Annotated in this window: 65 protein-coding genes, 3 tRNA genes and 3 pseudogenes; 40 read left to right on the forward strand and 31 right to left on the reverse strand. The window is 70.7% G+C overall.

The genetic code is table 11. The annotated features are described in order from the left end of the window. The first annotated feature begins 21 nt into the window (after nucleotides 1-21). Both ACWGKT_RS35355 and ACWGKT_RS35360 read left to right on the forward strand, forming a co-directional pair. Nucleotides 22-4,464, forward strand: a complete 4,443-nt coding sequence (locus ACWGKT_RS35355; RefSeq protein ID WP_453276914.1) for a DUF6531 domain-containing protein — start codon at nucleotides 22-24, stop codon at nucleotides 4,462-4,464. Nucleotides 4,465-4,492: 28 nt separating this feature from the next. Further along, nucleotides 4,493-5,035 (forward strand): SMI1/KNR4 family protein, encoded by a 543-nt coding sequence (locus tag ACWGKT_RS35360; protein ID WP_453276866.1) that lies wholly within the window; start codon nucleotides 4,493-4,495, stop codon nucleotides 5,033-5,035. A gap of 230 nt (nucleotides 5,036-5,265) precedes the next feature. Here the strand turns inward: ACWGKT_RS35360 and ACWGKT_RS35365 are convergent. The 4 genes and pseudogenes from ACWGKT_RS35365 to ACWGKT_RS35380 all read right to left on the reverse strand — a co-directional run. Further along, nucleotides 5,266-5,493, reverse strand: a pseudogene (locus ACWGKT_RS35365) (DUF5707 domain-containing protein); the annotation flags it as partial. Between the two features lie 940 nt (nucleotides 5,494-6,433). After that, nucleotides 6,434-6,510 (reverse strand) — tRNA-Ile (locus ACWGKT_RS35370). 169 nt (nucleotides 6,511-6,679) lie between these two features. Next, nucleotides 6,680-6,752: transfer RNA gene (locus ACWGKT_RS35375), tRNA-Asn, on the reverse strand. A gap of 5 nt (nucleotides 6,753-6,757) precedes the next feature. Then, nucleotides 6,758-6,830: transfer RNA gene (locus tag ACWGKT_RS35380), tRNA-Asn, on the reverse strand. Nucleotides 6,831-6,988: 158 nt separating this feature from the next. Here ACWGKT_RS35380 and ACWGKT_RS35385 point away from each other — a divergent pair. The 4 genes from ACWGKT_RS35385 (at nucleotide 6,989) to ACWGKT_RS35400 (ending at nucleotide 12,919) form a co-directional block, all read left to right on the forward strand. After that, a complete protein-coding gene (locus tag ACWGKT_RS35385) occupies nucleotides 6,989-7,294 on the forward strand; it encodes a YtxH domain-containing protein (protein ID WP_356156582.1) in 306 nt (101 codons plus the stop codon). A gap of 136 nt (nucleotides 7,295-7,430) precedes the next feature. Beyond that, complete coding sequence (locus ACWGKT_RS35390; RefSeq protein ID WP_453276867.1) at nucleotides 7,431-8,882, forward strand: xylulokinase; 1,452 nt, start codon at nucleotides 7,431-7,433, stop codon at nucleotides 8,880-8,882. Nucleotides 8,883-9,257: 375 nt separating this feature from the next. After that, on the forward strand, nucleotides 9,258-10,991 hold the full coding sequence (locus ACWGKT_RS35395) for an ABC transporter ATP-binding protein (protein ID WP_453276868.1): 1,734 nt from the start codon (nucleotides 9,258-9,260) through the stop codon (nucleotides 10,989-10,991). Continuing rightward, entirely contained in the window at nucleotides 10,991-12,919 is a 1,929-nt protein-coding gene (locus tag ACWGKT_RS35400; protein ID WP_453276869.1) for an ABC transporter ATP-binding protein, read from the forward strand. Before ACWGKT_RS35395 ends, ACWGKT_RS35400 begins: the two co-directional genes overlap by 1 nt. Before the next feature lie 49 nt (nucleotides 12,920-12,968). Here the strand turns inward: ACWGKT_RS35400 and ACWGKT_RS35405 are convergent, their stop codons facing one another. The 5 genes from ACWGKT_RS35405 to ACWGKT_RS35425 all read right to left on the reverse strand — a co-directional run bounded on the left by ACWGKT_RS35405 (nucleotide 12,969) and on the right by ACWGKT_RS35425 (nucleotide 19,880). Continuing rightward, the gene (locus tag ACWGKT_RS35405; protein WP_453276870.1) at nucleotides 12,969-14,279 is read right to left on the reverse strand and encodes an RNA polymerase sigma factor; all 1,311 of its coding nucleotides are present in this window, start codon (nucleotides 14,277-14,279) and stop codon (nucleotides 12,969-12,971) included. Nucleotides 14,280-14,383: 104 nt separating this feature from the next. After that, nucleotides 14,384-16,291 (reverse strand): DNA primase, encoded by a 1,908-nt coding sequence (gene dnaG / locus ACWGKT_RS35410; protein ID WP_453276871.1) that lies wholly within the window; start codon nucleotides 16,289-16,291, stop codon nucleotides 14,384-14,386. A gap of 47 nt (nucleotides 16,292-16,338) precedes the next feature. After that, nucleotides 16,339-17,604, reverse strand: coding sequence for an NAD(P)/FAD-dependent oxidoreductase (locus ACWGKT_RS35415; protein ID WP_453276872.1), 1,266 nt, complete (start codon nucleotides 17,602-17,604; stop codon nucleotides 16,339-16,341). A gap of 104 nt (nucleotides 17,605-17,708) precedes the next feature. Next, a complete protein-coding gene (locus ACWGKT_RS35420) occupies nucleotides 17,709-19,022 on the reverse strand; it encodes a deoxyguanosinetriphosphate triphosphohydrolase (RefSeq protein ID WP_453276873.1) in 1,314 nt (437 codons plus the stop codon). A 93-nt stretch (nucleotides 19,023-19,115) separates the two neighbouring features. After that, nucleotides 19,116-19,880: a sirohydrochlorin chelatase gene (locus tag ACWGKT_RS35425; protein WP_453276874.1), complete on the reverse strand. Its 765-nt coding sequence runs from the start codon at nucleotides 19,878-19,880 to the stop codon at nucleotides 19,116-19,118. A gap of 160 nt (nucleotides 19,881-20,040) precedes the next feature. On the opposite strand from ACWGKT_RS35425, the gene ACWGKT_RS35430 reads away from it, so the two are divergent. Continuing rightward, nucleotides 20,041-20,718, forward strand: a complete 678-nt coding sequence (locus ACWGKT_RS35430) for a SanA/YdcF family protein (RefSeq protein ID WP_453276875.1) — start codon at nucleotides 20,041-20,043, stop codon at nucleotides 20,716-20,718. Further along, nucleotides 20,696-21,443, forward strand: a pseudogene (locus ACWGKT_RS35435) (arylamine N-acetyltransferase family protein). The gene ACWGKT_RS35430 and the pseudogene ACWGKT_RS35435 overlap by 23 nt, the downstream one beginning before the upstream one ends. A gap of 49 nt (nucleotides 21,444-21,492) precedes the next feature. Here ACWGKT_RS35435 and ACWGKT_RS35440 read toward each other — a convergent pair. Next, entirely contained in the window at nucleotides 21,493-21,906 is a 414-nt protein-coding gene (locus tag ACWGKT_RS35440; RefSeq protein WP_453276876.1) for a gamma-glutamylcyclotransferase family protein, read from the reverse strand. Between the two features lie 138 nt (nucleotides 21,907-22,044). On the opposite strand from ACWGKT_RS35440, the gene ACWGKT_RS35445 reads away from it, so the two are divergent. From ACWGKT_RS35445 to ACWGKT_RS35455, 3 genes are all read left to right on the forward strand, one after another. Then, nucleotides 22,045-23,688, forward strand: a complete 1,644-nt coding sequence (locus ACWGKT_RS35445) for a M4 family metallopeptidase (protein WP_356158222.1) — start codon at nucleotides 22,045-22,047, stop codon at nucleotides 23,686-23,688. Between the two features lie 376 nt (nucleotides 23,689-24,064). Continuing rightward, nucleotides 24,065-25,696, forward strand: coding sequence for an IS200/IS605 family accessory protein TnpB-related protein (locus ACWGKT_RS35450; protein ID WP_453276877.1), 1,632 nt, complete (start codon nucleotides 24,065-24,067; stop codon nucleotides 25,694-25,696). Nucleotides 25,697-25,712: 16 nt separating this feature from the next. Beyond that, the gene (locus ACWGKT_RS35455) at nucleotides 25,713-26,396 is read left to right on the forward strand and encodes a DUF6215 domain-containing protein (RefSeq protein ID WP_453276878.1); all 684 of its coding nucleotides are present in this window, start codon (nucleotides 25,713-25,715) and stop codon (nucleotides 26,394-26,396) included. A gap of 65 nt (nucleotides 26,397-26,461) precedes the next feature. Here ACWGKT_RS35455 and ACWGKT_RS35460 read toward each other — a convergent pair whose 3' ends face one another. Next, nucleotides 26,462-27,979 (reverse strand): MFS transporter, encoded by a 1,518-nt coding sequence (locus ACWGKT_RS35460; protein ID WP_453276879.1) that lies wholly within the window; start codon nucleotides 27,977-27,979, stop codon nucleotides 26,462-26,464. A gap of 189 nt (nucleotides 27,980-28,168) precedes the next feature. Here ACWGKT_RS35460 and ACWGKT_RS35465 point away from each other — a divergent pair, with 189 nt between their 5' ends. Then, the gene (locus ACWGKT_RS35465) at nucleotides 28,169-28,903 is read left to right on the forward strand and encodes a TetR/AcrR family transcriptional regulator C-terminal domain-containing protein (protein WP_453276880.1); all 735 of its coding nucleotides are present in this window, start codon (nucleotides 28,169-28,171) and stop codon (nucleotides 28,901-28,903) included. 71 nt (nucleotides 28,904-28,974) lie between these two features. Here ACWGKT_RS35465 and ACWGKT_RS35470 read toward each other — a convergent pair whose 3' ends face one another. The 4 genes from ACWGKT_RS35470 to ACWGKT_RS35485 all read right to left on the reverse strand — a co-directional run bounded on the left by ACWGKT_RS35470 (nucleotide 28,975) and on the right by ACWGKT_RS35485 (nucleotide 33,891). Then, nucleotides 28,975-29,616, reverse strand: coding sequence for a hypothetical protein (locus tag ACWGKT_RS35470; RefSeq protein ID WP_453276881.1), 642 nt, complete (start codon nucleotides 29,614-29,616; stop codon nucleotides 28,975-28,977). After that, complete coding sequence (locus ACWGKT_RS35475; RefSeq protein ID WP_453276882.1) at nucleotides 29,613-31,172, reverse strand: hypothetical protein; 1,560 nt, start codon at nucleotides 31,170-31,172, stop codon at nucleotides 29,613-29,615. The genes ACWGKT_RS35470 and ACWGKT_RS35475 overlap by 4 nt, the downstream gene beginning before the upstream one ends. 15 nt (nucleotides 31,173-31,187) lie before the next feature. Continuing rightward, the gene (locus tag ACWGKT_RS35480) at nucleotides 31,188-32,648 is read right to left on the reverse strand and encodes a hypothetical protein (protein ID WP_453276883.1); all 1,461 of its coding nucleotides are present in this window, start codon (nucleotides 32,646-32,648) and stop codon (nucleotides 31,188-31,190) included. A 109-nt stretch (nucleotides 32,649-32,757) separates the two neighbouring features. Continuing rightward, nucleotides 32,758-33,891 (reverse strand): hemopexin repeat-containing protein, encoded by a 1,134-nt coding sequence (locus tag ACWGKT_RS35485; protein ID WP_453276884.1) that lies wholly within the window; start codon nucleotides 33,889-33,891, stop codon nucleotides 32,758-32,760. A 317-nt stretch (nucleotides 33,892-34,208) separates the two neighbouring features. Between ACWGKT_RS35485 and ACWGKT_RS35490 the strand changes: the two genes are divergently transcribed. The 6 genes from ACWGKT_RS35490 to ACWGKT_RS35515 all read left to right on the forward strand — a co-directional run bounded on the left by ACWGKT_RS35490 (nucleotide 34,209) and on the right by ACWGKT_RS35515 (nucleotide 40,184). Next, nucleotides 34,209-34,727 (forward strand): hypothetical protein, encoded by a 519-nt coding sequence (locus ACWGKT_RS35490; protein ID WP_356150563.1) that lies wholly within the window; start codon nucleotides 34,209-34,211, stop codon nucleotides 34,725-34,727. 111 nt (nucleotides 34,728-34,838) lie between these two features. Beyond that, the gene (locus tag ACWGKT_RS35495; RefSeq protein ID WP_235452211.1) at nucleotides 34,839-35,459 is read left to right on the forward strand and encodes a class F sortase; all 621 of its coding nucleotides are present in this window, start codon (nucleotides 34,839-34,841) and stop codon (nucleotides 35,457-35,459) included. Nucleotides 35,460-35,627: 168 nt separating this feature from the next. Next, the gene (gene nirB / locus ACWGKT_RS35500; RefSeq protein WP_453276885.1) at nucleotides 35,628-38,258 is read left to right on the forward strand and encodes a nitrite reductase large subunit NirB; all 2,631 of its coding nucleotides are present in this window, start codon (nucleotides 35,628-35,630) and stop codon (nucleotides 38,256-38,258) included. After that, nucleotides 38,255-38,611 (forward strand): nitrite reductase small subunit NirD, encoded by a 357-nt coding sequence (gene nirD / locus ACWGKT_RS35505; RefSeq protein WP_356150559.1) that lies wholly within the window; start codon nucleotides 38,255-38,257, stop codon nucleotides 38,609-38,611. Before nirB ends, nirD begins: the two co-directional genes overlap by 4 nt. A gap of 168 nt (nucleotides 38,612-38,779) precedes the next feature. Beyond that, on the forward strand, nucleotides 38,780-39,313 hold the full coding sequence (locus ACWGKT_RS35510) for a hypothetical protein (RefSeq protein ID WP_453276886.1): 534 nt from the start codon (nucleotides 38,780-38,782) through the stop codon (nucleotides 39,311-39,313). Between the two features lie 37 nt (nucleotides 39,314-39,350). Next, the gene (locus ACWGKT_RS35515; protein WP_453276887.1) at nucleotides 39,351-40,184 is read left to right on the forward strand and encodes a serine hydrolase domain-containing protein; all 834 of its coding nucleotides are present in this window, start codon (nucleotides 39,351-39,353) and stop codon (nucleotides 40,182-40,184) included. 25 nt (nucleotides 40,185-40,209) lie between these two features. Here ACWGKT_RS35515 and ACWGKT_RS35520 read toward each other — a convergent pair whose 3' ends face one another. After that, nucleotides 40,210-41,136 carry an oxidoreductase gene (locus ACWGKT_RS35520; protein ID WP_453276888.1) on the reverse strand — a complete coding sequence of 309 codons (927 nt, stop codon included), beginning with the start codon at nucleotides 41,134-41,136 and terminating at the stop codon, nucleotides 40,210-40,212. 100 nt (nucleotides 41,137-41,236) lie between these two features. On the opposite strand from ACWGKT_RS35520, the gene ACWGKT_RS35525 reads away from it, so the two are divergent. Beyond that, nucleotides 41,237-41,710 (forward strand): hypothetical protein, encoded by a 474-nt coding sequence (locus ACWGKT_RS35525; RefSeq protein ID WP_453276889.1) that lies wholly within the window; start codon nucleotides 41,237-41,239, stop codon nucleotides 41,708-41,710. A gap of 125 nt (nucleotides 41,711-41,835) precedes the next feature. Next, complete coding sequence (locus ACWGKT_RS35530) at nucleotides 41,836-42,240, forward strand: nuclear transport factor 2 family protein (RefSeq protein WP_453276890.1); 405 nt, start codon at nucleotides 41,836-41,838, stop codon at nucleotides 42,238-42,240. Nucleotides 42,241-42,423: 183 nt separating this feature from the next. Here ACWGKT_RS35530 and ppdK read toward each other — a convergent pair whose 3' ends face one another. Both ppdK and ACWGKT_RS35540 read right to left on the reverse strand, forming a co-directional pair. Next, nucleotides 42,424-45,171 carry a pyruvate, phosphate dikinase gene (ppdK, locus tag ACWGKT_RS35535; protein WP_453276891.1) on the reverse strand — a complete coding sequence of 916 codons (2,748 nt, stop codon included), beginning with the start codon at nucleotides 45,169-45,171 and terminating at the stop codon, nucleotides 42,424-42,426. 406 nt (nucleotides 45,172-45,577) lie between these two features. After that, nucleotides 45,578-46,798, reverse strand: a complete 1,221-nt coding sequence (locus ACWGKT_RS35540; protein WP_453276892.1) for an ROK family protein — start codon at nucleotides 46,796-46,798, stop codon at nucleotides 45,578-45,580. Nucleotides 46,799-46,918: 120 nt separating this feature from the next. On the opposite strand from ACWGKT_RS35540, the gene ACWGKT_RS35545 reads away from it, so the two are divergent. The 3 genes from ACWGKT_RS35545 (at nucleotide 46,919) to ACWGKT_RS35555 (ending at nucleotide 52,727) form a co-directional block, all read left to right on the forward strand. Then, on the forward strand, nucleotides 46,919-48,349 hold the full coding sequence (locus ACWGKT_RS35545) for an MGH1-like glycoside hydrolase domain-containing protein (RefSeq protein ID WP_453276893.1): 1,431 nt from the start codon (nucleotides 46,919-46,921) through the stop codon (nucleotides 48,347-48,349). Beyond that, nucleotides 48,346-50,283 (forward strand): amylo-alpha-1,6-glucosidase, encoded by a 1,938-nt coding sequence (locus tag ACWGKT_RS35550; protein WP_453276894.1) that lies wholly within the window; start codon nucleotides 48,346-48,348, stop codon nucleotides 50,281-50,283. The genes ACWGKT_RS35545 and ACWGKT_RS35550 overlap by 4 nt, the downstream gene beginning before the upstream one ends. Before the next feature lie 782 nt (nucleotides 50,284-51,065). Beyond that, on the forward strand, nucleotides 51,066-52,727 hold the full coding sequence (locus ACWGKT_RS35555) for a CDP-alcohol phosphatidyltransferase (RefSeq protein ID WP_453276915.1): 1,662 nt from the start codon (nucleotides 51,066-51,068) through the stop codon (nucleotides 52,725-52,727). A gap of 46 nt (nucleotides 52,728-52,773) precedes the next feature. Here ACWGKT_RS35555 and dusB read toward each other — a convergent pair whose 3' ends face one another. Next, nucleotides 52,774-53,916 carry a tRNA dihydrouridine synthase DusB gene (gene dusB, locus ACWGKT_RS35560; RefSeq protein WP_453276895.1) on the reverse strand — a complete coding sequence of 381 codons (1,143 nt, stop codon included), beginning with the start codon at nucleotides 53,914-53,916 and terminating at the stop codon, nucleotides 52,774-52,776. Between the two features lie 82 nt (nucleotides 53,917-53,998). On the opposite strand from dusB, the gene ACWGKT_RS35565 reads away from it, so the two are divergent. Beyond that, nucleotides 53,999-55,465, forward strand: a complete 1,467-nt coding sequence (locus tag ACWGKT_RS35565) for an MFS transporter (protein ID WP_453276896.1) — start codon at nucleotides 53,999-54,001, stop codon at nucleotides 55,463-55,465. A gap of 443 nt (nucleotides 55,466-55,908) precedes the next feature. Continuing rightward, complete coding sequence (locus ACWGKT_RS35570; RefSeq protein ID WP_453276897.1) at nucleotides 55,909-57,318, forward strand: arylsulfotransferase family protein; 1,410 nt, start codon at nucleotides 55,909-55,911, stop codon at nucleotides 57,316-57,318. Between the two features lie 42 nt (nucleotides 57,319-57,360). On the opposite strand, the gene ACWGKT_RS35575 is transcribed toward ACWGKT_RS35570, so the two are convergent. Then, the gene (locus ACWGKT_RS35575; RefSeq protein ID WP_453276898.1) at nucleotides 57,361-58,245 is read right to left on the reverse strand and encodes a helix-turn-helix transcriptional regulator; all 885 of its coding nucleotides are present in this window, start codon (nucleotides 58,243-58,245) and stop codon (nucleotides 57,361-57,363) included. A gap of 102 nt (nucleotides 58,246-58,347) precedes the next feature. On the opposite strand from ACWGKT_RS35575, the gene ACWGKT_RS35580 reads away from it, so the two are divergent. The 3 genes and pseudogenes from ACWGKT_RS35580 to ACWGKT_RS35590 all read left to right on the forward strand — a co-directional run. Then, nucleotides 58,348-59,775, forward strand: coding sequence for an MFS transporter (locus ACWGKT_RS35580; protein WP_356150529.1), 1,428 nt, complete (start codon nucleotides 58,348-58,350; stop codon nucleotides 59,773-59,775). Between the two features lie 117 nt (nucleotides 59,776-59,892). After that, entirely contained in the window at nucleotides 59,893-60,105 is a 213-nt protein-coding gene (locus ACWGKT_RS35585) for a hypothetical protein (RefSeq protein ID WP_356150527.1), read from the forward strand. 79 nt (nucleotides 60,106-60,184) lie between these two features. Next, a pseudogene (locus ACWGKT_RS35590) lies at nucleotides 60,185-60,514 on the forward strand (serine hydrolase domain-containing protein); the annotation flags it as partial. A 25-nt stretch (nucleotides 60,515-60,539) separates the two neighbouring features. On the opposite strand, the gene ACWGKT_RS35595 reads toward ACWGKT_RS35590, so the two are convergent. After that, nucleotides 60,540-61,127 carry a TetR family transcriptional regulator gene (locus tag ACWGKT_RS35595; RefSeq protein ID WP_453276899.1) on the reverse strand — a complete coding sequence of 196 codons (588 nt, stop codon included), beginning with the start codon at nucleotides 61,125-61,127 and terminating at the stop codon, nucleotides 60,540-60,542. 29 nt (nucleotides 61,128-61,156) lie between these two features. Then, the gene (locus tag ACWGKT_RS35600) at nucleotides 61,157-62,164 is read right to left on the reverse strand and encodes an aldo/keto reductase (RefSeq protein ID WP_453276900.1); all 1,008 of its coding nucleotides are present in this window, start codon (nucleotides 62,162-62,164) and stop codon (nucleotides 61,157-61,159) included. Nucleotides 62,165-62,361: 197 nt separating this feature from the next. Between ACWGKT_RS35600 and ACWGKT_RS35605 the strand changes: the two genes are divergently transcribed. Then, a complete protein-coding gene (locus tag ACWGKT_RS35605) occupies nucleotides 62,362-63,414 on the forward strand; it encodes a chitinase (protein ID WP_453276901.1) in 1,053 nt (350 codons plus the stop codon). A 135-nt stretch (nucleotides 63,415-63,549) separates the two neighbouring features. After that, nucleotides 63,550-64,323, forward strand: coding sequence for a hypothetical protein (locus tag ACWGKT_RS35610; protein WP_453276902.1), 774 nt, complete (start codon nucleotides 63,550-63,552; stop codon nucleotides 64,321-64,323). A gap of 18 nt (nucleotides 64,324-64,341) precedes the next feature. Here ACWGKT_RS35610 and ACWGKT_RS35615 read toward each other — a convergent pair whose 3' ends face one another. After that, entirely contained in the window at nucleotides 64,342-64,950 is a 609-nt protein-coding gene (locus ACWGKT_RS35615) for a LysE family translocator (protein ID WP_453276903.1), read from the reverse strand. A 198-nt stretch (nucleotides 64,951-65,148) separates the two neighbouring features. Here ACWGKT_RS35615 and ACWGKT_RS35620 point away from each other — a divergent pair, with 198 nt between their 5' ends. Further along, the gene (locus ACWGKT_RS35620; protein WP_453276904.1) at nucleotides 65,149-66,255 is read left to right on the forward strand and encodes an endonuclease/exonuclease/phosphatase family protein; all 1,107 of its coding nucleotides are present in this window, start codon (nucleotides 65,149-65,151) and stop codon (nucleotides 66,253-66,255) included. A gap of 50 nt (nucleotides 66,256-66,305) precedes the next feature. Here the strand turns inward: ACWGKT_RS35620 and ACWGKT_RS35625 are convergent, their stop codons facing one another. Continuing rightward, entirely contained in the window at nucleotides 66,306-67,688 is a 1,383-nt protein-coding gene (locus ACWGKT_RS35625) for a glycine--tRNA ligase (RefSeq protein WP_235452236.1), read from the reverse strand. Nucleotides 67,689-67,847: 159 nt separating this feature from the next. Here ACWGKT_RS35625 and ACWGKT_RS35630 point away from each other — a divergent pair, with 159 nt between their 5' ends. The 4 genes from ACWGKT_RS35630 to ACWGKT_RS35645 all read left to right on the forward strand — a co-directional run bounded on the left by ACWGKT_RS35630 (nucleotide 67,848) and on the right by ACWGKT_RS35645 (nucleotide 70,997). Beyond that, on the forward strand, nucleotides 67,848-68,819 hold the full coding sequence (locus ACWGKT_RS35630) for a metal ABC transporter substrate-binding protein (protein ID WP_453276905.1): 972 nt from the start codon (nucleotides 67,848-67,850) through the stop codon (nucleotides 68,817-68,819). Nucleotides 68,820-68,839: 20 nt separating this feature from the next. Beyond that, nucleotides 68,840-69,607 carry a metal ABC transporter ATP-binding protein gene (locus ACWGKT_RS35635; protein WP_453276906.1) on the forward strand — a complete coding sequence of 256 codons (768 nt, stop codon included), beginning with the start codon at nucleotides 68,840-68,842 and terminating at the stop codon, nucleotides 69,605-69,607. Next, entirely contained in the window at nucleotides 69,607-70,506 is a 900-nt protein-coding gene (locus ACWGKT_RS35640) for a metal ABC transporter permease (protein ID WP_356150510.1), read from the forward strand. Before ACWGKT_RS35635 ends, ACWGKT_RS35640 begins: the two co-directional genes overlap by 1 nt. 74 nt (nucleotides 70,507-70,580) lie before the next feature. Next, nucleotides 70,581-70,997 (forward strand): Fur family transcriptional regulator, encoded by a 417-nt coding sequence (locus ACWGKT_RS35645; RefSeq protein WP_356150509.1) that lies wholly within the window; start codon nucleotides 70,581-70,583, stop codon nucleotides 70,995-70,997. An 18-nt stretch (nucleotides 70,998-71,015) separates the two neighbouring features. Here ACWGKT_RS35645 and ACWGKT_RS35650 read toward each other — a convergent pair whose 3' ends face one another. The 6 genes from ACWGKT_RS35650 to ACWGKT_RS35675 are packed head-to-tail and all read right to left on the reverse strand — an operon-like array spanning nucleotide 71,016 to nucleotide 74,608. Further along, entirely contained in the window at nucleotides 71,016-71,549 is a 534-nt protein-coding gene (locus ACWGKT_RS35650) for a YcxB family protein (RefSeq protein ID WP_453276907.1), read from the reverse strand. A 24-nt stretch (nucleotides 71,550-71,573) separates the two neighbouring features. Then, nucleotides 71,574-72,074, reverse strand: coding sequence for a hypothetical protein (locus ACWGKT_RS35655; protein ID WP_453276908.1), 501 nt, complete (start codon nucleotides 72,072-72,074; stop codon nucleotides 71,574-71,576). A gap of 40 nt (nucleotides 72,075-72,114) precedes the next feature. Then, a complete protein-coding gene (locus ACWGKT_RS35660) occupies nucleotides 72,115-72,963 on the reverse strand; it encodes an isoprenyl transferase (RefSeq protein ID WP_356150505.1) in 849 nt (282 codons plus the stop codon). A 17-nt stretch (nucleotides 72,964-72,980) separates the two neighbouring features. Beyond that, nucleotides 72,981-73,730, reverse strand: coding sequence for a DNA repair protein RecO (gene recO, locus ACWGKT_RS35665; protein WP_453276909.1), 750 nt, complete (start codon nucleotides 73,728-73,730; stop codon nucleotides 72,981-72,983). A 22-nt stretch (nucleotides 73,731-73,752) separates the two neighbouring features. After that, nucleotides 73,753-74,376, reverse strand: coding sequence for a DUF1266 domain-containing protein (locus tag ACWGKT_RS35670; protein WP_453276910.1), 624 nt, complete (start codon nucleotides 74,374-74,376; stop codon nucleotides 73,753-73,755). A gap of 16 nt (nucleotides 74,377-74,392) precedes the next feature. Continuing rightward, nucleotides 74,393-74,608, reverse strand: coding sequence for a hypothetical protein (locus ACWGKT_RS35675; protein ID WP_235452328.1), 216 nt, complete (start codon nucleotides 74,606-74,608; stop codon nucleotides 74,393-74,395). A 172-nt stretch (nucleotides 74,609-74,780) separates the two neighbouring features. Between ACWGKT_RS35675 and ACWGKT_RS35680 the strand changes: the two genes are divergently transcribed. Together ACWGKT_RS35680 and ACWGKT_RS35685 are read left to right on the forward strand one after the other, a co-directional pair. Then, on the forward strand, nucleotides 74,781-75,332 hold the full coding sequence (locus ACWGKT_RS35680) for a SigE family RNA polymerase sigma factor (RefSeq protein ID WP_235452247.1): 552 nt from the start codon (nucleotides 74,781-74,783) through the stop codon (nucleotides 75,330-75,332). Continuing rightward, nucleotides 75,329-76,291, forward strand: a complete 963-nt coding sequence (locus tag ACWGKT_RS35685; protein WP_453276911.1) for a hypothetical protein — start codon at nucleotides 75,329-75,331, stop codon at nucleotides 76,289-76,291. Before ACWGKT_RS35680 ends, ACWGKT_RS35685 begins: the two co-directional genes overlap by 4 nt. A 28-nt stretch (nucleotides 76,292-76,319) precedes the next feature. Here ACWGKT_RS35685 and ACWGKT_RS35690 read toward each other — a convergent pair whose 3' ends face one another. Continuing rightward, entirely contained in the window at nucleotides 76,320-77,036 is a 717-nt protein-coding gene (locus tag ACWGKT_RS35690; protein WP_453276916.1) for a FadR/GntR family transcriptional regulator, read from the reverse strand. Between the two features lie 273 nt (nucleotides 77,037-77,309). On the opposite strand from ACWGKT_RS35690, the gene ACWGKT_RS35695 reads away from it, so the two are divergent. From ACWGKT_RS35695 to ACWGKT_RS35705, 3 genes are all read left to right on the forward strand, one after another. Further along, nucleotides 77,310-78,944, forward strand: a complete 1,635-nt coding sequence (locus ACWGKT_RS35695; protein WP_453276912.1) for an ABC transporter substrate-binding protein — start codon at nucleotides 77,310-77,312, stop codon at nucleotides 78,942-78,944. A 21-nt stretch (nucleotides 78,945-78,965) separates the two neighbouring features. Further along, nucleotides 78,966-79,925 carry an ABC transporter permease gene (locus ACWGKT_RS35700; protein WP_235452251.1) on the forward strand — a complete coding sequence of 320 codons (960 nt, stop codon included), beginning with the start codon at nucleotides 78,966-78,968 and terminating at the stop codon, nucleotides 79,923-79,925. Then, on the forward strand, nucleotides 79,925-80,945 hold a 1,021-nt coding region (locus tag ACWGKT_RS35705), incomplete at its 3' end, for an ABC transporter permease (protein ID WP_453276913.1). The genes ACWGKT_RS35700 and ACWGKT_RS35705, both read left to right, overlap by 1 nt.

Here is an 80,945-nt window from a genome sequence, read left to right on the forward strand (position 1 = left end):
TACGTCAACAAGTTCAACCACATGTTCGGCGACTCGATCGCCAGCGGTCTGGAGTTTCTGGGGATCTCGGATCCGGCGGTGGATCCGGACGGGGTGCGGGAGATCGCGAAGAAGTGGCGGCATCTGGCGAAGGGGCTGGAGGACGCGTCGTCGGCCGCCGAGCGTGCGCTGTCGGGCGTGGAGTGGGAGGGGAAGGCGGCCAAGGCCTTCCACAAGCGGAACAAGTCGGCCCGTAAGAGCGCGAACGAGATGGCGCACTCGCTGCGGGAGGGCGCGAAGGCGCTGGACGACTTCGCGGACAAGGCGCACGAGATGCTGTCCGAGATCGGGGTGATGCTCGCGGAGATCGCCGAGTTCGAGATCGCGGGGCTCGCGCTGTCGATCCTCACCGCCGGTGCCTCCGAGGTGGCCTCGAACCTGATGGCCGGCGAGCGGGCGTTGAAGGTCGTGGCGCTGGTGGGGCGGATCGAGGAGGAGGGTACGGCGCTCGGTTCCGTGGTGCGCGGGGTGATGGAGGTCATCCGGGGCGTGGAGCGGGCGTTGAAGGCGCTGAAGGAGATCCGGGGCGTCGCGGCCGCGGGGAAGATGGCGATGGACGGGGCGAAGTTCTCCGCATTCGAGACGCTGCTCAAGGACCCGGCGGCGTTCAAGGACCCAGAGAAGCTGGCGGGGATCCTGACAGAGGGTGCCCTTGTCGGTATCGGATTCGGTGTTCTCGGCAAGACCCTCGGGAAAGGCTTGAAGGCGCTCAAGCCCAGCGAGCTCGCCAAGCTGGCCAAGGCGTTGAAGCTCGGCGGAAACGACTTGTCCCGACTCAAACTACGACCTGGTGAAGCCGAGGAGCTCGAAGCTGCGATCCAGGCAGCGGAGAAGGAGTGCAAGCTCGACCCGATCGACGTGGCCACCGGCGACATGCTGCTGGCGCAGACCGACGTCGAACTGCCAGGCGTCCTGCCGCTCTTGCTGCGGCGCACCCACATCTCCTCCTATCGGTGGGGCGGCTGGTTCGGCCCGTCCTGGGCCTCCACGCTCGACCAGCGTCTGCAGGCGGACGACGACTCCATCACTTATGCGGCACCGGACGGCTCCCGGCTCGTCTATCCGCTCCTGGACCCCGAGACCGATGAGCCCGTCTACCCGAAGGTCGGTCCCAGGATGCCGCTGTCCTGGGACACCGAGGTCGACGGTGCCCTACGCCTGCTCGACCCCGGAACCGGCATCTTCTACGTCTTCCATTCGCCGGGGCCCGCCGACGACGGCAACGCGATAGAGCTGCCGCTCCAGTCCATCGTGGACCGCAACGGACAGCGGATCACGATCGAGTACGCGCAGACTGGCACACCTGTGGGCGTCATGCACTCCGGCGGCTACCGCATCGCGATCGACCGGCACCGCGAACTGCCCCGTGTCGCCGCCCTGCGCCTTTTGGACCCCGACAACGCAGACAGTCACGGGACCACACTGCTGACCTACGGATACAACGAGGACGGCTACCTCACCGAGGTCACCAACTCCTCCGGTCTGCCCCTGCGGTTCGCCTACGACGCCGAGAGGAGGATCACCTCCTGGACCGACCGCAACAACACGTCGTACACCTACACCTACGACGAGCGCGGCCGCGTCATCCGTGCCGAGGGCAGCGGCGGCTACCTGTCCGGCACGCTCGCCTACGACGATGCCACCCGCACCACGACCACTACTGATGCGCTGGGCAACGTCACCCGATACGAGCACAACGAGGCATGGCGCCTCATCCGCACCACCGACCCGCTCGGGCATGTCACCCGCCAGGAGTGGGACGCGAAGCACCGCTTGGTCGCCGTCACCGATCCCCTGGGACGGACCACTCGCCACGTCTACGACGACCACGGACGCCTGAGCCGCGTCATCCGTCCCGATGGCGGCCAGACCCACACGGAGTACAACGACCTCCATCTGCCCACGGTCATGACGGAACCCGATGGCGCCGTCTGGCGCCACGAATACGACGAACGCGGCAACCGTACTGCCGTCATCGACCCCGCCGGGGAGGCGACCCGCTACATCATCGGGCGAAACGGCACGATCAAGGGCGCCACGAACCCGCTCGGTGAGCGCGTGGAAATCACTTCCAACACCGCCGGGCTCCCGCTGACGGTCTCCGACGCCTCCAGGACGCTGAAGCACTACACGTACGACGCCTTCGGACGGCCGGTGCTGGTCACAGGTCCCGGAGGAGCGACGACCCTCCTGACGTGGTCCGTAGAGGGCCGGCTCACCTCGCGTACGGGCCCTGACGGCTCGACGGAGACCTGGGCATTCGACGGCGAGGGGAACTGCACGCGCCACACCGATCCACTCGGTGCGACAGTTCGCTGGGAGTACGACGTCTTCGACCTGCTGACGGCGCGAGTGGACCCCGACGGGACACGTCACACGTTTTCCTACGACACCGCACGGCGCCTGACGACGGTAACCAACCCGCAGGGGCTCACGTGGACCTACCGGTACGACCCTGTCGGACGGCTCGTCGAGGAGACCGACTTCAACGGTCACACCATGACCTACGAGTACAACGCGGGAGGGCTGCTTGTGCGGCGGACCAACTCCGCCGGTCAGACCGTCACCTACGGCTACGACGCCATAGGCCAGCTCGTCGAGAAAGCCGTCGGCGGCCGGGCCACCCTCTTCGAGAATGATGTGTGTGGCCGCCTGCTCCGCGCCACCAACCCCGACACGCCACTGGAATACCGGTACGACTCAGTGGGACGCGTCGTAGCCGAGACCGTCGACGGCCGTGTCCTCGCCACTTCCTGCGATGCTGCGGGACGCCGCACCCGGCGCACCACACCCTCCGGTGTCACGACGACATACTCCTACCGCCCCGGCGGGAACTACGAAGCCCTCACGATGTCGGACCGCACGCTCACGTTCACGCACGACGCGGCAGGCCGTGAACTTCAGCGCACCCTGGGCGACCGGTTCACGCTCGCCTTCGCCTGGAACGATCAGGGCCGCCTCACCGGACAGACCCTCACCCTCCCCAGCACCGACCGACCGCGGATCCACCGGACGTACGCCTACCGCGGTGACGGACACTTGACCTCCGTCACCGACGAGCACACCGGCCACCGGACTTTCACCCTCGACCGGACCGGCCGCGTCACCGCCGTCCATGCCGAGGACTGGACGGAGTCCTACGCCTACGACGAAGCGGGTAACCAGACCTACGCCTCATGGCCGGACCACCATCCCGGCGCCGAGGCCCGTGGCCCGCGAAGCTACACGGGCACCCGCCTGACCAGCACCGGCGGCACCCGCTACGAATACGATGCTGCGGGCCGCACGATCCTGCGACAGAAGACACGCCTGTCACGCAAACCCGACACCTGGCGTTACACCTGGGACGCGGAGGACCGCCTCACTTCGGTCACCACACCCGACGGCACCGTCTGGAGCTACGTTTACGACCCGCTCGGCCGCCGCATCGCCAAGCAGCGTCTTGCCGCCGATGGAGCCGTCGCCGAGGAGACCCGTTTCGCCTGGGACGGCAGCACCCTCACGGAGCAGACCACCCGCGTCACCGGATCAGCGGAACTCGTCACGCTCACGTGGGATCACGACGGGCTGGCGCCGATCGCGCAAACGGAGACCAGATCGCTGGCCTCAGCCCCGCAAGATGTCATCGACCAGCGATTCTTTGCCATCGTCACGGACCAGATCGGCACTCCTACCGAACTCGTCGACGAGGAGGGTGACGTCGCCTGGCGCACTCGATCCACCCTCTGGGGCACGACAACGTGGAACCGGGACGCCACCGCCTACACCCCGCTGCGCTTTCCAGGCCAGTACTACGACCCCGAAACCGGTCTGCACCACAACTACTTTCGCCATTACGACCCGGAAACCGCCCGCTACCTCACCCTGGACCCGCTTGGCCTCGACCCGGCGCCGAACCCTGTCGCCTACGTCGACAACCCGCATACTCTGTGCGACCCCCTGGGGCTCACGCCCTGCGATGAGGCCGATGTCACCTGGGGCGGTCGCGTTCGCTACGGTGCGCCCGGGCCCGGCGGTCGCGCCACCGGTATGGACGCCACCATCGAGCCCGACATGACCGGCGGAAAGACCAACCCTCAGGTCAACGTGCCGGGTTACCAGAAGTACATGAAGCTCAACAAGACTCACCTGCTCGGCGCCCAGATAGGTGGCTCGAACAAGGATCCACGCAATTTCGTCACCATGCACCGATTCGCCAACTCGCCGGTCATGCGGAAGGTCGAAGATCAGATCAGAGCGGCGGTCGACCGCGGCGAAACCATCGAGTACTCCGTCACGCCCATCTACCGGTCCACGGACCCGAGCGACGTCGTGCCGTTGGGACTCACCTTGAAGGCCCGGGGAAGCAACGGCTTCACCTTCACCCCCTACGAAGGCGGCAGCGCGACGAACGCCGTCACTATCCTGAACGTCCCCAAGCCCTAGTAAAGCCCGCAGAAGGGATCCGGCCGTCATGCACCGCGCCGTGGAACGCCTGACCGAGATCATTCCGCCTGGCACTCGCCGCCGCTCACGCGACTGGGCAGCCGTCGAGCAACAGCTCGGCACACCTCTGCCGGATGACTACAAAGAACTCGTCGAGACCTACGGAGGCGGTGTCTTCGACGAAACCATCTGGCTACTGGACCCGCAATGCCCTGACGAGGACTACAACCTCCTCGCCCAGGCCGGGGAGCGCGCAGAGATCCTTGCCGATCTGTGGCAGACCGAAGCCAAGCCGACGGAGCTCCAGAACGATCCTGAGGCTCAGGTTTTGCCTTGGGCCTACGTCGAGGAGAGCGGCGCGTACTTGTACTGGCTGCGGCGGCCGCCACAGAAGCCCAACGAGTGGGCGGTCATGCTCAACGAAGGCCGGGGCCCGGAATGGGAACACCACGTCGGCCAGTGCGCCTCCTTCCTCGTGTCCGTCCTGACAGGCGAGGCCGAGACCGAGTACTTCCCTGACCTCCCCTTCGAAAGCCACCAGTTCGACTCCAACGACGACATCCTCGCGTAGCCGCGCATCTTGCGCATGCAGCGTCGGTGAAAGGCGGTAGCCGATGAACCAGAGCTTGGATCGCACATTGTAGGAGTAGACCTCGTCTGCTGATTGCCCGGCCCTGTGCCACCGTCAGCCGCAGAGGTGGGCTCCGTTCGGATGTTTACGTCGAACGTGGCGGCACGGGACACGAACGCTGCACCCCGCCTCGGCCGTCGCCAGCGCCGAAGCATTCCAGGTCCCTCGGTCGCCTCCTTCTCCGTGACCGGCATCGTCCAGGTGCAGCGGGACGGGTCGGCCATGGTGCTCCGGCAGGTGGCGTTTTGCACCGGTCGAAGCTCCGCCTCGGTCGGGTCGGGCGGGACGGCAGGGACGCCGCGGGGCGACGGCGGACCCACCTGAATTCGCGCCGACCGCTCGCGGTGGACCAGCTCACCGTTGTGCTGGCCGACACGGTCCGGGGCCAGGGCGCTCATGCGGACCGCCACTCCCTGTCCGTGAGGGGGCGGCGGAGGACCTCCTCAGCCGGGATCCGATCCTTCTTGTCGGCGTGCGTCCACATGCGCATGATGTCTCCCTGTCGTCGGGCACCTGAAAATGCCTCGGCAGCGTCTGCACAGGGAGGAACCCAGGCTCGCGGCCGGGTCGCCACAGGGAGGACCCCAGGCGCGCGGCCGGGTCGCCGTTCCCCACCGTACCCGGCAGAGCGCGCGTCCACCGCCGACGGTGAACCGTGGAACGGCGCATTCGGTCGGCAACCTGCTTCTCGAGAGGCCCTGGATTCCGCCACGGGTGAGGCGCACTGGAGGTTCGCGCCGATTCCTCGTTGGACGGCCCCGGGGCCAGCACGTCACTTCCGCCGATCTTGATCACTCTCCGTCAGCCGTCACCTTCGCCAGGGACGCCGCTGGAACATCGCGTGAGGCAGAGCACGGGCCTCATGCGCCTTCCCTCCCAGCCCCGGCCAGCCTGCACTCTCAGGCTCAGTGCGACCACGCTCTGTGAGATGCCTCTCTGTATGTGCGCGGCTTCCTCGGGCCGTTTTCAGTACCGACCGTTTTCCCCGTCCCGGACGGCCGCAGAGCCCCCCAGCGATCAAAGCGACTCGCTCATGCGCCGAGCCACCCGTCGACCCCGCCCGTCACGGACGAAGGAGGGCGGCAAGAGGGTCCACAGAAGGCTCTTCCCATTCCCTGCGTCCCATCAGCGTCCCAACTCGTGCGTCCGGGCCCCGCGCAGGTCGACGATTACGTCTCCCCTCGACCACGAACCCACGCATCCGCCCAGGTCAACGCATCGTGAACCCCCGCAGCCCGAAGCGCCGTTGAAGTCACGAGCAGCGGATTCAGTCCGTTCAGCCCGAGTTGGCGTTTCCGCGCTCGACCAGGAACGTTTCTGCAGGTCATAGCCCTGCGCTGGTGGGGCGGGTGGGACTCGAACCCACGGCCGACGGATTATGAGTCCGCTGCTCTAACCGGCTGAGCTACCGCCCCAAAGCGGCGTGTCGCGTACAGGTGTGCGCGCCGTCTGCCGCAGCATAGCCGCTCATACGATCTCCTGCCTCGGATGGTCGGCTACACATGACCTTGAAGACTCCGCCGTGGCCTGCACGGTTCCCCCCGGACATGAAAAAGGACCCCTGAGGGGGTCCTCTTCAGCATGCTCCCCCGACTGGACTCGAACCAGTAACCTGCCGGTTAACAGCCGGCTGCTCTGCCAATTGAGCTACGGAGGACCGAGCTCCCCCGACTGGACTCGAACCAGTAACCTGCCGGTTAACAGCCGGCTGCTCTGCCAATTGAGCTACGGAGGAATGCCTCGTTGCATCGAACGCACCTACCTGGGTATTCGCCAGGGGGCGCGCGCTCGCTGCGACACATACATTAGCGCAAGCAGGGGGGTGCTCCGCCAATCGGTACTCCCCGGCCCGGACGCCGCACCGGAGACCTACACGAGGGAAGGGTGGCCGCCATGCGTTACCGGCTCACGTTCATCGCCGGACTCGCCCTGGGTTACGTGCTCGGCACCAGGGCCGGGCGCGAGCGCTACGAGCAGCTGAAGAAGTCCGCCCGCCAGGTCGCGCAGAACCCGGCCGTCCGCAACACCGCGGAGACGGCCGCGCAGCAGGGCCGCGTCTTCGCGGGCAAGGCCCTCCACACGGTCAGCGCGAAGGTCGGCGATCACATGCCCGACTCGGTCGCCCATCGCGTACGCGCCCTCAAGGACCGCCACCCGAACGGCGAGGTCGAGGACGACTGGGGAACCAGCAACACCTAGCCACCGGCCGAAATCGTGCCCCCAGGGGCCCGAGGAAGACCGCGACCAGCCACAACGCATCCGCCCCCGGCCTGCGCCACGCCCCCTGTGGGGCCTATGGCCAAAGCAGGCGGCGCGCTGCGGCAGAATTTGAGTCATGGGGATAGTCGCCGGGTTGGACAGCTCGCCCGATTTCACTCGCATCGTCGTCTGTGACACGGACTCGGGTGCCGTGCTCAGGCAGGGCTATGCGCCGCACCCGGTGGAGAACCCCGAGTCCGGCCGACCCTCCGACGTCGACCCGCAGGCCTGGCTGCTGTCCCTCGGGGAGGCCGCGGGCGGCGGGCTCCTGGAGGGCGTACAGGCGATCGGGGTCTCCGCCCAGCAGAACGCGCTCGTACCGCTGGACGCCCAGGGCAACACCGTGCGGCCCGCGATGGTCGGCGGCGACAAGCGGGCGCAGGTCGCGGCGGCCGACCTGGTCGACGCGCTCGGCGGCCGCGAGGCCTGGGCGCAGTCGGTGGGCTCCGTACCGCAGGCCGCGCAGCCGGTGACCAAGCTGCGCTGGCTGGCGAAGTCCGAGCCCGAGAACGCCTTGCGCACGGCGATGCTGCTGCAGGCACACGACTGGCTCGTGTGGCAGCTGCTCGGACGGCCCGTGCGGCGGACCACCGACCGGGGCGGCGCCTCCGCGACCGGGTACTGGTCGGCGGCCACCGGTGGCTACCGGCCCGACCTCGTCGAGCTGGCGCTCGGTCACCAGGCCATGCTGCCCGAGGTGATCGGCCCGTCCGACGCGGCCGGTACGACACCGGAAGGGCTGCTGATCTCCGCGGGCACCGGCGAGACGATGGCCGCCGCGTTCGGGCTCGGCATCGGGCTGGGCGACGCGGTGGTGTCGCTGGGCGCCTCCGGCTCCGTGATGGCCGTCCACCCCGAGGCGCTCGCCGACCAGTCCGGGATGATCACCTCGCTGGCCGACGCCACCGGCATGCATCTGCCGGTCGTCACCACCCTGAACGCCGTACGGACCCTGCGCGGCACCGCCGAACTCCTCGGGCTACCCGACCTGGAGAGCCTGTCCGACCTGGCGATGAAGTCGACGCCGGGGTCCCACGGGCTGGTCCTGCTGCCCTATCTGGAAGGCGAGCGGACGCCGAATCTGCCGCACACCGCGGGGACGCTGGCGGGGCTCAGGCGCGAGTCGATGAAGCCCGAGCACCTGGCGCGGGCCGCCTTCGAGGGCATGCTGTGCGGGCTCGCGGACGCCCTCGACGTGCTGCGCGGCCGCGGTGTCGACGTGCGGCGGATCTTCCTGCTCGGCCCGGTCGCCGAGCTGTCCGCCGTACAGTCCGCGGCGCCCTCGCTGTTCGGCGCGCAGGTCATCGTGCCGCAGCCCGCCGACTACGCCGCGATCGGCGCCGCCCGCCAGGCGGCCTGGGCGCTCGGCGTGTCCCAGGGCACCCTCGACCCGCGCACCCCGCCGATCTGGCAGGGGGCCGCCGCACAGGTCCTGGACCCCGGCGACGACCTGGCGGTGGGCCGGGCGGTGCGCCAGCAGTTCGTGTCGGTGCGGGAGCAGACCCATCCGGGGGCCTTCCGCTCCTAGGGGGTGTCGTTTGGATCAGGCCGGCCGTGACGAACGGTGCGGACCGGCCGACCCCGAGCGGGGTCATGGGGGTGCCCCCTGCTCGAGCGAAGCCGAGAGCTTGGGGGAGCGTGCAGCTGCAAGGCGGAGGAGCGAGTCGACGCGATGGGGGTCCCCCCTGTTCGAGCGCAGCCGAGAACTTGCCAGGGCCCGCGACGCCGGGATGATCCAAACGACACCCCCTAGCTGTCCCGCTCTTCGGCAGGTCCGGCCGTCCGGGGGCCCCACAGGGCCCCCGCTATTGGGTTAATCCGGTTGAAGTAACACGGGTGGAGTGTCCGACGATAGGGGCCAGGGGCAACCACTACCCCTATCGCCGACTCCGAGAGACGTAGCGTGCTCATACGACTTCTGAGGGCCCACCTCAGGCCCTACAAGAAACCCATCGCTCTCCTGGTGCTGCTGCAGTTCCTGCAGACCTGCGCCACCCTCTACCTGCCCACCCTGAACGCCGACATCATCGATCATGGTGTGGTCGAGGGTGACACCGGTTACATCCTCTCCTTCGGCGCCCTGATGATCGGCATCTCGCTGGCCCAGGTCGTGTGCAACATCGGTGCCGTGTACTACGGCGCTCGGACCGCTTCCTCGCTCGGCCGGGACGTCCGGGCCGCCGTCTTCGACCGCGTCCAGTCCTTCTCCGCGCGCGAACTCGGGCACTTCGGCGCGCCCTCCCTCATCACCCGTACGACCAATGACGTGCAGCAGGTCCAGATGCTGGCCCTGATGACGTTCACCCTGATGGTGTCGGCGCCCATCATGTGTGTGGGCGGCATCGTCCTGGCCCTCGGTCTGGACGTGCCGCTGTCGTCGGTCCTGATCGCGGTCGTACCGGTGCTGGGCGTCTCCGTGACGCTGATCGTCGTCCGGCTGCGCCCGCTGTTCCGGTCGATGCAGGTGCGACTGGACACGGTGAACCGGGTGCTGCGCGAGCAGATCACCGGCAACCGCGTCATCCGCGCGTTCGTCCGGGACCCCTACGAGCAGGACCGCTTCGGCAAGGCCAACGGCGAGCTCACCGAGATGCAGCTGGCCACCGGCCGGATGCTCGCGCTGATGTTCCCGATCGTGATGACCGTGGTGAACCTGTCGTCGATCGCCGTGGTGTGGTTCGGAGCGCACCGCATCGACAGCGGCGGGATGCAGATCGGCGATCTGACCGCGTTCCTCGCCTATCTGATGCAGATCGTGATGTCCGTGATGATGGCCACCTTCATGTTCATGATGGTGCCGCGCGCGGAGGTGTGCGCCGAGCGGATCCAGGAGGTCCTGGGGACCGAGTCCAGCGTGGTGCCGCCCGTCGCCCCGGTCACCGAGCTGCGCCGGCACGGCCATCTGGAGATCCGCGGCGCCGGGTTCCGCTACCCGGGTGCCGAGGAGCCGGTGCTGAAGGCCGTCGACCTGGTGGCCCGGCCCGGTGAGACGACCGCCGTGATCGGCTCCACCGGCAGCGGCAAGTCCACGCTGCTCGGCCTGGTCCCCCGGCTGTTCGACGCGACCGAGGGCGAGGTCCTCGTCGACGGCGTCGACGTGTCGAGCGTCGAGGCGCGGCTGCTCGCGCGGACCGTCGGGCTCGTCCCGCAGAAGCCGTACCTGTTCGCGGGCACGGTGGCGACCAACCTGCGGTACGGCAATCCGGACGCCACCGACGAGGAGCTGTGGCACGCGCTGGAGGTGGCGCAGGCCAAGGACTTCGTGCGGAAGCTGGAGGGCGGGCTGAACGCGCCGATCGCGCAGGGCGGCACCAACGTCTCCGGCGGCCAGCGCCAGCGGCTGGCGATCGCCCGGACGCTCGTGCAGCGCCCGGAGATCTACCTCTTCGACGACTCCTTCTCCGCGCTCGACTACGCCACCGACGCCGCCCTGCGCGGCGCGCTCGCCGAGGAGACCGCGGAGGCGACCGTGGTGATCGTCGCCCAGCGTGTGGCGACCATCCGGGACGCCGACCGGATCGTGGTCCTGGACGAGGGGCGGGTCGTGGGCACCGGCCGCCACCACGAGCTCATGGCCGACAACGAGACCTACCGGGAGATCGTGCTCTCCCAGCTGACGGAAGCGGAGGCCGCCTGATGGCAGGGCCCATGGGACGCATGATGGCCGGGGGCGGCCCCGACCAGCGCTCGATGGACTTCAAGGGGTCGGGCAAGCGGCTCATCGCCCGGTTCAGGCCCGAGCGTCTGACGATCTACGGGCTACTGCTGTGCGTCGTCGTCAGCGTGGCCCTCAGTGTGATCGGGCCGAAGATCCTCGGCCGCGCCACCGACCTGGTCTTCGCGGGCATCGTCGGCCGGCGGATGCCGTCCGGCGTCACCAAGGAGCAGGCTCTCGACTCGCTGCGCGAGCGGGGCCAGGGTGCCGTCGCGGACATGCTCCAGAGCACGGACTTCACCCCCGGCAAGGGCATCGACTTCGACGCCGTCGGGAACGTCCTGCTGATCGCGTTGGGCACGTTCCTGGTGGCCGGCCTGCTGATGGCGGTGGCGACGCGGCTGGTCAACCGGGCCGTGAACCGCACGATGTACCGGATGCGCGAGGACGTGCAGGCGAAGCTGTCGCGGCTGCCGCTGTCGTACTTCGACAAGCGTCAGCGCGGCGAGGTGCTCTCCCGGGCCACCAACGACATCGACAACATCGGCCAGACGCTCCAGCAGTCGATGGGCCAGCTCATCAACTCGGTGCTCACCATCATCGGTGTGCTGGTGATGATGTTCTGGGTGTCGTGGCTGCTGGCCCTGGTCGCGCTGGCCACCGTGCCGCTGTCGTTCGTGGTGGCGACCCGCATCGGCAAGCGGTCGCAGCCGCACTTCGTGCAGCAGTGGCGCTCCACCGGCAAACTGAACGCGCACGTCGAGGAGATGTACACCGGGCACACCCTGGTGAAGGTGTTCGGCCGCCAGGACGAGTCGGCGAAGCTGTTCGCCGAGCAGAACGAGGCGCTGTACGAGGCGGGGTTCAAGGCGCAGTTCAACAGCGGGGTGATGCAGCCGCTGATGATGTTCGTCTCGAACCTGAACTATGTGCTGGTGGCCGTCGTCGGCGGGCTGCGCGTGGCGTCCGGCGCGCTGTCCATCGGTGATGTGCAGGCCTTCATCCAGTACTCGCGCCAGTTCTCGATGCCGCTGACCCAGGTCGCCTCGATGGCGAACCTGGTGCAGTCGGGCGTCGCCTCGGCGGAGCGGATCTTCGAGCTGCTGGACGCGGAGGAGCAGGAGGCGGACCCGGTGCCGGGCGAGCGGCCGGCCGAGCTGCGCGGGCGGGTCGAGCTGGAGCACGTGTCGTTCCGGTACGACCCGGAGAAGCCGCTGATCGAGGACCTGTCGCTGAAGGTCGAGCCGGGGCACACGGTCGCGATCGTCGGCCCGACGGGCGCCGGCAAGACCACGCTGGTCAACCTGCTCATGCGGTTCTACGACGTCTCCGGCGGGCGCATCACCCTCGACGGCGTCGACATCGCCCGGATGTCCCGGGACGAACTGCGGGCCGGGATCGGCATGGTGCTGCAGGACACCTGGCTGTTCGGCGGCACGATCGCGGAGAACATCGCGTACGGAGCCTCGCGCGAGGTCACCCGGGGCGAGATCGAGGAGGCGGCGCGGGCGGCGCACGCCGACCGGTTCGTCCGCACCCTGCCCGACGGCTACGACACCGTGATCGACGACGAGGGCACGGGGGTCAGCGCCGGTGAGAAGCAGCTCATCACCATCGCGCGGGCGTTCCTGTCCGACCCGGTGATCCTGGTGCTGGACGAGGCGACGAGCTCGGTCGACACCCGTACCGAGGTGCTGATCCAGAAGGCGATGGCCAAACTCGCCCATGGGCGGACCTCGTTCGTCATCGCGCACCGGTTGTCGACCATCCGGGACGCGGACACGATCCTGGTGATGGAGAACGGCTCGATCGTCGAACAGGGCGCCCACGCGGAGCTGCTGGCCGCGGACGGTGCCTACGCGCGGCTGTACAAGGCGCAGTTCGCGCAGGCGGTGGCCGAGGTCGACTGACCGTCGTCCGCCGCCGGGGGGCCGCTCGCCGCGAGGTGAGCGGCCCCGTTCAGTCCAGGTAGCCCCGCAGCTGGTCCGCGAAGGCGTGGTCGCGGAGCTTGTTGAGGGTCTTGGACTCGATCTGCCGGATCCGTTCGCGGGTGACCCCGAAGATGCGCCCGATCTCTTCGAGGGTGCGCGGACGCCCGTCGACCAGCCCGTAACGCAGCTGGACCACCTTGCGCTCGCGCTCGCCCAGCGTGGACAGGACCGCCTCCAGGTGCTCGCGCAGCAGCAGGAACGCGGCGGACTCCACCGGGCTGGTGGCGTCCCCGTCCTCGATCAGGTCACCGAGGGCGACGTCGTCCTCCTCGCCCACGGGGGCGTGCAGCGAGACGGGCTCCTGGGCGAGCCGCAGCACCTCGCCGACCCGCTCGGGCGCCAGGTCCAGGTGGGCGGCGACCTCGTCCGGTGTCGGCTCGTAGCCGCGCTCCTGGAGCATGCGCCGCTGCACACGGACGACGCGGTTGATGAGCTCGACGACGTGCACGGGCACGCGGATGGTGCGGGCCTGGTCGGCCAGCGCGCGGGACATGGCCTGCCGGATCCACCAGGTGGCGTACGTGGAGAACTTGTAGCCGCGGGCGTAGTCGAACTTCTCGACGGCCCGGATGAGCCCCAGGTTCCCCTCCTGGACGAGGTCGAGCATGGTCAGCCCGCGTCCGACGTACCGTTTGGCGACGGACACGACGAGCCGCAGGTTGGCCTCGATGAGCCGCCGTTTGGCCATCCGGCCCATGACGACGAGCCGGTCGAGGTCGAGGGCGAGCTCGCTGTCGAGGTCGGGGGTGCTGCTGAGCTTCTCCTCGGCGAACAGGCCGGCCTCCACCCGGCGGGCGAGTTCGACCTCCTCCGCCGCGGTGAGCAGCGGGATGCGGCCGATCTCGCGCAGGTACTGGCGGAACAGGTCCGAGGAGGGGCCGCTGGTGTCGGCGCGGGCGGCGGCGGGCGGTTCGGCCGTCTCGGGGGCCTCGGCGGCTTGTGCCGCCAGCGCCTCCGCGGGCGGTTCCGCGGGCTCGGGCGGGCCCTCCTGCTCCGTCTCTGGGTGCAGCGCGACGCGGTTCTGCGCGGGCACGGCGGCGACGGCGTCGGACTCCGGATCGGACTCCGCACCGTCCGTCGTGCTGACGTCGGTCTGGGTGAGGGTCTGGGTCTGCACGGGGGCGACCTCCAGGATGATCGCTGCCAAGGTGGGCGGCAGCGGTACTTCGGGGGCGGAGTCGACGGCCTCGCCGCTGTCCGTCCCGTACGCGATGAGCGGAACCGCGGGGGTGTAGGACCCGTGGGGGACGGATCGGCCGCGCTCCGAGGACTCAGGCACCGCAACCCAGTGTGGGGTAAGACACATCGCCGCCACGAGGGGCGTGCGGTGACTTTTTGCGTCCGGTCCGTGACCGCGCGGTTATCCCGACGTTCCCGGGGCGGCTAGAGCGCGGCCGCTCCCTGTTCGCGCAATGCCTGTCCGTACTGCTGCAGGACCCACAACTCGTTCTGGACGGACGCCAGATGGGCGGGGTCGGCGTTGCTGCCGAGGCGGGTGAGGGTGATCTGGATGTCCTGGATGCGGCGGTCGACGGCGCGGCGGCGGACCCAGACGAGCTGTTCGCCGGCGTAGGACTCGTCGACCGTGCGGCGCATGATCGCCTCCACGGCCAGTTCGGTCACCATCGCGCGGACCGTGTCGTCGGGGGCCGCCTCGCGCACCCGGACCAGGTACTCCTGCGAGTCCTGTCCGCCGTACTCGGCGCCGCCCGCCTCCATGATCGCCTGGCGTACGGCCGCGTACGGCGGCGCGGTGAACTCGTCCACGCCGTAGGCGTCGAAGGCCGGGGACACCAGTTCCGGGCGCTGCAGGGCCAGTTTGAGGAGCTCGCGTTCGGTGGCGTACACCGGGTTGCGGAGGTTGAGCGCGGGACCGGAGCCCGTGGGGTGGGGGGAGCGCGCCTCGTAGTGCTGCTGGGGGCCGCGGGCCGGCGCCGGGCCCCGGCCGCCGCCCTTCTCGCGGGCCCAACGCGCCAGCTGCGCGACCCGCTTGACCACGAACTGGGTGTCCAGGATGCCCAGCATTCCGGCCAGCTCCACGGCGACCTCGTGCTGCGCGCCGCTGTTCTTGATGCGGGCGACGATGGGCGCCGCCTCGTCGAGGGCGGCGGCCCGGCCGGCGGGGGTGTCGAGGTCGTAGCGGCTCACGATCTGGCGCAGCGCGAACTCGAACAGCGGGGTGCGCGGTTCGACCAGGTCGGCGACCGCCTCGTCGCCCTTGGCCAGGCGCAGCTCGCACGGGTCCATGCCGTCCGGCGCGATGGCGATGTAGGTCTCGGCGGCGAACTTCTGGTCGTCCTCGAAGGCGCGCAGGGCCGCCTTCTGGCCGGCCGCGTCGCCGTCGAAGGTGAAGATCACGCGGGCCGAGCCGTTGTCCATCAGCAGGCGGCGCAGGATCTTGATGTGGTCGCCGCCGAAGGCCGTGCCGCAGGTGGCGATGGCGGTGGTGACGCCGGCCAGGTGGCAGGCCATGACATCGGTGTAGCCCTCGACGACGACCGCGCGGCTGGCCTTCGCGATGTCCTTCTTCGCCAGGTCGATGCCGTACAGCACCTGGCTCTTCTTGTAGATCGCCGTGTCGGGCGTGTTCAGGTACTTGGGGCCGTTGTCCGACTCGTACAACTTGCGCGCGCCGAAGCCGACGACCTCGCCGCCGATGTCGCGGATGGGCCACATCAGGCGGCCGCGGAAGCGGTCGATGGGGCCGCGGCGGCCCTCCTGGGCCAGGCCCGACAGGAGCAGCTCCTTGTCGGTGAAGCCCTTGCCGCGCAGATAGCGGGTGAGGTGGTCCCAGCCCTGGGGGCTGTAGCCGACGCCGAAGTGGACGGCGGCGACCTGGTCGAAGCCGCGCTCGGCGAGGAAGACCCGGCCGGTCTCGGCCTCGGCGCCGGTGGCGAGCTGCTCGGCGTACCACTGGGCGGCGATCTTGTGCGCCTCGACCAGGCGGATCCGCTCGCCGCGCTGGTGGGCCGGGTTGTACCCGCCCTCCTCGTAGCGCAGCGTGATGCCGGCCTGGGCGGCGAGGCGCTCGACCGCCTCCGAGAACGTGAGGTGGTCGACCTTCATCACGAAGGTGAGGGTGTCGCCGCCCTCCTGGCAGCCGAAGCAGTGGAAGAGTCCCTTGCTCGGGCTGACCTGGAAGGACGGCGACTTCTCGTCGTGGAACGGGCACAGGCCCTTGAGGTTGCCTCCGCCCGCGTTGCGCAGCTGGAGGTACTCGGACACCACGGCGTCGATCGGGACCGCGTCCCGTACCGCCTTCACGTCCTCGTCGTTGATCCGTCCTGCCACGTAGTGATTCTACGGGGGCGGACCGACAGTGCCGATGACGACGGGGGCTAGGAGGCGAGGCTGTCCAGCGGCAGGTGCGGGTCCGCCAGGGCCTCCGTGTTCACCCGGGTCCGGGAGCGGATGAGGTTCTGGATGGGCTCTGTGACGTCCCACACATTCACGTTCATCCCGGCCAGCACCCTGCCCTCCTTCAGCCAGAACGCGATGAACTCCCGCTTGCCCGCGTCGCCCCGGATGACCACCTCGTCGTACGACCCCGGGGGCGCCCATCCGCTGTACTCCATCCCCAGGTCGTACTGGTCGGTGAAGAAGTAGGGCACGCGGTCGTAGGTGATGTCCTTGCCGAGCATCGCGCGGGCCGCCGCCGGGCCGCCGTTCAGGGCGTTCGCCCAGTGCTCCACCCGGATGCGGGTGTCGAACAGGCCGAGCGGGAAGGCGGCGACGTCGCCGGCCGCGTAGATGTCGGGGTCGGAGGTGCGCAGCCGTTCGTCGACCTCGACGCCGCCGCCGTGCGCCCGGTCGACGATGCGCAGTCCCGCCGCCTCCGCGAGGCCGATGCGGGGGGCCGCGCCGATGGCCGCGAGGACGTCGTGCGCGGGGTGCTCCTCGCCGTCGTCGGTGCGGGCCGCGAGGACCATGCCGTCCTGGCCGACGATCTCGGTGAGCCGGACGCCGAAGCGGAAGCGGACGCCGTGCTCGCGGTGCAGCTCGGCGAAGACCGAGCCCAGCTCGGGGCCGAGGACGCTGTGCAGCGGGGTCGGGTGGGGCTCGATGACGGTCACCTCCGCGCCGTACTCGCGGGCCGCCGCCGCGACCTCCAGGCCGATCCAGCCGCCGCCGGCGATCACGATGTGGCCGTTGTCCCGGCCGAGGGCGGTCAGGACGCCCTTGAGCCGCTCGGCGTGGGCGAGGCGGCGCAGGTGGTGGACGCCGGCGAGTTCCGTGCCGGGGATGTCGAGCCGGCGCGGCTCGGCGCCGGTGGCCAGAAGCAGCTTGTCGTAGTGGACCAGGGTGCCGTCGTCGCCGAAGCGGACGGTCCTGGCCGAGCGGTCGATCTTGTCGACGGTCTGGCCGAGGTGCAGCTCGATGTCGTTCTGCGCGTACCAGGCGGGCTCGTGCACGAAGACGCTGTCGCGCTCCTCCTTGCCCAGGAGGTAGCCCTTGGACAGCGGCGGGCGTTCGTACGGGTGGTCGCGCTCGTCGCAGATCAGTATCACCCGGCCGGTGAAGCCCTCCGCACGGAGCGTCTCGGCCGCCTTCGCGCCGGCGAGACCACCTCCGACGATGACGAATGTCTGATCCGCGTCGACCACTTGATGCCTCCTCGTAAGGGTGCCGCCACATGCGAGCGTCCCGCACGCAAGGTGCTGCGGGAAGAGGGAGTGACCCGATCAGGCCACCCTGGGTCACTTTCCTTTCACATATGCCCCGCCAGTCTCGCGTGCAGCGAGCGGGCCGAGGCGTCGGTCAGTGAGGCGATCTGGTCCACGATCACACGTTTGCGGGCACGGTCGTCGGGTGCCTGGTCGAACAGTGCGCGGAACTGCGGGTCCAGACCGTCGGGGGCGCGGGCGGTGAGCGCCTCGGCCAGTTCGGCGACGACGACCCGCTGGTCGGCGCGGAGCCGCTCCTGTTCGGCGCGCTGCATGACGTACCGGTCGGCGACCGCCTTGAGGACCGCGCACTCCATGCGGGTCTCGCGGGGTACGACGAGTTCGGCGTCGTAGCGGGTGAGCCGGCCGTTGCCGTACGCCGCCCGGGTGGCGCCCTCGGCGGCGAGGCAGAAGCGGCCGATGAGCTGGCTGGTGGCGTCCTTGAGGCGGGCCTGGGCGACCGCCGTGCCGTCGTACCCGTGCGGCCACCACTCCTGGTCCTGGAGCCGGTCGAGCGCCTCGGCGAGCTCGGCGGGGTCCGTGTCCGCCGGGACGTACCGGCCGACGGCGACCGTGAAGACCGCCTGCCGCTCGGGTTCGGCGTGCAGGCAGTCGGGGTCGATGTGGCCGGCGTGCAGGCCGTCCTCCACGTCGTGCACCGAGTACGCCACGTCGTCGGACCAGTCCATGACCTGGGCCTCGAAGCAGGTGTGGGTGCCGGGGGCGTGCTCGCGGACCCAGTCGAAGACGGGCCGGTCGTCCTCGTAGACGCCGAACTTGGGGGACTTGACGTCGGTGGGGTGGGCGCCGCGCGGCCAGGGGTACTTGGTGGCGGCGTCCAGGGCGGCGCGGGTGAGGTTGAGGCCGACGGAGCCCTCGGCGGTGAAGCGCTTGGGCTCGATACGGGTGAGGAGCCTGAGCGACTGGGCGTTGCCCTCGAAGCCGCCGCAGTCCTCGGCGAACTCGTTCAGGGCCTGTTCGCCGTTGTGCCCGAAGGGCGGGTGGCCGAGGTCGTGGGAGAGGCAGGCGGCCTCGACGAGGTCGGGGTCGCAGCCGAGGGCCGCGCCCAGCTCGCGGCCGACCTGGGCGCATTCGAGCGAGTGGGTGAGGCGGGTGCGGGGGCTGGCGTCCCAGGCCTGGACAGGGGTCCCCCCGCTTCGAGCGGAGCCGAGGAGTTGGGGGAGTGCGACGGGCGTGACGACCTGGGTCTTGCCGGCCAGGCGGCGCAGCGCCGCGCTGTGCAGGATGCGGGCGCGGTCGCGTTGGAAGGCGGTGCGGCCGGGGCGTTTGTCCGGTTCGGGGGCCCAGCGTTCGACTGACGTCGGGTCGTAGGCGTCGGGGGGTGCGGTGCCTTCCATGCCTCGACAGTAGACGCCCGCTGGTCCGCCAGGTTCTGTTTGGGGGGCGAGCGCAGGTCGTTTTCGGCTGATCGCGCGGTTCCGCGCGCCGCTTCAGGCCGCTGTCGCGGCCGGAATCGCCAGTGCCCGGTCGTAGCGGTGCAGGACCAGGCGGGCCATCGCCTCGTGGGCGCCGAGGGGGGCCGAGGCCAGCCAGGGGGCCTGCTCCGCGCACTGGGTGGCGAAGCGGCCGGGGGCCGTGAAGCAGGACGCCACGGCCACGCGGTGGTGGCCGCGTGCGGTCAGGGCGCGTACGGCCGTCCGGACGGTCGGTGTCGCGGCGGAGGCGTAGGCGGGGACCACGGGCACGCCGAGGCGGTCGGCGAGGAGGCGGGCGGTGCGGCGGGTGTCGGCCGCGGACTCGGGGTCGCGGGAGCCGGCGGCGGCGAGGACCACGGCGTCGGCGGGGCGGCCGGCGTCATCGGTCCCGGTGTCCCAGCCGGCCTCGACGAGGCGGGCGTACAGCGTCTCCACGAGGAGCGGGTGCGCGCCGAGCGGGTCGGCCACGCGCGTGCGTGCCGGGGAGGCGGCCGCCAGCTCGGGGATGTCCCGCTTGACGTGGTAGCCGCGGGTGAGCAGGAGCGGTACGAGCACGGCGTCGGCGTCGCCGAGGGCGGCGAGGGTGTCGGGCAGCAGTGGCTCGTTGAGCTCGATGTGGCCCAGGTGCACGGGCAGGCGGGGGCGCAGCTCCCGTACCCGCTCCGCGAGCGTGCGGACGGTGGTCAGCGCGCGCGGGTCGCGGCTGCCGTGCGCCACGAGGACGAGGGCGGCCGGGGCCGGGCGGCGCCGGCCGGGCGGAAAGGGGTTCGACGCCTTCATGAAAGGATCCTGACGGCCAGACGTTGCGCACCCGTTGCACGGCGGTGACAGGCGTTTTCCAGGCCTTCACGGCGCGGGCCCGTTCGATGTGAGGCGAACCGGATCACTGTTCGAGGCGTCCTCCAAGGGCGAGGACGATTCGGCAGGACTGGGGGACCGTATGAAGATCCGTCGACCGCGGCTGCCGCGCACGCGTGCCGGGCGCCGGCGGCTGGTGCAGGGTGTGATGGCCGCGTGCGTCCTCGCGCTGCTGCCGTCGACCTGGCTGTACGTGTCCACGGCCGACCGGCTGCGGACGACGGCGGACGTGCCGCGCGCCGAGGTCGCCGTCGTCTTCGGCGCGGGCCTGTGGCAGGGGGAGCCGTCGCCGTACCTCGCGCACCGGCTGGACGCGGCGGCGAAGCTGTACCGCGCGGGCCGTATCGAGGTCGTCCTGGTCACCGGGGACAACAGCCGCGAGGACTACGACGAGCCGGACGCGATGCGCGCGTACCTCGGCAAGCACGGCGTGCCGGACTCGCGGATCGTCAGCGACTACGCGGGCTTCGACACCTGGGACTCCTGCGTCCGCGCGAAGAAGATCTTCGGCGTCGACCGGGCGATCCTCATCAGCCAGGGCTTCCACATCCGCCGGGCGGTCGCCCTGTGCGAGGCGGCGGGGGTCGACTCGTACGGCGTCGGCGTCGACGCCAAGCACGACGCCACCTGGTACTACGGCGGCACCCGCGAGGTCTTCGCGGCGGGCAAGGCCGCCCTGGACGCGGTGTTCGAGCCGGATCCCCGGTTCCTCGGCCGGAAGGAACGTGGCGTGGAACGTGCGCTGGCGAGCGGTCGGTGAGACGAAGATCCCCGCGGCCGGTGCCCGGCGGCCCGACGCGGCGACCCTGAGGGGCGTGCACCTGGCCCACGCCCGGTCCACACCCTTCGAGAACCTGGACCCGCTGGCCGGTACGGCTCCTTCGCCGGCCCCGGCCGACCTGATGGCCAAGCTGGTGCGCGGCCGCCGCGGCGGCTACTGCTACGAGCACAACACGCTGTTCACGCTGGCGCTGGAGGCGCTCGGCTTCCGGGTGACCGGGATCGCCGCCCGGGTCGTCCTGGGCGCCGACCGCCTCGACAGTCGGCCGCGCACGCACATGACGCTGCTGGTCGAGGCGCCGGGCGATCCGCAGCCGTATCTGGCGGACGTCGGGTTCGGGGCGGCCGGGGCGCTGCTGGAGGCGGTGCCGCTGACCGTGGGCACCGAGTTCCACGGCGCGGGCCGTCGGCACCGGTTCGTGCACGTGCCCCACGAAGGGCCGTTGGAGATGTGGGTACTTGAGGCCCATCAGCGGGGCGAGACGGACCAGGGGGCCGGCGACGGCGGCTGGAGCGGTCAGTACGCGTTCACGCTGGAGCCGTTCTCCCGGCCCGACTTCGAGGTCTTCAACTGGCACGTCGGCACCAACCCGCGCCGACGGCACGGTCACCGAACGCAAGCTCACCGACGAGGCCGAGGCCCGGCGCGTCCTGGACGAGGACGTCGACATCACCGTGCCGCCGGGCCTGAACCTGCTGACCTGACCTACCGACCCCACGGGGGCGATGGGACGACGGGGCGGCTCGCCCAGACCTAGCTCCGGGTGAGCCAGTCGCCGCTCTCGATCCGCGTGCCCCCCGCGCGCAGGCGGGCGGCGACGGGAGGCGCGGCGACGTACACCCAGGCGCGTACCGTCCGTCCGTCGGCTCCCCGGACGACCGGCTTCGCCACCCGCTCGTACAGGTTCCGCGCGTCCCCGGGCGCGTACTCCTCCAACCGGTCGAGCGCGGAGAGCAGTTGCTCGTACTCCTCCGGCAGCGGCGTGACCAGTTCGCCGGACACGACGCCGTCCGGTTCCTCCACGACGTACGGATATCCGGGCCCGTCGTACAGGGCCGCTCCCGCGAGCCGGGCCGGTTCCTCGGCCAGTGTGCGGCCGCGCAGGAAGACGTCGTGATTGCCCTCACCAGGGCGAAGGGTGCCGTAGACGAAGAACGGAAGGGTCACGGAAACGATTCTGTACCCCCTCCCTACCCACACACATCTCCTTGAAGGCGCTATGGACATGCCATGTCATGCCCCTTTAAATCTCAGTCGACATCTGCGCCACCCCCACGCCTTCGAGGCGCCTCCCCAAGGAGACCGATGAGTCGGACACGGCACATCCGAGGATCCCGTCTCGCCACGGCCGGCATAGCCGCCACCACAGCGACCCTGCTGGCCGCCGCGCTCTCCCCCGCCGCCCACGCCGACGGCAGACCGAACCGGGCCACCGCGATCGAGAACGCGGCGTCCGCGCTCGTGCAGCACGCCACGAGCCTGGGCCTCACCACCGCCCAGGACACCGCGGTCCGGGACGTGATCGTCGACAAGGACGGCACCCAGCACGTCCGCTACAACCGCACCTACCGGCAACTCCCCGTGCTGGGCGGCGACTTCGTCGTCCACCTGGCCCCGAACGGCAGCTACCGCAGCGCCGACCGCGCCACGCGCGGCCTGATCTCGCTCCCCTCCGTCACCCCGAAGCTGTCGGCCCCGAAGGCCGCCGACCTCGCGGCGAACGCGCTGCGCGCCGCGAACCTCGGCGAGAAGCTGAGGAGCCTGAAGGCCAAGCCGGAGCTGGTCGTCGACGCCCTGCACGGCGCGCCGAAGCTGGCCTGGCGCACCAACGCGGTGGCCAAGGACTCCCTCGGCAACCCGGTCGCCCGCACCGTCCTGACGGACGCCCGCACCGGCGCGCAGATCGACGCCTGGGACAGCATCGAGACGGCGGGCGGCGACGGCAAGTCCCTCTACGGCGGGACCGTGCCGCTGGAGACGACCCTCTCCGGCTCGACGTACCAGCTGAAGGACCCGACGCGCGGGAACACGTACACCGGCGACGCGGCCAACAAGACCGACCTGTGCATCTTCGGCATCTGCTTCATCCGCGCCCCCGCAACCCTGTTCACGGACGCGGACAACCACTGGGGCACGGGCACGACCGCCGACCGCGCCTCGGCCGCGGTGGACGCCCAGTACGGCACGAACGAGACCTGGGACTACTACAAGAACGTCCACGGCCGCAACGGCATCGCCGGCGACGGCAAGGGCTCGTACAACCGCGTCCACTACGGCAACAACTACAACAACGCCTTCTGGGACGACAGTTGCTTCTGCATGACGTACGGCGACGGTGACGGCTCGATCTTCGGGCCGCTGGTGGCGCTGGACGTCGCCGGCCACGAGATGTCGCACGGCGTGACGTCCAAGACGGCGGCGCTGACGTACTCGGGCGAGTCCGGCGGTCTGAACGAGGCCACCTCCGACATCATGGGCACGCTCGTCGAGTGGTACGCGGGCAACTCCTCGGACCAGGGCGACTACCTGATCGGCGAGAAGATCGTCCGTCCCGGCTTCGGCAAGGCCGCGCTGCGCTTCATGGACAAGCCGTCCAAGGACGGCAACTCGGCGGACTATTGGAGCAGTTCGGTCGGCAACCTCGACGTCCACTACTCGTCCGGCGTCGCCAACCACTTCGCCTACCTCCTCGCGGAGGGCAGCGGCGCGAAGACCATCAACGGCGTCAGCTACGACTCCCCCACGTACAACGGCTCGACGGTGACCGGCATCGGCCGGGACAAGCTCGGCAAGATCTGGTACCGGGCGCTGACGGTCTACATGACGTCCTCGACGAACTACAAGGCCGCCCGCACGGCCACCCTGAACGCGGCCAAGGACCTCTACGGCGCGGGCAGCACGGAGTACAACGCGGTGGCGGCGGCGTGGAGCGCGGTCAACGTGAACTGACCGCTCCCGCAAGCGCCTTCGAGTGACACGCGGGCCGTCCCTTCCGGAACCGGGGCGGCCCGCGCGCACGGTGCGGAATCTCGCTTCCCCGTGAATCGATCACCCATCAGGCTCCCCCGGCGCGATCAGGGGAGACCGGGGGTTGGAACAGCTGGCTCTGTCATGAGTGATAGCGCGCTTGAGTGAGCGGGGGTTAGTGCGTGGTTTCCGAGTCGATGCGGAGTGGGGCCCGGAGGCGTTGCTGACTGCCGGGCGGTGGGACGGGTCCCGGACTCCGTGCGACGGGGAACGGTAGTTCCTTTGTCGAATGCGTGACTGTTGTGTGTGATGTTCGTTGGGCGGGGTGGCGAGGGTTTCGGGCACGGGGGGCGAGCGGGTGAGTCGGCTGCGGGAGGTGGTGGCGCCGTTCGTCGCGCTCGGCCCGTCGGGTGTGGCGATCCGTACGCGGCTGAAGGGGCTGACGCCCGCCGATGAGAACGTGCTGCGCCTGGTCGGCGGGCATCTGGGGTCGCTGGCCTCTCGTGATCTCGCCGTGCGCTGCCGGGACGGGCTGGAGCACTGCGCCGACACCTGGGCGCTGCGCAAGCGGGAGCTGACTGCCCGGTCGTCGTCCCGCTGGGCCGGGAGTATCACGAAGGCCACGCACGATCAGTGGGCACTCGCCCGCCGCGGCCAGTTCGCCCACATCCAGTGCCTTCAGGCCGGGGTGCGCACCATCGCTCGTCGGCTGTCCCTCCCCGTGGGGGAGAAGGGCACCAAGAAGGTACCGGGCGGCTACCGCAGCAAGCAGGAGTGGTTCGCCAAGACCCGCCGCCTGCATGTTCTCAACGACCGGCTGGAGCGGGAGCTGGCCGACCGCGAGGCCGGGCGCGTGCACGTCGTGCGCGGTGGCAAGCGGCTCGCCCGCACCCGCCACAACCTGGAGGCTGCGGGGCTGACCGAAGCCGCATGGCGTGCGCGGTGGGAGGCCGAGCGCTGGTTGCTCGCTGCCGATGGCGAGTCTGGAAAGCGGTACGGCAACGAGACCCTCCGCGTCACTCCGGACGGCGAGGTCTCGATCAAGCTGCCCGCCCCGCTCGCCGAGCACGCGAACGCCCCGCACGGCCGCTACATCCTCGCGGGCCGCGTGCAGTTCCGGCACCGGGGCGCCGAGTGGGCCGACCGTGTCGAGGCCAACCGCGCCATCGCCTACCGCATCCATTACGACGTATCGCGTGCCCGCTGGTACCTGACCGCCTCCTGGCAGATCCCGCCCGCCAGGACGATCCCGCTGCAGGCGGCCCTGGCCCACGGTGTGATCGGCGTGGACACCAACGCCGACCACCTCGCCGCCTGGCGCCTCGACACTCACGGCAACCCGGTCGGCAACCCGCGCCGCTTCTTCTACGACCTGACCGGCACCGCCCAGCACCGCGACGCCCAGGTCCGCCACGCCCTCACCCGCCTGCTCCACTGGGCCCGCACCTGCGGCGTGAAGGCGATCGTGGTTGAAGACCTCGACTTCGCTGCGGAGAAGACCCGCGAGAAACACGGCCGCAAGAAGCGGTTCCGGCAGCTGATCTCCGGCATGCCCACCGGCCGCCTGCGCGCCCGGCTGACCTCCATGGCCGACCACACCGGCATCGCGATCATCGCGGTCGACCCGGCCTACACCTCCAAGTGGGGCGCCCAGCACTGGCAGACCCCGCTCACCAGCAACACCAGGAAGACCACCCGCCACGACGCAGCGGCCGTGGCGATCGGACGGCGCGCCCAGGGACACCCGATCCGGCGACGGACGGCACCGCCCCGGCACCACCAGAGCGATGGTGCCGGGCATCGGACCGCCCAGGCCCGACTGGGTACCCCCGGGCGTGAGGGAACCCGCCCCCGCATCCCCGGACCACGGACACGATCCGTCTGCGCCGGACGCGGAGCGAACACGGGAGACCAGAACGCCCAACACCGCTCGGGGCGTTCGGCTGAGCATGAGTTCTGGCAACAGGACTCACTCCCGCTCAGTCTCTAGGAACGGTAATGACGTCATGGCCGAAGCAGTCGCCGCATCCGAGAAGAGCCCGAACGCGTGGGCTCAGGCCATCGCGGCGGCGGTGATGATCTCAGCCCTCGGGGGTGGGCTGTTGGCGTTTCAGAAGGCCTCCGCGCACAGCGCCGACGAGCCGGCCACCTGCTCGGCAGACAAGAAGGACAAGCCGTCGAAACGCGTTTCCGGGGCAGAGCTGTGCACGGCGCTGAACCGCGCCGACCTGCCGACGCTCCTCGGAACGCCTCGGGAGCACGCGGTGACCGCCGACGGCAGCCAGAGCTCGCTCAAGCTCGCGAGCGGCACCGAGATCGCCACCCCCGAAGCGACCGTCACGCTCACGACCTACTCCGTGAAGCTCTCGCGGTCCTACGACGATCTCCCCGTCGCCGGGACGGCCGACCTGCTGGGCGACGCGGAGACGAAGACGGTCCTCGGCCACCCGGCGGTCCTCTACTCGGACCGGACCATCGCCCTCAGCTTCAACCTCGGCGGCGGCAAGGTGGACACCGGCCCCGGCGGCATCGCCCGCAGCCTCCTGGTCGCACCGGACGCGAAGGACGGCGGCGGCTCCTTCGAGATGGCCATCTGGCGCCAGGACTCCGTCATACCCGACGACGCGGCACTGCTCCGCGTCGCGGAGAAGGTACTGCCCACGCTCCCGGGGTGGACGGCCGCCGGCTGACGGCTCGCCCGAGAGGGCCGGTGCCTGTTCAGGCACCGGACCGGCCCTCTCGGGTGATGTTCCGGTCAGGCGACCGGCTCGGGCTCCGGCTCCGTCGCCGGGGTCTCCTGCGGCTGCTGCGGCTCGGTGTCGCGCATCACCAGGGTGGACAGGAGGGCGGCGGCCAGGACGCCGATCGCGCTCAGGGTGAAGGTGGTGGACATCGAGGAGGTGAAGGCCTCGCGAGCCGCGTGGACCAGTCCCGCGTCGCCGTGGGCCACCGCCAGCGCGCCGGCGATGGACTGCTTGGCCTGCTCGGGGGCGTCGGCGGGCATCTCGGCGGCGAAGCCGCTGGTGAGCAGCGAGCCGAGGATCGCGATGCCGAGGGCCGTACCGGCCTGCTGGACGGTGTCGTTCAGGGCCGAGCCGACGCCCGCCTTGTCCGCCGGGATGGTGGCCATCAGCGCGCCCACCGCGGCCGGCATCGCCAGGCCCGCACCCAGGCCGAGCAGGCCGAGCAGGCCGAGGGCGATGGCCGGGACGGTGAAGCCGGTGTCGGCGCCGACCGTGGTCAGCAGGGCGAAGCAGCCGACCATGGTCAGCATGCCGGAGAGGATCACGAAGCGGTTGCCGATCAGCGCGGCCAGCTTGACGCCCACGGTGTTGCCGATCAGCGCGGCGACGGCCAGCGGCAGGAAGGCCAGGCCCGCCTTCACCGGCGAGTAGCCGAGGACGAACTGCAGGTACTGGGTGAGGACCAGCAGCAGACCGCCGTTGCCGATCTGGACCAGCGCGAGGGAGAGCGAACCGCCGCTGAAGTTGCGGTGCTTGAAGAGGACCAGCGGGACCATCGGGAAGGAGGTCACGTTCTCCCAAACCACGAAGCCCGCGAGGGTGAGGACCGCGATCCCCAGGGAGACCAGCGAGCGGCCCTCGAACGCGCCGTGCTGCGGAATCTCGATGATCCACCAGACCAGGGCGGTCATGCCGGCCGCGGAAAGCACCGCGCCCAGCGGGTCCGCCTTCTGCCACGGCGCCTTGGACTCCGGCATCAGGGTCAGACCCGCGACGACGGCCAGCACGACGACCGGGACGTTGAGGAAGAAGATCGAGTGCCAGGAGAAGTGGTCGATCAGGACACCGCCGAGGACCGGGCTGCCGACCAGGCCGAGCATCGACACCGAGCTCCACGCCGCCATCGCCTTGCCGCGCTCCTCCTCGTCGAAGACGGTGATGAGGATCGACAGGGTGGAGGGCATGATCAGGGCTCCACCCACACCCATCGCCACGCGTACGGCTATCACCTCGCCGGGATTCGTGCAGACGGTCGCGGCCAGTGACGCCGCCCCGAACAGCAGCAGACCGATCAGCATCACCTTGCGGCGGCCGAAGCGGTCACCGAGGCTGCCGGAGGTCAGCAGCAGGCCGGCGAAGACCAGGATGTAGGAGTCGAGGATCCACTGGGTGTCCTGCGCGCTCGCCCCGAGGTCCTCGGTCATCGAGGGCACCGCGACGGTGAGGGCCATGCTGTCGATCACCAGGACCAGCGTGCTCAGGCACAGCACGACCAGAATCCACCAGCGACGCGGATTGCGGGTTTCCATCGGGGTCTTCCTTTCGACTCAACCAGAGTGCGCACACTGTTCCCGTGGCGCGAACACCGTTCCTTGCGATGCGAACACTGTACGCATAGCGGAACGGTGTGCGCAACCCACGATCGCTGTACGCTGGTTGCGTACGACGTACGCACCGAGGCATGTACGTACGCCCGAAGAAGCCGACAGGAGCGCGTCATGGCCGCCGCCAAGAGCAAGCCGAACCCGATCCCCTCCGTCTGGGCCAGGCCGCAGCGCGAGCCCGACCAGCCCGCGCTGAGCCGGGACGTGATCGTCCGTGAGGCGATCACCATGCTGGACGCCGAGGGCATCGAGGCGCTCAGCATGCGCAAGCTCGGCGCCCGGCTGAACGCCGGCGCGACCTCCCTCTACCGGCACGTCGCCACCAAGGACGAGCTGATGGAGCTGGCCGTGGACGCGGTCGCCGCCGAGATCCACGTGCCGCCGTCCGACAGCCCGGACTGGCGCGCCGCCGTCACCGAGGCCGCGCACTCCTTCCGGGCGACGGCCCTGCGTCACCCCTGGCTGTCCTCGGTCCTCGGCCAGGCCGGGCTCGCCTACCTGGGCCCCAACCTCATGGCCTTCTCCGAGCGGCTCGCCTCGCTGTTCATCGCGATCGGCTTTCCGGACCCCAGCGGCGCGATCGACGCGGTGCTGTCGTACACGATCGGCATGAGCACCACGGAGGCCGCCTGGCTCAGCACGGTCGCCCGCTCCGGCGAGACGGAGGCCGAGTTCATCGACCGGCTGCTGCCCGCCGCCCAGCAGGCCGCGGCCGACCACGACCACCTCGCCGACTCCTACCGCGACGCCGCCGTCAGGACCGCGGACCCCGTCAAGCTCCGCGACGACAAGTTCGCCTACGCGCTGGAGATCGTCCTGGACGGGCTGGCGCTGCGGCTGCCGGACTAGGCCCTGTCGTCAAACTCGCGTCTGCCCCGCGACGCGAGTTCGACGACAGGACCTAGGACTCGGGGACTTTCTCACCGGGCGAGGTCGTCCGTCTCCAGGTAGACCTCGGCCAGGATCTGGAGCTGGGTTCCGTCGGCCGTCGTGATCTGCTCGCCCGGTCTCGGGCGGCTCATGAGGTCGTCCCGGCGGCCGGGGAGGATCACGGTCCACCCCTCCCGCACCTCGCCGTCCACGGCCAGTGCCGTCAGCGTCTGGTCGAAGTCCGGCGGTACGGTGAGCCGGCGGGTCAGGAACAGCCGGTCCTCGTCACCGAAGACGACGTAGGCCGGGTCGGTCGGGTCGGCGCCGGTGAGCCCGCTGTCGGGCGGGTCGGTGTCGGGCGCGTCGAGGGGCCGGGCGTGGAGCAGGTGACTGACCCGCACCGACAGCGGCCCCAGGGAGTCGCCGTCCCTGTCGAAGCGGCCGAAGTACAGCTCCCCGGGGAATTCCGCCCCCGGTTCGAGGTCCTTGAGGAGCACCTCCGTCTCGGGGCGGGCCGTGAACACCGCGGACGTGCCGAAGCGGGAGCGGGCGGAGTCGTACGCGGGCGTGCTCAGGGTCACGCGCAGGATCGCCTGGAAGTCGTAGGGCGGGCCGAACATCGGGAGGTGGACGGCGTACACGGGATCCCTGCCCAGGAGCAGGAGGCCGCGCAGTGCCCGGGGCGCCGTCACCAGGTCAGCCCCGGGTCCGGATCCGGGCACCGCGGCAGTCGCCGGCAGACGAACGCGGCGAGGAAGACGTCGTCCGGGCCGGTGACGGCGTGCTCCTCGCGCGGGGACGTCCAGCGGTAGGTGACCCAGCGGATCAGCATGTTGTAGCCGTACTTGACGACCAGGACCTTGGCGAAGTTGCCCTCGCTGGTGGCCACCGCGAAGACGTCGCCGTCGACGAGCTGGTTGGAGCCGTCGGGATTGCCGGGGACGGGGCTCTTGCCGTAGGTGAACGCGGCCAGCTGGTCCACCGTGAGCGAGCCGAAGTCCCGCACGCCCAGGTTGACGATGCTCGCCCGGCCGTTCGGCACCAGCTGCGCGGACGACTGGGTCATCCACTCCCACCAGACGTCGGCGTAGAACATGTCGCCGCCCTGCTCGCCGGTGTCGAAGTCGAAGGTCCAGGTGCCCTTCAGCGCGGTGTCGCCCTGGCTGGCCACGACCGTGTCGGTGACCAGGCGGGTGAGGTCGAGGTTGCGGGCCAGGGCCACGGACTCGACGTACGCCGGGCAGCGGCCGTGCGGCGGGCTGCCGCCGTCGCTCAGCGGCGTCACCGAGGGCGACAGCTGCCACGCGCGGGAGCCGAAGAGTTCCATCGGCGGATCCAGCCACGGGCGGACGACGGAGACCACGCGGTAGTCGAAGGCCAGGGACTGCACCGTCGGGTCGATGCCGCCGCCCAGGGCCGCCATGAGTTCCGGCGGCGCCTGCTCGGCCAGGGTCAGCAGGGTCTGGCGGGGCAGCACCACCCGGGACCAGGGCATGTCCAGGGCGCCGGCCGGTGAGTAGTACGTCGGCGCGTAGCGGATGCCGTTCGGGGCCGTCGAGAACTGGTCGGGGAGGTTCGGGTTGAAGGTGTCGCGGTGGCGTTTCCAGATGCTGGATGGTGCCTTCGACGCCAGCTCCGAGGTCTCCCTGAGCGCGTCCTCGACCTGGGCCTTGTGGCCGCCCGTCTGCCACGCCTCCATCGCGTCGTCCCGGATCTGCCGCAGCCGGGGCTCGTCGACGTGCGCCCAGTGGTCGCGGACGGCGGGGTCGGGCGACATGCTTGCGGTCTGTTCGCCCTGGTGGTAGTCGGTGTCGGCCTGGAGCCAGGCCTGGCGGGCGGCGCGGTAGTCGAGCAGGGCCCGGGACGGGGACGGGGTGCCGCTCGCGTCCGTCACGTAGAGGTAGGCCGACGCGGCGTCGTAGCGCTGCCGCTCCTGTGGGGTGAGGCTGCTGTGCGCGAGGTCCGCGGCCAGCACCTCGCCGTAGACGTCCCACAGGTGCGGCGTGCCCGGCGGCGACCAGACGGGCTGGGTGGGCACCCGGTTGACCAGTTCGGAGAACTCGGCGTGGGCGCCCGCCCGGACGGCGTCCAGCGGCCCGTCGAAGCGGAACTCGGCGTCGCGGTACGCCAGCGGTGTGGCCGGTACGGCGACCAGGTGGTCGGCGTCGGTGAGCAGTTGCTGCATACGGGTCGCGAGGCCCAGCAGGGCGGAGGCGTCGACGGAGGACGCCGCCTCGGTGTTGACCATGTGCGCGCCTTCGGGTCAGACCAGCTGGTCGGGGTCGATGCCGTCGAGGAGGTTGGGCGTCTTGCCGAGCAGGTGGTTGACGAAGCCGATGATCTGCATGCCGGGGACCCGGATGGTGGCGCCGTCGTTCTCCGAGTGGAAGTGCTGGTCGGACTCGGAGTGGCTGTAGCTGCCGTTGATCGTGAAGGGGCCCCAGCCGACGCTCGCCGACACGGACACGGAGCTCGCGTGGTGCTGGAAGGCCTGGGCGAGCGAGGCGGAGCGGATGGTGAGGTTCTTGACGAACAGCGCCTGGAGCGGGTAGCCGATGAAGCGGCCCTGGGGCGGGGTGCCGCCGTCCGAGGGCATGTCGTCGTAGTTCCAGCCCTCACCCTTGCGCAGGTCCCAGCCGCGGTTCTCCAGGAACTCCGGGTAGAACCAGGGGCGGACGACCTGCACCTGGGTCATGTCGAAGGACATCGAGAAGTCTTCGAGCTGAAAGTTCTCGCTGTAGTCGGTGGAGGTCGAGGAGACGCCCGCGCTCGCGCTCCACAGGCCCCAGTTGAGGCCGCCGCCCGCCGACCAGGACGTGGTCTCGTAGTGGCTGTGGGAGTCCACCATCTGGTGGTACATGGAGTAGTTGGTCCAGCCGGCGGAGGTGGCGAAGTCACCGGGCACGACGCTTGTGTAGTAGAAGGACTGGCCCGGTCCGAGGGCGCTGGTGAGCGCCTCCTCGTAGTACCGCTCCAGGTTGCGCTTCCACAGCAGCATCGACTTCTCGGTGGTCTGGTCGATGTAGGCGTTGATCTCCTCGACCTCGTTGCGATAGCCGCTGGAGGTCCAGTCGTCCGCAGCGGCGGCCACCTGGAGCGCGTACAGCTGCGCGTTGCTCGCCCAGTCCGCGACCGCCTGCTTGCCGGCCTCGCCGATGGCGGCCTGGGCGGCGATGCGCTTGTTGTTGTACGCCAGCGCGGCGGCCACGTACGCCTGCATGCCGGCCTTGTAGGCCTTGAGCATGGGGCTGTCCTCGGTGACCTGCTTCTCCTGTTCGGTGACGATGTCCTTCACCGTGCGGGTCACCCGCAGCAGTCCGCGGAAGCGCTCCAGCTTCTTCTGGTCGTCGGTGAGCTGGTCGTCGATCACCTTCGAGAACTTGAGGATCTGGCCGTAGATCTCGCTCAGCCGCGCCCCGCTCGCGTTGCGCCACACCCCCTCCTGGCGTCCCGTCGAGTACGCCGACGTCACGTCCGGGATGAAGTCGATCAGCGAGGCGAAGTTGAACGCCTGCTGGAGCAGCAGCTTGTCCTCGGCCGCGGTGGCGCCGGTGCCGATGCCCTGCGCGGCGAACGCGAAGTCCGCCTCCTGGTAGGGCAGTCCCGGCATGCACCAGGTGATGAAGCTGGATGTGGAGGGGGGCACGCTTCCGTCGCCCCCCGTGAGCACGTTGTACATCTGATCGCGGAACGTCCGCCCGAGATCCCCCAGTTGATACCCCATGCGACCGTCCTGCCCGAGTCGCCGGACACCCATACGACCGGCTGGAGTGCTTCACCCGGATAAGTGAATTACCCGAGCAATAACGGCACTTGGGGAACTTTGCGGGTCTTCAGTCACTGGCCTCGATGATGCGCATCACCCTCGCCAGTGCCTCGTAGTAGTCCGTCGCCGTCGCGTATCCGGCGTCCGCGACGGCGCGCGCGAAGGCGTACGCGTCGTCGGTGTGCTCGAAGGCGGGGGCGTACCGGCTGTTGCTGCGCAGGAAGTTGCCGTGCGCGGTGAAGGCGTCGGCGGGCGAGGCGTAGACGCGGAACCAGTCGCGGACGACGTAGACGTACTTCCCGTCGGCCCGCTGGGTCACCGAGATGACCTCGGGGAACACCGCGTCGGGCCGGTCGAGCACCTCCGTGGTGCGCAGCAGCTGACGGGTCTCGGGCGGGTCGCCGGCCCTGGCCTTGATGCCGAAGAAGTTGTTGCCGGGCGCGTGCGCGCCCCAGCCCGACTCCAGCGCGGCCTGGCCGAGCGTCACCAGCGCGGGCACGCCCGTGGCCGCCTGCCCGGCGTCGGCGTACTCCCCGTATCGAGCGCGGAACTCGGCCGCCGTCGCCGAGCGCTCCACCGGCGCTGTGGCGGCATTCGACCAGACCGCGTCGAAGGGGCCGGTCAGGCCCGGCCACTGGTCGGCGACGGTGAGCGGGTAGCCGTCATCCTGGCGCTTCTTGTGCCAGTCGATGCCGACGTACTCCGTGCCCCTGAAGAGGTACGCCCGCCCGTTGCCCGGGTTCAGCGCCCCGTCGAGGCCGTCGCCCACCCAGTCGGCGGCCACCCCCGTCCAGCCCGCGGCGACGGCCTTGGGATAGCCGGGGTCCTGCTGGTCGGCGGCGATGTCGTAGCGGACGTACTCGCCGCCGCTGAAGAAGTAGATCTTGCCGTCGCCCCAGTTCATCGCCGCGTCGACGGTGTCGAAGGACAGTCCGGGCCAGTTGCCCGCGATGGGCAGCGGGTAGCCGTCGTCGACGGTCTGGGTGGCGAAGGGGATACGGACGTACTCGGTGCCCCGGAAGACGTACAGGTGCTGCCGCCCGAGGTCGACGGCCGCGTCGACGCCCTCCTCCCAGCCGGGCGGCAGGCCGCTCCACGCCGTGCCGAGCTGCCACTGCCCGGCGGTGTCGGCCGCGTCCGCGTCGATGTCGTACGGGGTGACCGTGTCCCCGACGGTGAAATAAACCCTGTCCACGCCCATGCGCGCTCCCTTCGTCCGCTCTCCGGGGGATGCATGCTCCGCGCCCCGGTCTTCATGGCGGCCACCGCCGTCCCGTTCGGGTGAATCCGCGAGCGTGAGGCTGACGCGGTCCCGCGTACGCCCCATGACCTGCCGGAACACGGCGCCGACGACCCGTACGGCCGGTGCCGGCGACACCCGTTCATCCCACAGCCGGCGGCTCCTCGGGAAGCGGCCGGGCGCGAGTGCCACTTACCTCGGAAGGGCAGGGGCGCGACCGACTCGGCGGCACATGGGGGTGCCGCGGGCCGTGATCCCTGGCATGTCGAGGGAGCACCATGCGACGCACCGCCCGTCTGCTGACCGGTACCGCGCTCGCCGTCGCGACGGCGGGGCTGGCCGCCGCGCCCGCGTTCGGCGACGCCGCCGGCAGCCTGGAGGTGTATCCGTCCACGGTGACGCCGGGCGGTCAGGTCACGGTGAACACGAAGGCGTGCGGCGCGGGCTCGGCGCTGGGCGACGCCGGAGCGGTGGGTGCCGGAACGTTCACGCTTGCGCCCAGCGCGCACGAGGGCGACGCGATCGGCCAGTTCCGGGTGCCGCCGAGCGCGCAGCCGGGGACGTACGAGATCGTCGCGAAGTGCGCCGAGGGCGACCGGCAGGTGGCAGGCGACCTCATGGTGACGCTGATGGCGGCGCACGAGCAGGTGCAGCCGCGCGGAAGTGTGAAGACGGGGGTCGGCGGCGCGCTCGGCCGCGACCCCGTGCAGACCGCGGCGGGTGTGTCGGCTCTGGCCGTCGCCGCCGCGGGCGGTACCTGGCTCCTGCATCGCCGGGCGAGAGGCGACGGGATCTGACGGACACCCTCCGCTGTCCGTCCGCCGGTACCGCATGTCCCACCCCCTCCGGGTCCGACGCCCCTCGCGGCCCGGAGGGGGTAGGGGACCTGTTCCGGAGAGGGGTTTCCTATGCGCAGGATCGGGGACACCGCGATAGCCGCGGTCACCGTCGTCGCCCTCGGCTCGGGCGTGTGGCTGCTCGGCGGTACGGCGGGCACGCACGCCCCGCCCCAGCCGTCCGCCGCCGAGGGCCGCCCGGAGGCGGCCGAGGAGCGGCTCACGGCACCCGCGCTGCCGCCCTCCCCGCCCACGCGCATCCGGATCCCCGGGATCCGGGTGAACGCGCCCCTGATGGGCCTCGGCCTGACGAAGTCCGGCAGCCTCGACGTGCCGCCGGCCTCGAACAAGAACCTCGCCGGCTGGTACGAGGCCGGCACCGCTCCCGGCGAGCCGGGCACCGCGATCGTCGCCGGGCACGTCGACAACACCGAGGGTCCCGCCGTCTTCTACGACCTCGGCGCGCTCAAGCGCGGCGCCACCGTCGAGGTGGACCGCAAGGACGGCGGCGTCGCGGTGTTCACGGTCGACGCCGTCGAGGTCTACCAGGCGCGCGACTTCCCCGACGAGAAGGTGTACGGCGCCGCCAAGCGCCCCGAGCTGCGGGTGATCACCTGTGGCGGCGGCTACTCGAAGACCACCGGCTACCAGGGGAACGTGGTCGTCTTCGCGCACCTCACCGGCAGCCGGTGAGGGCCTCCAGCCCCCTCACAAAGCCTCCCCGCTCCCGCTGAGGGCAGCGTTCCTCCCGGGAAACAGTCGTGATGCGGCCGGGTAACGTCGGCGCCGCAGTCTGCGTGGCATGACCTCGAATACGCGTGTGGCGGTGCTCCACCTGCTCACCAACGACGGAGGCTGCTGATGTCCACGACCTCACCTGTCGAGAACCACCCCCGCCCCACGATCGTGCTCGTCGGCCACGGCATGGTCGGCCAGCGCTTCCTCGAAGCGCTCGCCGAGCGCGGCCTGACCGCCACCCACCGCGTGGTCGTGTTCTGCGAGGAGCCGCGCCCCGCCTACGACCGGGTGCGGCTGACCTCGTACTTCTCGGGCCGGACGCCCGACGAACTCTCCATGACCGACCGGGAGTTCATCAAGGAACACGGCATCGAGCTGCACGTCGGCGACCCGGCGGAGAACGTCGACCGGGCGGCCCGGACGGTGACCGCCCGCTCCGGACTGACCGTCGGCTACGACGTCCTCGTCCTGGCCACCGGCTCCTACCCGTTCGTGCCGCCGGTCCCGGGCAAGGACGCCGAGGGCTGCTTCGTCTACCGGACCATCGAGGACCTGCTCGCCATCGAGGCGTACGCGAAGTCGCGGGCGCGGACGGGCGCGGTGGTCGGCGGCGGTCTGCTCGGCCTGGAGGCGGCCGGCGCCCTCAAGGGCCTCGGACTCACCACCCACATCGTGGAGTTCGCGCCGCGGCTGATGCCGGTGCAGGTCGACGAGGGCGGCGGCGCGGCGCTGCTGCGCACCATCGAGGACATGGGCCTGACCGTGCACACCGGCACGGGCACCCAGGAGATCGTGACGGACGACGCGGGTGCCGTGGCCGGCATGAAGCTGTCCGACGGTTCCGAACTCGCCACCGACCTGGTGGTGTTCAGCGCCGGTGTCCGCCCCCGCGACCAGCTGGCCCGCGACTGCGCTCTGGCGGTCGGCGAGCGCGGCGGCATCACCGTCGACGAGCGGTGCCGTACGGTCACCGACCCGCACGTGTTCGCGATCGGCGAGTGCGCGCTGGCGGCGGACGGCCGGGTGTACGGCCTGGTCGCGCCGGGCTACGAGCAGGCCGAGACGGCGGCCGCGACCATCGCCGCCGACGAGGCCGACCAGGTGACGTTCACCGGCGCCGACCTGTCCACCAAGCTGAAGCTGCTCGGTGTGGACGTCGCCTCCTTCGGCGACGCGCACGGCACCACCGAGGACTGCCTGGAGGTCGTATACGCCGACGCCCGGTCGGGCCTGTACAAGAAGCTGGTCGTCGGCCGCGACGGCACGCTGCTCGGCGGCATCCTGGTCGGCGACGCGGAGGCCTACGCCACGCTGCGCGCGTTCACCGGCTCGGTCCCGCCGGTGGCGGCCGAGTCCCTGGTACTGCCCGCCGGCGTGGGCGGCCCCGTCCAGCTCGGCCCCTCCGCCCTGCCGGACGAGGCGGTCGTCTGCTCCTGCCACAACGTCACCAAGGGCGCGGTCCGCAGGTCGGTCACGGAGCACTCCTGCACCAGCGTGCCCGAGGTGAAGAAGTGCACCAAGGCCGGTACGGGATGCGGCAGTTGCGTGAAGGTGCTGGGCCAGCTGCTCACCGCCGAGCTGGAGGCGAGCGGCGTCGAGGTCGACAAGGGGCTGTGCGGCTGCTTCGCGCAGACCCGCGAGGAGCTGTACGAGATCGTCCTCGCCCTGCGCCTCACCTCGTACCGGGAGCTGCTGGACCGGTACGGCCGCGAGGGCGCCCGGGGCGGCGACGGCTGCGAGACCTGCAAGCCGGCCGTCGGCTCGATCATCGCCTCGCTCGCCCCGACGATCGGCGCGGACGGCTACGTCCTCGACGGCGAGCAGGCGGCCCTGCAGGACACCAACGACCACTTCCTCGCCAACCTGCAGAAGAACGGCTCGTACTCGGTCGTGCCGCGCATCCCCGGCGGTGAGATCACCCCGGAGAAGCTGATCGTGATCGGTGAGATCGCCCGTGACTTCGGGCTCTACACGAAGATCACCGGCGGTCAGCGGATCGACCTGTTCGGCGCGCGGGTCGAGCAGCTCCCGCTGATCTGGACCCGGCTGGTGGACGCGGGCTTCGAGTCCGGGCACGCGTACGGCAAGGCGCTGCGCACGGTGAAGTCGTGCGTGGGGCAGACCTGGTGCCGCTACGGCGTCCAGGACTCCGTACGGATGGCGATCGACCTGGAGCTGCGCTACCGGGGGCTGCGCTCGCCGCACAAGCTCAAGTCGGCGGTCTCCGGATGCGCCCGCGAGTGCGCCGAGGCCCAGTCGAAGGATTTCGGCGTGATCGCCACCGCCAACGGCTGGAACCTGTACGTCGGCGGCAACGGCGGCGCGACCCCGCGCCACGCGGACCTGCTCGCGCAGGACCTGTCCGACGCCGAACTGGTGCGGCTGATCGACCGGTTCCTGATGTTCTACATCCGCACGGCCGACCGGCTGGAGCGCACGTCGACCTGGCTGGAGCGGATCCCGGGCGGGCTGGACCACGTACGGGACGTGGTGGTGCACGACTCGCTGGGCATCTGCGAGGAGCTGGAGTCCCTGATGGCGGCCCATGTCGCGCACTACCGCGACGAGTGGGCCGAGACCGTCAACAGCCGCGAGAAGCTGGCCCGGTTCGTGTCCTTCGTCAACGCGCCCGACACCCCCGACCCGGTGGTCGCCTTCGTCCCCGAGCGCGACCAGATCAAGCCCGACCTGCCGCTGCTGAGCATCGGCCACCGTCCCCTGCACGACGCACTGGAAGGAAGCGCCCCGCGATGACCCTGGCACCCGAGACGACATCTTCGATGGTCCAACTGCGGCTGGGCGAGGACTGGTTGACCATCTGCGACCTGGCCGCGCTGACCCCGGGGCGCGGGGTGGCGGCGCTGCTGCCCGACGGCCGCCAGGCGGCGCTCTTCCTGGACCGTACGGGCCAGGTGTACGCGATCGACAACCGCGACCCGTTCGGCGGCGCGGCGGTCCTCTCGCGCGGCCTGACCGGCACCCACGAGGGCAGGCCGTTCGTCGCCTCCCCGCTGCTGAAGCAGCGCTTCGACCTGGTCACGGGGCAGTGCCTGGACGACGAGACGGTACGGGTGGCGACGTACGAAGTGAGGGGGGCGCGGGGTTGAGGGAGGCGGGCGCCTCGTAGGCACCCTTCTCGACCACGCTCGGCCCACCGACTGTTTTCGGTCACGCGAGACGGCTACCGACAGGAAACTTACGCGGGAGGTGTGCCAACCTTCGATCGACGTAAGGAAAGAAAAGGGCCGGACCCGCCGAGGGAGAACGGACAGGACATGGACGAAACCCCGCCCGTCCGACCCGAGGCCGGCATGGTCGTGGGACTCTTCTGGGTCGCCGCGGACGGCGTCCATCTGGGAGCACCCGCGACAACTCCGGCTCCCACCCTGGTTCTCCAGCCGTCCGGGCCCCGTCTCACCGGTCCGGATCCGCGGACGTGGACATGGTCGGAGATCGCCGATCTGCAGGTCACCGAGGTCCCGGTCCGCTCCGCCCTGAACCGCTGGGCGAGCCGGGCGGCGAGCGTCGCCGCGGCGGCCATGGACGTCTGGGTGCCGGGCGACCCCGAGCGGATGACCGTCTCCGTCACCACGCCCGACGGCTGCTTCCGGACATCCGTCCACTCCGGCGCCGCCGTCGCCTACTCGCCCCGCGAGGTCGACCTGTCACGGCAGTTGATCGACCGCTTCGTACGGGGTGGCGCCACACCCGCCCTGATGACCCAGTGGTGGGAGAAGTCGCGACCGACGGGAATCCTCAGGTCGCGCGAGCGCGAGGAGGTTCTCGAACTCTGGCTCGCGCAGGCGTGATCGCCCCGCCTCGGACCGGCGACCGAAGGGCACCGTGATGCGCGTACCCACCTGCGTCCTCAGCAGCTTCGAGGCTCCCCGTGTGCTGCACGGCCACAGCCCCGACCTGTTCGTCCAGATCGGTTCCCTGACCAAGCCGCTGACCGCGACCGTCCTCACGCGGCTGGCGGACAGCGGCGTCCTGGGCCTCGACGACCCGCTGGAATCGTTCCTGCCGGCTCCCAGGGGCACCGGAATCACCCTGCGGCACCTCGCCGAGCACACCTCGGGCCTGCCCCGGCTGCCCCCGGGCCTCGGTGGGAGCGACCCCTACGCGGCCTTCGACGCCGGGGCCCTGGACTCGGTCGTACGCCACCTCGACGGCCTGGTCACCGCCCCCGCGGGCACCTCCGAGGAGTACTCGAACCTCGGGTACGCCGTCCTGGGCGCCGCCCTGGTCTCCGCGGTCGGCGCCTCGTACGAGGAACTCCTGCGCCGGCACGTCCTCGACCCGCTCGGTGTCGCCGACGTCCGCGCCGAGCCCCCGGCCGACCGACGGCTGCACCGGTGGGCGCCGTTGGAACTGCTGCGGCGCCCGTGGACGATGACCGGCGCGATCCTGCCCGCCGGCGGGCTCTGGGCCACCCCCCGGGCCGCCGCCCGTGTCGTCGTCGGCCTGCTCGTCGACCGCGGCCTCGGCGAGCCGGCACCCGCCTGGCAGCCGGCGGGACCCATGCTCTGGCACAACGGCGCGACGAACACCGCGTCCGTCTTCGCCGGTGCCTCACCGAGCGGCTGGATCCTCGTGCACCGCCAGACCGGCCGCGCCGACGCCACGGACAAACTGGCCGTGGACACCTTCAGGGCGGCCGTGGCACGGCGCCGGCGCTAGGTTCCGCACAGGGCTCCCGCTCACCTCACGCCTTCAACACGTCGTACGTCACTCCCGTCAGCCGCTCGGACGCGTCCCAAAGCCGCATGCCCGCCTGGTCGTTGCGGGTCCACGGGGCTCGCCGGGAGGGGGCCGGCGCCCCGCGCCACATCGCGAAGGACGGGCCGGTGAAGGAGTCGGGCCGGACCCCGGGCGCGGTCGCCGCGTACAGCGTGGGCAGCGCGCCCGCCTCCGCCGGCTGGGCGACGGCCGTGTTCACGAGTTCCATCAGCCGCTCCGCGCCCCGGCGCCCCTCGGCCCGCGGCCCGGCCGTCTGGAGATTGGTGGCGGCGTACCCCGGGTGGGCCGCCGCCGCGACGGCGTCCGCCCCGGTGGCCGCCAGCCGGCGCGCCAGCTCGTGCGTGAACAGCAGGTTGGCGGTCTTGGAGCGGGCGTAGGCCACCCAACGCCGGTACCGGCGCTCGCTGTTGAGGTCGTCGATGTCGAGGTTGGCGAGCGCGTGCAGCATGCTGGACACGGTCACGATCCGGGCGCCGGGCGCGGCGAGCAGGGCCGGCAGCAGCAGCCCGGTGAGGGCGAAGTGCCCCAGGTGGTTGACGCCGAACTGGGTCTCGAACCCGTCGGCCGTCGTCCCGTACGGCAGCGCCATCACGCCGGCGTTGTTCACGAGCAGATCGAGACGGTCGTACGCGAACGAGTCGGCGAAGTCCCGTACGGACGCCAGGTCCCCGAGGTCCAGCCGACCGAACTCGGCCTGGGCGCCCGGCACCTCGGCCACCACCTGGTCGGCCGCGACACTCCCCCGGGTCTCGCTCCGGCAGGCGAGCACCACCCGGGCCCCGTTGCGCGCCAGTTCCCGCGCGGTGACGTAACCGAGGCCGCTGTTGGCGCCGGTGACGACGGCGACGCGGCCGGTGAGGTCGGGGATGTCGGTCGTCTTCCAGCCGGGCATGGGCGAGACCTTCCGAGAGGGGGCCGAAGTGCCGTGACAACTCCGGTCACAGCATGTCCCCGTGACATGATGGCGTCCATGATCACACCCCGAAAGGGCGATGCCGCGTAACCGGCCCGGCGCCCTGCGCGCCCGACGGAACCCCGCGCTCCCGCACACCCGGGAGACCCCGCCTCCCGTCCGCATCCCCGGGCTGTCGGCCGGGACCAGTCTCGCGATCCACCGGGTGGAGAGTGCGTCGAACGGCTTCCTCATCCGGGTCGGTGCGACCGACGAAGCTCTACGCCGATACCGTGCGTTCCTGAGCCGCCCGGGGCTACGCCCCCTGTATCCGCGCGAGGCCTTCTGCCCGTCGTGCCCCGGCTGTGCCCTGGACGACGTACGGCACGCCCGTGACGTACTGGCGGAGATCCTGCCACTGTTGCCGCCCCGGGCCCGGGGCGAGCTGCGGAGTGCGCTGCTGACACTCGACCGCCACTATCGGACCCGGACCCTGCCCGACCCACTCGCGGCCGCGCGGGGCGAGGCGCCGTGGTGGCACGGGCGTCTCGCCGACGGCGCTGAGGGCTGGTGAGCGCGGGGGCATCGGTTCCTCGGCAGCGGCACCACACCCGCGCCACCGACGACACCGCCCCGGTTGAGGAGCATGGCAGGGAAAGGCAGGCGACACGAGCACCGCGTGAGGGTGACCATGGCTTCATGACGGCGACACAGCTGGAAACCGGCGGTAACGACCCTCAGGTGGCCGAAGCACTTGCCGCGGAGTACGAGACTCTGGCACCTGAGTGCCGAGCCGATCCTGGCCGGTTGAACCGGTTCCTCGCGCCGGACTTCCATGAGTTCGGCGCCTCCGGTGCGGAGATCGAGTACGAAGGCACCGCACAGCGCGTAGCGGCATACACCGACCCGACTGGTGAGCCGATCAGGGCCGAGCGTGTACGTGGGCTCAGATTGGCCGACGGGCTGGTGATGGTGAAGTACCGCGCGAACATCGACGGGAAGTGGTCGAACCGAACCTCGTTGTGGCGGCGGGTGGCTCCGGCGCACTGGCAGATGTTCCACCATCAGGGAACGCCCACCAAGGGCCCGAACGGCAGTTCCTAGTGCGCCGGACGCCGCTCTCCACGGAGCTGGATGATGCGCGAAGGGGCGGCACCCCCGCACAGGGTGCCGCCCCTCCTTCTATGGTGCGCCGGAGCCGCCGCCGATCGGTCTTGAGGGTCGGGGACCGACGGCGGCTCCGGGGCCAGGGAGGATGGCGGTGGTCGCCGCCCTCCTGGGTGAGGGTCAGCGGTGGTCGCTTCCCTGGGAGTGGGTGGCCGCGCGTCCCGCTTCGAGGCGGGCCACCGGGATGCGGAACGGGGAGCAGGAGACGTAGTCCAGACCCACCTCGTGGAAGAAGTGGACCGACTCGGGGTCGCCGCCGTGCTCGCCGCAGACGCCCAGCTTCAGGTCGGGGCGGGTCTCGCGGCCCGCCTTGGCCGCCGCCTTGACCAGGGAGCCGACGCCGTCCCTGTCGATGGTCTCGAACGGGCTGACGCCGAAGATGCCCTTCTCCAGGTAGGCGGTGAAGAAGCTCGCCTCGACGTCGTCGCGGCTGAAGCCCCACACCGTCTGGGTCAGGTCGTTCGTGCCGAAGGAGAAGAACTCCGCGGCCTCCGCGATCTGGTCGGCGGTGAGCGCGGCGCGCGGCAGCTCGATCATCGTGCCGATCGCCAGCTTCAGGCGGACGCCCGTCGCGGCCTCGACCTCGGCGATGACCTGGTCGGCCTCCTCGCGGACGATCTCCAGCTCCTGGACGGTGCCGACGAGCGGGATCATGATCTCGGCGCGCGGGTCGCCCTTGGCGTTCTTGCGCTGGGCCGCGGCCTCGGCGATGGCCCGCACCTGCATCGTGAACAGACCGGGGATGACCAGGCCGAGGCGTACGCCGCGCAGGCCGAGCATCGGGTTCGCCTCGTGCAGGCGGTGGACGGCCTGGAGCAGTCGCAGGTCGTTCTCGTTGGCGTCCTTGCGGGACTCCGCCAGGGCGACGCGGACCGACAGCTCGGTGATGTCCGGCAGGAACTCGTGCAGCGGCGGGTCCAGGAGGCGGATGGTGACGGGCAGGCCGTCCATCGCCTCGAACAGCTCGACGAAGTCCTTCTTCTGCAGCGGGAGGAGCTGCTTGAGGGCTTCTTCTCGCTCGGTGTCCGTGTCCGCCAGGATCAGGCGCTCGACCAGCTCACGGCGGTCGCCGAGGAACATGTGCTCGGTGCGGCACAGGCCGATGCCCTGGGCGCCGAAGCGGCGTGCGCGCAGCGCGTCCTCGGCGTTGTCCGCGTTGGCGCGCACCCGCAGGCGGCGCTTGCGGTCGGCGAAGGCCATCATGCGGTGGACCGCCTCGACGAGCTCGTCGGCGTCGTCGGCGCCCGGGTGCATCCGGCCCTCGAAGTACTCGACGACCGGGGAGGGCACGACCGGGACCTCGCCCAGGTAGACCTTGCCGGTGGAGCCGTCGATGGAGATCAGGTCGCCTTCCTCGACGACGTGACCGCCCGGGACCGTCATCCGGCGGCGCTTGGTGTCGACCTCCAGCTCCTCGGCGCCGCAGACACAGGTCTTGCCCATGCCGCGGGCGACCACGGCCGCGTGGGAGGTCTTGCCGCCGCGCGAGGTCAGGATGCCCTCGGCCGCGATCATGCCGTCGAGGTCGTCGGGGTTGGTCTCCCGGCGGACCAGGATGACCTTCTCGCCCGAGCGGGACCACTTGACGGCGGTGTACGAGTCGAAGACCGCCTTGCCGACCGCGGCGCCCGGCGAGGCCGCGATGCCCCGGCCGACCTGCTCGGTCTTGGCGTCGTCGTCGAAGCGCGGGAACATCAGCTGCGCCAGCTGGGCGCCGGTGACGCGCTGGAGCGCCTCGGTCTCGTCGATCAGGCCCTGGTCCACCAGCTGCGTGGCGATGCGGAAGGCCGCGCCCGCCGTGCGCTTGCCGACGCGGGTCTGGAGCATCCAGAGCTGGCCGCGCTCGATGGTGAACTCGATGTCGCAGAGATCCTTGTAGTGGTTCTCCAGGGTCTCCATGATCTGCATGAGCTGGTCGTACGACTTCTTGTCGATCGACTCCAGCTCGGCGAGCGGCACGGTGTTGCGGATGCCCGCGACCACGTCCTCGCCCTGCGCGTTCTGCAGGTAGTCGCCGTAGACGCCCTGGTGGCCGGAGGCGGGGTCGCGGGTGAAGGCGACGCCGGTGCCGGAGTCGGGGCCGAGGTTGCCGAAGACCATCGAGCAGACGTTCACCGCGGTGCCCAGGTCGCCGGGGATGCGCTCCTGGCGGCGGTAGAGCTTGGCGCGGTCGGTGTTCCACGAGTTGAAGACCGCCTCGATGGCGAGGTCCATCTGCTCGCGCGGGTCCTGCGGGAAGTCCCGGCCGGCCTCGGTCTTGACGATCTTCTTGAACTTGGTGACCAGCTTCTTCAGGTCGGCCGCTTCGAGGTCCGTGTCGACGGTGACCTTCTTGGCCGCCTTGGCCGCGTCGAGGGCCTCCTCGAAGAGCTCGCCGTCGACGCCGAGGACCGTCTTGCCGAACATCTGGATGAGGCGGCGGTAGGAGTCCCAGGCGAAGCGGTCGTCGCCGGCCTGCTTGGCCAGGCCCTGCACCGACTTGTCCGAGAGGCCGATGTTCAGGACGGTGTCCATCATGCCGGGCATGGAGAACTTGGCGCCGGAGCGGACGGAGACGAGGAGGGGGTTGTCGGCCTGGCCGAGCTTCTTGCCCATCCGCTGCTCCAGCGCGTCGAGGTGCGCACTCACCTCGTCACGCAGTGCCGCCGGCTCCTCGCCGCTGTCGAGGTAGACCTTGCAGGCCTCGGTGGTGATCGTGAAGCCCGGAGGGACGGGAAGGCCCAGGTTGGTCATCTCGGCGAGGTTCGCGCCCTTGCCGCCGAGGAGGTCCTTGAGGTCCTTGTTGCCCTCGGTGAAGTCATAGACGAACTTCACGCCCTCAACGCTCGCGCCCTGCTCGGCTACCTGAGGTTCTTTGTTTTCCGACACGGGTCTCGACTCCTTGAGGCCGCGGTGGCTGCCCTGACGGCGAGGAACATACCCAGATCGAAGGCGCCTGGGTACGTCCACTCGTGCGTCATGTGCACGTAACCGGTCGTCCGCCACCGGATCGAAAGTCAAAGCTTGGCAAGCGCCAAGCGGCCGATGTTTTCACTTCTTGAACGCAATGACACCCCCAGACCCCGAATTCCGCTCATCTGAGCGGCTCTCGGCACGCCTGATTTCGATCGATGAACGATCGAGGGGTGGCACTGAGTGCCACCCCTTGGAGAAGTGCAGTCGCGCACGATCCGCTCATCTGAGCGGAACCCTTATCAAGGGTGGCGAGAATCACGCTGCCACAGGCGACCGGATTTCACCATGCGGACCGAAATTCGGACGTGAAACACCCACGTCACACGCCGAGTGCGAGCAACCGCTGCTCGACCCGTTCCGGCGCGTACAGGTACTCGACGACCAGCGCACCGGCGCCGACCAGCCCGGCCCGCTCGCCGAGCCGTGAGGTGACGACATCCAGGTGGGCGGTGGAGCGGGGCAGGGCCCGCTGGTAGAGCAGCTCGCGCACTCCGGTGAGGAAGGGCGTTCCGGCCAGATCCCCGGCGATCATCAGGACCCCGGGGTTGAGCAGGGTCACCACCGTCGCCAGCACGTCACCCACCAGGCGCCCGGCCTCGCGGGCGAGCGCGGTCGCCTCCGGGTGCCCGGAGGCCAGCAGGTCCCGTACGTCCGAGCCGGAGGCGGCCCGCATCCCGGCCTCCGCGAGGCGCCGGGCCACGGCGCCGCCGCTGGCGACGGCCGCGAGGCAGCCGTACGAACCGCACCGGCACAGCGCCTCCGCGCCCACCCGGATGTGCCCGATGTCGCCCGCGCCGCCGTCGATGCCCCGGTAGATCGAACCGTCGACCACGACGCCGGCGCCTATGCCGGTCGACACCTTGACCAGGACGAAGGCCGAGCAGTCCGGGTGTCCGGTGCGCTGCTCGCCGTACGCCATGAGGTTCGCGTCGTTGTCCACGAGCACCGGCACCGCGGGCGCGCCGGTGCGTTCGGTGAAGGCGCGGGAGAGGCGCCCTCGTATGTCGTAGCCGTCCCAGCCCGGCATGATCGGCGGCTGCACGACCCGGCCGGTCTCGCTGTCCACCGGCCCCGGCACCGCGAGTCCTACGCCGCACACCTCGTCCGGCAGGTGCCCCGCCTTCTCCAGCAACTCGGCGAACCATTGGCCGAGTTCGCCGAGCACGGTCTCGGGCCCGTCCTCCACGACCAGCGTTCCGGAGTGCTCGGCGAGGATCTCGCCGGTGAGGGAGAGGACGGCCGCGCGGGCGTGCCGGGTGTCGAGGTCGGCGGCGAGGACCACGGCGTGGGAGTCGTCGAACTCCAAGGTGATGGAGGGGCGGCCGCCGAGCGGCGAGCCGACCGGGCCGCCGGCCCCCTCGCGCAGCCAGCCGGCCCGGAACAGCCGGTCGAGGCGGTGGCCGACGGTGGCCCGGGAGAGCCCGGTGGCCTGCTGGAGTGCACCGCGTGTGATCGCCCGCCCGCTGCGCACCAGTTCGAGCAGATCACCGGCGCTGGCCTGACTGCCACCCCTGCCGGTCCTGCCGGGCTGTCCGGTCATGCGCACCCCCTTGTGTTTCTCAAGACTGCATTACATAGTGAGTTTTGCGTGTTAAATAGACGTAACTCTATGGTAGCTACTGCTGAACCAGGTCGACCAGACGTCTTCGGGGAGCCCCGAGTGGATCGCACTGCCCAGCTCACCGCCCTCCCGGCGGAACCCGCCATTGCATACGATCCGCCGCCCGCGGCGGATTCACCGCAGGCCAGGGCCGCCCGGGTGCTGACGGACAACTGGACCGGCACCTCCACCGTGCCCTCGCGCCGGCTGTATCCCCACCAGTGGTCCTGGGACTCCGCGTTCATCGCGATCGGCCTCAGGCACGTGTCGCCGCTGCGGGCGCAGACGGAACTGGAGACGCTGCTGGCCGCCCAGTGGGCCGACGGGCGCGTCCCGCACATCGTCTTCAACCCCTCCGTACCGCTCGACGCGTACTTCCCGAGCCCCGACTTCTGGCGCTCCTCGACCGCGGGACGCGCGGCGGGCGCCCCGCGCACCGTACAGACCTCGGGCATCGTGCAGCCACCGGTGCACGCGCTGGCGGCCTGGCTGGTGCACTGCGCCGACCCGGGGCTGTCCCGGGCCCGCGGCTTCCTGGCCCGGGTCCATCCGCGGCTGGCCGCCTGGCACCGCTATCTGCTGCACCGCCGGGACCTGGGCGGCGGCGGGCTCGCCTCCGTCGTGCACCCCTGGGAACAGGGCATGGACAACAGCCCCTGCTGGGACGCCCCGTTGGCCCGCGTCACGCCCGCCCCGGCCCGCTCCTTCCGCCGCGCCGACCTCGACCACGGGGCGGCCGAGGACCGGCCGACCGATCTCGACTACGGGCGGTACGTGCGGCTCGCCGGGGACTACCGCGACCGTGGATACGCCGACGGGCCGGGCGAGTTCGCCGTGGAGGACCCGGCCTTCAACGCCCTGCTCATCGCCTCGGAGCACGCCCTGGCGCGCATCGCCCACGAGCTGGGGGCCGCCGGCACGGCCCGCCACGCGCGCGCGGAACGCCTGACGGCGGCGCTGGTGGAACGGCTGTGGGACCCGGCGGAGGGGATGTTCTTCTGCCGTGACGTGCGCGGCGGGGGGCTGATCGAGGAGCGCGGGGTCTCCGGTCTGATCCCGCTGCTGCTGCCCGGCCTGCCCCACGACATCGCCGCGGCGCTCGTCCGCACGCTCGCCGGACCGCACTTCGGCCTGGGCGACACCACGCGGCTCGTGCCGAGTTACGACCTGCTCGGCGAGGCCTTCGACCCGCACCGCTACTGGCGCGGCCCGGCCTGGTTCAACACCAGCTGGCTGCTGGAGCGCGGACTGCGGACGCACGGCGAGTCGGCGCGGGCGGACGCGCTGCGCTCGGCGTTCGTGCGGACGGGCGACGACACCGGCTTCGCGGAGTACGTCGACCCGTACACCGGCGAGGCCTGCGGCGCGCTCGGCTTCGGCTGGACCGCCGCGCTCACGCTCGATCTGCTGCACCTGCCCCCCGGACACGACGTGTCCCGCACGGGCACCGACACGTTCGACAGGAGTGACAAGGGAGGGGACCGGGCATGACGGACCGGCATCACCTGCTCGTGCACGGAGCGACGTTCGCCGCCGTGGGCGACCGCGGCGACATCAGCGGCGTACGGGGCGGCAACTCCCCGGACGGGTTATTCGTGCGCGACGCCCGACACCTCAGCCGCTGGCAGCTGACGGTCGACGGCGCGCTGCCCGAGGCGCTCACCCCGGTCGCGGACGGGGACGCGGCGCGCTGTGTGCTCGTACCGCGCGGTGGTCGGCAGGAGCCGCCCGCCCACACGCTCTTCAGGGAACAGGCCGTCGGCGACAGCTCGTTCGTCGAGTCCCTGCGGGTGACCAACAACCGCCCGGTGCCGACGACCGTGCGCCTGGCGATCACCGCCGACGCGGACTTCACCGACCAGTTCGAACTGCGCTCCGACCACCGCACCTACACCAAGACCGGCGTCGTACGCTCCCGCCAAGTCCTGGACGACGGCGTGGAGTTCAGCTACCGGCGCGGCGAGTGGCGGTCCTGTACGACCATCACGGCCGACCCCGCCCCGGACGGCGTCGAGGAGACCGGCACCGGCGCCCGACGTCTCGTCTGGACGCTGGACCTCGAACCGCACGGCACCGCGGAGCTGATCCTGCGGGTGATGGCACGCCCGCACGGCGAGAAGCGGGCCCTGCGCGTGCCCCGCTCCCCCGCCGCCCTGAACGAACAACTCCTCTCCTTGGAGGGGGAGTTCATGGAAGGCGTCGCCTTCCCGACGGGCTGGCCGGAGCTGGCGGCGGCCTGCGCCCGAGGCCTCGCCGACCTCGCGGCCCTCCAGGTACCGGCCACCGGACCCGACGGCGAGGACCTGCGGGTACCGGCGGCGGGCGCCCCCTGGTTCCTGGCCCTCCTGGGCCGGGACGCCCTCCTGACCTCCCTCTTCGCCCTCCCCTACCGCCCCCGGCTGGCCGCCGCCACGCTCCCCGCGCTCGCCGCCACCCAGGCCGTGGAGACCGGGGCGACCTCGGTGGCACAGCCCGGCAAGATCGTGCACGAGGTACGGCACGGCGAGCTGGCGCACTTCGGCCAGGTGCCGTTCGCCCGCTACTACGGCTCGATCGACGCGACACCGCTGTTCCTCGTCCTGCTCGGCGCCTACGTCGAGCGGACCGGGGACACGGCCCTGGCCCGGCGCCTGGAGCCGCACGCCCGCGCGGGCATCGGCTGGATGCTGGACCACGGCGGGCTGACCTCGCGCGGCTACCTGGTCTACCGCGCCGACCGGGGCGGCCTCGCCAACCAGAACTGGAAGGACTCCCCCGGCGCCATCTGCTCGGCCGACGGCACCCGCGCGACCGGCCCGGTGATGGCGGCGGGGGCCCAGGGGTACGCGTACGACGCGCTGCGCCGCACGGCGTGGATCGCGCGCACGGTGTGGGAGGACCAGACATACGCGGCCCTGCTCGAACAGGCCGCCGCCGATCTGCGCGACCGCTTCCAGCGGGACTTCTGGATGCGGGAGCACTCGTTCCCCGCGCTCGCGCTGGACGGCAACGGCCGGCAGGTGGACGCGCTGGCGTCGGACGCCGGGCACCTGCTGTGGTCGGGGCTCCTGGACAAGGAGTACGGCGAGTTGGTGGGCCGGCGCCTGCTGGAACCGGACTTCTTCTCGGGCTGGGGCGTGCGCACGCTTGCGGCGGGCCAGCCTGCGTACCACCCGCTCTCCTACCACCGCGGCTCGGTCTGGCCGCACGACAACGCGCTGATCACCCTGGGTCTGGCCCGGTACGGCCTGCACGACGAGGCCCGTACGGTCGCGCACGCCCTGGTCGACGCGGCGACCGCGACCGGGCACCGGCTCCCCGAGGTGATCGCGGGCTACGGCCGCGGCACCCACGCCGAGCCGGTTCCCTACCCACACGCATGCGTACGGGAGTCCCGCTCGGCGGCGGCCCCACTGGCGCTGCTCACGGCGGTGGGGGGCGCCTAGGACCTAGCGCGAGTGTTGACGAGCCGTTTGCCGGGTGTTTGCCCACGGCCCTGAACAGGGGCCGGAGGCGAACCGTACGGGAGGACGGCGGGCCAGGCGGGCCGGGATCTCCGGCCCCGCCCAGCCTCCCCAGCGTGGTCCGCCGCTCCGTCCAACGGGCCTCGCACGGAAGGACCTTCGGGTTGCCTCAGCACACGAGCACGCGCCAGACACTCAGTACGGCGGGGGAATCCGAGGGCGAGGTCCTGCCGCCGAATCCGACCGAGGCCGGGGTGGAAGGGGCCGAGGTCGCGGAGGTCGCCGCGATCAAGGGGGCCGAGGTCGAGCCGGTCGGGGTCGTCGAGGGAGCGGCGGCGGCCGGGGCGGAGAAGACCGAGCCCGGAAGTGTCGGGTCCGACCAGGCCGAGGGCGGCAGGGCCGAGCAGGCCGAGCCGCCCGCGGCGGAGGCCAGGTCCGAAGCCGCATCGAAGGCTGGAGCCGATGCCGCGCCGGACGCCAGGCCCGAGTCGGAGTCGGACGCCAAGTCCGAAGCCGCCTCGCAAGCGGGACCCGAGGCCGCGCCGGGCACCAAGACCGTGTCCGATTCGGACGCCAAGTCCGAAGCCGATTCGGACGCCGGACCCGAAACCCCGTCGGACGCCAAGTCCGAAGCCGCGCCGGATGCCGAGCCCCGAGCCGCCTCGCGCGAAGCCGCGCCGGATGCCGAGCCCAAGTCCGATGCGGACGCCAAGCCCGCAGCCGCGTCCGGCGCAGTCGCGTCCCGGGCCTGGCTCGGGCGGCGGATATGGCGTGGGTGGCGGGCCAGGCATCCCGCGGCCGCTCGGGTGTTGTCCCTGACCGCGACCTTTCTCTCCGCGCTGCTCGTCTACATCTGTCTGCAGATGCCCAGCACGCTCGGCAACCTGAAGCTCGTGGAGTTCACGCGGCTGCCGGCCGAGGCGATCATGGGCGCGGTGGTGTTGCTGAGCCTGCCGCGCAAGCCGCGGCTCATCGTGTCGGCGCTGACCGGCGCGCTCCTCGGTGTCATCACCGTGCTGAACATGTTCGACATGGGCTTCAACGAGTACCTGGGCCGACACTTCAACATCATCCTGGACTGGTCGCTGTTCGACGACGCCCGCGCGTACCTGGACGACACGCTCGGCAGGTCGGCCGAACTCGGCCTCAGCCTCGGCGTCGTGGTGCTCGTCTTCCTGCTCGTCACCCTCGTCGCGCTGGCGACCGTACGGCTGAGCAACCAGTTGGTCCGGCACCGGGCCAAGGCCTCCCGGGCCACGCTGATCGTCGGCACGGTCTGGATCACCTGCACCGCGCTCGGCCTCACCGTCGGCGGCATTCCGATCGCCTCGCAGCACACCGCGGGCGTGCTGAAGGTCCAGGCCCGCACCGTGCGCGACACGCTCCGGGACGAGGCGGAGTTCCGGAAGGTCGCCAAGGTGGACGCCTTCGGGAACACGCCGGCCTCCCAGCTGGTCCCGGACCTGCGCGGCAAGGACATGATCTTCACATTCATCGAGAGCTACGGCCGCAGCGCCGTCGAGGACCCGATCATGGCGCCCGGCGTCGACAAGACGCTCGACGAGCGCACGGCGGCCCTGGAGAAGGCGGGCTTCCACGCCAAGAGCGGCTGGCTGACGTCGGCGACGTACGGCGGCAGCAGCTGGCTCGGACACTCCACCACCATGTCGGGCCTGTGGATCAGCAACCAGCAGCGCTACCGCACGGTCATGGCCAGCGACCACCTCAGCCTGACCAAGGTCTTCAAGAAGACCGGCGCCTGGAACACGGTCGGTGTGATGCCGGGCGTGCAGAAGGGCTGGCCGGAGCAGAAGTACTACGGCCTCGACAAGGTCTACAACGCCTTCCAGCTCGGCTACCGGGGGCCGAAGTTCAGCTGGTCGACGATGCCCGACCAGTACGCGCTGGAGCAGTTCCAGCAGCGCGTGCACGGCAAGAAGCACGCCAAGCCGATGATGTCCGAGCTCATCCTGACCTCCAGCCACCAGCCCTGGGCGCCGATCCCGAAGATGGTCGGCTGGGACCAGCTCGGTGACGGCTCGATCTTCAAGTCGATCCAGCAGGCGGGCAACAAGCCGGGGGACGTCATCGCCGACACCACCAAGTCCCGTCAGGAGTACGGCAAGTCGATCCAGTACTCGGTGACCGCGCTGACCCAGTGGCTGGAGCGCTACGGCTCCCACGACACCGTGCTCGTCTTCCTCGGCGACCACCAGCCGATCGCCCGGGTCAGCGGCAACCACGCCAGCCGTGACGTGCCGATCTCCATCGTCGCCAAGGACCCGAAGGTCCTCGACAAGATCGCCGGGTGGAACTGGACGGACGGCCTGCGCCCGGCCCACAACGCCCCGGTGTGGAAGATGAGCTCGTTCCGAGACCGCTTCCTCACCGCGTACGGCTCGACCCCGCACCCCAAGAAGGGCTAGCCCAGGCGCCTCCGCCCACCCGGACAGCCGGGTGGGCGAGGAAGGCTCAGCCCCCGGACGTGTCCAGTTCCGCGTCCTCGCCCACGCCCGCGCAGTCGTACGGGTCCTTCAGCCACCCGTCGGGCAACACCACCCGGTTGTTGCCCGACGTCCGGCCGCGGGGTCCGTCCGCGCCGACCGGCCACGCCTGGTCGAGATCCAGCTCGTCGAGGCCCGCCCGGAGTTCCGCCAGCGACGACGTGATCGCGAGCCGCCCCCGCATCTCGGAGCCGACCGCGAAGCCCTTGAGGTACCAGGCGACGTGCTTGCGGAAGTCGATGACGCCCCGCGCCTCGTCGCCGATCCACTCACCGAGCAGCGTGGCGTGCCGCACCATGACGTCGGCCACCTCACGCAGCGTCGGCCGCGCGATGGCGTCGGTCCGCCCCTCGAACGCCGCCACCAGATCCGCGAACAGCCACGGCCGGCCCAGGCAGCCCCGGCCCACGACCACCCCGTCGCAGCCGGTCTCGCGCACCATCCGCAACGCGTCCTCGGCCGACCAGATGTCCCCGTTGCCGAGCACGGGAATCTCCGGCACATGCTCCTTGAGCCGCGCGATGGCGTCCCAGTCGGCGGTGCCGCCGTAGTGCTGGGAGGCGGTGCGGCCGTGCAGCGCGATGGCGGTGACCCCCTCCTCGACGGCGATCCGCCCGGCGTCGAGGTAGGTGATGTGGTCGTCGTCGATGCCCTTGCGCATCTTCATGGTGACCGGGATGTCGCCCGCCCCGCTGACCGCCTCGCGCAGGATGGCCCGCAGCAGGTTGCGCTTGTACGGCAGGGCGGACCCGCCGCCCTTGCGCGTCACCTTGGGCACCGGGCAGCCGAAGTTCAGGTCGATGTGGTCGGCGAGGTCCTCCTCCGCGATCATGCGGACGGCCTTGCCGACGGTCGCCGGGTCGACGCCGTACAGCTGGATCGAGCGCGGCTTCTCGGTCGCGTCGAAGTGGATCAGCTGCATGGTCTTCTCGTTGCGCTCGACCAGCGCCCGGGTCGTGATCATCTCGCTCACGAACAGGCCCTTGCCGCCGCTGAACTCCCGGCACAGGGTGCGGAAGGGTGCGTTCGTGATCCCGGCCATGGGGGCGAGCACGACGGGCGGCCGGACGGTGTGCGGGCCGATCTGCAAGGGGGACTCGGGCGTGGGCATTGCCCCATTGTCGCGTATCGGGGGTGATCATGTAACAGTCATTAGTTAGACGCACTATTGAAATCGGCGTACGATCGAACCCATGCCGGAGCTCAGTCACCGCCGACGTCTGCTCGTTCTCGCCATCTGCTGCATGAGCCTGCTGATCGTGGGCCTGGACGTCACCGTCCTGAACGTGGCCCTGCCCTCGATGCAGCGCGAGCTGCACGCGAGCACCGCGGGCATGCAGTGGACGATCGACGCGTACACCCTGGTCCTCGCCTCGCTGCTGATGCTCGCCGGCTCCACCGCCGACCGCGTCGGCCGCAAGCGCGTCTTCATGACCGGCCTCGTCGTCTTCACCCTCGGCTCGGTGCTGTGCTCGGTCGCCCCCAACCTGGAGGCGCTCATCGTCTTCCGCATGATCCAGGCGGTGGGCGGTTCGATGCTCAACCCGGTCGCCATGTCGATCATCACCAACACCTTCACGGACCCGCGCGAGCGGGCCCGCGCCATCGGCGTGTGGGGCGGCGTCGTCGGCATATCCATGGCCGCCGGCCCGCTGGTCGGCGGCCTGCTCGTGCAGTCGGTCGGCTGGCGCTCGATCTTCTGGATCAACCTGCCGGTGGGCCTGGCCGCCCTGCTGCTCACCCTGCGCTTCGTGCCCGAGTCCCGCGCCCCCCGGGCCCGCCGCCCCGACCCCGTCGGACAGCTCCTGGTGATCGCCCTGTTCGGCTCCCTGACGTACGCGATCATCGAGGCCCCGGACTCCGGCGCCGGCGCGGTCGCCCCGTACGCCGTGGTGGCCCTGGCCGCCCTGCTCGGCCTGCTCCGGTACGAGCCGCGACGTGCTGAACCCCTCATCGACCTGCGCTTCTTCCGTTCGGCGCCGTTCAGCGGGGCCACCGTGATCGCGATCAGCGCGTTCGCGGCGCTGGGCGGGTTCCTGTTCCTGTCCACGCTCTACCTGCAGAACGTGCGCGGACTCGACGCGCTGCACGCGGGCCTGTGGATGCTGCCGATGGCGGCGCCGACCTGTCTGTGCGCGCCGCTGTCCGGGCGGCTGGTCGGCAGCCGGGGGCCGCGGCTGCCGCTGCTGATCGCCGGGAGCGCGATGACCGCGAGCGGCGTGCTGTTCGCGGGGTTCGAGGCCGAGACGTCCAATGCCACGCTCTTCATCGGCTACGTCCTGTTCGGCATCGGCTTCGGCTTCGTGAACGCGCCGATCACCAACACCGCGGTGTCCGGGATGCCGCGGGCCCAGGCCGGGGTGGCGGCCGCCGTCGCCTCCACCAGCAGGCAGCTCGGGCAGACGCTGGGGGTGGCCGTGGTGGGGGCCGTACTGGCCGCCGGGGTGGGCTCGTCATCGTACGGGGACGCGTTCGTCGCGGCGGCGCGGCCGGGGTGGTGGATCCTCACGGCGTGCGGCCTGTCCGTACTCGCCGTCGGCACGGCGACCAGCGGCCGCTGGGCCCGCAGCACCGCCGAGCGGACGGCCGAGCGCCTGGAGTCCCCGGAGGTCGAGCAGGCCCTGGGAACCGCGGCGACCTCACAGCCACGCGTCGGCTGAACCGGCCGCGCTTCCGCCCGGGCCTCAATCCCCCTCTGTCTCCTTGCGTGGGCGGCACCACCGCGTCCAAATAGCCCACTGCACTGGCCCATAGCAGGCGCAAGCCGGTGACAACGCCTAGCGTCGCGAGGGGCGACAGCTCACGCGATGCAGGCGAAGACAGGGCCGTAAGGAGACGGGGCATGGCGGAAGGACGACCAGGGGCTCGCAGCGCGAGAAGAGGGCTGAGCCGCACGGCAGGAGCTTGCGCGCTGGCCGCCGGATTCGCCTTCGTGAGCTGCCCACCCCCCGCCGCGGCGGGTCCACGGCCGGACCGGCCGCGCCCGTGCGCGACGGAGCCCGCTCCCCCGACCGGCAGTGCGACCACCCCGCCGCCGATCACTTCGGGCAGTGACGTCTGGAGCTTCGTCTCCGAGCCGGACCTTCACCCCCAGCGGGTCACCGTGACCGCGCATGAACCGGGGACGGCCCAGGGCAAGATTTTCGTCGGCCCCTACGCCATCGGCACCGCGGTGGTCGGTCAGACGGGGGCACTGATCTCCGAGAACTCCGGCGATCCGGTCTGGTTCCGCCCCCTGCCCTCCCCCGACCTCCAGAACGCGGACTTCAAGGTTCAGACCTATCACAACCCCAGGACCGGGAAGGCGCAGCCGGTGCTGACCTGGTGGCAGGGATCCATCGCCATTCCGCCCACCTATACCAACCTGCCGGGCGGCGCCCCCGAACCGGGCGGGTGCTACTACATCTACGACGATCACTACCGCCTGCTCAAGACGGTCTTCGCGCATCACGGCTTCTACCCGGACGAGCACGAGTTCCTCCTGACCCGCAGGGGGACCGCACTCTTCATCGCGACCAAGCCGGTCCCCAAGGATCTCCGCCCCTACGGAGGTCCGAAGGACGGGGCCATCCTGGACAGCGAGATCCAGGAGGTCGACCTGGAGACGGGGAAGCTCGTCTTCTCCTGGGACCTGCTGAAGCACCTGGACCCCGCCGAATCCGAGGTGCCGGCCTCCGACGCGGCGACGTCGGGCGGGGTATGGGACGCCTACCACCTGAACTCGATCGACGAGGGCCCCGGCGGGAAGCTGTTGATCTCGCTCCGGAACTTCTGGGCGATCTACGACATCTCCAAGAAGACCGGCAGGATCCGCTGGCAACTCGGCGGCAAGAAGAGCGACTTCACCTTCGGCCCCCATGCGGACTTCTACTGGCAGCATGACGCACGGTTCGGGCCCGACGACAAGATCAGCCTGTTCGACGACGGCTGCTGCAACCAGCCGGGCGGCACACCGGAACAGGAGTCGCACGGCCTGGTCCTGGACCTGGACGTCGACGGGCGCCGCGCGAGCGCCGCGCGGACGTACTACCACCGGCCACCGCTGTTCTCGGCGTCCCAGGGAAACACCCAGGCCCTGGACAACGGCAACAAGTTCGTCGGATGGGGCCAGAGCTCGTACTACTCGGAATACGCCAACGCGGGCAACACGCAGGGCAACGGCTCGCAGAACCTGCTCTACGACGCGAAGTCGCCGGGTTCGAACATCTCGTACCGGGCCTTCCGGAACAAGTGGGTCGGCAAGCCCTCCTATCCGCCGAGCGCAGCGGTGAAGACCGGCGGCGGGAACAGCGTCGTCTACGCCTCCTGGAACGGTTCGACGCAGACCAAAGCGTGGCGGGTGCTCGCAGGACCGGCCCCCGATTCCCTGTCGGTGGTCGTGCGGCACGCCGAACGGACCGGGTTCGAGACGGCGATCCCGACGAAAGATCCAGGACCGTACTTCCGGGTCGAGGCGTTGGATGAAAAGGGTCACGTCCTCAAGTCCTCCGCCGTCGTGACCCTGACCCGCTGAAGGCTCGCGGCCGCCCCTCGCCCGCGTGAACAACCCTGCGGGTCAGTACACCTGGTTCGCCCGCGCCAACTCCTGCAACTCCTCCAGTCGTTGCCGCGACTCCTCGTCCACCGGTACGTACGTCACCATCCGCGCCCCGAAGTCCGGGCTCAGCCACAGGTCCGTGTGCTCCAGGGTGAGCAGGCCGACGTGGCGGTTGCTGAAGTACTTGGTCTTGGTGCGGCTGTTGACGACCTCGTACCGCTGCCAGTTCTCCCGGAACTCCGGCGACAGCGCCTGAAGCCGCTTCACCAGCATCTTCCAGGCGGGCTCGCCGAGATGGCCGGCCATCGCGGCCCGCAGCTTCGCGGCCATCAGCCGCATGGTCTCGTCGAGGTGGACGATGGAGGCCCGCCAGTCCGGGTTGGTGTGGACGAGCAGCATGCAGTTGCGGTCCTCGGCCGGCACGGCGTCGAGGTCGCCGAAGAGGCGGCCGTAGGTGCGGTTGTAGGCGAGGATGTCGTACCGGCTGTTCTGGATGCAGGCCGGGATCGGCTCCAGCCGGCTCAGCATCTCGCGCACGGCTGGGGTGACGGTCGGGCAGCTCGCGGCGGGCGTGGGGTCGGCGCAGCCGCCCAGCTGGAAGATGTGGGCGCGCTCGCTGGCATCGAGCATGAGAGTGCGGGCCAGCGCGTCCAGGACCTGGACGGAGACCTGGATGTCCCGGGCCTGTTCGAGCCAGGTGTACCAGGTGACGCCGACCGCGGAGAGGTGGGCGACCTCCTCGCGGCGCAGCCCGGGGGTGCGGCGGCGCGGTCCGCGCGGCAGGCCCGCCTGCTCCGGGGAGATCCGCTCACGGCGGCTGCGCAGGAAGGCGGCCAGCTCGTGCCGCCGGATCTCCGAGCCCCGGACCGCGGGGGCGGGTGCCGTGTCGGCCATCGTCGTCATGTCCTCCAGACTGCCGTCGCGCGGACCGTGTTTCCAGGTACTTCTTCTACCAGGATAAGAACACTCTGGTACCAGGCTGAGTGGCGCAACAGGATCGTGACCATGACCGAAACCGTCACTACTGAGACCGTACGGTCCCCGGCCGCGCCACCGGCGCTCGGCGGCCTCGGACTCTTCACCGTCCTGCTGGCCGCGGCCCTCCCTCTCATCGACTTCTTCATCGTCAACGTCGCCCTGCCCACCATCGGCCGGGACCTGCACGCCGGCGAGGCCGTCCTCGAACTGGTCGTCGCCGGGTACGGCGTCGCGTACGCCGTCCTGCTCGTCCTCGGCGGCCGGCTCGGCGACCTGTTCGGCCGGCGCCGGCTCTTCCTCGGCGGCATGGCCGCCTTCGGCCTGACCTCGCTCGCCTGCGGGCTGGCGCCGGGCGCCTGGAGCCTGGTCGCGGCGCGGGTCGCGCAGGGCGCGTCGGCCGCCGCGATGCTGCCCCAGGTGCTGGCCACCATCCAGGCGACCACCACGGGTTCGCGGCGCGCCAAGGCCATGAGCCTGTACGGCGCCACGGCGGGCCTGTCCATGGTGGCCGGCCAGATCCTCGGCGGGGTGCTGGTCGCCGCCGACATCGCCGGCACCGGCTGGCGCTCGGTGTTCCTGGTGAACGTGCCGGTGGTGCTCCTCGGCCTGGTCCTGGCCGTCCGGGCCGTCCCCGAGACGCGCTCGCAGCGCCCCGAGCCGGTCGACGGGCCCGGCACGGTCCTGCTCGCGGTGTCCCTGCTCGCGCTGCTCGCCCCGCTCACCGAGGGCCGGGCGGCGGGCTGGCCGCTGTGGACGTGGCTGTCGCTGGCCGCGTTCCCTCTCGCGGCGGCCGCGTTCTACGCGGTGGAACGCCGGGCCGACCGCACGGGCCGTACCCCGCTCGTCCCGCCGAGCCTGTTCGCGCTGACGTCGCTGCGCCGGGGGCTGGTCCTGATGGTGCCGTTCTCCATCGGCTTCAGCGGCTTCATGTTCGTCATCGCGGTCGCGCTGCAGCGCGGGGCGGGCCTCGGGCCGGTTCCGGCGGGCCTCGCCCTGGCCCCGATGGCCGTCGCGTTCCTGTTCGTCTCGCTCGCCGGGCCGCGGCTGGTGGCCCGGTACGGCACCCGCGTGGTCACCGCCGGCTCGCTGATCCAGGGCGTGGGCGTCGCGCTGATCGCGCTGGCCGCCTGGCGCGACTGGCCGGACCTGGGCTTCGTCGACCTGCTGCCCGGTGTGGCGGTCGCGGGCGCCGGGCAGGCGCTCCAGCTTCCCGTGGTGATGCGGCTCGTGCTGTCCGAGGTGCCGGCCGCCCGGGCCGGTGTCGGCAGCGGTGTGATGGTCACCACCCAGCAGTCGGCCCTGGCGCTGGGCGTGGCGACCCTGGGCACCCTCTTCCTGTCCCTCGTACCGGGCCACGGCATGCGGGACGCCCTCGTCACGACGCTGCTGGTCCAGCTGGCGGGGGTGGTGCTGACCGGCCTGCTCAGCCTGCGGCTGCCGCGGAACATGGGCTGAGGCAGAGCACGGCTTGGCCAACTCGTGGTGAAGAAAACCCTCTTGATGTTGCTCTTGCTGCACACTCCTTGCAGCGCGGAGGGACAGGACTCCCTGGGCGGGGACGCTGGAGGCGTCATGCAACAGATCAACACGAGCAAGGTCAGCCGCTGGGACCAGCACGGGCGGGAACACGTGGTCAGGGTGCGGCGCACGGGCGTGCAGCGCACGATCAGTTGTGACACCTGCGGCTGGCGCAAGAGCGCGCAGTTCCTGCCCTGGCTGAAGGCGGAGGAACACCTGGCCGAGGCCCACCAGGCGACGGTGGATCCGGCGGGAGCGCAGCCCTAGCGCCGACCTCGCCGATGAGTTCGCGGTGCGGCAGGAGTCGTACGGGGGACAGGGAACGCCACGACCGGAGGGCCGGCCGATGACCTTGACCACCGCACTGCACGAGACCCTGCGCCGGTACGTGGACGACGGGACGGTCCCGGGGGCGGTGGGTCTGGTCGCCCGGGGCGAGGACGTCGAGGTGGTGGCCGTCGGCGCGCGGGACGCCGACGGCTCCGCCCCGATGACCCGGGACTCGATCTTCCGTATCGCCTCGATCACCAAGCCGCTCGCGGCGGCCGCGGTGCTGATGCTGGTGGAGGAGGGCCGGATCGGGCTCGACGACCCGATGGACGCGTGGCTGCCGGAACTGTCGAAGCCGATGGTGGTGCGCACGCCGTCGTCCCCCGTGGACGACGTGGTGCCGGCCCCGTCCGGGACACTGCACGCAACGGCTAGGCGCGCAGGCCGCTCAGGATCAGGTCCAGTACGGCCTCGAACTCGGCGTCGGCGCCCGGCTGTTCCCACTCCGCGGCATAGCACGGATCGTGGAAGCGGCCCGTGGCGTGGAAGACGGCGCGGGCCGTGGCCGCCGGGTCCGCAGTGGTGAAGACGCCCGCGTCGACGCCCGCCCGGACGATCCGGGTGAGCTGGCCGGTCAGGTCGGTGAGATGCTCGCAGACCGCGTCGACGTTCTCACCGGCCAGCACGGTGTACGTGGCGAAGAGCTCGGGGTCGTCGCCCGCCTTGCGGCGCTTGGCCTCGAACAGCCCCCTGAGCCAGTCGCGCAGCCGGGCCTCCGGGGCCCGGTCCTGCTCGGCGATCCCGGACAGCGCCTGCGACGTGCGGTCCAGCCACCGCTTCGTCACCGCCTCCCGCAGCGCGGCCTTCGTACGGAAGTGCCGGTAGACGCTGCCGTGACTGACGCCGAGCGCCCGGGCCACGTCCACCACGGTGGCCTTCGCCGGGCCGTGGCGGCGCAGCACCTCCTCGGTCGCTTCGAGGATGCGCTCGGCGGTCAGGGTCGTGGTGGTCGGTGCCATGACCTAGACCGTACCCGGCGCCGCGGCCGCTACTTGGAGCCGAGGTGGGACATCATCGCGGTCGGGTAGCGGTCGCCCGCCGCCGCGTCCGCGGGGACGGCCGCCTCGATCGACGTCAGGTCCGCCTCGGTGAGCGTGACGTCCAGCGCGCCCAGCGACTCGGTGAGCCGCTCCCGGGTGCGGGCGCCGACGAGCGGCACGATGTCCTCGCCCCGGGACAGCACCCAGGCGATGGCGATCTGCGCGACGCTGACGCCCTTCTGCTCGGCGATCTCGCGCAGCGCCTCGACGAGACCGAGATTGTGCCGGAGGTTGTCGCCCTGGAAGCGGGGCGAGTACGCGCGGAAGTCGTTCGCGGCGAGCTGCCGGTCGCCGCTGAAGTGGCCGGAGATCAGGCCCCGGGAGAGGACTCCGTACGCGGTGATGCCGATGCCCAGCTCCCGGGTGGTCCCCAGAACCGACTCCTCGATGCCGCGCGAGATGAGCGAGTACTCGATCTGCAGGTCCGCGACCGGCGCGGTGGCGGCGGCCCGGCGGATGGTCTCGGCGCCGACCTCGCTCAGGCCGACGTGCCGGACGTACCCCTTCTCGATCAGTTCCGCGATGGCGCCGACCGTCTCCTCGATCGGCACGTCCGGGTCGAGGCGGGCGATCCGGTAGACGTCGATGTGGTCGACGCCCAGGCGCTGGAGCGAGTAGGCGGCGAAGTTCTTCACGGCGGCGGGCCGGCCGTCGTAGCCCGCCCAGTCGCCGTCCGGGCCGCGCAGCGCGCCGAACTTGACGCTGACCAGCGCCTGTTCCCGGCGGGTCGCGGGCGCGGTGCGCAACGCCTCGCCGATCAGCAGTTCGTTGTGGCCCATGCCGTAGAAGTCGCCGGTGTCCAGCAGGGTCACGCCGGCCTCCAGGGCGGCGTGGATCGTGGCGATGGATTCGGCCCGGTCCGTGTCGCCGTACAGCGCGGACATGCCCATGCAGCCGAGGCCGAGGGCGAAGACCTGGGGGCCGGTGGTTCCGAGAGTGCGGGTGTGCTTCGTCATGCCATCACCCTGACATGACAGCTGACAGATTTCAATATCTGTCAGCTGTTATCTGTCAGCTGCCACCTGCCAGGCGTTGACGACCCACCCGGGGCGCCCACCCTCGCGATTTGGTCCAGACCTATTGACGAGAGGTCTGGACCACGAGCACTGTCATGCCTACGACACCTCACCGCACCCCCACCGGGAGGCCCCGTATGCTCCGCCGCACGCTGCGCCTGTTCGCCACCGCGCTGACCACGGCCTGTCTCGTCCCGCTCTCGGTCGCCGTCGCCCCCACCGCATCCGCGGCCGACACCTGCGCGGTCAAGTCCCGCCCGTCCGGAAAGGTCCTCCAGGGCTACTGGGAGAACTGGGACGGCTCGTCCAACGGCGTCCACCCGCCCTTCGGCTGGACCCCGATCACCGACTCCCGCATCGCCGCGCACGGTTACAACGTGATCAACGCGGCCTTCCCGGTCATCCGCTCCGACGGCACGGCGCTGTGGGAGGACGGCATGGACAGCGGGGTGAAGGTGGCCACGCCCGCGGAGATGTGCGCGGCCAAGGCCTCCGGGCAGACGATCCTGCTCTCCATCGGCGGGGCGGCGGCCGGCATCGACCTCAGCTCCACCGCCGTGGCGGACAGGTTCGTCTCGACCGTCGTCCCGATCCTGAAGAAGTACAACTTCGACGGCATCGACATCGACATCGAGACGGGCCTGGTCGGCAGCGGCAGCATCACCCAGCTCTCCACGTCCCAGGCCAACCTGATCCGCATCATCGACCGGATCCTGGCCCAGATGCCGTCCAACTTCGGTCTGACGATGGCCCCTGAGACGGCATACGTCACCGGAGGCAGCATCACCTACGGCTCGATCTGGGGCGCCTACCTGCCGATCGTCAAGAAGTACGCCGACAACGGCCGCCTGTGGTGGCTCAACATGCAGTACTACAACGGCAGCATGTACGGCTGCTCGGGCGACTCCTACTCGGCGGGCACCGTGGCCGGGTTCGTCGCGCAGACGGACTGCCTCGACAAGGGCCTGGTGGTGCAGGGCACGACGATCCGGGTCCCCCACGACAAGCAGGTACCGGGCCTGCCCGCCCAGCCGGGCGCGGGCGGCGGCTACATGTCACCCGGCCTGGTCTCCCAGGCCTGGCGGCACTACGGCAGCTCGCTCAAGGGCCTGATGACCTGGTCGATCAACTGGGACGGCTCGAAGAACTGGACCTTCGGCGACAACGTGAAGTCCATGCAAGGGCGTTGAGCCGAGCCGGGCGGGGACGCCGGATCCCGGGGGGACCTCAGGGGTGCGCCCTGACACCACGTCAGGGTCCGCCCCGGGGTGGAACCGGGGGACTTCCCGATGCCGCCGGGGTGCCCGTGGCGGCAGCCTGGGGTCATGAAGATCAACGCCGCGAAGCGGCTGTCGACCGTCCGCCGCGGGGCCGCCGGACTCGCCGTCGCCGCCGTGCTCGCCACGACGGCCGTCGGTGCGGCCGGCGCCCCCGCGCTCGCCGCCGACACGCCTGCCGATTCCGTCCCGACGTTCGACTTCGGCGACTGCCCGGACCTTCCGGCCGGCGTCGACCCGGCTCAGTGGCGCTGCGAAGTCCTCACCGCCACCGGCTCGTTGACCCTCGGCAAACGGACCGTCCCCGACCTCGCGCCGATGACCATCACCCACGCGGAGGGCCCGCTGCCCGACGGCGGCGCGGGCCAGGTCTTCGGCGCCCTGCGCGCCGCGCCGACCGCCGTACCGGGCGGCCTCCTCGGCATCCCCGGCACCGACCACGGCCGCGTGCTCGCGCTCTTTCTGCGGCCGGAGTACGGCGGCCGGTCCGACTTCTACTCCACCGGCGACAGCCTGGGCCTGTTCACGATGCGCTTCGGCGTCCACGGGCCCCTGCTGCCGAAGGGCTGCACCATAGGCGCCGACACCCCCGTCGAACTCCGCCTGCGGCGGGTGGGCGGCTCCGAGCGGATCTCGAAGAACCCGCCGATCATCAAGTTCGACGCGTACGACGACACGTTCGGTGTCCCGTCCGCCCAGGGCTGCGGCCCGCTGGGCCGCCTGCTCGACGACCGCCTCGGCCTCCCGGCCGCGACCGGCAACTCCCTCTCGCTCACCGCGTACTACACCTACCGGACGTACGACCAGCTGCCGTCGAGCTGATGTCTGAGTCGACCAGGGCTAGCGCGCGGTCAGCGCCAGCTTGGCGCCGAGGGCCAGGAAGGAACCGGCGAACGTCCGCCGCAGCCACGTCATCACCCTGGGCCGGGAGGTGACGTGGCTGCGGACCGAGGCGGCGAGGATGCCGTACGCGGCGAAGACCACGAAGGTCGCCAGCATGAAGACGCCGCTCAGCGCCAGCATCCGGACGACCGCGTGCGGTTCGTCGGGGCTCACGAACTGGGGCAGGAAGGCGAAGAAGAAGATCGTCAGCTTCGGGTTGAGGATGTTGACGAGGACACCGCGGACGATCACCCGGCCCGTGGACGCGGGCGCCCGGTCGTCGACGACGATCGCCTCCTTGTCCCGCGCCGTGGCCCAGGCCATGTGGAGGAGGTAGGCGACACCGGCGTACTTGATGACCTGGAAGGCGGCGGCGCTCGCGTTCAGCAGCGCGGCGACCCCGGTGACGGTGGCGACCACGTGCGGCACGATGCCGAGCGTGCAGGCGAACGCCGCGACGATGCTCGCGCGGCGGCCGCGGGAGAGCGCGGCGGCGAGGGTGTGGACGACGCCGGTGCCGGGGGTGGCGACGACGACGAACGTGGTCAGCAGAAAGGCGATGCTCATGCGGTCACCCTGCTGACCCGACCGCTCCTCGAACAGGGCCAATCCGGGGCCTTCGTGGGGGACCAATGTCGGGCGGGGAACCAGCCCTCCGTTGGACACGATGCGTGACCGCCCGGAGAATGGGAACTGCTGACGAGCAGTCTCCAGGCGGCGCCTGCCGTCGGCCGCGGTGTTCCAGCGCCGCCCCGGGAGGCCGCGATGGTCGTCCGTATCGCCACCTTCAACACCGAGAACCTTTTCCGCCGCCCCTCCGTCTTCCGTCTCTCGAACGCGGCACAGCGAAAGCAAGTCCTGGACGAGTTCGACGCGTTGGTCGCTCTCCTGGACAAGAAGACGTACACGGACAAGGACAAGGACAAGATCTCGGCGCTCATCCTGAAGTACCGGGCGTACAGCAGCGATCCCGAGGACCCGCCGCTGATCCACATCAACCAGAACCGCCCCGGGCAGAAGAGCGGGCTCTTCGACACGCCTGAGCCGGGGTCACAGCCGACGGAGCTGCCGATCCTCGCCGACGGCCGGGAGACATGGGCCGGCTGGGCCGAACTCGGGCGGGACGACCTGGACATGGCCGCCGTCCGCAACACCGGACGGGTGATCGGAGAAGTCAACGCGGACGTCCTGCTGGTCCCCGAGGTCGAGGACCGGCTCACCCTGGACCGCTTCAACCAGCACGTCCTGGGCCTCGGCCGGCAGCCGTACCCCTTCAATCTGCTGATCGACGGCAACGACCCGCGGGGCATCGACATCGGGATCCTCAGCCGCTTCCCGATCACATCCGTCCGGCCGCACCTCTTCGACCCGAATCCGGTGGACCCGACGAAGCCCCTGTTCAGCCGCGACTGCCCCGAGTACGAGATACAGCTCGGCCAGGAGAGCCTGGTGCTCCTCGGCAACCACCTCAAGAGCAAGTCCGGCGACGACCCGGAGCTGCGCCTGGCCCAGGCGGAGCGGGTCGCGGAGATCTACCGGGCCGCGCTGGACCGCACCCCGAACGCCGTGGTCGCGGGGGACCTCAACGACGTCCCGGACAGCAAGCCGGTCGCGGTGCTGCTGGACACCGGTCTGCGCGATGTGATGAGTCACCCCTCCTACCAGGGTGAGCCGGGCACCCACGGCACCTGCCACCAGTCGCGGGACAAGCTCGACTACGTCATGCTGCCGCCCGCGCTGTGGGGGAAGGTGCAGAAGGTGGGCCTGGAGACGCGGGGCATCTTCGCGCACTCGAACCACTTCAAGAGCGTGAAGGCGAAGACCGACGAGGCCTCGGACCACGCCGCGCTCTACGTGGACCTGGACCTGTAGACACGACGGTGCCGGGCCCCGAAGGGACCCGGCACCGTCGAACCGAGCGATCAGCAGCCGAGCAGGCGCCCGGCCAGGTAGCCCTCGATCTGGTCGAGCGACACGCGCTCCTGCTTCATCGAGTCGCGCTCACGGACGGTCACCGCGTTGTCCTCAAGCGTGTCGAAGTCGACGGTGACGCAGTACGGCGTGCCGATCTCGTCCTGACGGCGGTAGCGGCGGCCGATGGCGCCGGCGTCGTCGAACTCGATGTTCCAGTGCTGGCGCAGGGCCTGGGCGAGACCCTTGGCCTTCGGGGACAGCTCCGGGTTGCGGGACAGGGGCAGCACCGCGACCTTCACCGGGGCCAGGCGGTGGTCCAGGCGCAGCACCGTGCGCTTCTCCATCTTGCCCTTGGCGTTCGGCGCCTCGTCCTCGACGTAGGCGTCGAGGAGGAAGGCCAGCATGGTGCGGCCGACACCGGCGGCGGGCTCGATGACGTACGGCGTCCAGCGCTCCCCGGCCTCCTGGTCGAAGTAGGAGAGGTCCTGGCCGGAGGCCTGGCCGTGGGCCGACAGGTCGTAGTCGGTGCGGTTGGCGACACCCTCCAGCTCGCCCCACTCACTGCCGCCGAACCGGAAGCGGTACTCGATGTCGGCGGTGCGCTTGGAGTAGTGGGAGAGCTTCTCCTTGGGGTGTTCGTACCAGCGCATGTTCTCCTCGCGGAGACCCAGGCCCGTGTACCAGGACCAGCGCTGCTCCATCCAGTACTCCTGCCACGTCTCGTCCTCGCCCGGCTTGACGAAGAACTCCATCTCCATCTGCTCGAACTCGCGCGTGCGGAAGATGAAGTTGCCCGGCGTGATCTCGTTGCGGAACGACTTGCCCATCTGGGCGATGCCGAACGGCGGCTTGCGGCGCGAGGTGGTCTGCACCTGGGCGAAGTTGGTGAAGATGCCCTGGGCGGTCTCGGGGCGCAGGTACGCCACGGAGCCGCTGTCCTGGGTCGGGCCGAGGTGCGTCGACAGCAGACCCGAGAACTGCTTGGGCTCGGTGAACTGGCCCTTGTTGCCGCAGTTCGGGCAGTTGATGTCGGCCAGGCCGTTCGCCGGGGCGTGGCCCTTCTTCTCCTCGTAGGCCTCTTCGAGGTGGTCGGCGCGGAACCGCTTGTGACACGAGGTGCACTCGGTCAGCGGGTCCGTGAAGGTGGCGACGTGGCCGGATGCGACCCAGACCTCGGGCGCCAGGATCACGGACGAGTCGATACCGACCACGTCCTCGCGCGACGTCACCATGTAGCGCCACCACTGACGCTTGATGTTCTCCTTGAGCTCGACACCCAGCGGCCCGTAGTCCCAGGCGGCACGCTGGCCGCCGTAGATCTCACTGCAGGGGAATACGAAGCCACGGCGCTTGCTCAGGCTGACGATGGTGTCGATCTTGTCGGCGGCCACGGTGCTCTCTTCATTACGACGACGGCGACGAAGCGAGATGCTTCCAGCGAATGATTCAGGTTACCGGCGCAGGCTCCCCCTCAACCAAATCGGTATCCCTTTAAGGCCTCCCGGGAAGCTTGTTGACAACGGTTTCCGTTTTTGTTGAAAATGAGTGTCATGAACGTACGACGACTCATACCCGCGGCCGCGGCGACCGCGGTCACCGCCCTCGGGCTCGGCACGCTCTCCGCCTGCGCCAATGACAGCGCCGGGGCGGCCCAGACCGACAAGTTCGACGTCGTCGCGTCGTTCTACCCCATGACCTTCCTCGCCGAGCGGATCGGCGGGAGCCACGTCCACGTCACCAATCTCACCTCTCCCGGCCAGGAACCGCACGATCTGGAGCTCAGCCCCCGGCAGATCGTCCGGCTCCAGGAGTCCGACGCGGTGCTCTACCTCAAGGGCCTCCAGCCCTCCGTCGACGACGCGGTGGCCCAGTCCGGGCTCAGGACCCGGGTCGACGCCGCCTCCCTGACCTCGCTGGAGAAGCACGGCACCGAGGTCGGCGGCCACGCGGCCGAGCACGACTCCGGCGAGCACGCATCCGGCGAGCGCGGGGAGGAGGGCGGCAAGGATCCGCACATCTGGCTCGACCCGGTGAAGTACGCCGAGGTCGCCAAGGGCGTCGGCGCGGCCTTCGAGAAGGCGGACCCGGACCACGCCGCCGACTACCGGAAGAACACCGCGGCCCTGGTGAAGCAGCTCGACGACCTGAACACACGCTTCCGGGACGGCCTGGCCGGCACCCGGACCAAGGTCTTCATCACCACGCACGCCGCCTTCGGCTACCTCGCCGAGCGCTACGGCCTCACCGAGGAGGCCATCAACGGCCTCGACCCGGAGTCGGAGCCCAGCGCCGCCCGCGTGCGCGACCTGGAGAAGCTGGCGCGGGCCGACGGCGTCTCCACCGTGTTCTACGAGACGCTCGTCAGCGATGAGACCGCGAAGACCGTCGCCCGGGACGCGCACCTGAAGACGGACGTCCTCGACCCGATCGAGGGCATCACCGACAAGTCCCGGGGCCGGAACTACTTCTCGGTCCAGGAGGCCAACCTCAAGGCCCTGCGGACCGCCCTGGGCACCAAGTGACCGATACGGAGGACGACGTCATGGGCGAGCCCGTCATATCGATGCGCGGGGTCACCGCGGAGCTGGGCTCGCGCCCGGTCCTGCGCGGCATCGACCTGACCGTGCACCGCGGTGAGGTCGTCGCGCTGCTCGGCGCGAACGGCTCCGGCAAGTCGACAGCGATCCGCAGCGTCATCGGCCAGGTGCCGGTCAGCGGCGGTGAGATCGAGCTGTTCGGCACCCCGCGCCGGCGCTTTTGCGACTGGGCGCGCGTGGGGTACGTACCGCAGCGCACCACGGCGGCGGGCGGGGTCCCGGCCACGGTCACCGAGATCGTCTCCGCGGGCCGGCTGTCCCGCACCCGCTTCGGCCTCTTCCGCAAGGCCGACCACGCGGCGGTGCGCCGGGCCCTGGAGCTGGTCGGCATGGCGGACCGGGCCAAGGACTCGGTGAACGCCCTGTCCGGAGGCCAGCACCAGCGTGTGCTGATCGCCCGTGCCCTGGTCGCCGAGCCCGAGCTGCTGATCATGGACGAGCCGATGGCGGGCGTCGACCTGGCCAGCCAGGAGGTGCTCGCGCACACCCTGCGCGAGCAGGTCTCGGCCGGTACGACGGTGCTGCTCGTCCTGCACGAACTGGGTCCGCTGGAGCCCCTGATCGACCGGGCGGTCGTGCTGCGCGACGGCTGCGTCCTGCACGACGGCCCGCCCCCGAAGGCGGTGGGCCAGCACGCCCTGCCCGGTCACGACCACGTACATCCGCACGACGCCTCGGGCGCCGAACCGATCCGCACGGGACTGCTGAGCTGATGGACTTCCTGAACTACGCCTTCATGCAGCGGGCGCTCGTCTCCGCCCTCCTGGTCGGCATCACCGCCCCCGCCGTCGGCATCTACCTGGTCCAGCGCCGCCAGGCCCTGATGGGCGACGGCATCGGCCACGTGGCCATGACCGGCGTCGGCCTCGGCTTCCTGCTGTCCACGTCGCCGGTGTGGATGGCGACGGCGGTCGCCGTGCTCGGCTCGGTGCTGATGGAGCTGATCCGCTGGTACGGCAAGACCCGCGGCGACATCGCCCTCGCGATGCTCTTCTACGGCGGCATGGCCGGCGGCGTGATGCTGATCAACCTCGCGGGCGGCTCCAACGCGAACCTGTCGTCGTACCTCTTCGGCTCGCTCTCCACCGTGTCGCAGTCCGAGGTGACGGCGATCTGCGTGCTCGCGGCCTTCGTCCTGCTGGTCACGCTGGGCCTGCGCCGACAGCTGTTCGCGGTCAGCCAGGACGAGGAGTTCGCGCGGGTGACCGGCCTGCCGGTGCGGGCCCTGAACCTGCTGACGGCCGTCACGGCGGCGGTGACGGTGACCGTCGCGATGCGCGTGGTCGGACTGCTGCTGGTGTCCGCGCTGATGGTGGTGCCGGTGGCGGCGGCCCAGCAGCTCAGCCGCAGCTTCACCGCCACGTTCGCGATCGCGGTCGCCATCGGCGTGACGGTCACCGTCAGCGGCACGATCACCTCGTACTACCAGTACGTGCCGCCCGGCGCGACGATTGTGCTGCTGACCATCGGCGCGTTCCTCGTGCTGACGGCACTGGCCACTCCGCTGGCCCGGCGGCGCGCCCGCGCGGCCGCCGCGGCACGGCCCGCCGGGGACCCCGCGGAGTGCTCGATTCCGGCCACCCGGGGGGCCACCGACGAGGTCGGCGTCTGACCGCGTCGGGCGCGGGCTGGCACAATGGCCCGGCAGACGCAGACGCGAGCCGTGCCAGACGAAGGAGGCAACCGGTGACGACCGCTGGACCGCCCGTGAAGGGCCGTGCGACCCGCCAGCGGGCAGCCGTGGCTGCGGCCCTGGACGAGGTCGACGAGTTCCGCAGCGCGCAGGAACTCCACGACATGCTCAAGCACAAGGGCGACTCGGTCGGCCTGACCACGGTCTACCGCACCCTCCAGTCCCTCGCCGACGCCGGCGAGGTCGACGTCCTGCGTACCTCCGACGGCGAGTCCGTCTACCGCCGCTGCTCCACCGGCGAACACCACCACCATCTCGTCTGCCGCAGCTGCGGCAAGGCCGTCGAGGTCGAGGGTCCCGCGGTGGAGACCTGGGCGGAGGCGATCGCCGCGGAGCACGGCTACGTCAACGTGGCGCACACCGTGGAGATCTTCGGCACCTGCGCGGACTGCGCCTGTTCCGGGAGCTGACGCTCAGACCTCTGACGCTCAGACCCGGGTCAGATTGCGGTCGAGGATCTCCCGCAGTCGGTCCGCGTCGGCCGGGTTGGTCAGGCCGCGCTTGGGCAGCACGCTGAAGCAGGTGGCGTTCTTGTCGTCGCTGAAGGTGAAGAAGGCGTCCTCGGTCTCCCGGTAGCGCGGCTGGGCGACCCAGTTGACCGACGCCGTGCTGTTGTCGGTGGCCATCGTCATCCCGGCGTCCGTGACGGTCATGCGGTGCACCCCGTTGCGGGCGACGACCTGCATGAGCCGACGGGCCTGCCACCGGGGCAGGGAGAGCAGCATGAGCACGGCCAGAGGCAGGTAGAGCAGCAGGAACCAGTCGGCCTTTCCGCCGGCCGCCACGACCCCCATGCTCAGCACCCAGGTGGCGGCCAGCACGACCAGGGCCGCCCTGCGGATCCGCCCCGACCGGTTGAACCGCCTGCGCTCCCGCAGTGCCGCCACGAAGTCCCCCGCGACCGGCTGGTACGCCAGCTCGACCACGCCCTGTTCGGCATCCCGCCCCATGTCCATGACCATGAGGCGGGATCGTACCGTCAGCTTTCAGCCACGCCCGAAGCAGCGCTCCAGCTCGTCCAGGTCGTAGAACTTGCTGCCCTTCGCGATCGGACGGCAGCCCGCCCTGAAGGCCGTCAGCCGCCGCTCCATGCGCAGGGCCGTGTCCCTCAGCTCCTGCTTGCCGCGGCCGCTGAGGTTGCCGTAGCCGACCTTGGCCATGGCGTCCAGCAGGGCACGCACGCGCGGCCCGAACTCCTCGCCCCTGCGGGTGAGTTGACCCTGCTCCTGGGCCTTGTCCCAGAGCGCTGGGATCAGGTCGCCGTCCTCGCTGTCGGTGGCGGCACGCGAGCCGTGCCGGGAGACGTCCTCGGTGAAGACGGGCGTGTAGCCGGCCGGGGGCCGCTGGTAGGTGCGCGGGTTCTGCTCCGGCGCGTAGGGCGCCTTGGTGCCGTAGGAGTCCCGGTGCGCGGGACCGTCGGACGCGTGGGCCGGCAGCGCGGTGAGCAGCAGGGCGCCGAGGGCGAGGACAGGCGTGCGACGTCTCATGAGTCCCGCATCCTCGGCGGTCCGCGTGAACCACCGATGGCTAAGACGTGGCGTCACCCTTCATCGCGGCTTCCATGGCGAGGAGTTCCTCGTTCGGGACGGCCCCGCCGAAGCGGCGGTCGCGGGAAGCGAACTCGATGCAGGCCCGCCACAGGTCGCGGCGGTCGAAGTCCGGCCACAGCACGTCCTGGAAGACCATCTCGGCGTACGCGCTCTGCCAGAGCAGGTAGTTGGAGGTGCGCTGCTCGCCGCTGGGGCGCAGGAACAGGTCCACGTCCGGCATGTCCGGGTAGTACATGTACTTCTGCAGTGTCTTCTCGTTGACCTTGGACGGGTCGAGACGGCCCGCCTTCACGTCCTCGGCCAGCGCCTGCGCGGCGTCGGCGATCTCCGCGCGGCCGCCGTAGTTCATGCAGAAGTACAGGGTGAGCAGGTCGTTGCCCTTGGTCTGCTCCTGGGCGACCTGGAGTTCCTTGGCGACCGACTTCCACAGCTTGGGCATCCGGCCCACCCAGCGCACCCGGATGCCGAGTTCGTCGAGCTGGTCGCGGGTCTTGCGGATGAAGTCGCGGTTGAAGTTCATCAGGAAGCGGACCTCGTCGGGCGAGCGCTTCCAGTTCTCGGTGGAGAAGGCGTACAGGGAGATGTTGCGGACGCCGACCTCGATCGAGCCCTGGAGGACGTCGAGCACGCGCTCGGCGCCGACCTTGTGGCCCTCGGTGCGCGGCAGCCCGCGCTCCTTGGCCCAGCGGCCGTTGCCGTCCATGACGATCGCCACATGGCTCGGGACGAGCTCGCCCGGCAGCTTCGGTGCGCGGGCGCCCGACGGGTGCGGCTCCGGCGCCTTGTACTCGCGGCGCTGGCGTCCCAGGATCCCGCGTACGACCATGAGCTTCTCGTCTCCTTCTACGACTTTTCCACGTACCGAAGAGAGCGCAGTCCGCGCTCCAGATGCCAGTGCAGGTAGGCGGACACCAGCCCGCTGCCCTCCCGGACGTACCGCGCCTCGCACGCGTCCGCCGTCTCCCAGTCTCCCGTAAGCAGCGCGCCGAGCAGCAGCAGGGTCTGCGGGGAGGGGACGACGCTGCCGGGCACCCGGCAGTCGACGCACACGGAGCCGCCGGAGGCGACCGAGAAGAACTTGTTGGGGCCGGGCATGCCGCACTTCGCGCAGTCGCCGAAGCTGGGGGCGTAGCCGTTGACGGCGAGGGAGCGCAGCAGGAAGGCGTCGAGGACGAGGTGCGGGGCGTGCTCGCCACGGGCGAGGGTGCGCAGGGCGCCGACGAGCAGCAGGTACTGCTGGACGGCCGGCTCGCCCTCGTGGTCGGTGAACCGCTCCGCGGTCTCCAGCATGGCGGTGCCGGCGGTGTAGCGGGCGTAGTCGGTGACGATGCCGCCGCCGTACGGGGCTATGGTCTCGCTCTGCGTGCACAGCGGCAGACCGCGCCCCACCAGCTCGCTCCCCCGGGCGAAGAACTGCACGTCGACATGGGAGAAGGGCTCCAGCCGCGCCCCGAACTTCGACTTGGTCCGCCGTACACCCCGCGCCACGGCCCGTACCCGCCCGTTTCCGCGCGTGAGCAGCGTGATGATCCGGTCCGCCTCACCCAGCTTCTGGGTGCGCAGCACAATGCCGTCGTCCCGGAAAAGACTCATGCGTCCATTCTCGCGTACGAAGTCAGCGGGCGTGGTCGGGCTGGTAGATGGCATCCCAGGGGGCGAGGTTCCAGGGGCTGGCCCGGTTCGCCGGATCGAGCAGGGACCGCAGGTGCGCGTCGGCGGTGGCCTGGGGTGCGGGAAAGCCGGCGTCCTCGGTGCCGCGCAGCCCGTCGCGCCACACCTTGCGCCCCAGCAGATAGTGATCGGCGTACTCCTGCCATGAGGCGTACGTCCCCGCCACCGCCGGCACGATGCTCTTCAGCGCGGTCCAGGCCTCGTGCTCCGTGATCCTCCCGCAGGCGAAGCCGCGCCGGGTGATGTCGACGTACAGGGCGGCGTCCCAGGCCAGCGGTGCCACGCCGAGGAGCTGCTGGGCGCGGGCCCGGTAGCCGGTGCGTGCCAGCCCGTCGAGCCGGCCGACGAGCTTCTCGCGCGAGGTGATCTCCCACTGGTCGGCCAGCCAGCGCCGGGCGCTGTCGTCGTCGATCCGCGTGAACGGGTACAGGGTGCTCCGGGAGGCGCCACGGTCGTGGCTCACCGGCGCGCTCAGTGACACCATCCACAGCTGGTGCCTCGTGAGCGGGACGGGGTACCGCCGCGCGGCCTTGGGTTTCCTCCACTCTCGCAGTCTCGTCAGCGCCATGAGCCCGCACCCTACGTCAAGGGACCTCGCCCCGACTGCGGGCGTTGGCGTGGGCGGTGGCCGCGCTCAGCCGCTCCGCCGGGGTGGCGGGCCGGACGGCCTCCGGCCGGGCGTCCCACTCCCGCCCGCCGCCGTACGGCCTCAGCTGCACGTACGGCCCCTCGTGGCCCATCACGAGGCCCAGTCTTCCGGTGAGGGTGTCGACGGCGTAGGAGCCGAGCGGGAGGTTCATCACGTTCACGTTCACCTCGGTCCCCGCCCGCCACGACTTTCACGCTTCGCCTCCCTCCAGTGGCCCTGTGTCACTAGACTCCGCGCCTCGGGAAACACTCCCTCGGTGCAACTCCGGCCCCCGGGCAACCGAATCCGCCGAACCGGTGGTCTGGTGGGCGAGGGGGTGGCCGATGCAGGCCGAACATGAGGCCCAGTTCCAGGAATTCGTCAGAGCGCGGTGGTCGCATCTGGTGCGGACCGCCTATCTGCTCACCGGCGACCGGCATCATGCCGAGGACCTGACGCAGACCGCGTTGGCGAAGGCGTACCGGTCGTGGCGGCGGGTGGCGCGCAGCGACCATCCGGAGGCGTACGTCCGCCGGATCCTGGTCAGCTGCAACAGCGACCGGTTCCGCAAGCGGCGGGTCACGGAGGCGCTGACCGCCGCGCCGCCGGAACGGGCGGGGCACGAGGACGCGGTGGCCCGGGCCGACGAGCGCAGCACGCTGATGACGGCGCTGGCCGGGCTGCCGCCCAAGCAGCGGGCGGTGGTGGTCCTGCGCTACTGGGAGGACCTGTCCGAGGGCGAGGTGGCCGAGGCGCTCGGCTGCTCCACCGGGACGGTCAAGAGCCAGGCGTCCAAGGGCCTGGCCAAGTTGCGTACGTTTCCGGGGCTCGCCCGGGCGATGGACGGGCCCGGCCGCGACCACGCGGCATCCGCCGGGCAGGGAGGCAGCAGATGAGCGACGAGAAGCACGGCGAGGGAGCCGAGCCGGAGGGCGACTTCGAGGAACGGCTGCGGGAACTGCTCGCCGAGGACGCCTACACGGTCCGGCCCGCGCCGGCGCCGTACCCCACGATCCGGCGGCAGGGCGTGACGGAGCGGCGGCAGCGCGCCGCCCTGGCCGGGGCCGTGGTGCTGGCGCTGGCCGCGGTGCCGGTGGGCGCGTACGCGGTGAGCGGGGGCGGTACGAGCGGTTCGCCCGCCGCGCCGAAGCCGTCCGTCCGGGTCAGCCGGGACACGCCGGGCCCCATGCCCTCGGCCACGGCGTCGGCCACGCCCGACCTGCCCGCGCCGCCCGCCACCGCCGGCCAGCTCCTGGACGGGATCACCTTCGGGCAGGCCTCGGACGGGCTGACGAAGTGCCTCGCCTACGACAGGGCGAACAAGCCCAAGCACACGAACGGCAGCCCCGTGTCCCCGTCCGCCGACCTGGGCAGGCCCTCCGCCTACCGGATCATCCTGGCGATGCGCAGCACCGGCGACTCGAACGCCCCCGGCGACGGGATGTACGTCGTCGCGGTGCGGGAGAAGCCGCAGCAGACCCGGCTGATCTGCACCATCAGGGACGGCGAGACCCAGGGCCTGAACGCCGGCGGCGGCGACTTCGACGGCACCGCGCCCGTCGCGCCCGACATCAACAGCGGCAAGCTCTACCAGCAGTCCTTCCTCGACAAGGGCCACTGGAAGCTGCCGTTCCGCTGGGGGGTCGTCGGCGGCGTGCGCCCGTCGGTGGCGAAGCTGACGGTGTCGTACGGCGACGGCGTCGCCGAGGCGACCCTGGATCATGGCTGGTTCGTCGCCACCGGCCAGTTGCACCAGCAGGTCACCAAGGCCCCGCGCCTCAAGGGGTACGACAGCGGCGGCAAGCTGGTCTACGACTCCGACCAGGACCGGACCTACGAGAAGACGCTGCCGTAGGCCCCGGGGATCCCGGCATCCCGGCATCTCACCCCACCCCGCGTGATTCCTGGGCCGAGCGGGCCTCGATGCCGCGGAAGTGGACCGTCATCGCGCGCTGCGCGCCCGCCACGTCGCGGGCGCGCAGCGCCGTCACGATGTCACGGTGGCGGCGGACCGTGACCTCGGGTGCCGGGTCGTCGGTCCATCCCCGGGCGCCCGCGACCCGGCTGAACACGGTCCAGAACGCCCCGAGCAGCTGCGGCACCAGCGCGTTGCCGAGCGGGGCGTAGAGCAACTCGTGGAACTCCCGGTCGAGTTCGGGAAAGGGCCGCCCGGCCCGGCCCGACTCCTCCATCCGGGTCACCACCGACTCCAGGACGTCCAGCTCCGCCTCGGTCGCCGAGGCCGCGACCCGGCGGATCAGCCCCTCCTCCAGCACCTCACGGACCTGGAGGATCTCGGCCAGGGCGCCCGCGTCGTCGCCCTGCCGGGCCAGCGTGCGGAAGGTCAGGCCGTCGACCAGGGGGGTGAGGGAGGCCTGGCCGACATAGGTGCCGTAGCCGTGCCGGATCTCGACGATGTCGAGGGCCTGGAGCGCCTTGAGGGCCTCGCGGACGGAGTTGCGGCTGACGCCGAGGTCCTCCATCAGCTCCGTCTCCGTGGGCAGGGGCGCACCGGGCCCCAGCTTGCGGTCGAGGATCAGTTGTATGACCGCACGCTGTATCCGGATGTTCCTGGGCTCCCCGGCGGGCATGCGCCGCATCGTACGCGCGCTGGACGTCCTACGTCCCATGTCCCGGGCCGACCTGCGCCAACTCCCGTCATTGTCAAGCCATTTCACTACGCCGTTGGTGCGACCTGTGGCGGCTACGCCATTCGTGTGCGATCCCTTGACCACCCCCACGGCCGCTCCTATGGTCGCGCTGACCGACAGGACGTAGGACGTCGTATCTCCCCCGCATCTCCTGGTATCTCCTGGTATCTCCTCAGCACCATCTCCACCCTCACCCCTTCCGGATCCCTCGCTGGAGGAACCGTGCGCGACGACGTGACCCACGACGTGCCGGCGTTGCACCGCCGGTCGCTCCTGAAGTACACCGGCGCACTGGGCGCGGCCGCCGCGCTCGCCCCCTCGTTGGCGGCCTGCTCGTCCGGGCCGGAGTCCACGAACGACACCGGCGGCGCGGGCGGCGGCAAGGGCCGCACGCTGACCGCGGTGATCGGGTACGGCAATGACGGCAGCTGGGATCCGACGCAGACGGCGTCCGCCTTCGCCATGGCCGGCAACAACCACATCTACGAGGGCCTGCTGGACACCGACCCGATCTCCCGGCAGCCGTACGCGGCGCTGGCGACACAGGTGCCGGCCGACCTCAATGCCACCAGCTGGAAGTTCACGCTGCGCGCGGGCGCCAGGTTCCACGACGGCAAGCCGGTCACCGCCGACGACGTCGTCTTCGTCTTCGACCGGATCCTCGACCCGAACACCCAGACCCTGGCCAAGGGGTTCTTCGCGAGCTGGCTGAAGGAGGTCCGGAAGATCGACGCGCAGAACGTCGAACTGGTGCTCAAGTTCCCCTTCCCCGAGGGGATCTCCCGGCTCACCCTCGCGAAGATCATGCCGAAGCACGTGTTCTCCAAGCCCGGCGCCTGGGACGACGCGATCAAGGGGCTCGCGGTCGGCTCGGGGCCGTACCGCCAGACGGCGCACCACCCGAAGTCCAACACCACCTTCGAGGCGTTCGCCGACTACAACGGTCCGCGCCGGCCCGCCTTCAAGAAGATGAACTGGCTGACGATCGTCGACGCGGCGCCCCGCGTGGCGAAGATCTCCGGGTCCGACGCGGGCGCGCAGATCGCCGACAACATCCCGTACGCCAACATCGGGCAGTTGGAGAGCGGCGGGATGACGGTCGCGGGCGGGGCCGGGATGAACAACCTGTTCCTGATGTTCAACACCCAGCACCAGCCGTTCGACGACGTGCGGGTGCGGCAGGCGCTGCACTACGCCATCGACACCGAGAAGATGGTGCAGGTGGCGCTGAAGGGGCACGGCAAGCCGTCGTCGTCGTTCCTCAACGAGGCCAATCCCGCCTACCGGCGGGCCAAGACGGTCTACGACTACGACCCCGACAAGGCGAAGGCGCTGCTGAAGGCGGCCGGGGTCAGCGGGCTGAAGATCGAGATCCTCGCGGTGAACGTCAGCTGGATCGTCGACTGCCTGCCGACCATCAAGTCGTCCTGGGACGCGATCGGCGTGCGGACCACCCTGTCCCCGCAGGAGACCACGGCCGTCTTCACCAAGATGGACCAGAAGCAGGACTACCAGGTCGTGGCCGCCGCCTCGAACCCCAACCAGTTCGGCCTCGACGCCGACCTGATCATGCACTACAACTACGGCCCGCAGAACCTGTGGATGCAGTACGCCCGCTGGGCCGGCGACCCCGTCGCCAAGCAGCTCTTCAAGGACATGGACCGGGCCACCCAGGAGCCGGACGCCGAGAAGAAGAAGGCGATGATCCAGGACTACATCGACGTCGTCGCCGAGCAGGCCGTGCTCTACCCGGTCGTGCACAACGAGCTGATGACCGCCTGGGACCCGAAGAAGCTCAGCGGGATAAGGCCACAGCCGTACCCGGGGATCAATCTGCTCCAGGCCAAGTGGGTCTGAACCGACGGGAGTTGACAATACGTGGTCGCCGTCGTCCGGATCCTGCTGCGCCGCGTCACCCTGCTGGTGCCGCTGATGCTCGGCATCGTGCTGTTCGTGTTCCTGGTGATGCGGTTCTCGGACGTGGACCCGGCGTCCGCGTTCTTCCAGGGCGCCAACCCGACGCCCCAGCAGTTGCACGACTTCCGGGAGCGCAACGGCCTGCTCGATCCGCTCCCGGTCCGCTACGTCGACTTCGTCGGCGACCTGCTCCACGGTGACATGGGCACCAGTGCCCTGACCCGGGCGCCGGTCGTCGAGCAGGTCACCACCGCGCTGCCGCTCACGCTCCAGCTGACCTTCCTGGGGCTCGGCATCGCGGTGGTGCTCTCGCTGGTCGGCGGTGTGACCGCGGCGATCTACCGGGACCGGCTGCCCGACCAGATCATCCGGGTCGTCTCGCTGACCGGGGTCGCGGCCCCCGGCTTCTGGCTCGCGCTGCTGATGATCCAGTACCTGGCGGTGGACCAGGGCTGGTTCCCGACCGGCGGCTACATCAACCCGGCCGACTCCTTCACCGGCTGGCTGAAGACGATGACCCTGCCCGCGTTCGCCCTCTCCCTGCCGGTGGCCGCCCAGCTGACCCGGATCGTGCGCACCTCGGTGGTGGAGGAGCTGGACAAGGACTACGTCCGCACCGCGATCGGCAGCGGGCTGCCGCCGCGCGTGGTGGTGGGCCGCAACGTGCTGCGCAACGCACTCATGAACCCGCTGACCGTGCTCGGTCTGCGCGTCGGCTATCTGCTGGGCGGCGCGGTGGTCATCGAGACGATCTTCTCGCTGCCCGGCATGGGCAAGCTGATGATCGACGCGGTGAAGAACGGCGACCCGGCGGTCGTCCAGGGTGTCGTCCTGACCACGGCGATCGGGTTCGTCGTCGTCAACCTCGTCATCGACATCCTCTATCTCCTGGTCAACCCGCGACTGAGGGACGCGAGCTGATGGACACGCGGAAGAACCTCACCGGGCGCCTGTCCCGGCCCGGCGTCCGGCTGCGCGGCTGGCGCCGGCTGCCGCCGCTGTCGAAGACGGCGGTCTGCTTCCTCGCCGTCGTCGCGCTGACGGCCCTGCTCGCGCCGGTCCTCGCCCCGGACGACCCGTTGGACCAGCAGACGCCGGTGGACGGCACCGGGCACCCGTCCGCCGACCACTGGATGGGGCAGGACAGCCTCGGCCGGGACATCCTCAGCCGGCTGATGTATGGGGCCCGCTGGTCGCTGGCCATCGGGCTCGGCGCGACGGTGCTCGCCCTCGTCGTGGGGGCGCTGATCGGGGCGGTGGCGGCCACCTCACGCAAGGCCGTCGACGAGACGCTGATGCGCTGCCTGGACGTGGTGATGGCGTTCCCGGGCATCGCGCTGGCCGCCGTGCTCGTCGCCGTCTTCGGCGGCGGCATCACCGTACTGATCTGTGCCATCGCGTTCCTGTTCACCCCGCCGGTGGCCCGGGTCGTACGGGCGAACGTGCTCGACCAGTACGGCGAGGACTACGTCACCGCGGAACGCGTGATCGGCGCCCGCACCCCGCACATCGTGCTGCGGCACGTGGCCGTCAACTGCGCGGCCCCCGTCCTGGTGTTCTGCACGGTCCAGGTCGCCGAGGCCATCGTGTTCGAGGCGTCGCTGTCCTTCATCGGCGCCGGCGTGCGGCCGCCCGACCCGTCGTGGGGCAGCGTCATCGCCGACGGCAAGAACATGGTGCTGACCGGCGGCTGGTGGGCCACCGTGTTCCCCGGACTGCTGATGCTGGTGACCGTCCTGTCGCTGAACATACTGTCCGAGGGCGTCTCCGACGCGTGGGCGGCCCCGGCGGCCCGGGACGTGGAGGCGCGGGAGGACGACGACCGCCTGGAGGCGCCGCGGCCGGGCAGCGGCGAGGTGCTCCCACTGACCGGGCTGACGCAGGCCGCCCAACGGCTGCGCGCCCGGGCCCGGCCGCTGCCCGACCCGGGCGCGCAGCCGG

The organism is Streptomyces sp. NPDC054794 (assembly GCF_053611585.1).

What these genes read in the sequence shown, in the direction of transcription:
- ACWGKT_RS35690 (WP_453276916.1), bottom strand. Translation starts at nt 77,036, where the DNA reads ATGCGGCGCATGCCCGCCGGGGAGCCCAGGAACATCCGGATACAGCGT.
- ACWGKT_RS35475 (WP_453276882.1), bottom strand. Translation starts at nt 31,172, where the DNA reads ATGGTCAACACCGAGGCGGCGTCCTCCGTCGACGCCTCCGCCCTGCTG.
- ACWGKT_RS35580 (WP_356150529.1), top strand. Translation starts at nt 58,348, where the DNA reads ATGACCGAAACCGTCACTACTGAGACCGTACGGTCCCCGGCCGCGCCA.
- ACWGKT_RS35430 (WP_453276875.1), top strand. Translation starts at nt 20,041, where the DNA reads ATGAAGATCCGTCGACCGCGGCTGCCGCGCACGCGTGCCGGGCGCCGG.
- ACWGKT_RS35650 (WP_453276907.1), bottom strand. Translation starts at nt 71,549, where the DNA reads ATGGTCATGGACATGGGGCGGGATGCCGAACAGGGCGTGGTCGAGCTG.
- ACWGKT_RS35660 (WP_356150505.1), bottom strand. Translation starts at nt 72,963, where the DNA reads ATGGTCGTACGCGGGATCCTGGGACGCCAGCGCCGCGAGTACAAGGCG.
- ACWGKT_RS35360 (WP_453276866.1), top strand. Translation starts at nt 4,493, where the DNA reads ATGCACCGCGCCGTGGAACGCCTGACCGAGATCATTCCGCCTGGCACT.
- nirB (WP_453276885.1), top strand. Translation starts at nt 35,628, where the DNA reads ATGTCCACGACCTCACCTGTCGAGAACCACCCCCGCCCCACGATCGTG.
- ACWGKT_RS35525 (WP_453276889.1), top strand. Translation starts at nt 41,237, where the DNA reads ATGCCGCGTAACCGGCCCGGCGCCCTGCGCGCCCGACGGAACCCCGCG.
- ACWGKT_RS35585 (WP_356150527.1), top strand. Translation starts at nt 59,893, where the DNA reads ATGCAACAGATCAACACGAGCAAGGTCAGCCGCTGGGACCAGCACGGG.
- ACWGKT_RS35670 (WP_453276910.1), bottom strand. Translation starts at nt 74,376, where the DNA reads ATGGCGCTGACGAGACTGCGAGAGTGGAGGAAACCCAAGGCCGCGCGG.
- ACWGKT_RS35510 (WP_453276886.1), top strand. Translation starts at nt 38,780, where the DNA reads ATGGACGAAACCCCGCCCGTCCGACCCGAGGCCGGCATGGTCGTGGGA.
- ACWGKT_RS35605 (WP_453276901.1), top strand. Translation starts at nt 62,362, where the DNA reads ATGCTCCGCCGCACGCTGCGCCTGTTCGCCACCGCGCTGACCACGGCC.
- ACWGKT_RS35680 (WP_235452247.1), top strand. Translation starts at nt 74,781, where the DNA reads ATGCAGGCCGAACATGAGGCCCAGTTCCAGGAATTCGTCAGAGCGCGG.
- ACWGKT_RS35675 (WP_235452328.1), bottom strand. Translation starts at nt 74,608, where the DNA reads ATGAACCTCCCGCTCGGCTCCTACGCCGTCGACACCCTCACCGGAAGA.
- ACWGKT_RS35385 (WP_356156582.1), top strand. Translation starts at nt 6,989, where the DNA reads ATGCGTTACCGGCTCACGTTCATCGCCGGACTCGCCCTGGGTTACGTG.
- ACWGKT_RS35480 (WP_453276883.1), bottom strand. Translation starts at nt 32,648, where the DNA reads ATGGGGTATCAACTGGGGGATCTCGGGCGGACGTTCCGCGATCAGATG.
- ACWGKT_RS35400 (WP_453276869.1), top strand. Translation starts at nt 10,991, where the DNA reads ATGGCAGGGCCCATGGGACGCATGATGGCCGGGGGCGGCCCCGACCAG.
- ACWGKT_RS35600 (WP_453276900.1), bottom strand. Translation starts at nt 62,164, where the DNA reads ATGACGAAGCACACCCGCACTCTCGGAACCACCGGCCCCCAGGTCTTC.
- ACWGKT_RS35550 (WP_453276894.1), top strand. Translation starts at nt 48,346, where the DNA reads ATGACGGACCGGCATCACCTGCTCGTGCACGGAGCGACGTTCGCCGCC.
- ACWGKT_RS35655 (WP_453276908.1), bottom strand. Translation starts at nt 72,074, where the DNA reads ATGAGACGTCGCACGCCTGTCCTCGCCCTCGGCGCCCTGCTGCTCACC.
- ACWGKT_RS35445 (WP_356158222.1), top strand. Translation starts at nt 22,045, where the DNA reads ATGAGTCGGACACGGCACATCCGAGGATCCCGTCTCGCCACGGCCGGC.
- ACWGKT_RS35425 (WP_453276874.1), bottom strand. Translation starts at nt 19,880, where the DNA reads ATGAAGGCGTCGAACCCCTTTCCGCCCGGCCGGCGCCGCCCGGCCCCG.
- ACWGKT_RS35640 (WP_356150510.1), top strand. Translation starts at nt 69,607, where the DNA reads ATGGACTTCCTGAACTACGCCTTCATGCAGCGGGCGCTCGTCTCCGCC.
- ACWGKT_RS35575 (WP_453276898.1), bottom strand. Translation starts at nt 58,245, where the DNA reads ATGACGACGATGGCCGACACGGCACCCGCCCCCGCGGTCCGGGGCTCG.
- ACWGKT_RS35355 (WP_453276914.1), top strand. Translation starts at nt 22, where the DNA reads ATGTTCGGCGACTCGATCGCCAGCGGTCTGGAGTTTCTGGGGATCTCG.
- ACWGKT_RS35630 (WP_453276905.1), top strand. Translation starts at nt 67,848, where the DNA reads ATGAACGTACGACGACTCATACCCGCGGCCGCGGCGACCGCGGTCACC.
- ACWGKT_RS35635 (WP_453276906.1), top strand. Translation starts at nt 68,840, where the DNA reads ATGGGCGAGCCCGTCATATCGATGCGCGGGGTCACCGCGGAGCTGGGC.
- ACWGKT_RS35485 (WP_453276884.1), bottom strand. Translation starts at nt 33,891, where the DNA reads ATGGGCGTGGACAGGGTTTATTTCACCGTCGGGGACACGGTCACCCCG.
- ACWGKT_RS35620 (WP_453276904.1), top strand. Translation starts at nt 65,149, where the DNA reads ATGGTCGTCCGTATCGCCACCTTCAACACCGAGAACCTTTTCCGCCGC.
- ACWGKT_RS35460 (WP_453276879.1), bottom strand. Translation starts at nt 27,979, where the DNA reads ATGGAAACCCGCAATCCGCGTCGCTGGTGGATTCTGGTCGTGCTGTGC.
- ACWGKT_RS35565 (WP_453276896.1), top strand. Translation starts at nt 53,999, where the DNA reads ATGCCGGAGCTCAGTCACCGCCGACGTCTGCTCGTTCTCGCCATCTGC.
- ACWGKT_RS35420 (WP_453276873.1), bottom strand. Translation starts at nt 19,022, where the DNA reads ATGGAAGGCACCGCACCCCCCGACGCCTACGACCCGACGTCAGTCGAA.
- dusB (WP_453276895.1), bottom strand. Translation starts at nt 53,916, where the DNA reads ATGCCCACGCCCGAGTCCCCCTTGCAGATCGGCCCGCACACCGTCCGG.
- recO (WP_453276909.1), bottom strand. Translation starts at nt 73,730, where the DNA reads ATGAGTCTTTTCCGGGACGACGGCATTGTGCTGCGCACCCAGAAGCTG.
- ACWGKT_RS35455 (WP_453276878.1), top strand. Translation starts at nt 25,713, where the DNA reads ATGGCCGAAGCAGTCGCCGCATCCGAGAAGAGCCCGAACGCGTGGGCT.
- ACWGKT_RS35465 (WP_453276880.1), top strand. Translation starts at nt 28,169, where the DNA reads ATGGCCGCCGCCAAGAGCAAGCCGAACCCGATCCCCTCCGTCTGGGCC.
- ACWGKT_RS35595 (WP_453276899.1), bottom strand. Translation starts at nt 61,127, where the DNA reads ATGGCACCGACCACCACGACCCTGACCGCCGAGCGCATCCTCGAAGCG.
- ACWGKT_RS35530 (WP_453276890.1), top strand. Translation starts at nt 41,836, where the DNA reads ATGACGGCGACACAGCTGGAAACCGGCGGTAACGACCCTCAGGTGGCC.
- ACWGKT_RS35390 (WP_453276867.1), top strand. Translation starts at nt 7,431, where the DNA reads ATGGGGATAGTCGCCGGGTTGGACAGCTCGCCCGATTTCACTCGCATC.
- ACWGKT_RS35615 (WP_453276903.1), bottom strand. Translation starts at nt 64,950, where the DNA reads ATGAGCATCGCCTTTCTGCTGACCACGTTCGTCGTCGTCGCCACCCCC.
- ACWGKT_RS35540 (WP_453276892.1), bottom strand. Translation starts at nt 46,798, where the DNA reads ATGACCGGACAGCCCGGCAGGACCGGCAGGGGTGGCAGTCAGGCCAGC.
- ACWGKT_RS35495 (WP_235452211.1), top strand. Translation starts at nt 34,839, where the DNA reads ATGCGCAGGATCGGGGACACCGCGATAGCCGCGGTCACCGTCGTCGCC.
- ACWGKT_RS35515 (WP_453276887.1), top strand. Translation starts at nt 39,351, where the DNA reads ATGCGCGTACCCACCTGCGTCCTCAGCAGCTTCGAGGCTCCCCGTGTG.
- ACWGKT_RS35610 (WP_453276902.1), top strand. Translation starts at nt 63,550, where the DNA reads ATGAAGATCAACGCCGCGAAGCGGCTGTCGACCGTCCGCCGCGGGGCC.
- ACWGKT_RS35520 (WP_453276888.1), bottom strand. Translation starts at nt 41,136, where the DNA reads ATGCCCGGCTGGAAGACGACCGACATCCCCGACCTCACCGGCCGCGTC.
- ACWGKT_RS35490 (WP_356150563.1), top strand. Translation starts at nt 34,209, where the DNA reads ATGCGACGCACCGCCCGTCTGCTGACCGGTACCGCGCTCGCCGTCGCG.
- ACWGKT_RS35685 (WP_453276911.1), top strand. Translation starts at nt 75,329, where the DNA reads ATGAGCGACGAGAAGCACGGCGAGGGAGCCGAGCCGGAGGGCGACTTC.
- nirD (WP_356150559.1), top strand. Translation starts at nt 38,255, where the DNA reads ATGACCCTGGCACCCGAGACGACATCTTCGATGGTCCAACTGCGGCTG.